Below are 115343 nucleotides of genomic sequence, written 5' to 3'. Positions count from 1 at the left end.
TCGGCCGCACGACGGTCGGCGTCGGCGATCACGTCGTCACGCGGCGCATAGTGCTCCGGCGAAGCGACCCGCACATGCATCCCCGCCGTCACCCCGGCGAGGATGTACGAGTGCGACATGTTGCTGCGACCGTCGCCGAAGAACGCGAGGGTGAGCCCCTCGAGGTCGCCCTTGTGCTCACGGATCGTCAACAGATCCGCCAGAAGCTGGCACGGGTGGAAGTCGTCGCTGAGCGCGTTGACGACCGGCACCCGCGTCCCCTTCGCCATCTGCTCGAGGCCGGCCTGCGCGTAGGTCCGCCACACGATCGCCGCGACCTGGCGCTCGAGCACCCGCGCGGTGTCCGCCGGGGTCTCTTTCCCACCCAGCTGACTGTTCGCGGTCGAGATCACCAACGGAGACCCTCCCAGGTCGGCGATGCCGACCGCGAAGGACACCCGGGTGCGCGTCGACGACTTGTCGAAGATCACCGCCACCGTCTGCGGCCCCTCGAGCGGCTTCAGCTTCCAGCGATCCTTCTTCAACGCCAGGGCGAGGTCGAGGATCTCGGATTGCTCGGCCGCGGTGAGGTCGTCGTCGCGGAGCAGGTGGCGGGTCATGCGGATACCTCCGTCGTGGCCGATTCGTCGGCGTCCAGCAGAACGGACCCCTCCACCGTGGCCAGCGCCTTGGTGAACAGTCCGATGAAGTCATCGATCTCGACGTCGCCGATGTTCAGCGGCGGAGCCACCCGCACCGTCGACGGGTTGGCGGCGTTGACGATGAGGCCGTGCTCCTGCGCGGCGGCGACCACCGCACCCGCGACAGGGTGCCGCAACGCGACGCCGATGAGCAGACCCCGGCCGCGCGTGCCCGCCACCAGTGGGGATCCGATTGCCGCGATGCGCTCCCGCAGCTGTGCGCCGCGTGCGGAGGCGTTCTCGACAAGATCCGCGCGCTCGATCTCGCCCAGCACCGCCAATGACACGGCGGTGCCCAGGGCGTTGCCCCCGAAGGTCGAACCGTGCGTCCCCGGGTAGAACAGTTCGCTGGTGTCTCCGAAGGTGACCAGCGCGCCGATCGGGAACCCCCCACCGATGCCCTTGGCGACCGTGATCGCATCCGGGACGATCGCGGCGTGCTGGAACCCGAACCACCGGCCCGTACGCCCGGCGCCGGTCTGGATCTCGTCGACGATCAGCAGAGCCCCGTGGCGCGAGGTGAGCTCGCGTGCCGCATGCAGATACCCGTCGGGTAGGTCGACCACGCCGGCTTCTCCCTGGATCGGCTCGATGACCAGTGCGGCGACGTCGTCGCCCATGGCGGCCTCGAGCGCCTCGACGGTCGGTGCGATGTGCTCGACACCGGGCACCATCGGCAGGAACGGTTCCTGCATGGCGGGTTTGCCGGTGAGGGCGAGGGTTCCCATGGTGCGCCCGTGGAAGGCGTTCTCGAGCGTCAGGATGCGCGGTCGCGCGGCCCGCCCCTCGCGCGCGGTGCCGTGCAGACGTGCGAGCTTGAACGCGGCCTCGTTGGCCTCGGCACCCGAGTTGGCGAAGTAAACGCGACCGCGCGGCCCCGTCCCCGCGAGCTGCTTGAGCTTGGCCGCGAGCGCCAGCTGCGGAGGCGTCGCGAAGTAGTTGGACACGTGCGCGAGGGTCGCCGCCTGCGTCGCCACCGCATCCACGAACACCGGATGCGCGTGACCGAGGGAGTTCACCGCGATGCCGGCCAGGAAGTCGAGGTAGCGTGTACCGCCCTCGTCCCACACGTAGGCGCCCTCGCCGCGCACGAACAGCGCGAATCGATCTCCCACGTTGCGGACCAGATCACGCCCTGCGTGGTCCCGCCATGTCGCGTCGCTCATCCGTTCACCACCTCGGTCCCGATTCCCTTGTTCGTGAGGATCTCCACCAGCACCGAGTGCGGCACGCGCCCGTCGATGATCGCCGCCGTCTCGACACCCCCCTGGACCGCGTGCAGACATGCGGTCATCTTGGGGATCATCCCCGACTCCAGACTCGGGAGCATCGCGGTCAATTCGCTCGCCGTCAGATGCGAGACCAGCGAATCGCGATCGGGCCAGTCGGCGTAGAGCCCGGGGACGTCGGTGAGCACGACGAGCTTCGCGGCGCCGAGGGCGACCGCGAGGGCCGAGGCCGCCGCATCCGCGTTCACGTTCAGCGAGTGCCCCTGGTTGTCCCGGTCGGGGGCGATGCTGGAGACGACCGGGATGCGGCCGGCCTCGAGCTGATCGATCACGGGCTGCGGATCGACGCTCACGACATCACCCACGCGACCCAGGTCGTGTTCGACACCGTCGAGCACGACGCCACGCCGGCGCCCGGTGAACAGCCCGGCGTCCTCCCCCGACAGCCCCGTCGCGAGCGGACCGTGCGCGTTGATCCTGGCCACCAGCTGCGGATTGATCTGGCCGGTGAGCACCATGCGCACCACCGAGATCGCCTCGGTGGTGGTGACGCGGTAGCCGCCCTTGAACTCGCTCGGGATCTCGAGGCGGTCCAGCATCGACGAGATCTGCGGTCCGCCGCCGTGCACCACCACCGGCTTGACCCCCACATGGCGCAGATAGGCGATATCGGCGGCGAAGGCCTCTTGGAGTTCGTCGGAGACCATTGCGTTGCCGCCGTACTTGATCACCACGATCTGGTCGCGGAAACGCTGCAGCCACGGAAGCGACTCGATCATCGCCTCCACCCTGGCGCTGGCGGCGGTCGGGTCGGTGTCCTGGATGTCGGTCATGAGGAGTATGCGCTGTTCTCGTGGACGTAGTCGTGGGTGAGGTCGTTGGTGTAGATCGTCGCCGCCGCGTCGCCGACCCGCAGGTCGATCAACACGTGCGTCGCACGCGGCGTCAGGTCGACGTCCTCGCGGGGCCGGTCGGGGCCGCCCGCGGTGCACACACGCACACCGTTCATCGACACGTCGACGTCATACGGGTCGAACTGTGCGTCGGTGGTGCCGATGGCGGCGAGCACCCGACCCCAGTTCGGGTCGTTTCCGAAGATGGCCGCCTTGAACAAGTTGTTGCGGGCCACCGAGCGCCCCACCTCGACCGCGTCGTCCTCCGTCACAGCGCCGACGACCTCGATCGTGACGTCGTGGCTGGCGCCCTCCGCGTCCGCCTGGAGCTGCATCGCGAGATCGGTGCACACCTCGATCAGCGCGGCCCGGAAGGCGTCGGGGTCCGGAGCGACCCCGGATGCGCCGCTGGCCAGGAGCGTGACCTGGTCGTTGGTCGACATGCAACCGTCCGAGTCGAGCCGGTCGAAGCTGACGCGCGTGGCGGCGCGCAGATGGGCGTCGGCGTCGGCGGGCTCGAGCACGGCGTCGGTCGTGACGACCACGAGCATCGTCGCAAGTCCCGGGGCGAGCATCCCCGCGCCCTTGGCCATCGCGCCGATCGTCCACCCGTCACGGGTGCGTACCGAACGCTTCGGGCGCGAGTCGGTGGTCATGATCGCCAGGGACGCGTCCTCTCCCCCGTCGGTCGACAACGCCGCGATCGCCTTCTCGGTGCCCTCGAGCACCTTGCCCCGGAAGACCTCGTCTCCGGTCCCGATGAGCCCGGTCGAGCACACCACCACGTCCCCTGCACCGATCCCGAGCAGGTCCGCGGCCTTCTCCGCGGTCTGGTGGGTGGTCTGGAACCCGAAGCTGCCGGTGAAGCAGTTCGCCCCTCCGGAGTTGAGCACGATCGCCTCGACGGCACCGTCCTTCACGACCTGCTCGGACCACAGGATCGGGTTCGCTTTGGCACGGTTGGACGTGAACACCGCCGCCCCGGTCTTGCGCGGACCGCGGTTCACGACGACGGCGACGTCCGGCTTGCCGGTGGAGTTGAGACCGACGGCGACGCCGGCTGCTTCGAATCCCTGCGGTGCGGTGACGCTCACGGAGCCACTCCGTTCATGCTGAGGGCCCGGTCCTCGGGGAGTCCGAGCGCGATGTTCATGGATTGGATGGCCGCGCCCGCCGTCCCCTTGACGAGGTTGTCGACGGCGGCGACGACCACGACGCGGTTCGCCGACCGGTCGATCGCGAGGCCGAGCAGGGCCGTGTTCGCCCCCGCGACATCCGCCGTGCGCGGAAAGACCCCCTCGGGGAGCAGCTGCACAAAGGTCTCGTCCGCGTAGGCGGACTCCCACGCGTCGCGAATCTGCGCATCCGTCGTCCCGGGCACGATCGGCGCGGTGGAGGTGGCCAGGATGCCCCGCGACATCGGCACGAGCACGGGAGTGAACGAGATACCGATGCCCTGTCCGTCGGAGAAACGCGCTGATGTCGGAGACTTTTGCGCAGAACCTCCGACATCGGATCGATTCTCCGACATCGCCGCGGCGAGGGCCTGCCGGATCTCCGGGATATGACGGTGCGTGCCGCCGACCGCATAGGGGTTCGCCGTCCCCAGGATCTCGGCGGCCAGCAGGTTCGTCTTCAGGGCCTTGCCGGCACCGGAGGGGCCGACGGCGAGCACACTGACGATGTCGGACGGGTCGATCACGCCCGCCGCGACACCCGGCGCCAGGCTCAAGCTCACCGTGGACGCGTTGCACCCCGGCGCGGCGATCCGTGTCGCGCCGGCCAGGCGCGCGCGCTGCTTGCCGCCACCGATGATCAGCTCGGGCACGCCGTAGGTCCACGGCTCGTGGAAATCACCGCCGTAGAACGCGTTCCACGCCTCTTCCGACTCGAGGCGGTGGTCAGCGCCCGCGTCGATCACGAGCGCCGCGTCTCCGAGCGCATCGGTGTACTGCCCCGACTGCCCGTGCGGGAGGGCGAGGAAGACGACATCGTGTCCGGCGAGCACCTCCGGGGTGGTCTCCTGGATGGTCAGGTGCGCCAGCGATCGCAGGTGCGGCTGGTGCTGGATGAGAGGTTGTCCGGCGGTCGAGTGCGCCGTGACGGTGCGGATCTCGATGTCGGGGTGAGCGGCGAGCAGCCGGAGGATCTCACCGCCGGCGTAGCCGGATGCGCCGGAGACGGCGACCGAATAGGTCATGGTTCCACCTTAGTTTCGAAGGAGTCGGAGCCGGGAGACGGCGACACCCGCCGGTCCGGGAGGGACCGCGTGCGAGGTCGCCTAGAGTCGGCGGCCGCGACGGAACGAACCGAGGTGGCGTCGGCGCTGCGACGCGGCGCGCGTGGGCTCCGGGCCCACGACGAGCACCGGGCCCGGGAAGGGCGCCGTCGGGACCGAGGCAGCCGGAAGCATGGGGCTGACGATAGTCGCGCCGTCGCGGGCAGGGCAAATCGCACCGCCTCATCGCGACGGGGCTCCGGCGACCAGCCCGGCGAGCGTGCGTCGGCGTTCGCGGGCGACGGCGACCCCGGTCGCGACGACCGCGAGGATGGCCCACACCCCGAGACCGATCGCCGCCGCGAGCACGGCGTGGAGAGATCCCCCCATCAGCGCCTCGCCTCCCTGCAGGGCCACGCTCAGCGGAAGCAGCGCCACGGTGGGGTCGTGCACGCCGGCGATGAGGGTGCCCGATGCCACCAGCTGCAGCCCGAGCGCGACGGCCGACAGGACGAGTCCGATGCGACCCAGCAGCGCCACGAGGGCCTGGTGGACCAGCGCGAACGAGACGGCCGCGGCGAGGGTCAGCCCGAACGCGACGAGCAGGCGCTCGGGGGGCGATCCGAGAAGGGCGATCGCGATCCAGACCAGAACCGCCTGGAGCGTGCCGACGCCGACGGCGACGAGGGCGCTGTCCCGGGCGATCCTCACCGGCGACCGCGAGGTGGTCAGTTGCGACCGGGAAAAGGGTGCGACCACGATGAAGGTCGCCATGGCGCCCAGCCACAGCGCCACCGGGACGACCGAGGCCAACGTGGCGGCGAGGGCGTTCGGGGGGCCCGCGACCATGTCGATCGTCGAAGTGATCGGCTGGGCGACGACCGAGGCGATCTCCTTCTGCTGATCCTCGGTGTAGGACGGCACGGAGTCCGCGGCCCCCTCCGTGCCGGAGGCGACCTCCGCCGTGGCCGCACCGAGCTGTTCCAGACCCGACGCGAGGGAACCGGCACCCTCTGCGAGCAGAACCGCCCCGTACGCGGCTTCGTCGGTCAGCGCGGAGAGAGTCGTCAACCCCTGTGCGACGGGGCCGCTGATGAGCGCGATGCCCTCCGCCCCCACGGCGATCACGACGGCGTCGGCGGCATCTTCGGCGAGGGCACGACTCTGCTCGGCGATACCCGCCTCGACCGACGCCGCACCGTCCTTCAACGCTGCGACGTCGTCGAGCAGATCGCCGGCCGGGGCGCTCGGGTCGGCGACGATGACCGCTTCGAGGGCGTCGAGGGCGTCGACGCCGAGGCTCTGCTCGACCGCGAGCTCCGCGAGGACGATCGACGACGCCGCGAGGGACTCGGCCAGTCGCGCCGAGGCCGCCGCGCCGTCCGCGCTCAGCGTCCCGAGGTCGGTGGCGACGGCCGGTAGCGCGTCGATGACCCGGTCGATCTCGGCCAGCCCCTCGGCGAGCACCTGCGCGTCGTCGGTGAGTTCATCCGCCCCCGCCGCCGCCGCGTCGGTCCCCTCTTGCAGATCGTCCACGCCCTCGGCGAGTTCGGCGAGGCCGTCGTGGAGTTCGGTGAAGGCGGCGAGGGTCCCCGCGATGTACTCCTGGGTGAGCTCCTGCGAGACGTCGGCGGGCAGGCCGACGGCGACCGCCTCGGCGACCACGCCGCCGACGTAGCCGTGCTCGGTGCTGGTGTGCACCGCCAAGGTCGAGACCGAAGGATCGTCGCCGGAGATGCTGGAGACCGTCTGGGAGAAATCGCTCGGGATCGTCACGACGGCCTGGAAGGTGCCGTCGGCGAGGCCGGAGGACGCGGTGTCCGCATCCGTCAGCGTCCATGCGATGTCGTCGTCCGAGGTCACGAGGTTCTGCGTGAGGAGTTTCCCGGCGGCGACCGTCGAATCGGCGTCCTGGATCGGCACATCCAGGTTCACGATCGCGGCGGGGACCGCTGCGGTACTCGTGCGCGGTGCCAATGCCAGCACCACGAGCACCGGGGCGAGGACGGCGAGCGCGATCACGATGATCATCGGCCAGCGGGCCCGTCCGACGGCGGGCGAGGGGGTCATCGGCCAGAACGTGCTCATGCGGAGACCTCCGCCCCGGTCGAGATGCGGGGCCCGGCGGCGACGCGGACGACGGTCCGGTCGGTGGCCGGTGCCGGCGCGTCGGAGGCGACGATCACCGTCGAGGCGTGCGGTACCCGTGCGATCACCACGGCCAGGAGCTGCGCCGCCGGCTCGCGTCCCGTCACGTCGACGGCGACGATCGGCCGTCCACCGGCGAGCGCGGCGGCGACATCCAGTGCCCACCGTCCGCTGTCGTCGAGGTGCGCCACCGGCGTGTCCGGGGCGATCTCCGGCGCGCCGCCGGGTCGCAGCACGTCCAGCAGCAGGTCGAGGGTCTGCGCGGCCTCGACCGCGCGCTCCTCACGGAACGGGCCTTTCGGGGTGCGGGCGCGCAACCTCTCCTCGACGCTCTCCCCGGCCGGCGGGTCGGGCGTGACGGGCACGTATGCGGCGGTTCGGGTGACGGCGGAGCGATCGAAGGGCACGATGCGGTCGAACACGCGAAGGTCGCCGGCCGTGTCGGCCGCCCGCCCGGCCAGTGCGGCGACGACGGCGCCGGCACCACGACCGCCGACAAGAACGAGATCACCGGCATCGGCGGAGAAGGTGACCGGTTCGCTCCGACCGACGCGCAGGCCCTCGGCGTGGATCCCGCCGGCCTCCCCCGCCTGGGCCCACTCACGTTGCCGACGCATCCGCTGCACCTCCTCGCCCTCGATGTCCGCGTTCGGCAGAAGCCTGTCCAGCCAGGCGGGCAGCCACCACGCCTTGTCGCCGAGCAGCATCATCACCGCCGGCACCAGGGTCATCCGGACGATGAACGCGTCGATCAACACCCCCACGCCGAGCGCGAGCGCGATCGGCTGGATGATGGCGGACCCGCCGGGGACGAACGAGAAGAAGACCGAGAACATGATGAGCGCGGCGGCGGTGACCACCCGTGCCGAAGCGGTGAACCCGCTCAGCACGGACGCGTGCGCGTCGCGGGTCTCGGAGAACCGCTCGCGCATACGGGAGACGAGGAACACGTGGTAGTCCATCGCGAGACCGAACAGCACCGCCATGACGAGGATGGGCATGAAGCTGACCACCGGTCCGACCTTCACGACACCGACCAGGTCCGCGCCGAACCCGTGCTCGAACACGAGGGTCGCGACGCCGAGCGCCGCGCCGACGGTGAGCAGGTAGCCGACCGTCGCCGACAGCGGGACCGCGAGGGAGCGGAACATGATCGTCAGCAGCACGATGCACAGACCGACGACCACGATGGCGAACGGCGGCAGCGCCGCGCCGAGGCGGTCGGAGATGTCGATGGCCAGGGCCGTCTGCCCGGTCACCTCGTACGTGAAGCCGTTCTTCTCCTCGAAGGCCGGCGCCATGGCACGGAGGGTACTGACCAGCTCGGCGGTCTTCGTGTCGGCGGGCGCGCTGTCGGGGATGATCGTGAGCACCGCGAGGTCGAGGGCCTCGTTCGGGACGGCCTGGGTGGTCGAGGCGACGTCGGGTACCGAGGAGAACTCGTCGTCCAGCGCGGTCAGTGCGTCTTCGACGTCCAGGGTCTCGGAGATGTCGGCGGTGATGACCAGTGGGCCGTTGAAGCCGGGGCCGAACCCGCTGTCGAGCATGTCGTAGGCGGTGCGCGCCGTCGTCCCCTCGGGGTCGTATCCCGCATCGGGGAGCGTCAGGCGCAGCCCCATCGCCGGCAGTGCCACGGCGATGAGTGCGGCGAAGACGAGGACGATCGTCACCACGGGCGAGGCCGTCACCAGACGACCCCAGAACGCGGGTCGTCGCGCAGCGGCCGGTATGGAGCGGTCCGGTGCATCGGTGTCGGGGCCGCTCTCGGCTCCCTCCGCCGTCTCCGCATCTGCGACATCGGGGTTCGAGGGCTCCTCCGCCGGCGCCTCGGTCGCCTCGTCGGCGGTGTCGCCCTCGGGGGAACTTCTGCGGGGGCGGAGTGCGCGGCCGAGCACGGCCAGGATCGCCGGCAGCAGTGTCACGGCGACGGCGAGCGCGCACAGCACCGCGGCGGCCGCGCCCACGCCCATCACCGTGAGGAACGGGATTCCGGCCACCGCCAGGCCCAGCAGAGCGATCATGACCGTCAGGCCCGCGAACACGACGGCGGTGCCCGCGGTCGCGATGGCCACGGCGACCGATTCCCGCACGGCCATGCCTTCTCGCAGCTGCGCACGGTGCCGCGAGGTGATCAGCAGCGAATAGTCGATGCCGACCGCCAGTCCGAGCATGGTCGCCAACAACGGCGCCGTGGAGGACACCGGCGCGAAGGCCGCCACGATGAGGATCGAGCTGGAAGCGACCCCGACGCCGATCAGCGCGGTGACCAGAGGGACCCCGGCGGCGATCACCGACACGAAGGTGACCGCGAGCACGAGGAAGGCGATGCCGAGGCCGACGACCTCGGTCCAGTCGACCCCGGACGCGGCCGTCGCGGGAAGACCCGAGTACGCGACCTGCAGACCCGCATCGACGACCGGCTTCATCGCGGATTCGATCTGGTCTTCCAGGTCGTCGCTGATCTGCGCCGACGAGACCGTGAGGTCGGCGGTGATGTAGACCATCGACCCGTCGTCGGAGATCTGGGTGGTGTTCCCCGACGACGCCGGCGTCGCCCCCGACGCGGCCATGTCGTACGGGCACTGCACCACCGCGACGTCCTCGATCGACGCGACGTCCTCACATGCCGAGGTGATCAGGTCCTGGTCGGAGGAGATGTCGGTGCCGTCGGGTGTCGCGACGACGATGCGGGTGCTCGCGCCGCTGAGTTGGGGGAACCGTTGCTCCAGCGTGTCCAGCGCATTCTGCGATTGCGTGCCGGGGATCTCGAACGAGCTCTGCAGCTGCCCGCCCAACGCGTTCGACAGTGCACCGCCTCCGAGCGCGAGGACGAGCCAGAAGGCGATCACCCACCATCGCCGCCGGGCCGAGAAGCGGCCGACTCGGTACAGGAACGACGACATCGGCGGCCTCTCGGATCGGTCTCAGTCGCGGATCGCGGCGCCGTGGCGCTGCTCGGCGACGGCGACACCGGCGAGTTTCGCCTCTGTCGCCTCCGCCGCGGTCAGCGTCCGGTCGGCCGCACGGAAACGCAACGCGAAGGTGAGACTCTTCGTGCCCTCCGTGATGCCCGGGCCGCGATAGTCATCGACCAGGTGGAGGTCCTCGAGCAGCTCACCCGATCCTTCGCGCACGGCCGCGGCGACCTCACCGGCCGGTACGTCCGCCGCGACGACGAGGGAGACGTCCTGCGTGGCCGCGGGATAGGTCGACAGGGAATCGGCGACCACGCGGTCCCCCGCCAGCTCGAGCACGCGGTCGAGGTCGAGCTCGGCCACCACGACTCGGCCGGGCAGCGCCGCCTCGGCGGCGACCGCCGGGAGGAGTTCCCCGACGTACCCGACGATCTCCCCGCGCACCCGGAGCGTGCCGGTACGGCCGGGGTGCAGAGCGGCCCGGGTGTCTTGGACCACGTCGATCTCGACACCCGCGGCAAGAGCGATCGTGCGCACCGCATCGAGCGCGTCGGCGACATCGGCTGCGCGGGCCGGCTCCCCCGGCTGCTTCGCGACCAGCGACCCGGTCAGCAGCACCGCGACGTGGCGACGCTGCGGCGGGATCGCGTCATCGAGCTCGGCGAGCATGGCCGCCGACGGACGCACGGCGGGCGGCGGAACGTGGGCGGTGCCGTACGCCACGCCCGCACGCGGCAGGAAGACGGTGCCGGTCTCGAACACGGCCAGGTCGGTGAGGCCGCGGGACACGTTCCGGTGCGCGACCTGGACCAGACCCGGCACGAGGGAGCGGCGCAGATAAGGTGACTGACCGTCGAGCGGATTGGCGAGTTTGATGCTCGGCAGGTGTTCGCCGTCGGCCGAGCCGTGCAGATCGTTCTGCTCTTCGGTGGTGAAGGGGAACGACGGGGTCTCGACGTATCCGGCGGCAGCGAGCGCGTTCGCGACGCGACGGCGCCCCCGCTGGGCCGCCGTCAGCCCCCGCCCCGAGGGCGGTAGCGGCAACTGAGACGGGATGCGGTCGTAGCCCGTGATCCGGGCGACCTCTTCCGCGAGCGTCCACGGGTCGGTGAGGTCCGGGCGCCAGGTCGGCGCGACGACGGTCCATCCGCGCTCGGTCGTCGTGACGCCGCACCCGATCATCTCGAGCGACGCGACGATCTCGTCATCGGTGTACTCCACGCCGATGAGGCCGGGGACGAACCCGCGCGGAAGGTCGATGGAGGTGCGTGCGATGTCTGAGTCGAGGGCGCCGCCCACGCGGTCGTCGGTACCCCCCGCCAGCTCGACCATGAGGTCGACCACGCGCTGAGCGGCCACGTGGGGAAGCGCCGGGTCGACGCCGCGCTCGAAGCGACGCGAGGCTTCGCTGGGGAGCTTGTGCCGGCGCGCCGTGCGGGCGATCGTGACGGGCTCGAACACCGCGGCCTCGACGAGCACGTTGCGTGTCGCCTCGCCCATCTCGGTCGTGCCGCCGCCCATGACGCCGGCCAGGCCGATCGGTCCGGAATCGTCGGTGATCAACAGATCCTCGACATCGAGCTCTCGCACCTTGCCGTCGAGGGTCTGGAGCTTCTCGCCCGCGACCGCACGACGGACGGTGATGCCGCCGGTGAGTGCGTCGAGGTCGTAGCCGTGGATGGGTGTGCCCAGTTCGAGCATGACGTAGTTGGTGATGTCGATCAGGATGCCCAGCGACCGCACACCGGCGAGGGTGAGCCGCGCGACCATCCACGAAGGAGTGGGTTTGGTCGGGTCGACATCACGGACGACGCGGGCGACGAACGCGCTCGCGCCGACGCGACCGCGTACCGGCGCATGGTCGTCGACGGTCACCGGGAACTCGCGCCGGTCGATGCGCACATCGACCTCGTCGCGGACGGCGGGGTCGCGGAATTCCGCGCCCGTGGCGTGCGAATACTCCCGCGCGACACCGCGCAGCGACAGCGCGTAGCCGCGGTCGGGTGTGACGTTGATCTCGACCGCGACGTCGTCCAGGCCCAGCAGGCCGATCGCGTCGGTGCCGGCGGGGGCGTCGAGACCCAGCTCGACCAGCCGGAGGATTCCATCACTTTCCTCGCCGAGGCCGAGTTCCTTGGCCGAAGCGATCATCCCGTCCGACACATGTCCGTAGGTCTTGCGGGCGGCGATCGGGAACGGCCCGGGCAACACCGATCCCGGGAGGGTCACGACGACCTTGTCGCCGGCGAAGAAGTTGCCGGCGCCGCACACGATCCCACGCACGCCGTCGCCGACGTCCACCTGGCACCAGCGGATGGTCTTGCCGTTCTTCTGCGGTTCCTCGGCGAACTCGAGGACCTCGCCGACCACGATCGGGCCGGTCAGCTCGAAGCGGTGGACGTCTTCTTCCTCGAACCCGACCGAGACCAGCGCCGCGAGGATGTCCTCGGGTGTGGCCTCGTCGGGGACATCGACGTACTCACGCAGCCATGACAGGGGGACGCGCATCAGACCACCATTCCGAACTGCTCGCTGAAACGGACATCGCCTTCGGCCATGTCACGCATGTCCTTCACATCGCTGCGGAACATCAGCGTCCGCTCGAAGCCCATTCCGAACGCGAAGCCCGAGTACTCCTCGGGGTCGATCCCCGCCGCGCGGAGCACGTTGGGATTGACCATCCCGCACCCGCCCCACTCGATCCACCGGGCGCCGCCCTTGAAGGTGGGGTGCCACAGGTCGAACTCGGCCGACGGCTCGGTGAACGGGAAATAGTTCGCGCGCATCCGCGTCTTCGCCTCGTCGCCGAACAGCACGCGCGCGATGTGGTCGAGTGTGCCCTTCAGGTGGGCCATCGTGATGCCGCGGTCGACGACGAGCCCTTCGAACTGCGAGAACACCGGCAGGTGGGTGGCGTCGAACTCGTCGGCGCGGTACACGCGGCCGGGTGAGAGCACGTAGATCGGGATGTCGCGCTCGAGCATCGAGCGCATCTGCACCGGACTGGTGTGGGTGCGCATCACGAGGTGCCGCTCGACCGGGTCGACGTAGAAAGAATCCTGCATCTGGCGCGACGGGTGGTCGGGCGCGATGTTCAACGCGTCGAAGTTGAACCACTCGTGCTCGAGCTCGGGGCCCTCGGCGATCTCCCACCCCATACCGACGAAGACGTCGGAGATCTCTTCCTGCAGGAGGGTAAGCGGGTGCCGCGCGCCGGTGCGTGCACGGCGGGGCACGGCGGTGATGTCGACGCGCTCGGCCTCCAGACGGGCGGCGGTCTCGGCTGCGGCGATCTCCTCCTCACGCGCGGCGAGGGCCTGCGACACGCGACCGCGCCCTTGGCCGAGGAGTTTGCCGAACTCGGCCTTCTTCTCCTTCGGCACGTCGCGCATGCGCGCGTTCAGGCGGGCCAGCGTCGAACCTTCGGCGGCGTGCGCGGCGCGCACGGCCTTCAGTTCGGCGGAGTCGGATGCCTCGGCGATGGCGGACAGCGCGGCGTTCACCGCGGTCTCCACCGCCTCGGGGGTGATCTCGGGGGAAGCCTCGTCGGACACGAGAGACGAGTCTACCGACGTGCGCCGCACCGACCGACCGGCCGGCCCGTCACCGACGATGCGACTGCATCGCCTTCGCCTTGGCCTCGGCGACCAGGAGCGCCTGGTCCGGGTCATCCGGAGTCGACCCGGCCTTCTTCACCTTCCCGCCCCCGGACGCGGTCCGCCGCGAGAGCCATCGGGCGAACCAAGACAGGGAGAGGTTGATCGCCAGGTAGAGCCCCAGGGTCACCACGAACAGGGAGAACATGTAGCGGTTGCCGTAGAAGCTCCCGAGGTTGTTCATCGTCGTGCGGATGAGCTCGTTGTAGCCGACGATGTACCCGAGCGAGGTGTCCTTCAGCAACACCACCAGCTGGGCGACGATGATCGGCAGCATCTGGCGGAACGCCTGGGGGAACTCCACGAGGATCTTGGACTGGAAGTACCGCATTCCCACGCTCAACGCGGCTTCGCGCTGTCCCCGCGGAAGTGCCGCGAGTCCTGAGCGCAGTGCTTCGCCGATGAGCGTGCCGTTGTAGATGATCAGGGCGATCACGACCGCCCAGAAGGCCCCGGTCGATGCGACGAGGAGGATGAACAGCATCATCAGCAGCACGGGCATGCCGCGGAAGAACTCCAACAGCCACGCGGTCGGCACCCGGACCCAGGCATACTCGGAGCTGCGCAGGAGGGAGAAGACGACGCCGAGGGCCACGGCGCCCACGGCGGCGACGGCCGCGGCCTGCAGGGTCGCCAGGACGCCTCGCCCGATGAACTGCCACACTTCGGGGTCGGCGAAGATGTCCCATCGGCTCCCGTCGAACATCCCGGGGAGGGTGATCCCGCCGGACTGACGGGGCGCGGCGAGGATCAGGTACACCCAGACGGCGAGCCCGGTCAGCAGGACGGCCGCGACGATCGAGACGATCAGGGAGTTCCGGCGGGCCTTGGGCCCGGGCGCGTCGAAGAGGACACTCGATCCGCTCATCGTGCCACCACCCATCGCTTCTCGAGTTGGCCCGCGGCGAATCCGAGCGGGACCGTGATGATGAGGTACAGGGCCGCCGCGACGAGGAGGATCTGGATCACGAGGTTGCCGTTGTCGTTGGCGAGCTGACGCGTCGTGGCGAAGAGTTCGACGACGAAGAACCCGCCCGCGACGGACGTGTTCTTGGTGAGCGCGATGAAGACGTTGATCAGCGGCGGGACCGTCATCCGGAACGCCTGCGGGAGGACGACGAGAGAGACGGTCTGACGGAAGCCCAGCCCGATGCTGCGGGCGGCCTCTGCCTGACCGACCGGCACGCCGTTGATGCCGGAGCGAAGGGCTTCGGCCACGAACGGCGACGTGTAGTAGGTGAGTGCGACGAAGGCCAGGAGCAGGTATGGCGCCCGCACCCCCAGCATGGGCATGACGAACGCGGTGAAGAAGAACACGAGGGTCAACGGCGTATTGCGTGCGATCTCGGTCCACGCCGCGGCGAATCCGCGCAACACCGGAACGGGAGAGATCCGCATCGCCGCGATGGCGGTCCCCAGGATGAGCGCGAGCACTCCCGAGACGACCAGCAACAGCAGAGTGACCCGGAATCCCTCCCAGAACTCGGGCATCAACGACCAGAGCTGCTCCATCGGTCCTCCTGTCAGGTGGTCAGGGGTGCCCCGCAGCACGGTGCGGGGCACCCCTCATCGATCTCAGTAGCGGTCGGGTGTCGGCGGCTCGACGTACGGCAGAACCGTGCCGGCGGTGTCGTTCCACGCCTGCTCGTAGCTACCGTCCGCGTACGACTCCTCCAGGACGTCGTTGATCCACATCCGGAAATCGGTGTCGTCGAGCGCGAGCCCGATGCCGTAGGGCTCGTCGGTGAACGGTTCACCGACGACTTTGAACTCGCCCTCGTTCTGGGCGGCGAGCCCGGCGAGGATGACGTTGTCGGTCGAGACGGCCACGACCTGGCCGTTGCGCAACGGTTCCAGGCAGTTCGAGTACGTGTCGGTCAACACCGGCTCGGCCCCGATCTCCTCGAGCATCGCCGCCGGCGTGGACCCGGTGACCGAACACACCGGCTGACCGACGAGGTCCTCTTCGCCGGTGATGTCCTCGTTGTCGGCGAGCACGAGGATCGACTGACCGGCCATGTAGTACGGCCCCGCGAAGGACACGACCTCCTTGCGGGCGTCGTTGATCGTGTACGTGGCGACCACGATGTCGACCTGGCCGTTCTCGATGAACGGCTCACGGTTGGCCGACACGGTCTCCACCCACTCGATGTTCTCCTCGGAGATGCCGAGCTGCGCGGCGATGATCTTGCCGATCTCGACGTCGAAGCCTTCCGGGTCCCCGCTGGGACCGACCAGACCGAACAACGGCTGGTCGAACTTCGTCCCGATCGTGATCGTGCCGGCCTCGTTGAGCGCCGCCATGGTGGTGCCCTCTTCGAACATCACGTCTTCGGCGGGTTCGACCGCCGCGTCGTCACCGGATGTGTCGTCTCCTCCGCCACAGGCGGTCAGCGCCAGGGCGCCGGCCGCGGCCAGCGCGATGAGAGGGAGTCTCGCTCGCTTCATGTCTCGTCCTTTGCTGTGTTCGGCCGCCGGAGCGACCTCTTCTCGATTCCCGCCCCGCGACGCGGGGCGGGCCTTTCAGTGCTCGAGGATCTTGGACAGGAAGTCCTTGGCCCTCTCGCTCTGGGGGTTCGTGAAGAACTGCTCGGGTGCGGCTTCTTCGACGATGGCTCCATCGGCCATGAACAACACGCGGTCTGCGGCCTTGCGTGCGAATCCCATCTCATGCGTGACGACGATCATGGTCATACCCTCCTGGGCCAACCCCACCATCACGTCGAGGACTTCGTTGATCATCTCGGGATCGAGCGCGCTGGTGGGCTCGTCGAGGAGGATGAGCTTGGGGTTCATCGCCAGCGAACGCGCGATCGCGACGCGCTGTTGTTGCCCGCCGGAGAGCTGGCTGGGCATTTTGGCGGCCTGATCGGCGACGCCGACGCGGTCCAGAAGTTCCGTCGCCTTCTTCACCGCGTCCTTCTTCTTCACACCGCGCACCCGCATCGGTCCCAGCGTGACGTTCTCGAGCACGGTCTTGTGGGCGAACAGGTTGAAGGACTGGAAGACCATCCCGACGTCCGCACGCAGCTTCGCCAGCGCACGGCCTTCCTCCGGGAGGGGCACGCCGTCGATGGCTATCGTCCCCGAATCGATCGTCTCGAGGCGGTTCACCGCCCGACACAGGGTCGACTTGCCCGATCCCGACGGCCCGATGACCACGACGACCTCGCCGCGGTTGACGACCGTGTTGATGTCGCGGAGCACGTGCAGGTCGCCGAAGTGCTTGTCGACGTGCTCGATGACGACGAGCGGTTCACCCCGTCGAACGTTGATGTTCGACGTACGGGCCGCCGGCGAGGCATCGGATGTCGTCATGGCCTGAACATAGCCCCGCGAGCATCGACGCTCCAGGGGTTGTGCGCGACCTTAACCGAGCTGTGATCGAGCGCGACTGGTCAAATGGCTCACTTCGCGCGCTGCGCGAAGGCCGTTTCGTAGAGACAGACGCTGGCGGCGGTGGCCAGATTGAGCGACTCCGCCCGGCCGTAGATCGGCAGACGCATCGACACATCCGCCAACGACACCGCATCCTCCCGCAGTCCGCGGGCCTCATTGCCGAACACCCACGCGGTCGGCTCGGCGAGCAGGTCGCGGCTGTCGAGGAAGTCCTCTCCCCCGACGTCGGCCGCCACGACCCTCACCCCGGCCTCGTGCGCGAGTCGGACGACGTTCTCGAGGTGCGCGCCGACGGCGATGGGAAGATGGAACAGCGATCCGGTCGTCGATCGCACGACCTTCGGGTGATACGGGTCGACGGTGTTGCCGGTGAGGATCACCGCGTCTGCACCGACGGCGTCGGCGGCGCGGATGATCGTGCCGAGGTTCCCCGGGTCCCGCACCTCCTCACACACCGCCACCAGGCGGGGGCCGGAGGCGAAGACCTCGCGGATCGAAGTGGGCGCCTGGCGCGCGACGGCGACGATGCCCTGCGGCGTGACCGTGTCGGCCATGGCATCCAGGACGGCATCGGTGGTCAGGATCGGATCGATCTGTGCCGCCGCGGCGGCCTCACGGATGTCGGCGTGCTTCTCGAGCGCGGCCGACGTCGCGAAGACTTCCACGAGCGTATTCGGCTGGTGCGCGAGCGCTTCGCGTGCCGCCTGCGGCCCTTCCAGGAGGTAGAGCCCGGTCTCCCTGCGCGCACTGCGCTTGGTGAGTTTGGCCACGGCGCGCACGCGTGGCGACCGGGGGTTCTCGAGCACGCCCCCAGTCTAGGCCCGACCACATCCCGATCTTCGCCCCCGCACATCCGGGCGCCCGGCGAACGTCGGAGAATCACGCCGATGTCGGAGGATTTCGGTTCGATCATCCGACATCGGGGCGGATCTCCGACCGCCGCATGCAGTTCGTGACGAACCGGGATGCCGAAAGGGCGCCCTCCCGGAGGAGGACGCCCTTTCGAGAGACGGTACTTACGCCGACTTCTTGGCGTTGACGTTCTCAGGCAGCGCCTTCTTGGCGGTCTCGACGAGCGACGCGAACGCGTTCGGCTCGTTGACGGCCAGCTCGGCGAGCATGCGACGGTCGACCTGCACGCCCGCGAGGCCGAGGCCCTGCATGAAGCGGTTGTAGGTCATCCCGTGCTGACGGCTCGCGGCGTTGATGCGCTGGATCCACAGACGACGGAAGTCGCCCTTGCGCTTGCGACGGTCGCGGTACGCGTAGACGAGCGAGTGGGTGACCTGCTCCTTCGCCTTGCGGTACAGACGCGAACGCTGACCCCGGTAACCGGAGGCGCGCTCGAGGATGACGCGACGCTTCTTGTGGGCGTTGACGGCCCGCTTGACTCTTGCCATTGTGTTTCGTTCCTATTCGTGCGCGGGCCGCGTCAGCGGCCGAGAAGCTTCTTGGCGCCCTTGGTGTCGGCCTTGGAGAGCACCTGGTCCTGGTTCAGGCGGCGGGTGCGACGGCTCGACTTGCCTTCGAGGTTGTGGCGCATACCGGCCTGCTGCTTCTTGAGCTTGCCGCTGCCGGTGATCTTGAAGCGCTTCTTGGCACCCGAGTGGGTCTTCTGCTTCGGCATGTTTCTTCCTTCGGTGTCATTTCCCGCTCGGGCGGGAACGGGGTCCCGCCACGGCGGGAGTCTGTGGGGCGTTACTTCGCCGGTGCGGCGTCGCCGTCGCCCGCGGCGCGCGACGCGCGAGAGGCTTCCTTGTTCGCCGCACGCTGGGCGTTCTGCTCAGCCTTGGCCTCCGACTTGTTCTTGTGCGGGGCGATCACCATGGTCATGTTCCGGCCGTCCTGGGTCGGGTTGACCTCGACGGTGCCGAACTCGGCCACGTCTTCCGCGAACTTGCGGAGCAGACGTACACCCTGCTCGGGACGCGACTGCTCACGGCCACGGAACAGGATCATCGCCTTGACCTTGTCGCCGGCCTGCAGGAAGCCCTCGGCGCGCTTGAGCTTGGTGATGTAGTCGTGCGCTTCGATCTTCAGACGGAAGCGGACCTCTTTGAGGACCGTGTTCGCCTGATTGCGACGCGCTTCCTTGGCCTTCTGAGCAGCCTCGTACTTGAACTTGCCGTAGTCCATGATCTTGACCACGGGAGGCTTGGAGTTGGGCGCGACCTCGACCAGGTCGAGATCCGCCTCTTGAGCCAGACGCTGAGCAACCTCGATGCGGACGACGCCGACCTGCTCGCCGTTGGGTCCGACGAGACGGACCTCAGGCACGCGGATGCGGTCGTTGGTGCGGGGATCGCTGATGCGGAACTCCTCTTCGTGCGGGTGATGGCCACCGCGACACGGTGTGTCGCGGGCGGAAGAGTCCCCATTCCACCCGACGCGACGTCCCTGCGCCGAAATCGTGCACCCACCCGCGGCGGACGGACGTCTCGCCGGGTTCTCTTCCGTCGGCGACCCGACGGGAGGGAGTGCGTGGACCCGGTAGCCTGGAGCGGCAAGCGCGGGTGGGATGTGATCCTCTTTCGTTTCAGAGCACGCGGCTCTGAAGCCCGCTGAAGTCTACCAGAAAGCACCACGTGTCCACGATTCCCCCCGACCACGGCCACGCCGACGACGAACGTCACGCCCGATGGGACACCCAAGAGGCCGCCGCCGAGTCGGCCACGCGCGACATCGCGGACGTCCCCGCGGTGGAGATCATCACCACCGCGGCGGTGCACCTGATGAGTGCGGCCGCGGTGAAGGTCGGCCTCGCGGACGACCCCGACACGCAGAGAGACCTCGATGAGGCGCGGAAGCTCATCAACGCCCTCGCCGGGCTCATCACCGCCGGGGCACCCGAGATCAGCGACATGCACGCCCGCTCGTTGCGCGACGGGCTCCGCTCTGTCCAACTCGCCTTCCGCGAGGCATCGACGATTCCGGACCCCATCGGCAAGGGGCCGGGCGAGAAGTGGACCGGCCCGGTCAGCTGAGCGGCTCGGAACGTACGAGCTTGACCGCCAGCGAATCCACCAGGACGGCCACACGGTCATCGGATGCCCACCGCTTCGACAGGCGCGCGAGCACCGCGTCGAGCTGGGTCTGATCGAGTCCCGCGGCGAGGTGCAACCGGACGATCAGTTCGGGACCGCGACCGCGGGCGAGCGGATCGCCCGGCTCGAGGGTCACGTCGATGACGGCGAGTTCTCCGCCGATGCTCTCGTGGAGACCGGCCGCGACCTCCGGCGAACGGTGACTGGGTTCCCAGGCCTGCTGCTGCGCGATCGCCCACACGGCGGGGCGACGGATGACGAACTCCGTCTCCGATCCGGGGTCGACGACGATGAGATCGGTGTCGTCCGCGGATGCCGCGAGCGCGGTCCGCACCCCGTCGGCGGGGACCGGTCGCGCCTGCGCGTCCCACGTCCGCATGGTTTCGACCGAGGTGAACACGGGCAGGACGTGGCGGCCGTCCGGGGCCGCCACGGTGACGATGGACAGTTCCTGCGTCTTGTCGACGGGCAGGCCGTGCGCACCGACGGTCTCGTCGTCGCCCTCGCCCTTCTGGGCGATCAGCGGGATCAGCAGGCGGGCGTCGCGGTACGCGTCAACCACGGCGACCTCGTCGCCGTCACCCGATCGGAAGGCACGCAGTGCGCGCTCCAGCCCAGGATCGGCACGTCCGTCGTCGGCGGCGTGGGGGTTGCTCGAGAAGCTGCGTCCTTCCCAGGGGACACCGGCCGAATCGGCGGCGCCTGCGGGACCCGACCGGTCAGCGTCCGGCGACATCCAGTGCCTCGGCGAGGGTGAAGTTCCCCGCGTAGAGCGCCTTTCCGACGATGGCACCCTCGACACCCAGCGGGACGAGCTCGCGTAGTGCCGCGATGTCGTCCAGGCTGGAGATCCCCCCGGAGGCGACCACCGGCTTCGGGGTGCGGGTGACCATTTCGCGCAGGAGGTCGGTGTTCGGGCCCTGGAGCGTGCCGTCCTTGGTGACGTCGGTGACGACGTACCTGCTGCAGCCGGCGGCCTCGAGCCGATCGAGCACCGTCCACAGGTCCCCGCCGTCCCGTGTCCAGCCGCGTGCGGCCAGGGTCGTCCCGCGCACGTCGAGACCGACGGCGATCAGGTCGCCGTAGCGGCCGATGACATCCGCCGCCCATTCGGGGTTCTCTAGCGCAGCCGTACCGAGATTGACGCGCGAGGCCCCGCTTTCGAGGGCGGCTTCGAGGGATGCGTCGTCACGGATGCCGCCGGAGAGCTCGACCTGCACGCCGCGCACCGACTTGATCACCTTGCGCATCACACCCGCGTTGCTGCCGCGCCCGAATGCCGCGTCGAGGTCGACGAGGTGGATCCACTGCGCACCCTGGCGCGCCCAGTCGGTGGCCGCGTCGACCGGATCACCGTAGCTGGTCTCCGATCCGGCCTCGCCCTGCGTCAGGCGAACGGCCTTCCCGCCTGCGACGTCGACCGCGGGAAGCAGGACCAGCTGGGGGGTTGATGCGAAATCGTTCATAGCTCCTCGCGCGTCTCGGCGCCGGATCGGGGCGTCCGGGCGCAGGCACGGATTCAGAGGTTAGTCTTCGGAAGCCCGTCGATCCAATTGGCGAGCAGACGGATGCCCGCCTCCCCCGACTTCTCCGGGTGGAACTGCGTCGCCGACAGCGGCCCGTTCTCCACCGCGGCGAGGAACGGCACGCCGTGCTCGCTCCATGTGAGGACCGGTTCGGCGAAGGGGCGCTGGGTCTGCATGGTCCAGTGCTGGGCCGCATAGGAGTGCACGAAGTAGAAGCGCTCATCCTCCAGTCCGCGGAAGAGAGTGCTCCCCTCCCCCGCCCGCACGGTGTTCCAGCCCATGTGCGGGAGCACGGGTGCATCCAGCTCGGTCACGGATCCGGGCCATTCCCCCAGACCGGGTGTGCCGGCTCCCCGCTCGACGCCGCTCTCGAAGAGCACCTGCATACCCACGCAGATCCCGAGCACCGGCCGCCCGCCGGCCAGGCGCCGTCCGATGAGCTCGTCGCCGCGTTGCGCGCGGAGCGCGGTCACCACCGCTTCGAACGCGCCGACGCCGGGGACCACGAGTCCGTCGGCGTCCTGCACCAGTGCGCGATCGGAGGTCAGTCGCGCGTCGGCGCCCGCGGCGACCAGCGCCTTGACCGCGGAGTGGACGTTTCCCGATCCGTAGTCGAGGACCGCGACGACGGGCCGATCGGTCACAGAGCACCCTTGGTGCTCGGCACGCCCTCTACGAGCGGATCGAGCGACTTCGCCTGGCGGAACGCGCGCGCGAACGCCTTGTACTCCGCCTCGGCGATGTGGTGCGGGTCACGTCCGCCGAGCACACGGACGTGCACCGTCAAGCCGGCCTGGAAGCTCAGCGCCTCGAAGGTGTGGCGTACGAGTGATCCGGTGAAGTGACCGCCGATCAGGTGGTGCTCGAACCCGGCCGGTTCCCCGCTGTGCACAAGGTAGGGACGACCGCTGATGTCGACGACGGCCTGCGCGAGCGCCTCGTCGAGCGGGACGAGCGCGTCGCCGTAGCGACTGATCCCGGCCTTGTCGCCCAGGGCCTGCCGGATCGCCTGCCCGAGGACGATCGCGACGTCCTCGACCGTGTGGTGGGCATCGATGTCGGTGTCACCCGACGCGCGCACCGTGAGGTCGGTGAGCGAGTGCTTCGCGAACGCCGTCAGCATGTGATCGTAGAACGGCACGGACGTGTCGATGCTGCTGCGGCCGGTGCCGTCGAGGTCGAGCTGCAGCTCGACCGTCGACTCGCTGGTCGAACGCGAGAGCGAAGCGGTTCGGGTCATGACTTCGATCCTAACGAGGCCAACGCATCGAGGAACGCCGTCGTCTCGGCCTCGGTCCCCGCCGTGACGCGGAGGTGGTGGGCGATCCCGACGTCGCGGATGAGGATGCCGCGGTCGAAGAGCGCCCGGAAGGTCGCCGCGGGGTCGTCCACACCACCGAAGAGCACGAAGTTCGTCCACGACGGGTGCGGCTGGTAGCCCAGAGCCTCCAGCGTCGCGGAGATGCGGTCGCGTTGCGCGACGATCTCATCGACCATACCCAGCATGACCGGTGCGTGCCGCAGCGCCGCCGTGGCGGCCGCCTGGGTGAGTGCACTGAGGTGGTACGGCAGACGGACGAGCCGCAGCGCGTCCACGACGGCGGGATCGGCGGCCAGATAGCCGACGCGCGCACCGGCGAAGGCGAAGGCCTTCGACATCGTCCGGGAGACGATGAGCCGTTCGCGGCCCCCCAGGAGGGTGACGGCGGACGGCTCATCGTGGGGTGCGAACTCCTCGTAGGCCTCGTCGACCACGACCATCCCGCGACTGGCGTCGTAGACCGCGGTGATGACGTCGAGGGGCATCGGGGTACCGGTGGGGTTGTTCGGCGCGCACAAGAAGATGACGTCGGGGTCCATCTCAGCCACCTGCGCCGCGGCGGACTCCGGGGTCAGAGTGAAGTCGTCGTCGCGCGTGCCGGCGACCCAGGTCGCCCCCGTTGCGCGGGTCAGCAGGGGGTACATCGAGTAGGTCGGTCCGAAGCCGAACGCGGTGCGTCCAGGACCGCCGAAAGCCTGCAGCACGTGCTGCAGCACCTCGTTGGAGCCGTTGGCGGCCCAGATCTGGTCGGCGGTGATGCCCTCCCCCAGATACTCGGCGAAGGCCTCCCGTAGCGCGAGGAACTCACGATCGGGGTAGCGGTTGACATCCCGCAGGGCCAGCGCGATCGAGTCGAGGATGTCCCCGGCGACCTCGTCGGGCACAGGATGGGTGTTCTCGTTGACGTTCAGCGCCACCGGCAGAGGGGCCTGCGGGGCGCCATAGGGCGTCATTCCGCGGAGATCGTCGCGGAGGGGAAGGTCGTCGAGGCGAGCGGTCACCTCTCCCATGGTACGTGCGGTCGGGCGAGCGGGATCACTGCCCGTCGGCGGTGTACCGCGTGGGGATCGCCAGCTCCTGCCCCGCGGAGACGGCCACACCGTCGAGGGCGTTCAGTCGTGCGATGTCGTCGATCACGTCGCGCGGATCGCTCGACGGGGCGACACGCTCGGCGATCGACCACAGCGAGTCCCCCGCGCCCACGACGACGGTCGAGAAGGACGCGGGATCGGCGCCGGCGTCGCGAGAAGCCAGCGCTCCGCCACCGCTGATGACCGCGACGGCCACGCACGCGGCGACCGGGAAGGCGGCGAGTGCGGTGAACACGCGGCGACCGCGCGCGGTCATGCGCAGGCGGGTGCGGGGTTGCGGCGTGATGGTGATCGCGGTCATCTCTCCTCCTTCTTCGGGGAGAGGTTCGCACCGATGGACTCGGCCGGGAGCACCCGGTGCGAACCTCTCTTCCGAAGCTATCTTCGAGTTTCTATACTGTCAAGGGACCGGAACGGTGGATCTTCGTCGAACACGACACGCGGACTGCTTGCGGGCCGTGCCCGAAACGGGCGGATACCGTTTCGATGAGGACACCCCACCACCGACCTCCGACATTCGAAGAGCAGTGCCCCTCACGCCGGGAGACCGCGGCGGGGACGACGAGACAGGAGCACGAGATGACCGAGCCGACGAGCCGCGCCCGACCCCAGACCCGGCGGCGGCGCAGCCTCAGCGACAAGCAGCTCGCGATCCTCGAAGTGATCCAGCGCTCGATCGCGCGCCACGGATACCCGCCGAGCATGCGGGAGATCGGCGACGCGGTGGGCCTGAAGTCGCTGTCCAGCGTCACCCACCAGCTCAACCAGTTGGAACTGAGCGGCTACCTCCGCCGTGACGCCGGCAAAACCCGCGCGATGGAGGTGCTCATCGATCTGCCCGGTGCGAGCACCGAAAGTCCGGCGGACACCACGCCACCGGTCGGCGATGCCGCGATGGTGCCGCTCGTGGGGCGGATCGCCGCGGGCGTGCCCATCACCGCCGACCAACAGATCGACGAGGTGTTCCCCCTCCCCCGACAGCTGGTGGGCAAGGGCGATCTGTTCATGCTGAAGGTGTCCGGCGAGTCGATGATCGACGCCGCGATCTGTGACGGTGACTGGGTCGTCGTCCGCTCACAGCCCACCGCCGAGAACGGCGACATCGTGGCGGCGATGCTCGACGGTGAGGCGACCGTGAAGACATTCCGGCAACGGGACGGACACGTGTGGCTGTTGCCCCGCAACTCGGCGTTCGAGCCGATCCTCGGCGACGAGGCCGTCGTGTTGGGCAAGGTCGTCGCGGTGATGCGCGCGGTCTGATCGGGGCCGCAGGTGCGAAGCGGGGCGTCTTCCCGACAGAATGGGGCTCACCGAACCTAGGGAGCCTCGCCATGCCCACGACAGACATCGACGATCTCCGCGCGGAGATCGAACGCCTCCGGGCCGAGAACGCCGACCTGCGGTCGCAATCCGTCGACCCTCCGGACGCGGAGACCGTCCCCTCGGATCGTGTCGCCCGCACCGGGTGGTGGCGTGCGCTCATCTCCGCGGTGTGCATCGTCCTGGCCGGGATCCTCGTGCCGGTGTCGGTGGTGGGCACGTGGGCGCGTGCCGAACTGGTGAGCGAGGACGCGTTCGTGCAGACCTTCGGGCCCCTCGCCGACGATCCCGACGTCCAGCAGCTGGTCATCGACCAGGCATCCGCGGCGGTGAACGAGGCCGTCGACGTCGCCGGGATCACCAACGACGTCATCGACGGGGTGCAGAGCCTCGATCTTCCGCCGACGGCCTCGTCGGCGCTGGACCTGCTGCGCCAGCCCGCCGTCCAGGGTGTGCAGGGCCTCATCGACTCCGCGATCACCGGTGTCGTGCAGTCCGACGCGTTCCCCCAGGTGTGGCGCACCGCGCTGGTCGCCAGCCACCGCGCGCTCGTCGCGGCGGCGACCGGTGACGATACGACGGCGATCGCGATCGATGACACCGGTGCGCTCGGCATCCAGCTCGGACCGATCATCGACGAGCTGAAGACGCAGTTGAGCGATCAGGGATTCGGATTGGCCTCATCGATCCCGACGATCGACCAGACCATCGTGATCGTCCAGGCCGATGGCCTCCTCCTGGTCGGCACGATCTACAACATCGCCGTCGCCGCCGGCTACTGGATCCCGTTCATCGCGCTGGGCCTGGCCGCCGTCGGCGTCCTGGTCGCGCGCCGCCGTTCGACCGCGCTGCTGGGGGTGGGCGTGGCGATCACGATCGGTGCGGGACTTCTTGCCGTCGCTCTCACCAGCGCAGCGGCCGTGCTCAGCCTGAACGCCCCGTCCCTGGGGATCCCCGCACGCACACTCGAGGCGATCTACTACACCGTGGTCGGCGCGATGCGCGACACCGCGACGGTGCTGACCTTCCTCGGTGTCGTGGTGGCGGTCGCGGCGTGGCTGAGCGGTCGGTGGGCCCCGGCCCGCCGTGTCCGCGCGCTCGCGGGATCGCTCACGACCTCCGCGCGTGTGGGCCTGCGCCGACGCGGGCTGGACACCGGCGGATTCGGGGAGTGGATGCGCCGTCAGCGTGTGCTCGTGCGCATGGTGATCCTCGTCCTCGCCGTGATCCTCCTGTTCGCGCTGCGCCCGCTGACCTTCGGCGACATCGTGCTGGTCGTCGTCCTCGCCCTGGTCGTGTGGCTGATCGCATCCCTGCTCGAGAAGGATCCCGCCGAGGCCCCGGTCCTCGAGCAGGTCGAGGTCGTCGAGGAGGTCGTCGTCGGCGACGAGCCTGCCGACTCCGACGTCGACACCCTCGTGATCGAGGACGGTCCGGTCCCCGCCGAGAAGTGAGGATCGAGGTCACCTCCCCACCCGTCGTACGGTGGGGAGGTGACCTCCGCACTCCCCTACGGTTCCTGGCCCTCTCCGATCACCGCAGCCGCAGCGTCGGCCGCCTCGTCGCGCATCGACGGCGCACGGTTCGTCGGCGAAGACGTGTGGTGGGGCGAGCCGGTCCCGGAGCAAGCCGGCCGTGTCGCGGTCCGAAGGCGCGGCGCCGACGGCACCGTGCGGGATGTCCTGCCCGAGCCCTGGAACGCCCGGAGCGGCGTCCACGAGTACGGCGGCGGCGCCTGGGCGGCGGCCGACGACGGAACGCTGTACTTCGTCGAGAAGAGCGATCAGCGGATCTACTCCGTCGTCGACGGCGAGGTGCGCCCGCTGACGCCGGCGACCGGCGACGTCCGCCACGGCGGTCTGGTGTGGCGCGACGGCGCCCTGCTCGCGGTGCGCGAGGAACACCGACCCGGCCGCCGTGTGCCGGATCGAGCGATCGTGCGTGTTCCCGTCGACGGATCGGCCGCCTCCGACGCCGACCTCGTGATCCCCCTCGTCGGCGGAAGTGACTTCCTCGCCCAGCCCGCGCTGTCGCCTGATGGGACTCACCTCGCGTGGGTGGCCTGGGACCACCCGAACATGCCGTGGGAGCGTGCGGAAGTGCGCGTGGGGCGTCTCGACGACGGGGCGGTCCGCACGTGGACCGCGCCCGTGACCGGCGACCGGTCCGCCTTGCAACCCCGCTGGCTCGACGACGAGACGCTGCTGTACGCCGACGACGCCTCGGGGCGCTGGAACCTCATGCGGTGGCACGTGGGGGGCCCCGCCCCCACCGCGTCGTTCTCACCCGCCGACGCCGACACCGGCGGCGGGTTGTGGGTGCTCGGTCTGTCCTGGTACGCCGTGGCGGGGGATCGTATCGTCGCGGTGCGCACGGACGGCGCAGACCAGGTCGTCGCGATCGATCCGCTCTCGGGTCTCGCCGAGGCGTTGCCGGTGCCCGCGGTGTCGGGCGTCGTCGTCGAAGACGCCCGCGGCCCGAAGGCGCTCGTTTCGGGCGCCGCCCCCACGGGCGGTTCGGGGCTCTGGGTGGTCGACACCACCGGCGGCACCGTCTCCCCGCTCCGCGAGGCCTCCCTGCCCTGGCCCGACGCCTGGACGCCCCGAGCCACACCCGTCGCGGTGGACGGCCCCTCGGGCCCGGTGTACGCGTTCGCCTACCCGCCGACGAACCCCGACGTGGTCGCGGTCGACGGCGAGCGCCCACCGTACGTCGTGCTCGTGCACGGCGGGCCGACCGCACATGTCGGGCCGGTCGCCTCGGCACGCACCACCTACCTCACCAGTCGGGGCATCGGCGTGCTCGATGTGAACTACGGCGGTTCGACCGGATACGGCCGCGCGTACCGCGAGCGACTGCGTGGCCAATGGGGCGTCGTCGACGTCCAGGACGTCATCGCCGCGGCGCAGGGGCTGATCGAAGGCGGGCTGGCCGACCCCGCGCGCATCGCGATCGCCGGCGGGTCCGCAGGCGGCTGGACCGTGCTGGGCGCGATGGTCGCCGGCGACGTCTTCGGCGCCGGGATCTCACGGTACGGGGTCGGGGACGCCCGCGCGCTGGCCGAAGACACCCACGACTTCGAAGCCCGCTACCTCGACGGGCTCATCGGTCCGCTGCCCCAGGCGGAGCACCTCTACCTCGACAGATCACCCCTGACGCACGCCGAGCACTTCTCGGCGCCGTTGCTGCTGCTGCAAGGTTCCGAGGACGCCGTGGTCCCCCCGGCGCAGTCCGAGGCGATCCGAGACGCCCTCGCCGCGCGCGGGATTCCCCACGCGTATGTGCTCTACGAGGGCGAGGGCCACGGCTTCCGGCGGGCGGAGACGATCGTGCACGCGATCGAATCCGAGTACGCCTTCCTCGGCGCCGTCTTCGGCTTCGACACACCCGGTGTCCACGCCGTGCCGCTGCGGCGCTGAGGATGCTCCGCGCCGCCACGGGCTCTCCCGGACCGGTCAGCCTCGGAGGAACGGCGCGAGGCGTGCGCCGAGGATCGCCGGGACGTGCGCGTGGATGGCGGTGCCGTCTTCGACGTGCTCCTGCGACAGGATGATGCCGGTCTCGTGGACGGCCGAGACGAGATCGCCGCGATCGTACGGCACCAGCACCCGTACCTCGACGGGCGGCAGCGGGAGCATCCGCTCGATCGCCGCCCGGATCTCCTCGATGCCCTCCCCCGTGCGGGAGGAGGCGAAGATCGCCTGGGGCTCGAGTCCGCGGAGCACCAACCGGGTGTCGTCGTCGATGAGGTCCGACTTGTTGAACACGACGAGCTCGGGCAACTCACGTGCACCGACGTCGCCGATCACGTCGCGCACCGTCGCGAGCTGTGCCGCCGGATCGGGGTGCGCTCCGTCGACGACATGCAGCACGACATCCGCCTCCCCGACCTCTTCGAGCGTCGAGCGGAACGCCTCCACCAATTGGTGCGGGAGGTTCCGGACGAACCCGACCGTGTCGGTGAAGGTGTACACGCGCCCGTCGGAGGTCTGCGTCCGCCGTACGGTCGCATCGAGCGTTGCGAACAGGGCGTTCTCGACCAGCACTCCCGCACTGGTTAGGCGGTTGAGCAGACTGGACTTCCCGGCGTTGGTGTATCCGGCGATGGCAACGGAGGGGACGGTGTTCCGGTCGCGTTCGGCGCGTTTGGCAGCACGGGCGGGGGCGAACGACGCGATCTGGCGACGCAACTGGGCCATGCGGGTGCGGATCCGACGACGGTCCAGCTCGATCTTGGTCTCGCCGGGACCGCGCGACCCCATTCCGGCACCGGCGGCACCGACCTGACCACCGGCCTGGCGGCTCATCGAGTCACCCCAGCCACGCAACCGGGGAAGGAGATACTCGAGCTGGGCGAGTTCGACCTGCGCCTTGCCTTCGCGACTCTTCGCGTGCTGACTGAAGATGTCGAGGATCACCGTGGTGCGATCGATCACCTTGACCTTGACGACGTCCTCCAACGCACGCCGCTGGCTGGGGGCGAGCTCGGTGTCGGCGATGACCGTATCGGCGCCGAGCGCGGCGACCAGATCCCGCAACTCCTCCGCCTTGCCCCTGCCGAGATAGGTCGCCGGGTCGGGGTGGGGGCGCCGTTGGAGCACCCCGTCGAGCACGACCGCACCGGCCGTCTCGGCGAGCGCCGCGAGCTCGCGCAACGAGTTGTCGGCGTCCTCCTGTTCGCCCTGGGGGTGGACGCCGGCGAGCACCACGTTCTCCAGGCGCAGCTGGCGATACTCGACCTCGGTGACGTCCTCGAGCTCGGTGGACAGCCCGGGCACGCGCCGGAGGGCCGCGCGATCCTCGCGGTCCCATTGCTCCCCGTCGTCGTCGGTGCGGCCGGCGGTGCGCACATCCTGCAGCGCCTGCGCGCCGGAGAAGACCGTGACCCCCGACCGTCCGCCTGCGCGCGAGAGCACGCGATCGACGGGGTCCACCGGCATGTCGTCGGACCCCTGCGGAGTGGTGGTGTCGGTCATCCTCGCCTTTCGTCATCGTGTGCGGTCGCATCCCTCGCGGCCGTGGGGGCGCCCCTGGGAGCGGTTTCCCGCTCCGACCGGGCATCCGTGAATTCTAGCTCCCCGTGATCGTCTGCGCTCCGCTACGCTCATCCCTCATGGGGAGCGACCACTACTTCACGGCGACCCCCGCCAGTCCCGAGAATCTCCGCACGATCCGCGTGACCCTGTCCGGCCGCGACGTGGAGGTCGTGACCGCCGGCGGGGTGTTCAGCCCGGACCACGTCGACACCGGCACCTCGGTGCTGCTGTCGAACACCCCCCTGCCTCCGCAGGGGGGGAATCTGCTGGACATCGGGTGCGGGTGGGGGCCCATCGCGCTGAGCATGGCGCTGGAGTCCCCGCACACGACGGTGTGGGCCGTCGACGTGAACGAACGGGCGCTCGATCTCACCCGCCGCAACGCCGACGCCTTGGGACTGACCAACGTCAACGCCGTGACCCCCGAGGACGTCCCCGACCACATCGCGTTCCGCGCGATCCGGTCCAACCCGCCGATCCGAGTCGGCAAGGATCAGCTCCATGGACTCCTGGAGACGTGGATCCCGCGTCTGGACGAGCGGTCGGACGCCCACCTGGTCGTCTCACGCAACCTGGGCTCGGACTCGCTGCAGCGCTGGCTCGCATCGACGTTCGATCGCGGCTTCAGCGTGCACCGTGTGGCGACCGGACGGGGTTTCCGCGTGATCAAGGTCCGTCGTCTCGGGCCACCGGCCTGATCGACGCGCGCGGATCAAGCGAGGGTGATCTCGCCGGTGTACACCAGTGTCGCCGGCCCCGACAGGAGCACGTGGGAGCCGTCTGCGTGCGGCACCAGTCGCACACCGAGCCGGCCTCCGGGGACCTCCACGCTCCAGTGCTCGGGCGCAGCGGGGCCGGCCCAATGGCGCACCGCCAACGCGGCAGCCGCGACGCCCGTGCCACAGCTGAGGGTCTCCCCGACCCCGCGTTCAAACACCCGCATGCGGATACGTCCGACGCCCTCGTGCACCAGGGGGTCTTCCGGCACGACGAACTCGACGTTCGCGCCGGTGGGCGGGGCCGGATCGAGGACGGGGGGCACCGTGAGATCGAGCCCGTCGAGCTCCTCGGCGGAGGACAGCGCGACCACCACGTGGGGATTTCCGAGGTCGGCGTGCTGACCGGGCCGCGGCACATCGAGGCCGCGCGCCCGCACCAGGACATCCTCGTCGTCGACCCGCCACCGACCGAGGTCGACCTCGAAGCCGAGGGGGCTCCGCGTCAGGGTCTTGACACCGGCGCGGGTGCCGATCCGCAGCGGCTCGTCCATCATGGCCAGCCCGGCGTCGGCGAGGTACTTCGCGAACACGCGCGTTCCGTTGCCGCACATCTCGGCGATGGACCCGTCCGCGTTGCGATAGTCCATGAACCACTCGACGCCGGAGGCCGCGGCATCCGTGCCCTCGGTGATCGCCGCGCAACGGACCACACGGAGGAGACCGTCACCACCGATCCCGAAGCGCCTGTCGCACAGGATGGCGACATGGTCCTCGGTCATGTCCAAGGCGCCGTCCGGGTCGGCGATCACGACGAAGTCGTTCCCGGTTCCGTGGCCTTTGGTGAACGCGACGGTCTGGGACATGCATGTCAGTCTACGGGCGTGCCCGAACTCATCCGACGAACCTCCCCGCGCGCGACGCCCGGCGCCGGGTCGAGCCAGCGGATGCCGTCGTAGCGGCGGAACCATGAGACCTGCCGGCGCGCATACCGCCGCGTCAGCGCTTGGCTCTGCGCGATCGCCTCGGCCTCGTCGACCCGGCCGTCGAGCTGGGCGAGGGCCTGCGCGTACCCGATCGCACGCCGTGCGGTCACGCCGTCTTCGAGTCCTCGTGTGCGGAGCCTGGCGGCCTCCTCCACGAGACCCGCCTCCCACATCGCCTCCACGCGTCGATCGAGCCGATCGACCAACTCGGCGCGCTCCACGTGGACGCCGAGAAGCGTGGTGTCCGGGTGCCACGACGTCGGCGCCTCAGGCAGGGCTGCGCCGTGGGTGCTCTCCCCCTGCAACACGATCTCGAGCGCACGCACGACGCGACGCCTGTTGCGCGCGTCGATACGGTCCGCGGTGGCCGGATCGAGCTCGCGCAACCGTTGGAACAACGCGCCGGCACCATGTCGGGACAGCTCTGCTTCCAGGTGCGCACGCAATTCCTGGTCATGCGGCGGGAAGCGGAAGTCGAACACGACGCTGGAGACGTACAGCCCTGATCCGCCGACGAGGATCGCATCCGCCCCTCTCGCGAAAATCGCCTGGATCGTGCCACGAGCGGTCGGCTGGTACCACGCGACCGCGGCCTCCTGTGTGACATCCAGGACGTCGAAGAGATGGTGCGGTATCCCCCGCCGCTCCGCGACGGGCAACTTCGCAGTGCCGATGTCCATACCGCGGTACAGCTGCATCGCATCGGCGTTGACGATCTCGGCGGGTCGCCCGTCCTCGATGAGGGCTTCGGCGAGATCCAGCGAGAACGCCGTCTTGCCGGTGCCGGTCGCACCGGCGACCACCCAGAGTCGCGGAGAGTTCACCTGCCGGTGCGCAGGATCGGCAGGCCCAGCGAGACCGCACGAGGCCCGCCGCTCGACGAGTCCGAGCTCACGCCGCAGGACTCCGCCTGCGAACGGTCCCACGCGTCGCCGGACCGCGTGCGACGGATACGCAGGGGTGCCCCGTCCGGCGCGTCGGCGATCAGATGGAAGGGTGCGGCGTGCGTGACGGCCACCGAGACCACGTCGCCGGGGCGCGGGAGGTCGGAGCCTGCGGGGACCTCGAAGTGGACGAGGCGGTTGTCTTCGGCTCGGCCGGTGAGTCGGTGCGTCTCCGCGTCCTTCTTGCCTTCGCCGGTGGAGACGAGCACCTGCAGGTTGCGTCCGAGCTGCTTCTGGTTCTCCTCCAGGCTGATCCGCTCCTGGAGGGCGACCAGGCGTTCGTACCGCTCCTGCACGACGGCCTTGGGGACCTGGTCGGGCATCGTCGCAGCCGGGGTGCCCTCGCGGATCGAGTACTGGAAGGTGAAGGCGGAGGCGAATCGCGAGGCCTCAACGACCCGCAGCGTCTCCTCGAAGTCTTCATCGGTCTCGCCGGGGAAGCCGACGATGATGTCGGTGGAGATCGCCGCGTGCGGAATGCTCTCGCGTACCCGATCGAGGATGCCGAGGAACTTCGCGCTGCGGTAGGAGCGGCGCATCGCCTTGAGGACACGGTCGCTACCGGACTGCAAGGGCATGTGCAGCTGCGGCATCACGTTCGGTGTCTCGGTCATCGCGTCGATGACGTCGTCGGTGAACGCGGCCGGGTGGGGGCTGGTGAAGCGGATTCGTTCCAGGCCCGGGATCTCTCCGGCGGCGCGGAGGAGCTTGCCGAAGGCGTGGCGATCTCCGAACTCCACACCGTAGGAGTTCACGTTCTGCCCGAGGAGGGTGACCTCGATCGCCCCGTCCTCGACGAGCATCCGGATCTCGTTGAGGACGTCCCCCGGCCGGCGGTCCTTCTCCTTGCCGCGCAGGCTCGGCACGATGCAGAAGGTGCATGTGTTGTTGCAGCCGACCGAGATCGACACCCAACCACTGGAGATCGAGTCGCGCTTGGTGGGCAGGGTGGAGGGGAAGACATCGAGAGATTCGAGGATCTCGAGCTCGGCTTCACCGTTGTGGCGGGCGCGTTCGAGCAGGTTCGGGAGAGAGCCCATGTTGTGGGTGCCGAACACGACGTCGACCCAGGGCGCCTTGTCGAGGACGGCCTGCTTATCCATCTGGGCCATGCACCCGCCGACGGCGATCTGCATGCCCTCGTGGCGGTCCTTGCGCGACTTCAGGTGTCCCAGGGTCCCGTACAGCTTGCCCGCGGCGTTGTCGCGCACCGCGCACGTGTTGATGACGACCACGTCGGGTTCGTCGCCACTGTCCGCCTTGACGTAGCCCGCGCTCTCGAGCGAACCGGACAGTCGCTCGGAGTCGTGCACGTTCATCTGACAGCCGAAGGTGCGCACCTCATAGGTGCGGGCACGGCCGTCGGCGGCGACGGCCGCCGGGGACGGTTCGATCAGGGTCGGCGCGGAGGAGGGCAGGGACATGATGTCTTCATTCTACGAGCGCACCCCGCGACAAGGGTGCGCCACCCGCGTCCGGCACCCTCAGGAGAACCGGACGCCACCCGAACGATGTTCGGCGAGTGCACGCCGCGCGGCGTCCATCGCAATCGATCCGTTGTACCCGCGCCGGGACAGCTGGCCGACCAGCCGACGGAGGGCCACGTCTGATTCGACACGGTCGAGCTGGCGCGCCTTGGTCCGCGCGAACTCCATGGCCCGTTCGGCATCGTCGTCGGGCAACTCCTGCAACGCCGCATCGATCACGTCCCGCGGGATACGTCGCTTCTGCAACGCGAGCGCGATGGCGGTCCTCCCCTGCCCTTTTCGGTCTACCGCGAGATGGATCAAGTGCTCGGCGAGGGCTGCGTCGTCGAGGTACCCCCGGCGGCAGGCAGCGTCGATGATCGCCGCCGCAGCCTTCTCATCCAGGTCGTCGTGTGCGCCGAGCACCGTACGCGCCTCGGAGATCGACAGCGGCTTGCCGCGTAGCTTCCGCAACAGTTCTTTTTCGGCCGCGGCGCGAGCCTGGTCGGCGCTCTCGGGGGGCCCCGCGGGCGCCGCACGCTCCCGCGACAGCCCCGACTTCGTCCGCGCGCGGCCGCCGTCGACGGCCGGGTCGGATGTCCACGTGCGATCCCACCCGGCGGCCACGTCGCGGGTCGAACGATCCGCACCGCCGCCATCGCGCGCCGGTGCCGGGGGGACGGCATCGGAAGCGCGGCCGAACAGCGGGGTGACGGGGGCGAGATGCTCGTCGGCATCCGCGCCCCCGTCGTCGATGAACCGGACCATCAGGCCGGGCGGCGGGCTGCCAGCTCGTCGGCTGCACCGTCGGCGCGGACCTGACCGATACCGAGCTTCTCCTTGATCTTCGTTTCGATGTCGGCGGCGACATCGGCGTTCTTGATCAGGAAGTTGCGGGCGTTCTCCTTGCCCTGCCCCAACTGCTCGCCGTCGTAGGTGTACCACGCACCCGATTTCTTCACGATGCCGTGTTCCACCCCGAAGTCGATCAAGCTGCCCTCGCGGGAGATGCCGACGCCGTAAAGGATGTCGAACTCGGCCTGCTTGAACGGCGGGGCCATCTTGTTCTTGACGATCTTCACGCGGGTACGGTTTCCGACCGCCTCCGAACCGTCTTTGAGCGTCTCGATACGGCGGATGTCCAGACGCACCGACGCGTAGAACTTCAGCGCCTTTCCGCCGGCGGTGGTCTCGGGGGATCCGAAAAAGACGCCGATCTTCTCACGCAACTGGTTGATGAAGATCGCCGTGGTCTTGGTCGAGTTGAGCCCACCCGTCAGCTTTCGCAAGGCCTGTGACATCAAGCGTGCCTGAAGACCCACGTGCGAGTCGCCCATCTCACCCTCGATCTCGGCTTTCGGGACCAGCGCGGCGACCGAGTCGATCACGACGAGGTCGACTGCGCCGGAACGGATCAGCATGTCGGAGATCTCGAGTGCCTGCTCACCGGTGTCGGGCTGCGACACCAGAAGCGCATCGATGTCGACGCCCAGCTTCTGGGCGTAGTCGGGGTCGAGAGCATGCTCGGCGTCGATGAACGCGGCGATGCCGCCGGCGCGCTGCACATTCGCGATGGCGTGCAATGTCAGCGTCGTCTTACCCGACGACTCCGGACCGTAGATCTCGATGATGCGACCACGCGGCAGTCCGCCGACGCCGAGGGCGACGTCGAGGGCGATGGAGCCGGTCGGGATGATCTCGACGGGAGCGCGCTCGTCGCTTCCGAGGCGCATGACCGACCCCTTGCCGAACTGGCGGTCGATCTGTGCGAGGGCCGATTCAAGGGCCTTCTCGCGGTCGGCGGGTGATGGCATGGCGTGCTCCTTCTGCTCGCGGTCCGTCGCCTATAGGCTGTCGCGCTCTTCTCCGGCGGATCGGATGCTGCGACAAGGCGTGGGGCGGTCTCGATGACGTGTTCCACGGTAGGGAGGGCCTCCGACATCAGCCGGGGAGCGCCCCGTATCGGGGAACACGCGGATCGCGACGACCCGTGTGCAGAACACTACGGCACGATTCGAACGGATCTTCGAGGCGCACGGCGTGTCGTGTCTAGCGTCGCGGCTCGAGCCTGCCGACGCCGTGGCGGCGCGCATCGGGCACGTCCATCTCGACACACAGCGCGATCCAGACCTCGCGAGGCGGCACACCCGCGTCGAGCGCGTCGGTCGCGGTGCGGTCGCCGATGCCGGGAATCACGAGATCGTCCAACAGCGCACCTCCGCGCACACCGAACTCGTCGTCGACCGCGCGGCGGAATTCACTTCGTCGCACGACGACCTCCGTACCGGAGGGGTGTCACCGAAGGGTCAACTCGGCGTCGACCGACGCGACGAGGTCGTCGGGGACCACATCGGGGAAGGTCTGCAGTCCCTCGAGGACCGAGAGGCGGTCACCCACCTCGCGCATGATGGTCGAAATCGGGATGTCGAGTGCCTCGGCCAACGACGCGAGGATCTCGCTCGACGCTTCCTTCTGGCCGCGCTCCACCTCGCTGAGGTAGCCCAGCGCGACGCTGGCGCGACTGGCGACCTGTCGGAGGGTCTGCCCCTTCTGTTGACGGAAGTCCCGCAGGACTTCCCCGATCTCCTGACGTACAAGGATCATGTCGGGCCCCTCCTCACTCCTGATTCCGCTTCACCGGGTGCACCACAGTACAACACCGTGGTCATCAACTTAGTCCGGGCAACTTTGCATTGGGTGGGAATCACCGAATGTAACCCAAGGGAAACACCAGACATTCCCGAAGGTGTCGAACACGTCGCGCGAGATCCCGATCCCGGTCACAGCACCGACGCGGCAAGGTCGATCGCCCGCCGCACACTCTCGGCCCGGATCGCCGCGCGATCGCCCGGGAGTGTCAGCTTTTCGACGCGCCGCATGTGCGGCGTCGACACGGCGATGTAGACGCGACCGACGGGAGCCCCGCCCTGAGGCGTCGGGCCGGCCACGCCGGTGGTCGCGATGCCCACGTCCGCATCCAGCCGGTACCGCACACCGTCCGCCATCGCCGACGCGACCGCCGGATGCACCGGTCCCCCCTCCGCGAGCAGTCCGGCATCGACGCCGAGTAGCCCCGACTTGAGGTCCGTCGCGTACGCCACCACGCCGCCACGGACGACCTCCGACGCACCAGGTACGGCGGTCAGCTCGGCGCACAGGAGTCCTCCGGTGAGCGACTCCGCTCCGGCGACGCTCAGGCCACCGCGCCGAAGGGCGTCGATCAGCGCCGCGGCCGCGCTCATAGCCGGGCGCGGCGCGAGGCGCGGACCTCGGAGACGATGTAGTCGATTCCGCTGGCCACGGTGAGGATCAACGCGATCGCCATGGTCACCCCGTTCACCCAGAAGACCCCGTCACCGAACACCGTCCACAGCGGGAGCAGGGCGAGGGAGAGCGCAACCCCTTGGGCGACGGTCTTGAGCTTTCCCATCCACGCCGCCGCCAGGACGTGATCGCTCACGACGACGAACCGGTAGACGGTGATGCCGATCTCCCGCACGAGGATGACGATGGTGACCCACCACGGCAGCTCGCCGAGGATCGACAGCCCCACGAAGGCGAAGCCGGTCAGGACCTTGTCGGCGATGGGATCGAGGAGCTTGCCGAGGTCCGTGACGATGTCGTGCTTGCGTGCGATGTGCCCGTCCAGGCCGTCGGTGGCGATGGCGACGACGAAGAGCACCGCCGCCGCCCACCGCAACGCTCCGTCGGTACCGGCGTCGGCCAGCAACATCCACAGGAAGACGGGTGCGCACAGGATGCGCACGATCGTGATGGCGTTGGGAAGCTGGCGCGGAACGGTCATGGTCCTCATTCTCGCCCGGTCAGGCCCCAGGCGTCCTCATCCTCGTCCACGTGGACGACGGGTTTGCCCTCGTATTGAGCCTCGAGCGGATCGGCGCCATACGGATCAGCCGGCTCGGCGGACGGCTGAGGCGCCGGCTCCGGGGCGTCCTCCCCGCGCAGCCGCGCGAGGACGCCCGGCAGCTGCTCGTTCGTGACCAGCACGTCGCGGGCCTTGGAACCTTCCGAGGGGCCGACGATCTCCCGCGACTCCAGCAGGTCCATCAGCCGACCCGCCTTCGCGAAACCGACGCGCAGTTTGCGCTGCAACATCGACGTCGACCCGAACTGTGTCGAGACGACCAGTTCGGCCGCCGCCAGGAGGAGCTCGAGGTCGTCTCCGATGTCGGCATCGACCTCCTTCTTCTCGACGGCCGCTTCGACATCGGCGCGGTACTCGGGCCGCGCCTGGTTCGTCACGTGCGAGACGACCTTCTCGATCTCGCTCTCGCTGACCCATGCCCCCTGTACGCGGAGCGACTTCGACGCGCCCATGGGCAGGAAGAGCCCGTCGCCCTGGCCGATGAGACGGTCTGCCCCGGGCTGATCGAGGATCACGCGCGAGTCGGTCACGCTCGTGACGGCGAAGGCGAGCCGCGAGGGCACGTTCGCCTTGATGAGGCCGGTCACGACGTCGACGCTCGGCCGCTGGGTGGCGAGCACCAGATGGATGCCGCTCGCGCGGGCCAGCTGGGTGATGCGGACGATGGAGTCCTCGACGTCGCGGGGCGCGACCATCATGAGGTCGGCGAGCTCGTCGACGACGACGAGGAGGTACGGGTAGGGCTTGAGCACCCGCTCACTGCCCTCGGGGAGGGTGATCTCGCCGGCGACGACGGCCTTGTTGAAGTCGTCGATGTGCCGGAATCCGAAGGACGCGAGGTCGTCGTACCTCATGTCCATCTCTTTCACGACCCATTGCAGGGCCTCGGCGGCCTTCTTGGGGTTGGTGATGATCGGCGTGATCAGGTGCGGCACGCCCGCGTACGAGGTCAGCTCGACACGCTTGGGGTCGATGAGCACCATCCGCACGTCCGACGGCTTCGCGCGCATGAGCAGGCTCGTGATCATCGAGTTCACGAAGCTCGACTTACCCGAGCCGGTCGAGCCGGCCACCAGCAGGTGGGGCATCTTCGCGAGGTTCGCCACGACGAACCCGCCACCGACGTCCTTGCCGACACCGATCGTCATCGGGTGCGTGGACTGCACGGCCGTCTGCGAACGGAGGACGTCACCGAGGGTGACGATCTCGCGATCGGTGTTCGGGATCTCGACGCCGATCGCGCTCTTGCCCGGGATGGGGGCGAGGATGCGCACCTCGTTCGAGGCGACCGCGTAGGCGATGTTGTTGGTCAGGGCCGTGATGCGCTCGACCTTCACACCCGGGCCGAGTGCGATCTCGTACTGGGTGACCGTGGGGCCCCGAGAGAAGCCGGTGACGGTGGCGTCGACCTTGAACTGTTCGAACACGCCGGTGATGGCGGCGACCATCGCGTCGTTCGCCTCCGAGCGGGACTTGTGCGGGGTGCCCTGTGCGAGCGAGCTGACCGAGGGCAGACGGTACGGCGCGCTGGGCTGATCGCGGGGCGCGTCTCCCCCGAGACCGGACAATCCCGGCAGCTCGTCGTCGGACTCACTGTCGGAGTCGTCGCGCAGCGACGTCTGCGAGCCGACGACCGACAGGCCTGCCAGCCCGGCCGGATCGATGACCTCCGTCACCGCGTCGTCCGCGGGCAAGGGCATCGTCGTGGGTTCGGGTGCGGGCGGCTGCAACGCCTTCTCGAACCCGCCCTCGGGTTCGCCCGGCGCGAGGAGCTCGGTGAGGTCCTGGGACCCCCGCCCGTCGTCCACGTCCTTCTCGCGACCGCTCTTGTTGCGGCGCCACCACGGCACACCGCCGTCGTCCGCGTCGACCTCGTCCGGGTCCTCGTCGAAACGCGGTGTGTCCTTCTCGGCCCGCTCGGCACCGAACATCCAGGCATACAGGTCGCCGAGCCGGCGGCCGATGCGGTTGGGCGGGGTCTTGGTGAGGATCAGCACGCTGAGCAGGGTCAGCGCACCCAGCACGATGCATCCCCCGACGTCGGTCAGCAGCAGGGCGAGCGGTTCACCGATCATCCAGCCGAAGACGCCACCGGCCTCGCTCAGCGCGGGCAGCCCCTCCCGCGGCTGTGGGAGCCCGCCGACGATGTGGCAGAACCCCGCGATGGTGACGACGAACAGCGCGAACCCGATCCCGATCCGACCGTTGTCGTGCACGGACGCCGGATGACGAAACAGCCACCCCGCCAAGAACACGAGGAGCACGGGCATCACGAAGGCGACACGGCCGACCAATCCGCCGACGGAGTATGCGCTGACGGCCGCGCCGACGTCGGTGCCGATGAAGAACCACTCCACGACGGCGCCGATGACGGCCAGCAGGACCAGGAGGAACGGCAGACCGTCGCGGCGCTGATCCTTCTCGAGCGTTTCCGGCCCGAACGCACGGAACAGCCCCCCGACGCCGTGGGCCAGACCCATCCACGCGCGCACGAGGACACCGGGTCTGTCGTCCTCCCCCACGTAGCGCTTGGGCGTCGGGTCGGGTTTGCGGGCGCGCGAGGCGGACCCCTTCCCGGGCGCCCGCCCGCGCGAGGTGGAGGTGGAGCTCTTGGCCATGGGTTCCACGGTAGGCGAGGCCGCGGACGTTCCCGGGGAGCGACTCGGCGGTGCACAGGCACCGTGCGGCGCAGGCGATTAGGCTCTGCGGGGAGAGTTTCCCGCCCGCCTCATCGAGAGAGAACGAATGGCATCGCGCAGTCTCGGCCTCCGGTCGCATGTGAACTACCTCGTCTACCGTGTCCGCAACCTGAACGCCGCGTCGGTCCTCGAGCGGGCGCGCGAGGTCTCGAAGCAGTTCGGCAAGCCCGTCCCCCTCGTGGTGATCGACATGTATTGGCAGGCGGCCTTCCACAAGGTCGGGTTCCAGGACTACGTCGACTACGACTTCGCCATGCTCACGCGTGCCGAACGCAAGACGTTCATGACGCATCCGATCTCCAACGCGATCTCACAGAAGTACGACCACCCCGACTACCGGCACCTGTTCCACGACAAGTTCGAATTCGTCCGGGAGTTCTCCGACCTGCTGGGGCGGGACTGGATGATGCTGGACGCCGACAACGCCGACCACCTCGCCGCCTTCATGACCGAGCACCCGACGATCATCACCAAACGCCAGAGCGGCCAGGCGGGATCGGCGATCACGCGGTACACGATCGACGACGTCGACGACCCGGTGCTCTTCCACCGCGGCCTGGTCGAGCGCGGCGAACTGCTGGTCGAGGAGAACATCGTCCAGCACCCCGACCTCGCCGCGGTGTGCCCCGGAACGGTCAACTCCACCCGCATCGCGGCCTTCTTCGACGGCGAGAAGACCCACATCCTCGCGATGGCGCAGAAATTCGGGCGCGGACAGGCCGCGGACCAGATGGACTTCGGCGGTTTCTACACGATGTTGGACGAGCACGGCAAGGCGATGGGCGACGGATACGACTCGCACGGCCACGTCTGGCAGACGCATCCCGACACCGGCTTCCCCATCGCCGATTTCCGTCTCCCCATGCTCGATGAGGCGCTCGAGCTCATCGACCGCGCCGCGCGCGTGGTGCCGCAGGTGCAGTACGTCGGCTGGGATGTCGCGATCACCGAGAAGGGCCCGGTGCTCATCGAAGGCAACTGGGGTACGGGCGTCTACGAGATCAAGCCGTCGGTGCTCGGACGCCGGACCGGACACCGGCCGCGCTACCGCGAGGTGATCGGCTTTTGACCACGGCCGGGCTCTCGGTCGAGGTCTCCCACGGGGCCCTCGTCGCGGGCGCCCGGGCCCTCGTCGCCGACGACGGCGTCCCCGACCTGCGACGCGACGCGTGGGGGCACGGACTCGACGTGGCGTTGGCGGCGTTGGGGGATGCCGGAGTCGCCCGTGCGTGCGTAGACCCCGCCGACGCTGCCCGCGCCGCGTCCTTCGGTCTCGAACCACGGACCGCGCCGGAGGGCGATTCGCGCCGGTTCTACGGACTGCGTGGACGATCGACGCCCGCGATGCGCGCGGTTTCGGTCGTGGTGTCCACCAAGCCGCTTCGGGCCGGTGAAGGCGTGTCGTACGGGTACACCCACCGCGCTGCGGCAGACACCTGGATCGGGCTGGTCGCAGGGGGGTACGGCCAGGGCGTCGCCCGCGCCCTCGGCAATCGCGCCTCGATCGCCGTCGAGGGCGTGATGCGACCGGTGGTGGGGCGCATCGCGATGGACGTGTGCGTCGTCGACCTGGGACCCGAGGGCGAGCACCTCTCCCCCGGCGCGGAGGCCTGCCTCTTCGGCGGAGACGGCCCCGCACGTCACAACCTCCACGCCTGGGCGGAAGCGACCGGCTGGAGCCCGGTCGAGCTCGCCGGGATCATCGGTGCCTCGGTGCCGCGCAGGAGGGTCGCCTGATGCCCGCACGCTTGGAGATCGATCTGGATCGGCTCCGCGCGAACCTCGCCACGGTCCGCCGCACGGTCGCCCCCGCCGACACGCTCTTCGTCGTCAAGAACAACGCGTATGGACACGGCCTCGAGGTCGTCGCGGAGACCGCCGCCGCGGCCGGTCTCACCTGGTTCGGCTCGTTCGACATCGACAGTGGCATCCGGGTCCGGCGGGCCGTGGGTCCGCAGGGACGCGTCTTCGCGTGGACCACGGCCCTGGACGACGAGTCGGTCGTGCGTGCCGCCGACGCCGACCTCGACCTGGGTGTCGGTGACCGGCAATACCTGGAACGCGTGATCGGCGTCGACCGTGCGCTTCGCGTCCACCTGAAGGTCGACACCGGGCTGCGACGCAACGGGGTGCGTCCCGAGCACTGGCGCGCATTCGTCGAGCGCGCCGCCCAGGCCGAAGCGTCCGGACATATCCGCGTGGTCGGCCTGTGGACGCACATCGCCGAGACGAGCGACGCCGACGACGACGACGCCCGCGCACTGTTCGTCGCCGCGGTGGAGACCGCCCGCGCCGCGGGCCTCGCACCTCGCGTGCGGCACCTCGCGGCCAGCGCGGCGGCGTTCGCGCGTCCCGAGTTCCGCGACGATCTCGTGCGGGTGGGTGCGTTCGCATACGGCATCCGCTCGACAGGTGGTCCGGACCTGCCCGGTATCGGCCCGGTCGCGACCCTGACCGCGCAGGTCGTCGACGTGACGGGCGGGAGGGCCACCGTCGATGTGGGATCGCTCGACGGCCTGCCCTCGGCACTGGGCGGGCGTGTGGTCGTCGGCACCGACGCCGGTCCGCGAAAGCTCGTGTCAGTCGGGGTCGCGACCTCGCTGATCGCGACCTACCCCGACGCGAGGGTCGGTGACCGGGTGCGGGTGTTCGGACCGGGCACGCACGGCGAGCACAGTGCGACGACCCTCGCCGAGACGATCGACACCGTCGGCGAGGAACTCCTCGTGCGCCTGCGCCCCGGGCTCCCGCGGATCTACCGCGGTCCGGTCACGCCTCGATGACCAACGGGACGATCATCGGCCGCCGTCGCAGTCGCTGATTGACCCACCGCCCGATCGTGCGGCGCACGATCTGCGACAGCGCGTGCTGGTCGCGCACACCCTGCTGTGCGGCCTCCGACAGAGCCGCAGCGATCTTCGGCTTGACGTCCTCGAAGACCTTGTCATGCTCCGCGAACCCGCGGGCGTGGATCTCCGGCCCGCTGATGATCTTCCCCGTCGCGGCATCGACCACGACGATGACCGAGATGAAGCCCTCCTCGCCGAGGATCCGACGGTCCTTGAGGTCGGCGTCGGTGATCTCCCCCACCGACGAACCGTCGACGTACACGAAGCCCAGATCCAGCTGACCGACCATACGTGCGTCACCGTCGCGCAGATCGATGACCGTGCCGTTCTCGGCCAGCAGGGTCCGCTCCGGCGGGACCCCCGTGTCCTGCGCCAGCTTGGCGTTGGCCATCAGGTGGCGGTACTCGCCGTGGATGGGGAGCACATTGCGGGGACGGAGGATGTTGTAGCAGTAGAGCAGTTCTCCGGCGGCGGCATGGCCGGAGACGTGCACCTTCGCGTTGCCCTTGTGCACCACGTTCGTCCCGAGCTTGGTCAGCCCGTCGATCACGCGGTAGACGGCGTTCTCGTTGCCGGGGATCAGGCTCGAAGCGAGGATCACGGTGTCGCCCGGGCCGGGTTCGATCTCGTGGTCGAGGTTCGCCATGCGGCTGAGCACCGCCATCGGCTCGCCCTGCGAACCGGTCGACATGTAGACGATCTGGTCCTCGGGCAGGTCGCGTGCCTTCTTGTAGTCGATCAGCACGCCCTCGGGCACGGTGAGGTAACCGAGCTTCTCGGCGATGGTCATGTTGCGCACCATGCTGCGACCGAGCAACGCCACGCGTCGACCGTGGGCGTGTGCGGCGTCCAGGACCTGCTGCACGCGATGGACGTGGCTGGAGAAGCTCGCGACGATCACCCGTCGCGGCGCCTTGCCGATGACCTGATCGAGGACCGGGCCGATCTCACGCTCGAGCGGCGTGAACCCGGGCACGTCGGCATTGGTCGAGTCGACCATGAACAAGTCGATGCCCTCTTCGCCGACGCGGGCGAACGCGCGCAGGTCGGTGAGGCGACCGTCCAGCGGCAACTGGTCCATTTTGAAGTCGCCGGTGGCCAGGACCGTGCCGGCGACCGTGCGGATGGCGACGGCCAAGGCGTCCGGGATCGAGTGGTTCACGGCGATGAACTCGAGGTCGAACGCGCCGACCTGTTCCCGCTGCCCCTCGGTGACCGTCAGGGTGAACGGCTTGATGCGGTGCTCCTTGAGCTTCGCCTCGATCAAGGCCAACGTCAGCCCCGACCCGATGATCGGGATGTCGCCTTTGAGCTTGAGGAGGTAGGGCACCGCACCGATGTGGTCTTCGTGACCGTGCGTGAGCACGACCCCGACGATGTCGTCCAGGCGCGACTTGATCGGCTCGAAGTCGGGCAGGATCAGGTCGACGCCGGGCTGGTGCTCCTCCGGGAACAAGACGCCGCAGTCGACGATCAGAAGCTTGCCGTCGAGCTCGAACACGGTCATGTTGCGGCCGACCTCGCCGAGACCGCCGAGCGGGATGATGCGCAGCGTGCCCGGCTCGAGCGCGGGAGGTGCCGCGACGGTGATCGGCGGGGTCATCGGGTCGTCCCCGAGACCTTGGGCAGAGCGCCGCCCGCGGCGGCGTTGCGGTCAGGTCGGAAGTTCCGGAAGTCGGCCCCCTCGACATCGGTCACGAGGGCGAGTTCGTCTTCGATCATCGCCGCCTCCCATTCCTCCGGTCCCACCAGGGGCAGTCTCACGCGCGGGCTGGAGATGCGGCCCAGCCCATGCAGGATGTACTTCGCCGCGACCGTCCCGGGGACGTGGGTCATCACGGCACGCACGAGCGGTTCGAGTGTCTTGTGTTGCGCGGTGGCCGTGGCCAGGTCGCCACGGTTCACCGCGTCGACGATCGCACGGTACGGCGCGGACGCGATGTTCGCGGTGACGCCGATGAGGCCACGCGCCCCGATCGACAGGTGCGGAAGGACGTTCGCGTCGTCGCCGGAGAAGTACATCAGGTCGGTCTGGTTGAGCACACGACTGACCTCACTGAAGTCACCCTTGGCGTCCTTGATCGCGAGGATGTTGGGGTGCTTGGCCAGGCGCAGGATCGTCTCGTAGGCGATCGGCACGCCGGTGCGACCCGGGATGTCGTAGAGGATGACCGGCAGGTCAGTGGCGTCCGCGACGAGCCGGAAGTGGGTCAGGATCCCCGCCTGCGTGGGCTTGTTGTAGTACGGGGTCACGATCATGATCCCGTCGGCGCCGGCCTTCTCACTGGCCTTGTACAACTCGATGGCGTGCGCGGTCTCGTTCGATCCGCCGCCGGTGATGATCTTCGCGCGCCCGCCCGCGACATCCTTGCCGACCTCGACGAGACGGAGCTTCTCGGCGTCGGTGAGGGTGGAGGTCTCCCCCGTGGTCCCGGTGACGACGACGCCGTCGGCGCCGGCCGACACGACATCGTCGATGTGCTTCTCGGTCGCGGGCCAGTCGACCTCTCCGTCGGCCGTCATCGGGGTGATGAGGGCGACGAGCACCTGGCCGAAGGGATTGGCGTCGAGCGTCATGCCTCCAGGCTATCTCCTCGCGGGGGGCGCTCAGCGCCCGCGCGTACCGACGCCCGCGGCCACCGAGGCCGGGAGGAGGGCGGCGATCCGGGTGAGCGCTTTGTACCGCAACGACGGTATCGACACCCCTCGACCGCGGGCGGCGTCGCGCAGCGACTCGGCGACCACGTCCCGCGCGTCGAGCCACAGCGGCCCCGGGACGCCCTCCTGTCCCTGGGGCAGCCCCATCCGCTCATGGAAGTCGGTGTGGGTGAATCCGGGGCACACGGCCGTCACCGTCACCCCGCGCGGCGCGTAGACGGCGTTGGCCCACCGGCTGAACTCCACCACCCACCGTTTGCAGGCCCCGTAGGTCGAACGCGGCAGGTAGGCGGCCACGGAGGCGACGTTCAGGATGCGCCCGTGGCCGCGCGTCAACATCCCCTCCAGCGCGGCGTGCGTCAGACGCATCGGTGCCTCGACGTGCACACGCAGGTGGTCGACCTCTCGCGCGATGTCGTTGGTCTCGAAATCCAACGACAGCCCGAAACCGGCGTTGTTCACGAGCAGCTCGACAGGTGCCTCCGGGTCGGCGAGCCGCGCCGCGACCCGCTCGAGGTCCTGTGGGACGGTGAGGTCGGCACCGATCACCTCGACGCGCACACGGTGACACGCCCGAATCGCCTCGGCCACCGCGTCGAGCGCCTCCATCGACCGCGCCACGAGCACCAGATCCGCTCCGCGGGCGGCCAGCTGCCGCGCGTACTCCGCGCCGAGGCCGGAGCTCGCGCCGGTGACGAGCGCCGTGACCATGGCTACGGCGCCACCCGGCCGTTGGCGTTGAAAGCCGCGTGGGTCAGTGGCATGAGCTCCCGCCAGTGGGACTCCATCTGCTCGGCGCACATCTCGATCTCGCGTTGCGGGAACGACGGGAAGTGGGTGCCCTCGACCTTCGTGCGCAGGGAGAGGAAGTTCATCAGTGCGCGGGAGTTCATCGTCACGTACATCGACGAGTAGATGTTCAACGGCAACACGATGCGGGCGACCTCCCGCGCGACTCCGGCCTCGAGCATCCGCCGGTACGCCTCGAAAGCCTGGATGCTGGACGCACGCGTCGCCTCATCGACCAGGTCGAATTGCGCGTCGTCGCCGGGGAGGAACTCGTAGGCCCCCGGCTTGCCGACCTGTACGAGGTTGCGCTCGCGCGAGGGCACATAGAACACGGGACGCAACTCGCGGTAGCGACCCGATTCCTCGTTGTAGGAGGCGATGCGATGCCGCATGAACTCACGGAAGACGAAGATCGGCGCCTGCACGTAGAAGGTCATGGAGTTGTGCTCGAACGGCGAGCCGTGGCGATCCCGCATCAGGTAGTTGATCAGGCCCCGGTCCCGCCCCGAGGCCTCGACGCCGGTCTGAGCCGACTCAAGGGTCTGCTCCCCCTGCGTCGACACCCGCGCCGCGAACAGCACATCGGAGTCGGAGGCGCTCGAACGGACGAGTTCGACGGTCATCTCGCTGCGGAACTGGATGTCGGCATCGCTCACGATGCCCACCCTACCCGCGCGCCGGGCGGGCGCCGGTGCGACGGCCGCGTGGCAGATGCGGGGGACGCGACCCGAACGCCGCGGCGACCGTCTAGCCTTGACCGTTGTGGATATCCTGCCCGCCCTGCTCGGCACCCTCGTGTTGCTCGCCGTCACCCTCGGCGCCGGCATGCTCGTGCGCGCCCGGCACGGCCGCATCCGCCGGGGGATCCCGCACGAGGTGATCCAGCCGCGGCGCTTGGGCGCCGACACGCTCGGCGAGCGCGCGACGCTGTTGCAGTTCAGCACGGAGATGTGCGCCAAGTGCCCGGGCGTGCACCGGACCCTGTCCCAGATCGCCGACGGGCACGCCGGTGTGCGCCATCTCGACGTCGATCTGACCCACCGCCCCGACATCGCCAAGCATTTCCACGTGCTGCAGACCCCGACGACCCTCATCCTCGACGCCGACGGCGCCGTCCAGTCCCGGGTCGGCGGGGTGCCCGGCCGCCACATGCTGGAACTCGAGCTGTCGCGCCTGACCGGAGACCCGGTCCGTGTCTGAACCGCCGCGTGGCATCGACCCCCGGGGGCCGCGCTTCGCGGCATCCATCACCTCTTTCCTCCTCCTGATCGATGTCTTCCTGGGTCTTTCCGGACTGTCGACAGAGCGCGGCCCGGGCACGGCGGTGGAGACCGCGACCATCACGCAGCGCGCACTGGACCCCGCGTTCCTGCTGCTGCTCGCGCTGGCGCTGTTGTTCTCGTGGGGTGTGATCTCCCCCCGCACTGCGCCGTGGGCCGTGCTCTTCCGACGCCTCGTCGCGCCGCGGCTGGCGCCTCCCACGGAGCTCGAGGACCCGCGGCCGCCCCGCTTCGCGCAGGGTGTGGGGCTCGCGGTCTCGGCCATCGGCTTGGGCCTGCACCTGGTCGGAGTGCCATGGGCCCTGCCGATCGCGGCGTCGCTGGCATTCGTCGCCGCGTTCCTCAACGCGGCATTCGGTGTATGCCTCGGGTGCGGGCTGTACCTTCTGCTGCAGCGTGCGGGCGTGGTCGGCCGGGAAGGTACCGCCCGGTGAGCGAACCGGGGTGTCAAGCCGTCGCGGCACTCTCCCCTCGCCGTTAGGCTGGCGGCGTCCGCCACCGCCGCGGGCGATCCGTCACCGCCACGAGGAACGAGGGCATCATGACTGTCACGAGCGAAGCATCCACCGCCTGGAAGGGCTCCCTCACCGACGGTGAAGGCACCGTCTCCCTGGTGTCTTCGGGGGCCGCGTCGCTTCCCGTCGATTGGAAGGCGCGCAGCGAGGGTTCCACTTCCACCACGACGCCGGAGGAACTCATCGCCGCCGCGCACGCGTCCTGCTTCAGCATGGCACTCTCCCACGCGCTGACCGGGAACGGCACTCCGCCGGAGTCGGTCGACACCACCGCATCGGTCACCTTCCAGCCCGGAACCGGGATCACCGGTAGCCACCTCAACGTCAATGCGGTCGTCCCCGGCATCACCGCAGACGACTTCGCGCGGATCGCCGACGAGGCCAAGACCGGTTGCCCCGTCTCCCAGGCCCTCGCCGGAGTCGACATCACGCTCGAGGCGACGCTTGGCTGACTCCGCCTCTCCCGGGCGCGTCGTCGTCGGCGGCGCGGGCGGCCTGATCGGCCGGGCGCTCATCGAAAGCCTCCGTGCCGACGGGCACGACGTCGTGCGGCTCGTCCGGCGTCCCGCCGCCGCGCCCGACGAGGTGGAGTGGCTGACCGACACCCGCCCGCTCGATCCGGATGTGCTCGCGGGCGCGTCCGCGGTGGTCGGTCTGAACGGCGCGAGCATCGGACGCTTCCCGTGGTCCTCGTCGTATCGCAGCACGTTGCTGTGGTCCCGCATCACGCCCACGCGGGCGATCGCACGCGCGGTGCGCGAGCTCGGCGATGACGCCCCGGCGTTCGCGTCCGCGTCCGCGGTGGGGTACTACGGTCCCTTCCCCTCCGGACGCGTCGACGAATCGGCCCCTCGCGGCGAGGCGTTCCTCGCCGACGTCTGCGGCGAATGGGAGAACGCCGCGCTGGCCGCCGGCGACCGGGCGCGGGTCTGCCTCCTGCGCACCGCACCGGTCGTCCACCCCGACGGCGTTCTGAAGCCGCTGATGCTCCTGACCCGGCTGGGATTGTCCGGACCGATCGCGCGCGGCACGCAGGTGTGGCCGTGGATCTCCCTCGACGACGAGGTTTCGGCCATCCGCCACGTCATCGATGCGGGCCTGGCCGGTCCGGTGAACGTGACCGGTCCCACCCGTGCGACCGCGAACGATCTCGGCTTCGCCCTGGCCGTGCGGATGAACCGTCCGTATCTGCTGCGCGCCCCCGCGTGGGCACTGCGGACGGTCCTCGGCCGCGACGCGGTCGAGTCGCTGCTGACCACCGACGCACACGTCGTGCCGGCGGCGCTGGAGGCGTCCGGGTTCACCTTCCGCCACCGCACGGTCGAGGACGCGGTCGAGACCGCGGTGACCGACGCCTGATCAGCTTCGGGACCCCGCCTCCAGACGGATCGCCGTGCGCACCGCCTCGCGCGCGCGGCGCCGGTCCCCGGACGCGTCATAGGCCAGTCCGAGCCGGTACCACGCGCGCCAGTCCTCCGGCGCTGCCTCCACCTCGGCCCGGAAACGCGGGAAGAGCGCATCGGCGTCCTCCCGCAGGACGCGACCGCTCGGCCGCACACCGACCGCCTCGGCCGGGAGGTCCTCGTCGGCCTCCAGTCGACGGCCGAGCTGCTCGGCACGCCACCCGAACCACAACTCTCGACCCAACCCCCATACGGCGATCGCGGGCAACACGATGAGGGCGACACCCATCCCGACACCGACGGGGTCGCCCGTGCCCAGCAGCAGCACGGCACGCCACCCGACCAGCGCGATGTAGAGCACCAGGAGCGCCGCCATCACGGCGACGCCGGCCTTGGCCTTCATACGCCGGTCGTGCGCGCCACCTGGCCGGGCACCCCACCCTCGTCGACCGGACCGTTCCCGCCGGGGTGCGGCGTTCGGATGCCGATGTCGATGAAGCTGTCGAGTCCGACCACGACACCCCGCGCGTTCAGCGCGCTCTCCAAGGCGAGGCGGATGCCGGGGGCGTAGGCCCTCGCGGGGTCGACGGTGTCGTGGGTGATCGTGAGCGACTCCCCCGGACCGGAGAGCACGACGTCCTGTTTGGCGATCACACCGGGGCGACGCAACGAGTGGATGGGCACGCTCGCGACACGCTGACCTCGCGCACGCTGATCGACGTGCGGTGACTCGACCGGTCCGACGGACGCTCGCGCGGCGGCCACGAGCTCGGCCGTGCGCACCGCGGTTCCGCTGGGCGAGTCGATCTTCGACTCGCGGTGCGCCTCGACGATCTCGATGGAGGGGAAGAAGGGCGCGGCCGCACCGGCCAGCGCCGATCCGATGACCGAGCCGAGGGAGAAGTTCGGGATGAAGACGGCTCCCGTCCCCGCCGCCTCCACCAGCGGACGCACCAGCGCGATGCGCTCCGCCGACCATCCGGAGGTACCGACGAGGACGTTGACGCCCCGCTCGACCGCCGCGCGCACCACCTCGATCGACACCGCGGGCGTCGACGCATCGACCACCAGGTCGGCGCCGTCGATGTCGCCGATGTCGGAGCGGGAGGTCAGCACGGCGTGTTCGGTGTACGCGTCGTCGGCGTTCACGATGTCGCGGATGATGCCGCCCAGTTTGCCCGTTCCACCCACGATGGCCACACGCGTCGTCATACCTCCACCGTAGCCCGCCCGCGGCGCGCCGGAGCGCACCGGGATACGCTCGGTGGATGCTGCGGATCAGCCCCGAGCCCGTCGACTCCGAAGTCTCACGCATGCTCCTGGCCGAGTACTTCGACGCACGGGCGGCCTCGTTCCCCGGACAGACCTACACCCGCACCGTCCCCGCGCCGGACGCGTTCACCGGACCGACCGGCGTCTTCGTCGTCGCCCGAGAGGACGACCGCGCCATCGGATGCGGAGGGATCCGCCGACTCGCGGGCGACTCCGACCGGACCCGCTTCGAGGTCAAGCATGTCTACATCCGGCCGCAGGGACGCGGCCGGGGATGGGGGCGCGTGCTGATGGGTGATCTCCAGGAGCGCGCACGATCGTTCGGCGCCGACGAGCTCGTCCTCGACACCCACCACACCCTCGAGGCCGCCGCGGCCCTGTACGCGGCCACCGGCTTCCAACCGATCCCGGCATACAACGACAACCCCAACGCGACGCGTTGGTACGGTAAGCCCCTCACGTGAGCCGCGCCACGATGCTCAGACGGGGTGGGACTCCGGCAGTCCCGTGCGCAGTTCCACCGGCAGATGAGCGAGGTCGTTGTGGGTCAGGAGCATCCACGGCCGCCCCTGACGCTGTGCGATGACCGTCAGACCGCAATGGGCCTGGTTCAAGGTCATCCACTTCCAGTCCGGGGCCTGGAGGATCTCGCGCACGAACCACGCGATCACGGCGTTGTGCGTGATGATCAGCTCGTGCACGTCGCCACTCTTGCGGCGCAGGAATTCGCTCACCGCGTCGGCCATCTGCGCGCGACCGGCATCGATCTCGGCGTCGGTCACGGCGCCGAAGAACGGCTCGAAGACCGTCGGGGTGTCCTCGGTCATCCCGGTCGGTACGCAATCGAACAGCAACGCCGACGGCTGCGGCGACAAGGACGGCATCCGTTCGGCGAACGCCCGCGCGGTCTCGCTGGCGCGTTCCAGCGGCGAGTGCCACACGCTGTCGAACGGCACTCCCGACAACCGGTCGGCCAACGCCGCCGCCTGCCGACGTCCACGCGGAGACAGCGGGCCGTCGATGAGGCCGTGCTCGGCATCCTGGTGCTCGCCATGCCGCACGAGATAGATGTAGTGCGTCACTTCACTCGCTCCATCGGGAAGAATTCCGCGCCGCAGGCGGGCGCCCTTCCACCCTATGTCACCCCTCCCGCACCGCAGGCGGGCAGACGGCGCGTCGGTCAGTCCGCGGCGCGGGCGATCTCGGCCAGCTGTGCGCGGCTGAGACGCACACCGACACCCTGCACCAACTCCTCGACATGCTGCGGCGCGTATGCGTTGACGATCGGAGCACTCACGAGCTTCTGCGCGAGCAGCCAGGCGACGGCGACCGCGGCGTCGGGCACTCCCAACTCGGCACCGACGGCGTCGAGCGCGCGGAGCGTGCGCGTCCCCCGCCGGTTCAGGCTCGCGGCGAGTTGCGCGCCGCGCACCGACAGCGCGCCCTTGGACCGCGTGCGGTGGCGTCCGGCGAGAAAACCGTGCTCGAGGGCGTGCGAGGGCGTGACCGCCAGCTGCTGGGCGCCCGCGATCAGCCGAAGGTCCTCGTCGAACTCGTGCCGGCGGAGGATGTTGAACGGGACATCCAGCACGGTCAGGCGCGGAAAGCCGGCGGAGGCGAGGATGCGCGCTTCGATGAGCTGGGTCGCGGTGTATCCGATCGCCCCGAGCGTGCGCGCCTTGCCCGTCTCCACGAGCCACTCGGCGGTGGCGAGGGTGTCCTCCAGCGCGGTCACCGAGTCCGCCGTCGCGTCGAGGTAGATGAGATCGACGCGGTCGGTACGCAGGCGTCCCAATGACGACTCCACGGCACGCACGAGATCGACCGGCCCGAGTCCCGGGTTGTCGGGATGCCCGCCGATGCGCACCGCGAGGACCATGTCCTCGCGCATGCCGCGCGAGTGCAGCCACTGACCGATGATGTGCTCGCTGCGGCCGCCGGAGAAACTGTCCGCGGTGTGGACCACGTTCCCACCCAACTCGGCGTACGCGTCGAGGATGCCGTGGCTCGACTCCAGATCGACGTTCCAGCCGAACTCCGAACCGCCGAGGATCAGGGGGAAGATCTCCAACCCCGACTCGCCGAGGCGATGCCGCACCCCCGCACCCACACCCGGACCCTGCACGGGAATCGGTGCCGACGGGTGGTGTCCGCGAGGTGGGACGGCGTCGATGCGCGTCGCGGCGTCGGCCCCTGCTCCGAAGAACGGCATCTCACACCCCCTCGCGATCCGACGAGGCGGGCTTCCCGCCCCTCGCGCCCCCCAGCGCGTGCTTCGAGGGTACGGCAGGCGCACGCCCGAACGGCGCTCCCCGACGACGTTGCGGTGAACTATGCATAACGCTTTCATCACGGTCGACGGCGAATGCCCGCCCCCGGAAGAGGGGACGGGCATTCGCGGCGTGATGAAAGCGGATCAGCCTTCGGCGGGCGCCTCCGGGCCGGGGTTGGCCGCAGCACGCCCTTCCTGGTCTGCGTCCTCGAGCACGGGCTCGAGCGACAGCTTGCCGCGGTCGTCGACCTTCGTGATGCGCACGAGGAGCTTCTGACCGACCGAGAGCACATCCTCGACGTTCTCGACCCGCTTGCCGCCGGCGAGCTTGCGGACCTCGCTGATGTGCAGCAGTCCGTCCTTGCCGGGCAGGAGCGAGATGAACGCACCGAAGGTCGCGATCTTCACGACCGTGCCGAGGAACTGGTCACCGACCTCGGGGTTGGTCGGGTTGGCGATCGCGTTGACCTGGGCACGCGCAGCCTCGGCGGACGGTCCGTCGGTCGCACCGATGTAGACGGTGCCGTCCTCCTCGATGGAGATGTCGGCGCCGGTCTCGTCCTGGATGCCGTTGATCGTCTTGCCCTTGGGGCCGATCAGCTCGCCGATCTTGTCGACCGGGATCTGCACGCTGATGACGCGAGGCGCCGTGGGCGCCATCTCATCCGGCGTGTCGATCGCACTGTTGAGCACGTTGAGGATCGTCAGGCGCGCGTCCTTGGCCTGGGTCAAGGCGGCCGACAACACCGACGACGGGATGCCGTCGAGCTTGGTGTCGAGCTGGATCGCCGTGACGAACTCGCTCGTCCCGGCCACCTTGAAGTCCATGTCACCGAGGGCGTCCTCGGCACCGAGGATGTCGGTCAGCGCGGCGTAGCGCGTCTGCCCGTCGACCTCGTCCGAGACCAGACCCATGGCGATACCGGCGACCGGGGCGCGCAGCGGCACACCGGCGTTCAGCAGCGACAGCGTCGAGGCGCACACCGAGCCCATCGAGGTCGAGCCGTTGGACCCGAGTGCCTCGGAGACCTGGCGGATCGCGTAAGGGAACTCCTCGCGGCTGGGCAGCACCGGCACGAGGGCGCGCTCGGCGAGGAAGCCGTGCCCGATCTCGCGACGCTTCGGGCTTCCCACCCGGCCGGTTTCACCGGTCGAGTACGGCGGGAAGTTGTAGTGGTGCATGTAGCGCTTGCTGGTCGTGGGCGACAGCGAGTCGATCTGCTGCTCCATCTTGAGCATGTTCAGCGTGGTGACACCCATGATCTGGGTCTCGCCGCGTTGGAAGATCGCCGAACCGTGGACGCGCGGGATGACCTGCACCTCGGCGTCGAGCGGACGGATGTCGGCCAGGCCACGACCATCGATGCGCACGCCTTCGGTGAGGATGCGGCTACGCACGATGAGCTTCGTGACCGACTTGTACGCCGCGGAGAATTCCAGCGGCGCCGCGGCGGGCAGTTCGCCCGCCTCGGTGGCGGCGATGACCTCGGCCTTGACACGCTCCTTGATGGCGTCGTCGGCGTTCTGGCGCTCCTGCTTGTCGGCGATCTGGTAGACGCCCACGAGCTCCTCGTAGGCGCGACCGGCGACGAAGTCGTAGACCTCGGAGGTGTACGGCGGGAAGACCGGGTAGTCCTGGATCTCCTTCGCCGCGGTGCTCGCGACCTTGTTCTGTGCCTCGACCAGCTGGGTGATGAACGGCTTGGCCGCTTCAAGGCCCTCCGCGACGACCTCTTCGCTGGGCTTGACGGCGCCGCCCTTGATGAGGTTCCAGCTCTTCTCGGTGGCTTCGGCTTCGACCATCATGATCGCGACCTCGCCGTCGGGCAGCACCCGGCCGGCGACGATCAGGTCGAACACGGCGTCCTCGAGCTGCTCGGCCTTGGGGAACGCGACCCACTGGTCGGCGTTGCCCCCCTGACCGGGGATGAGCGCCAGACGCACACCCGCGATGGGGCCCGAGAACGGCAGACCCGAGATCTGGGTCGACAGCGACGCGGCGTTGATGGCCAGGGCGTCGTAGAACTCGCCCGGCGCGATCGAGAGCACGGTCACGACGATCTGGACCTCGTTGCGCAGCCCCGCCACGAACGAGGGGCGCAGCGGACGGTCGATCAGACGGCAGACGAGGATCGCCTCGGTCGAGGGGCGGCCTTCACGACGGAAGAACGACCCGGGGATCTTTCCGGCGGCGTAGGAGCGCTCCTCGACGTCGACGGTCAGCGGGAAGAAGTCGAAGCCTTCGCGCGGGTGCTTGCCCGCGCTGGTGGCCGACAGCAGCATGGTCTCGTCGTCCAGGTAGGCGGCGACCGAACCCTGCGCCTGCTGGGCGAGGCGGCCGGTCTCGAACCGGACGGTGCGGGTGCCGAAGCGGCCGTTGTCGAGGACGGCTTCGGCTGCGGTGATTTCAGGACCTTCCAAGAGGTCTCTCCTTCTTTGTTTAGACTCGCGGGCGCGTTTCGCCGGCGAGATCGTGCGAAGGAGCAGGAACAGGCAGATCTCAGCGCGCGGCGAAGCCGCGTGTGCGCCAGCACTGGTCACCAGTCGAAGATCACCGATCGCGGCATCCGCGTGATCGGGAACCCACCACAGGGGACCAGCTTCCTGCCGGCCTGCTCCGTGAGCTCATATGGAGTTGAGCGGTGCCACATGGGCAACCTCGTCGAGCCTATCAGCGCACGGCCGTGGGACCTAGGAACCCCCGCACAGCGCCACCGTGCGGCGGGCCGCATCGGCCAGTGCGGCACCGTACGCGGGACCGTGGCCGACCGCGTGCACGGCGAGCGGGTGCAGCTGGTGCACCGGGATGCGCTGGACCCACCCGTCACGCAGCGGGTGGGTGATCCGATACCCCTCGACGACCTCCTCCAGGTACGGGAACCCGAACAGCTCGAGCATCGCCAGGTCGGTCTCACGGTGGCCGCCGTGGGCGGCCGGGTCGATGAGAACGACACCGTCGGGCGAGAACAGCACGTTGCCGTTCCAGAGATCGCCGTGCAGGCGCGCGGGCGGATCATCGTCGTCGAACGCGCCCTCGGCGATCACCGCGCACGCCCGCTCGACGATCGGGACGTGTTCGGCCGCCAGGTTCCCCGCATCCACGGCCGGCCGCAGGAACGCCTCCACACGATCACGGGCGTAGAAGGCCCCCCACCTCGCCTCGGCCGCCGACGCCTGTGGGAGACGGCCGATGTAGATCGGTCCCTCCCACCCCGCCGGTGGCGCGCCGAAAGCCGTGGCGCCGGCCGCATGGGTCTCGGCGAGCGCGGCGCCGAATGCGCGCGCGGAGGCCCGGTCCGCCGGCGCCGACGGGATGCGCTCGAGTCGGATGCGGGTCGCGGTCACCTCGCGCACGCGCGCGATCCTCACGCCGCCACGCGCCTCGGCGTCCCGCAGCCAACGCAGCCCGGCGGCCTCGGCTTGGAAGAACCTCGGCGGCGCACCCTCCCGCTCCTTGACGACATCGCGCATCCCGCCATGCGACCACACCCGCGGGCGCGTGTCCAGCGGCGCCCGGCGGCCACCCGGCCGTCCCTCGCGCCACCGATGCGCGGGCCTCAGCCGCTGGTTTGGCGCTGCCGGGCACCGGTGCCGCCGCGGCCGATCTGGATGAGACCGGTGTGCTTGGCGACCAACCCGTCACCGGCCGTGCGCCCCCGCATGCGTCGCCAGATCCACGGCAGGGCGTCACGCCGCAGCCACGTCCCGGAAAGGACGGGGTCATTGTCGGCGTGGAGCGCGGCATCGAGACCACCGAGCGTCTCGGCGTCGGGTACCCCGAGCGCGTCCGCGGCGCGATAGGCCACGAATCGATGACCCCGACTGCGCAGATGGACCTTGTCGGCGGCGTACATCTCCAAGTCGCCGATGGCCGGCAACGCCTCCAGATCGAGGAGGATCGCGCCGGTTTCTGCGGCGATGCGACGCAACTCGCTGTTGAACGCGGCGAAGCGCTTCGCGAAGAGCATCGCGGCGCGCCGACGCGGGAGGAAGGGCGTGACCAGGAGCACATCGGCCCCGGCGGCACGCAGCGCGCGCACGGCGTCTTCGACCTCACGGGCGAGGGCGACGGGCTCGCCGCGACCGGAGACGAGGTCGTTGGACCCCATGAGGATCGACACGAGGTCGGGTTTGAGCGCCAGCGCCTGCGGCAGCTGCTCGTCGGTCAGGTGACGCACCCGCCGACTCCGCACGGCCAGATTGGCGTAGTGGAAGGGACTGTCCCCGCCGCCGGCGTAAGCGAGCAGCTCCGCGAGGCGATCCGCCCACCCGCGGTACTCCCCCGCCGCCATCCGCGACGAGTCGCACAGGCCCTCGGTGAGCGAGTCGCCGAGGGCCACGTACCGCCTCCAGCGGGGCGCACGTGCCGCCACCTTCGGCGCCCAGGGTCGCGTGGCGGCGCGGGCCAGCAGGCGATCGTCGATGGCCCGCAGGGTGCGCGCCTCGGCGTAGTGCGCCTCGAGGGTCGAGACCATCGCCTCCCAGGAACGTTCGCGGACCGACTCGTGCGCGGCGGCCGCGAACGCGTCACGCTTCGCCGCGTCTCCGGTGAGGTCCGCCACACGGGCGCGCAGGTCGTCGAGGTCGCCCGGGCGGTAGAGCCATCCGTCGATGCTGGAGCGCACGAGGTCGACCGGGCCTCCGGTGCCGGTGGCGACCACGGGCACGCCGCTGGCCAACGCCTCCTGGATGGTCTGACCGAACGTCTCGCTCTCGCCGGGATGGACGAACACGTCGAAACTCGCGAGTGCCTCCCCCAGAGCGGCGCCGGACAGGTGTCCGGTGAACACCGCCCGAGGCATGGTGCGCTCGAGCGAGGGCCGCGACGGACCGTCCCCGACGATCACGACACGCACCCCCGGCAGGTCTGCCAACACACGGAGGTCCTCGACCTGCTTCTCCGGGGCCAGTCGTCCCACGTAGCCGACGATCGTCTCGCCGGGGGCGACCAGCTGTCGCCATGCGTCGCTGCGCCGGTCGGGCCGGAACGCCGTCGTGTCGACGCCACGCCCCCACAGTCGGATGCGGTCCACGCCGAGCTGCTCGAGCTGTGTGCGCGACGACGTCGACGGCGCGAGGTTCAGTGTCGCCCGGCGGTGCAGACGGCTGACGTGGCCGGCGACGAGCGAGGTGGCCTGCGGAAGCCCGTACTTCTGGGCGTAGGCGACCACATCGGTCTGGTAGACCGCGACGGTCGGGATCTTGAGGGCATCCGCGGCGGCGATGCCTTGCCAGCCGAGCACGAACGGCGAGGCCAGGTGCACGACATCCGGTGCGAACTCGCGCAGGAGACCCGTGAGGGTCGCGGCGCGGGCGAACACGACGCGCACGTCGGGATAGGAGGGAAGAGGGACCGAACGCATCAGAGCCGTACGGGCGCCGTGCAGATCCGCGTCGACCTCCCCCGCCCGGGGGGCGATCACGAGCGTCTCGTGCCCGTGGTCGGAGAGGTGGCGCAGCACGTGGAGGACAGAACCGGTGACACCGTTCATGTGCGGGAGGAAAGATTCCGCAAGGATCGCGACTCTCACGTCTCCAGAGTGAGGGTCCGGGCCGCACCGTGCGCACCGGCGCGGCCCTCGTCGCCGACTGTTCACCCGATGCACCGTGCCAGGTCACCGGACCGTCGGTGTTCCGTCGCCGTTCACCCTCGGCTGGTACTCCTCGAGGCGTGCTCGACGACCTGCTGGTGCAGCTCGCGGGGAGCCCATGGGCGCTTCCCCTGCTGTTCGTCCTCGTGGTGGGCGACGCGTTCCTGGTCGTCATCCCCGGCGAGGCGTCGGTCACCGCGTTCGGCGCCCTCGCGATCTCGATCGGACACCCGCCGATCCCCACGGTCATCGGTGTCGCGGCCGCGGCCGCGTTCGCCGGAGACGCCGCGCTCTACGCCATCGGTCGCTGCGTCGGGGTCGATCGGTGGCGGTGGATGCGCGCCCGGCGTGTACGGGCGGCGATGTCGTGGGCGAACCGCCGGCTGGAGCGCAGTATGGCGGCCATCGTCTTCACGGCCCGGTTCATCCCCTTCGCCAGACTCGCGGTGAATCTCACCGCCGGCGCCTCGGGGGTACCCGCCACCCGGTTCCTCCCCGTCGCGGCGGTCGCGGCGACCGGCTGGGCCGCCTATCAGGCGTTCGTCGGCGCCGCCGTGGCACTGCTGCTGCCCGGCGGGCCCGTGGTCGCCGTGCTCGTCTCGATCCTCATCGCCCTTCTCCTGGGCACCGCGGTCGACCTCGCCTCCCGGCGGCATCGCCCCACGAAGAACAACGGCCCGTCGCCCTGACGGTCGCGCCGCGGGCGCCGCGCACCCTCATGCGTCGGATCGCCGCGCGGCGACCCCGAAGGCCGATCCCTGTCCGGTGGCGGAGGGACGTGGCCCGGCCGGGTCGTCGCGGCGCTCCGCCGGAGGGCGCGTCTCGCGCGCACCCTCCGCGGCGGCCACCCGCGCGGCGTGGGTGGGTGCGTCGGGCACGGCCGGCGGGCGGTTCTGCGCAAGCTCCCGCCGCAGCACCGGTACGACCTCTCCGCCCAGGAGGTCGAGCTGCTCGAGCACGGTCTTCAGCGGCAGACCGGCGTGGTCCATCAGGAACAACTGACGCTGGTAGTCGCCGTAGTGCTCGCGCATCCCCGCATAGCGGTCGATCACCTGCTGCGGGGATCCGACCGTGAGCGGGGTCATCTCACTGAAGTCCTCGAGGGAGGGACCGTGGCCGTACACCGGCGCGTTGTCGAAGTACGGCCGGAATTCGCGCACGGCGTCCTGCGACCGTGCACGCATGAACGCCTGACCCCCCAGACCCACGATGGCCTGCTCGGGCGTGCCGTGGCCGTGGTCGGCGTAGCGCCGTCGGTACAGCGCGATCAGGCGCTGATAGTGCTCCTTCGGCCAGAAGATGTTGTTCGCGAAGAAACCGTCGCCGTAGGAAGCGGCCTGCTCGGCGATCTCCGGTGTGCGGATCGAACCGTGCCACACGAACGGGGCGATGCCGTCCAACGGCCGGGGCGTCGCGGTGAAGCCCTGCAACGGGGTGCGGAAGCGCCCTTCCCAGTCGACGACGTCCTCGCGCCACAACCGGTGCAGCAACGCGTAGTTCTCGACCGCCAGCGGAAGGCCCTCGCGGATGTCCTTGCCGAACCACGGGTACACCGGAGCGGTGTTGCCGCGGCCGAGCATCAGGTCGACGCGCCCGCCGGACAGGTGCTGCAGCATCGCGAAGTCCTCGGCGATCTTGACCGGGTCATTGGTCGTGATCAGCGTCGTCGCCGTCGAGAGCACGAGCCGGTCGGTCTGCGCGGCGATGTAGGCGAGGGTGGTGGTGGGCGAGGACGACCAGAACGGCGGATTGTGGTGCTCACCGAGCGCGAAGACGTCGAGCCCGACCTCCTCGGCGTGCCGGGCGATGGCGAGGGTGTCGCGGATGCGTTCGGCTTCACCGGGAGTGCGCCCGGTGGTGGGGTCTGCGGTGATGTCGCTCACCGTGAAGATGCCGAACTGCATCCCGCTTCCCGTCGCGTCCGCCACGATGTCTCCCCTCTTGGACCCGGATCAGCTCCAGTGTATGCAAATGAATATACCTTGTGGAAACATGCGTCGCCCCACACTATTCCCGGGGGTAGGGTGACCTTCTCGATATGAGCGACACCACTGCACCCCCGCCCGCGGGGACCGGAACCGTCCGCACCCCGGCCGCGAAGCAACGCGTGCCCTTCTGGGACAACGCGCGCTTGGCCTGCATCGTCCTGGTGGTGCTGGGCCACTCCATTCAGCGGCTGACCTACGACTCCGACATCGCGCTCGGGCTGTATCTGCTGGTGTACGCGTTCCATATGCCGGCGTTCGCCCTGATCTCCGGGTACTTCTCGAAGTCCGACCCTCCCGGCAGAGGTCAGATGGTGCGGGTGATCACCGACATCGTGTTGCCCTACCTGGTGTTCGAGGGACTGTGGACCGTCACCAAACTGCTCGTGGAGGGCCGCGCCGACCCGAACATCACCAAGCCGTCGTGGACGCTCTGGTTCCTGCTCGCTCTCGCGATCTTCCGGCTCGTCCTGCCCTACCTGGCCCTCCTGCGATGGCCGTTGCTGTGGACCCTGCTGATCAGCATCGGCGCCGGCTATCTGCCGAACATCGACTCGACGTTCTCCCTGTCGCGCACGCTCGGCCTGCTGCCGTTCTTCACCCTCGGGTGGTGGGTCCACGAACACCGACTCGTCGAACGGTTCGCCCTCCTGCGGACCCGCTGGTGGTTGACCGCGGCATCCGCGGTGACGTTCGTGGTCGCCGGCTGGTCCGCGTGGTACTTCCTCGACATCTGGCAGGCCATGGAACTGCGTCAGTGGCTCTTCTACGACGACGACTACGCCTCCATCGGCCAGACCGGGTGGTGGGCCGGAGGCGTCCGCCTTCTTCTCATGCTCGTCGCCCTCCTCCTCAGCATCGCGTTCTTCAGCCTGGTTCCGCGTGAGGGGCACCGTTGGACCCACTTCGGCCAGTACACGATGTACGTCTATCTGCTGCACTCGTTCGTGCTCTACCCATTCCGCGAATCGGGCGTGCTGCGCGGGCTCGACCCGACCTGGCTGTGGCTGCCGATCGTCGTGGTCGCCTCGGTCCTGATCTCCCTCGCACTGGCGACCTCGCCGGTTCGGCGCGTGTTCCGCCCGCTGGTCGAGCCACGCCCGGCCTGGCTGTTCGCCGACCCCTCGCTGGCCACGGTGGGGCGCCGCGACGATCCGACCGGGTCGCGGCGCACGCCCGGCGACTGAGACGGCACCCCTTCCCGCACGCCTCCGGAAGGCACGACGAAGGGCCGCCCACACCGTGGACGGCCCTTCGGGAAGACGATTGAACGCGGTGGCGTTATCGGCGCAGGCCCAGGCGCGCGATCAGCGCGCGGTAACGCTCGATGTCGACGTCCTGGAGGTAGCCGAGCAGGCGACGACGCTGACCGACGAGCAGGAACAGACCACGACGCGAGTGGTGGTCGTGCTTGTGTCCCTTGAGGTGCTCGGTGAGGTCGGTGATCCGTCGCGTCATCAGCGCCACCTGCACCTCGGGGGATCCGGTGTCACCGGGGTGCGTCGCGTACTCTTCGATGATCGCCTTCTTGACGTCTGCTTCCAGTGCCATAAAGTGATCCCCTCTCTGCTTGTTGCGCGGTGCCCGACGCCGTCTGCGTGAGCTCTCTTTATCCGCGGCCGATCCAACGGCAACCGCAACAGTCTACCAGCGCCACGCGCCCTGCGGCGACACCGGAGCGCGAACCGGCACCGCCCCGTGGTGGTCAGTTCTGCTGCAGCGCACCCTGCAGGTCGAGGGTGATCGTGACATCCTTGCCGACGAGGACCCCGCCGGTCTCGAGGGCCGCGTTCCACGTCAGACCGAATTCCTCGCGGTCGATGACCGTCTTGGCGGTCGCGCCGGCCTTGTAGGTACCCCACGGGTCGGTGCCGAATCCGCCGAACTCGACCTCGAAGGTCACCGGCTTGGCGACCCCGCGGATGGTCAGGTCGCCGTCGACGAGGAAGTCGCCACCGTCCGCGCGCACACCGGTGGAGACGAAGTCGATCGTCGGGAAGGCCGCGACGTCGAAGAAGTCCGCCGACCTGAGGTGGTTGTCACGCCCCTCTTCGCCGGTGTCGATCGAAGCGACGTCGACCGACGCGGTCAGCGACACGTCGAGGGGGTTCGCGGGAGCGGTGATGGTCGCGCTCTTGACGCCGAAGGAGCCGCGCACCTTCGAGATCATCATGTGACGCACCGAGAAGGTCACTTCGCTGTGGGAGGGGTCGAGTACCCAGGTCCCTGCCTTGTAGCCGGGAACCTCGATCGTGGTGGTGTCGGTCATCGTCATCCTTCGTGTCGGTCGGTGAGGCCGTCACCGCGACGGCTCGAGAAGGTCAACGCACCGGTCGCCGCTATCTATTCCCGTGAATGCAAAAAAGATCTCCGAAGACGCAGAACGGGGCGGACGCCACGCGCCCGCCCCGTTCTCGACGATGTGGTCAGCCGACCTGCACGAGGTCGATCACGAAGATGAGGGTCTTGCCGCCCAGGAAGTGGCCGCCCGCCGGGCCGTAGGCCAGGTGCGGCGGGATGACCAGCTCGCGACGACCACCGGCCTTCATGCCCGGGATACCGTCCTGCCAGCCTTGGATGAGTCCGCGCAACGGGAACTGGATCGTCTCGCCGCGGTTCCACGACGAGTCGAACTCCTCACCGGTCTCGTACTCGACCCCGACGTAATGGACGGTGACGGTGTCGCCGGCCTTGGCCTCGGCGCCGTCCCCGACGATGATGTCGCGAACGACGAGCTCCGCGGGTGCCGGCCCCTGAGGCGCGTCGATCTCGGGCTTGGTGCGGTCTGCAGTCATGACTCCATCCAAACACGTCGACGGCCCTCGTGCGCCACCCCGTGTCCCTGTCGACGACGCAGGAGATTCTCGACCCGGTTTCGACCGATGCCCTCTTCCCGTGCGGCGGCGAGGGATGCCCCTGCACCCCCACGGCGAGGGTGACCACACCGGCTCTTGACACCTCTGCCGCCCGGGTGCATGCTGAGGCCAACGACCAACTCAGCGCTCGGGAGACACGCAGGCATTGCCGCGGCACCGGGCGCTGAGTCTTGTGTGAGGCGGGTCCGTCACGAGGGGCCGATCACGGCGCGAACATCGCCGCGCGCGCCGCGGTCGTGCGCTCCAGAAGAGCGTGCTCGTCATGCACCGCGTGCGGGTCGCGCCCGCTGATCGCCCGCTGGCGTGCGGCGGCGAGCGCCGTTGCATCTGCGATGAACCCCTTCATCAGCTCGGTGCGGTCACCGCGCAGCGAGCCCGCCCACGCGAGCGCCGCCTTCCGGCCACGCCCGGTGGCGAGCATGTCCACCTCCTGCTCGGTGAACCACCCCGCGGCGGCGTACTCGGCCAGCCGTGTGCGGGTGAGTCGGGCCTCCTCCCGGCGCAGCGCGACGAGCCCGAGGATGAACAGCGCGAACAACGGCACCTGAAGCGTCAGGTAGAGCGCGAAGAAGTCCCCGAACACCGCGGAGCCGTTCCAGAACGCGTGGAGCACGATCGCCCCCGCCATGCCGAGCAGCCACGGACCGAACGCCGCACCGGCCCGCGCGCCGCGACGGGCGGCGAGTCCGAGCGCGAATCCTGTCACGCTCGTGAACATCACGTGCGCGAACGGCGAGAGGATGCCGCGCACGAAGAAGGTGGCGGTGGTGTCTGCGGCACCGCCCTCGATGTAGCTGAGGGCGAAGTACTGGATGTTCTCGGTGAACGCGAACCCGGCCCCCACGAGCGCCCCGTAGACGATGCCGTCGACGGGACCGTCGAACGCGCGCCGGGCACTGAGGAAGATGACGTACACACCGAGCCCCTTCGCGACCTCCTCCACCACGGGGGCCTGCAACACGGGCGAGACGACGGTGGCGACGAAATCGGAGTCCGGCCCGAACGCGGACAACAGCAAGAGATCGAACCCGAGCGTGATCCCGATCGCGACGAAAGCCCCCCAGGCCAGGGCGGCCACCACGAGCCCGACGGGCTCCGGTTCCCACCGATCGATCACGCGGACCGCGAACAGCACGACCGCCAACGGCACCAAGGCCAGGACCATCCCGATCAGCGACGCCGACGGCCCGATGGCATTGAGGAAGTAGCCCACCACGGCGACGGCGACCAGCACGACCAGACCCGACACCCACAGCGGAGCCGAGCGACCCCACCGCGCCGACACCGCCGGTCGCCGACCGAACGCGTGCGCCGGGGCATCGGCACGGGGAATGGCCGCCCCGGGGACGACCTCGGGCTGCTCGAACGGCGAATGGAACGGGGGCGGCGTCAGCGAGGGGCGCGACGGATCCGACGACGGCGCGGAGGGCGACATGAGATCAGCCTACGGGCGTGCCCGACACGACAGCCCTCGGCGATAGCCTTGAGATCATGCGCTTCGCCCACGTCATCGCCCCGGGGGCATCGCACCCCCATCTCGTCGTCGCGGACGGCGAGGAGGTCGTCGCGGTCGCGGACTTGTTCGACGGCGCGCCGAGCGTGATGGAAGAGCTCATCCGTGGCGGCGACGCCGTGCTCGACCGCGTGCGGACCTCCCTGGACGGCCATCGTGGCCCGCGCCGACGGATCGACGGGCTCACCTTCGCCCCGGCGCTGTTGACCCCGCCGGTCATCCTCGCCATCGGTTTGAACTACGCCGCGCACTCGAGCGAGCTCGGACTGAAGACCGACTCGACTCCGACGGTGTTCGTGCTGTGGCCGAACTCCCTGGCCGCCCACGACGGCACGACCAGCTGGCCGCGGTCCCTCAGCGAGTCCGTCGACTACGAAGCCGAACTCGGAGTGATCATCGGCGCGCCCGCGAAGGACGTCTCCCCCGAGGACGCCCTCTCCCACGTGTGGGGCTACACGGTGGTCAACGACATCACGGCACGGGACATCCAGTATTCCGAAGCCCAGTGGTCGCGGTGCAAGTCGTTCGACGGGTTCACCCCGGTGGGCCCCTTCGTCGTGACCGCGGACGAGGTCCCCGACCCGCAGAGCCTCCACATCTGGACCCGGCTCGACGGCCACATGCTGCAGGACGGGTCCACCGGCCAGATGGTGCGCCCGGTCTCCTCGCTCATCTCCCACCTCTCCCGGTCGGTGACGCTCCTGCCGGGAACACTGATCTCGACGGGAAGCCCGGGCGGTGCCGGCTACTCACGCGACCCGCAGGTGTTCCTGCGAGACCGTTCCACGGTGACCGTCGGCGTCGACGGCATCGGGGAGCTGACCACGCACTGCCGCATCCTCGACTGAGACCCGAAGGGTCCGTCCGCGCAACGCACGCACGGACCCTTCGGAGCGGAGCGCCACCCGCTCAGCCGCAGGTGAGGATGGTGCCGTCGGCGAGTTCCCACACGCCCGGCCCGAGGTCGGCACACGCCGACAGCATCGGGGCGAGGGCGGCGACGAGCACGACGGCGATGATGATCCCGATCACCATGAGCACCGAGCTGATGATGATCGCCGCGACGGCGAAGCCGTTCTTGGCTCCGGCCTTGCGGCTCTGGACGAGCGCGACGATTCCGAGGATGAGCGCGATCAGCTGGAGGAAGAACGACAGCACGAGCGCGACGACGCCGAGCGTCTTGCCGGGCGTGGCGGCAGGCTGCTCGGGCGCAACGGGATAGGCGCCCGGTTGCACCGGGGGCGGATAGGCGGCACCGGTGGGCGCCCCCTGCTCGGGGGCCGCCGGCGGAGGCGGGTAGGTGGCCTCCGGAGACGGCGGTGGCGGATACGCGCTCTCGGCGGCCGGGGGCGGCGGATAGGCGCTCGGCGGCGTCGGCTGCGCGGCGCCGGAGTCTCCGGGGGCGGGCGGCACGGGGCTCTGCGGATCGGACACGGTCTTCCTCCCTCGTGGGCCGCTCGGGCACGGCACCGTCGTTCGGAACGCTATCGCTCACGACGCCGGGCGGCAACGGGGCGGGCACACCGCCCACCGGCGGTCGTCACGCGCGCGGACGCGCCCCGGAATCCGAAGGGGCGACGACGTTCTCGGCCGGCTGCGCGATCGGGATCGCCGTCGTGATCGCCTCGAGACCCGACAGGCGCGCGGGAGAGAGCTGCTTGGCGACCTGCTCGCGTGTCATGAGATCGGCCTCGACGACGAGGTCGGCGATGTTGCGGCCCGTCAGCAGGGCGGTCTTGGCCAGCGCCGCGGACGCGGCGTATCCGATGAAAGGCGTGAGCGCCGTGACGACGCCGACCGAGGCGCCGACCATCGCTCCCAGCCGTTCGGTGTTCGCCGTGATGCCGTCCACACAGTTCACACGCAACGTGTGCATGCCCCGCCGCATCCAGGTGATCGATTGGAAGATCGAGTGCGCGATGATCGGCTCGAACGCGTTCAACTGGAGTTGACCGCCTTCGACGGCCATCGTGACGGTCGTGTCGGCACCCGCCACCGCGAAGGCGACCTGGTTGACGACCTCCGGGATCACGGGGTTCACCTTGCCCGGCATGATGCTCGACCCGGCCTGACGCGGAGGCAGGTTGATCTCCCCCAGTCCCGCCTGTGGCCCCGACGACAACAGCCGCAGGTCGTTGCAGATCTTCGACAGCTTGATCGCGTTGCGCTTGAGCGAGGCCGAGAAGGACATGAACGATCCGGTGTCGCTGGTCGATTCCACGAGGTCGGTCGCCAACTCCAGATCCAGGCCCGTGATCGCCCTCAGATGGCGCAGCACGGCCGGCGAGTAGCCCGGGTGCGTCGTGATCCCCGTCCCGATGGCGGTCGCCCCCATATTGATCTCGAACATGAGGTACGCGTTCTCGGTGAGGCGCTTGTGGTCTTCGCCGAGCGTGGTGGCGAACCCGTGGAACTCCTGGCCGAGGGTCATCGGAACCGCATCCTGCAACTGCGTGCGCCCGACTTTGAGGATGTCGTGGAACTGCGCCGCCTTGTCGAGGAACGACCGACGCAGCAGATCGAGCTCATCGAGCAGGCTGCGAAGATCGAGACTCAACCCGATCTTCACCGCCGTCGGGTAGACGTCGTTGGTGGACTGCGACCGGTTGGTGTGGTCGATCGGCGAGAGGAACGCGTAATCGCCCTTCTCCCGACCGGCCATCTCGAGGGCGACGTTGGTGATCACCTCGTTGGCGTTCATGTTCGTCGAGGTGCCCGCGCCGCCCTGCACGACACCGACGACGAACTGATCGTGGAACTCCCCGTCGATGATCCGCTGCGCGGCACGGTCGATGAGGTCGGCACGTTCGGCGTTCAAGACGCCGATCTCCCGGTTCGCGCGCGCCGAGGCCTGTTTGACCATCGCGAGCGCGATCACCAGGTCCTTGTAGACCGAGATGGGTCGCTTGGAGATGGGGAAGTTCTCCATCGCCCGCGCCGTGTGGATACCCCAGTAGGCGTCGGCGGGGATCTCGAGGGATCCCAGGGAGTCGGTCTCGGTACGGGTGCGCGTCGTCGCGTCCTGGGCCATGGGTCATCCTCGTGGGTCGGCACGGCAGTGTGGAACGAGGCCGAGCCTACCCGCGTCCCGAGAACACCCGGCTGTACATCGTGGCCGTTCCGGGTCCTGGGACTGTCCGGCGGGGAGCATCACCGCTTGCGGGAGAACGCCTCCAACCGCGCCTCCGGCGTGAGAGACGCCATGTGGTCGACCCACTCCTGCGAGAAGAAGTCCCCCGACGGCGCCTCCACGACCGGCACCACCGAATGGGTGATCGTGTCGGCGTACACATGCGTCAGGTGGAAGGACTGTCCGGCATCCATGCCGTTGACCTCCACCGCCGGGCGGGAGATGTCCATCGTGTAGCAGGTGGCCGCCGCAACGCTCACGGGCACCCCGGCGAAGGTGCCCGACGTCGAGTAGTGCAGATGGCCCGCCAGGATGCCCCGAACATCCGTGTCTGCGATCACCTCACCCAGCGCAGGCTGGTCGCGCAACTCGAGGATGTCGAACACGGGAAGGTGGCACGGCAGCGGCGGGTGGTGCATCGCCAACAGCGTGCCGAGGGGCGCGGGCTCGGCCAACACCTCCGCGAGCCACGCGAGCTGGGCCGCGTCGAGCTCGCCGTGATGCCAGCCGGGGACACTGGAGTCGAGGGCCACGATGCGCAGTCCGCCGATGTCGTGCACCGAGACCACCGGCTCCTCGGTCGGTTCCCGATCGAGGAGGTGCTTTCGCATGGGGCCCCGTTCGTCGTGGTTCCCCGCCACCCAGATGATCGGCGCGTCCAGTGCCTCGGCCACCGGTTCCACCGCATCGCGCAATGCACGGTACGCCTCCGGCTCGCCCAGATCGGTGAGGTCTCCCGTGAACACGAGCGCGTCGGGCTGCGTACCCAACCGCTCGACGCGCCGGAGGGTCGCGTCGAGATTCGCCGCGGTGTCGTAGGTGCCCACCAGCGGCGCGTTGTCCGCCAGCAGATGCGTGTCGCTGAGGTGGAGGATCGTGCGCCGGGCGGGGGCGTGCTGACCGAACTGCACGGATGCGGCGACCATGGAGGCCAGCCTAGGCCAGATCACCGACGGGCTACCGTGGAGGGGTGACCGACACCCTCGAACCGCCCCTCCCCCGCGCCGCCTCCCGCCCCGTCGTGCGCCGCCACCACGGCGACGACGTGGAAGACCGCTACGAGTGGCTGCGCGACAAGGACGACACCGAGGTGATCGCGCACCTCGAACGGGAGAACGCCTACGCCGACGCCCGCACCGCGCACCTGGAGGCCCAGCGCGAGCGCATCTTCGACGAGATCAAAGCCCGCACCCTCGAGACGGACCTGTCGGTGCCGATCCGTCGCGGCCAGTGGTGGTACTACGGCCGGACGCACGAAGGACGTCAGTACGGCATCCAATGCCGCGCCCCCCTGGCCTCCCCGGACGACTGGACCCCGCCGGAGCTGAGCCCGGACACCGTCGTGCCGGGAGAACAGATCCTCCTCGACGGCAACGTGGAGGCCGAGGGGCACGAGTTCTTCTCCCTCGGCAGCTTCGAGGTCTCCGCCGACGGCGCGTTGATGCTCTACGGAGTCGACGTCGCCGGTGACGAGCGCTACACGATCCGCGTACGTGAGATCGCCACCGGAGACCTGTTGCCCGACGAGATCCCCGACACCTTCGCCGGTGCGAGCTTCTCGCCCGACGGCCGGTTCATCGTCTACACGACGGTCGACGACGCCTGGCGCCCCGACACCGTGTGGCTGCACGAGCTGGGCACCCCGGTCTCGGCCGACCGGAAGCTGCACCACGAAGCCGATGAGCGGTACTGGGTGGGCGCCGGGTTCACCCGCAGCGACCGATACCTGGTGATCGAGGCGGGGTCTTCGATCACCTCGGAGCAGTGGCTGGTTCCCGCCGACGACCTCGAGGCCGAACCGCGGGTGGTCTGGCCGCGCACGGAAGGGGTCGAGTACGACGTGTCCCACGCCGTGGTCGACGGCCGCGACGTGCTCTACATCCTCCACAACCACGAGGCACTCGACTTCGAGCTCGTACGCGTCTCGGCCGAGGACCCGACCGGCGAACGGCACGTGGTCCTTCCGCACGAACCGGGGCGACGACTGCTCGGCCTGTCGACGTTCCGCGACTGGGCGGTCATCGGCTATCGGCGCGAAGGACTCGCCCGCCTCGGGTTGCTCGATTACGCGACCGGGGACGTGTCGGAGATCGCCTTCGACGAACCGCTGTACTCCGCGGGCACGGGTGGCAACGCAGAGTGGGCGCCCCCGGTGCTCCGCCTCGGCTACGGCTCGTTCGTCACCCCCGGCACCGTCTACGACTACGACGTGGCCGGAGGAGAGTTGCTTCTGCGCAAGCGGCAACCGGTGCTCGGCGGATACGACCCCGACGACTACGCCCAGTCCCGGGTCTGGGCCACCGCCGACGACGGCACCCAGGTGCCGATCTCCCTCGTGTGGAAGAGATCATTCGGCGAGGCCGGGGCCACACCCCGCCCGGTGCACCTCTACGGGTACGGCTCGTACGAGCACTCGATCGAACCCGGCTTCTCGGTCGCACGGTTGAGCGAACTCGACCGCGGCGTCGTGTTCGCCGTCGCCCACGTGCGCGGCGGCGGCGAGATGGGCCGCCAGTGGTACGAGGACGGCAAGCTGCTGGCCAAGCGCAACACGTTCACCGACTTCGTCGCATGCGCCCGGCACCTGGTCGACGCCGGCTACACCACCCCCGACCGGATGGTGGCCGAGGGCGGGTCTGCGGGAGGTCTGCTGATGGGCGCCGTCGCCAACCTGGCGCCGGAACTGTTCGCGGGCATCCTCGCCGCCGTGCCCTTCGTCGACGCGCTGACGACGATCCTCGACCCGAGCCTGCCGCTGACGGTGATCGAGTGGGACGAGTGGGGCGACCCGCTTCACGACCCCGAGGTGTACGCGTATATGAAGTCGTACACGCCGTACGAGAACGTCCGCGAGGACGTACGGTATCCGCGCATCCTCGCCGTGACCTCGCTGAACGACACACGGGTGCTGTACGTCGAGCCGGCCAAGTGGGTCGCACGTCTTCGCGAGGTCGGCGCCGACGCCCTGCTCAAGTGCGAGATGGTCGCCGGGCACGGCGGCGTGAGTGGGCGATACAACTCGTGGAAGGAGCGGGCGTACGAGCTCGCCTGGCTCTTCGACACCCTGGGAGTCGCCGACCCGGCCTGACCTCCACCCCCATTCCCCATCGCCCGGGCCAAAAGTCCTCCGCGGGCGTCCCCCATGACCGCGATCTCATCGCGCAGCGCGTCGAGCGAGGCGCCGGAAACGGGGTCGGCGGCGAGCGCATCGGCGGCGGCGATCAGGTCGTCCCGTGACCATCGGGTGGCACATCGGCGCCACGCCCGCACGGGATGTTCGACACGGAGGCCGTGACCGGTCGGCCAGACCGCCTCCGTGGGGTACACCCGCGGGTGCGGGGGCGGATCAACCGAACAGAGCGGCGGCCTCTTCGTAGCGCGACAACGGCACGGTGTTCAGCTCGCCGAGGGCGTCGGCGAAGGGCACCCGCACGATCTCCGTGCCGCGCATCGCGACCATCTGGCCCCAGGCGCCGTCCACGACCGCGTCGGCCGCGTGGAGGCCGAGCCGTGTGGCCAGCACACGGTCGAAGCCCGACGGTGACCCCCCGCGCTGGATGTGGCCGAGGACCGTGGCGCGGGTCTCCACGCCGGTGATCCGCTCGATCTCCGGCGCGAGAAGCTCGCTGATGCCGCCCAGGCGCGGGCGGTTGAAGGCGTCGAGTCCCTTGTCGCTGTAGGCCTCGTCCATGTCCTTGAGCGTGAACCCCTCGGACACGACGACCAACGGCGCGCGGCCCCGGGCGTGTGCGCTGGTGACCTGCTCACAGATCTCCTCCATCGACATCGGCACCTCGGGGATGCAGATCACGTGCGCCCCGGCGGCCATCCCCGCGTGCAGGGCGATCCAACCCACGTGACGGCCCATCACCTCGGCGACCATGCAGCGCTGGTGGGAGTCTCCCGTCGTGCGCAGGCGGTCCATCGCGTCGGTGGCGATGTTGACGGCGGTGTCGAAGCCGAAGGAGTAGTCGGTCGCGCGGAGGTCGTTGTCGATCGTCTTGGGGACACCGAGCACGTTGATGCCGTCCTTGGCCAGACGATCGGCGGCGGCGAGGGTCCCTTCGCCGCCGATGGCGATGATGCCGTCGAGTCGGTGGCCGTACATGGTCTTCGCGATGTTCTCGGCGCCACCGCGCGGCCCCTCGTAGGGGTTGGTGCGGCTCGTCCCGAGGATCGTGCCGCCGACTTTGGACAGCCCCTTGACCTCGTGGCGGGTCAACGGGAAGAAGTCGCCGTCGACGACGCCGCGCCACCCGTCGCGGATGCCGACGAACTCGAGATCGTATGTCGTCGTGCCCTTGAGTACGACACCGCGGATGACGGCGTTCAGCCCCGGGCAGTCGCCGCCACTGGTCAGGATTCCGATCTTCATGCTGTGGTCCTCAATCGTCGGGATGATGCGGGGGCGCCGTCGCCTCACCCGACATTAGTGGCCGAGCCGCCGTCCTGCCACACGGCGCGTGTCTTCGCGTGCCGTGTGGCGATGACGATCCCGCTCAGACGGACCCGAGCGACTGACGCAGCAGGTGCATCAGCGCCGACAGCTGCACCGAATCGCTCGATCCGGGATCGACGGCCTGCCCGTCCAACGCACGCTGCGCGAGACCTTCCTTCGAGTCGATCAGCTCGGCGATCTTCGTGTCGATCGTGTGCGCGGCGATGATGCGCCACGCCGTGACCGGCTCGTCCTGTCCGATGCGGTGCACGCGATCGATCGCCTGGGTCTGCTCGGCGGCGGTCCACGACAGCTCGGCGAGCACGACGTTCGACGCCGCCTGCATGTTCAGACCGACACCGGCCGCGGTGAGCGAGCAGACCGCAACGCCCACTTCGGGGTCGGTGTTGAACGCGTCGATGGCCTCCTGACGGGCGGTCGAGGTCTGATCACCGCGGATGGAGACGCTGCGCAGGCCGGACGCGGCGAAATGCGCCTCGGCGGCGTCCATCACGTCGACGTGCTTGGCGAAGAAGACCACCTTGCCCACCGAACGCTGCAACTGCAGGGCGTAGTCGGCCGCCAGGTGGGCCTTGGCCTGACCGATCCGGCGCACCATCGTGAAGACGTTCTCGCTCCCCGATCCCGCGGCCTTGGATTCGTCGAGCTCGTTCTGGGCGACCAGACGCACGATGTCGTCATCGACCTCTCCGGGGGCCAGCGCGGCCCCGGAACGGGCGTTCTCGCGGGCTTCGACGATACGCCGGTAGCGGTCTGCCAGGCGCGATCCGAGTTCCCGCTCGGCTTCGCGGATGGACCGTCCGAACTCGTCGTCGAGTTCGACCGGGAGGTCGGCGACGAGTTTGTCGGGCAGGTCTGCGGCGACGTCCTTCTTCTTGCGTCGCACGATCCCCATCGAGATGACCGCGTCGCGGGCGGCGGGGTAGAACGCCTTGTCGGCGGGGGTGAAGCCGGTCGCGTCGAGCTTCTCCATCAGCTCCGGGCCGGGCTTCTCGCCGTTGGTCCACCCGAGGAAGCGCCAGATCGCGTCGAAGTCTTCGACGTCGTTGATCAGCGGCGTGCCGGTCAACGCCATCATGAGCGGATCACGCACCTGCTCGCGGATGCGGCCGGCGAGCGCCAACACGTTGCGCGAACGCTGCGAGGTGAGGTTCTTGATGAAGTGGGCCTCGTCGACGACCATGCCCTTGAGCCCGATGGAACCGAGCCAGGAGAGGTGCCGGTCGAGGATCTCATAGTTGACGATGAAGACATCGGCGAAGGCGTCGATGTCTTCCCCGTCGCCCTGGATCACGGTGGCCCGGCGGTGCGGCGTCCACCGTTTGACCTCGCGCGCCCAGTTCATCTTCACGACGTTGGGGACCACGGCCAGCAACGGGTACGCGTCGGCGACGGAGGCGGCCAGGACCGATTCGGCGGTCTTGCCGAGGCCCGGCTCGTCGGCCAGGAGGAAGCCGCGGTGACCGTCGCGCACCGCTTCGAGGAAGCGCGACTGGTGCGGCATGACCTCGAGTCCGCGGGGCGACACCCGATCGAACTCGGGCACCGGCGGCAGCTCCATCGAGGCGCTGGCGCCACCGGCACCGGTCTCGAACGCCTTGTAGAGCGGTCCCATGAGCTCCCAGCCATCCAGACGGCGGCGGGGACTCTCGGCGGGCGCACGCATCGTGAGGTCGGGCGCGAGGAACGGGTTGGCCATCTGGCGGGACTCGATCCCGGCGGGGACGACCTGCCGGTCGGCCAGCGCCGGCGGGACCACCGTGGGTGTGGCGGGTGCGACGTCGGTGATGATGAGCTCGTCGGGCGGGAGCTCGGCGCCCGATTCGAGCAGCCAGTCGCGACGCATGCGCTTGGCGACCGGCGAGGTGGCCTGGTCGACCTCGAGCAACTGGATGAGCGAGGTGTCCCGCGCGGCCGTCTTGGCGAGGATGGTCGCGACGCCGTCGAGGCGCTTGAGCAGCTCCGCACGAGCGGCATCGGCCAGCGACTCGTCGGCTTTCACCCTCGCGCGTTCCTCGCGAACGAGGAACGCGATCACCTGGAACTTCACGCGGTTGGTGGGGCCGAGCTTGCCGCGTTGCGCCTTGGCCTCGACCTCACGCACCTTGCGGGCGAGGATCGGGATCAGCGGCGCTTCATCGTCACGGCGTGAGGATGACGGCCTGCGACGACGCGAGGCGGCGGACTGTGCGGCGGGTGCCGAGGTCGGCATGCTCCTCCTGAGCCTAGGGATCGGATGCGGGTCGGCCCGGTCATCCGTCGAAAGAATGTGGCTCCCGTGGGCGGCGTCGGGACGCCGTCACGCACACGGGTCGGGGATGCCGGTGCCGTCGATCGCGGGCACTCGCTTCTGCGAGCAGCGACAACGCGGTCGGGATCTCCGCGGACCATCCTAGCGCTTCCGCGACCGAATGCGCAGAATCTCAGTCCCAGAGCGTCGCGACGATGTCTTCGGTGTAGCCGGCCGGGGCGAAATTGACCCATCGCGTGGACACGATCGCCCCGTCACCGACGTAGTGGGTCTCGCCCAGCGTGTACGGCTCGTCATCGAGGGTGATCCCCCGCTGCTCGATCCGGTGCACGCTGCCGTCGCCCAGCTCCTCGTCACTGAAACCCGCGGCGGTCAGCTCCGCGACGATGTCCTCACCCTGCGAGGCGTCGATGACGGTGACGTTCGTGGCGAGCCCATAGTCCGAGGGCCCACCCCACGTGCACCGCAGCGTCGGTGCACCCGATCCGATCAGTTCGAGGATGCTCGCGTTCTCACTGGAGTACATCGTCACCCCCGGGTCGTTCAACGGCGGATTCTCCGCCTGCAGGGAGGCCCGCATGTCGGCCGAGTAGATCTCGTCGCACGAGGCCGGCAGCGCGAACGCCGCGGTGGGGGTCGGGGTCGCGGTCGCGGGCGCGGCGCCGGAGGCCGTCGGTGTGGTCCCGTCCGGCGCACCGGTCGCGGCCGGCTCCGGCTCCGGCTGGCACGCGGCCAGGGCGATCGCGGCCAGACCGATGGTCGCCGCGGTGAGCAGTCGGCGCATCCGGGTGGGACGGGTCGAGGTCACGATTCCTCCTGAGGTGCGCGGGCCGCGGGTGCGCGGCACGCGGACAGACTCTACCCAGCCCGGCGCACGCAGCCGCGACGGCGCGGCGGACGTACCCTGAGATCATGCCCAGACGGATGCCGCGGGACGGGCGGCTCGTCCTGACGATCGCGGTCCTGGCCTCGTTCGTGTCCTTCCTCGACGGCAGTGTCGTCACGGTCGCACTCCCCGCGATCCGCGACGACCTGGGCGGTGGCCTCACGACCCAGCAGTGGGTCGTCGACGCGTACCTGATCACCCTCGGCGCACTGATCCTGGTCGCCGGCTCGCTCAGTGACGTGTTCGGCCGCATCCGCGTGTTGCGATGGGGCCTGGTGCTGTTCGCCGTCACCTCGATAGCGATCGCCGCGGCTCCGACGCCGTCGTTCCTCATCGTCGCGCGGGCCCTCCAGGGCGTCGCGGGGGCCCTGCTCGTGCCGAGCTCGCTCGCGCTGATCACCTCGACGTTCCGCGGCCCCGCGCAGGCCCGGGCGATCGGGACCTGGACCGCCGCCACCACGGGGGCCATGGTGGTCGGACCGGTCGTGGGCGGGCTGAGCGTGGATCTGTTGTCGTGGCGGTTGGTGTTCCTGATCAACGTGGTCCCGATCGCGGTGACGCTGGGACTGCTGCTCGCGCTGCGTCGCGCGGATGTGCGCACCCCCGGGCGCACCGTCGACGTGTCCGGCGCACTGTTGTGCACCGTGGGCCTCGGGGGGATGGTGTTCGCCCTGATCGAGCAGCCGAACCTCGGATGGTCCTCGCCCGTGATCTGGGCGGCCGGGGCCGTAGGCGTGGTCTCATTCGCCGGCTTCCTCGTGCGCCAGGCCACGGCGGCCGATCCCATGATGCCGCTGGATCTGTTCCGGGCACGCAATTTCTGGGCGGGGAATCTCACCACGGCCTTCGTTTACGCGGCCTTGACCCTGAACGGCTTCGTGGTGGGGGTGTACCTGCAACAGGGCGCCGGGCTCTCGGCGACACTGGCGGGGTTGGCCACCCTCCCCATCACGATCCTCATGATCTTGTTCAGCGCCCGGGTGGGCTCTCTCGCGGGACGATGGGGGCCGCGACTGTTCATGACGCTCGGCCCCCTTGTGATGGCCGTCGGCGGGCTGCTGCTGTTGTCGGTGGACGATCCGTTCGACTACGCGACGCAGGTTCTGCCGGGTGTGATCGTGTTCGGGGCGGGCCTGACCCTCACCGTCTCCCCGTTGACATCGGCCATCCTCGGTGCGATCGACACCTCGCGCTCGGGAATCGCCTCCGCCGTCAACAACGCGATCTCGCGGGTCGCGGGCCTGGTCGTCATCGCGATGCTCGCCACGATCGTCGGCGGCGCCCTCGACCTCGACGGTTTCCACCGCGCGGCCGTCGTGACCGCTGCGCTGCTCGCCGTGGGCGCCGCGGTGTCCTTCCTCGGGATCCGAAACGACGTGACGAGCCGCTCCGACGTAGGCTGAGGACATGACCAGCTACACCGAGAGTCAGCTCGCCGCGACCATCGACCACGCCATCCTCAAGCCCGAGATGACCCGTGCACAGGTCGACGCCGAACTCGACATCGCCGCCGAGTGGAAGGTGTTCAGCGTGTGCGTGCGCCCCTCCGACATCGCGCACGCGTTCGCGCGCCTGGAGGGCACCGGCGTGGCGGTGGGTACGGTGATCGGCTTCCCGCACGGCACCACCTCGACGACGGCGAAGGTCGCCGAGGTCCAGCAGGCGCTCGCCGACGGGGCCGTCGAGCTGGACATGGTGCTGAACATCGGGATGCTCCGCTCGGGGATGGACGCCGAGGTCGAGGCGGACATCCGCGCGGTCGTCGACGCCGCAGCCGGCCACGTCGTGAAGGTGATCTTCGAAACCTCCTTCCTCGACGACGAGCAGATCGCGCGGGCCTGCCGCCTCAGCGAGTCGGCCGGTGCCGACTTCGTGAAGACCTCGACCGGTTTCGCGGGCGGCGGTGCCACCGTCGAGCACATCCGTCTGATGCGGGAGAACGTCGGCGACGGCGTGCAGGTGAAAGCCTCGGGCGGGGTGCGTGGCCTCGACGCGGCCGTGGCGATGCTCGATGCCGGCGCGACCCGCCTCGGCACCTCTGCCGCGGCGACGATCCTGGGAGCGGCGCGTGCGCAGGACGCCGGCGACCAGACGCACGGCGGCACGGACGAATCCTCCTACTGAGGACGGTCTCCGCACGACACCGTCACGCGCCGCGCGTCAGCAACGTCTGACGGGTGCGCTCGACGTCATCGGCCATCTGCGCCATCAACGGCTCGATGCCGGTGAAGGCGACCATGCCGCGCAGGCGCTCGACGAACCGGATTTCGACGGTGTGGCCGTAGAGGTCCAGGTCGGTCTCATCGAGGACGTAGGCTTCGACCTGTCGCACCAGCACATCGTCGAAGGTCGGGTTGGTCCCGATGCTGATGGCGGCGGGATAACGCGTTCGGGCATGCGGTTCGGCGGCCCCCTCCCCGCGCTCCCCCTCGTCGACGAGCCATCCGGCGTAGACCCCCTCTGCGGGGACGAGCCCTTCACCGTCGGGGGCGAGGTTGGCGGTGGGGTATCCGAGCTCCCGCCCGCGCTTGTGCCCGTGCACCACTTCGCCGCGCACCGCGTGCGAGCGCCCCAGCAGGCGCGCCGCCGTCGAGACATCCCCTTCGGCCAGCAGATCCCTGATCCACGTCGAGGACACCCTGCGACCGTCGTCGACGGCGCAGACGTCTTCGACGACGTGCACCTCGAAGCCGAGTTCGGCACCGAGCGCCCGCAACGTCTCCGGGTCTCCGGCACCCTCGCGTCCGAAACGGAAGTCCTGGCCCACCAGCACCGTGCGAACGGCCAGCGCATCGACCAGCACGTGCTCGACGAACTCGCGCGGATCCCGCGCCGCCAACTGCTCGTCGAAGGTCAGCACGAGCGTCGCGTCCACGCCGGCACCGGCCAGGAGCCGTACCTTCTGCGACGCGCTGACGACCGAGTCCGGACAGATCTCCGGGCGCAGCAGCGCCAGCGGGTTGCGGTCGAAGGTGACCGCGACGACACGGGCACCGGTCGCCGCGGCGTCCACCCGTGCGCGGTCGATCACGGCGCGGTGCCCCGAGTGCACCCCGTCGAACTTCCCGATGGCCACCACGGAGGGGCCGTACCCCTCGGGGACCTGATCGGGATGACGCCAGACCGTCACGAGACCACCGCGTCGCGGGGGGCGGTGCGTGCCGCGGGGTCGGTGCGGTGCGCCGCCAGCCACCACAACCCGAGGAAGGGCAACACGAGCGGGACCATCAGATACCCGGCGCCGAACCAGGACCAGACCGTGGGATGGGCGAACAGATCCGGCAGCGCGAGGCTGAGGGTCCCGACGATGAGCACGCCGGCGAGTTCGAAGCCGATGGCGATCCATGCGATGCGGTACCACGCGGGTGATCCGGAGAACACCAGGGCGAGGGTGGCCAGGATGTACACGACGGCCGCCGCCGCCGAGAGCGTGTAGGCCAGCGGCGCCTCGTCGAAGCGTTGCACGATCTGGACGAAGCTGCGGCCGGTCGCGGCCAGAGCCATGATCGCGTAGACGATCACGAGCACGCGGCCGACGCCGGTCATTCGGGGACGGGACGAGGAGGGGGACATCGCTTGTCGATTCTAGGCGGCGGTCGCACCTGGCCGCGTCACGCGATCTGGATGCTCCAGATCACCTGCATGCGGTAGAGCATGACCGCCACCGCCGAGGCGGCGACACCGAGGACGACGGTACTCCATCGGCTTCGCTCCAGCAGCGCCCACAGGACGGCCGCCGGCGGCACCAGCGCGGCGCTGATGAGGTACACCCAGAATTCGAGCAGGCTGCCGGTGGGGGCGTTGCCGACGAACGGCGCGATGATCGCGATGACGATCTGGGCGAGGAGGAGGAGTTCCACGAGTGCGAGTGAGCCGACGCTGAGGTCGCTCGGTCGACGTCCGATCAGCCCGAGGACCAGGCAGAGCACGCCCGCGGCGACGCCGACGGCGACCTGCACATACGTGAACCACTCGATCATGCACGCGCCTCCTCGGGCATGTTCATCTCGCTCTTCAGGTCGCCACCGCGCGGTTGGACCACGCCGACCAGCGCGCCGTCCGGGGCGATCGCCGCGGCACGAGGACCCTCGATGGCCCCGGCGAGTCCGCGCAGGCGCTTGCCGTGGCGCAGATCCCGCGCCTGCTCGGCGGTGACATCGAGTCGTGGCAGCACATCGCACGCGGCATCCGCGACCGCGCGCAGGGGTGCCCCGCCCAGATCGTCGACGGCGACGGCGTCGGTCACCTCGAACGGCCCGATGCGTGTGCGGCGCAGCGCGGTCAGATGCCCTCCGACCCCGAGTGCCGCCCCGAGGTCTCGTGCAAGAGCCCGGATGTACGTGCCGCTGGAGCAGTCCACGACCACGTCGAGGTCGATGACCCCGTCCACGCGCCGCTCTGCGAGCACATCGAAACGTGCCACGGTGACCTCGCGCGATGTCAGAGTGACCTCCTCGCCGGCGCGCGCGAGCTCGTAGGCGCGACGGCCGTCGACCTTGATGGCCGAGACGCGACTGGGCACCTGCGATATCGCGCCGCGCAGGTCGGCGACCGCGGCGTCGATCTGCACCCGATCGAGCCCGGAGGCATCCGAGGTGTCGATGACCTCGCCGTCGGCGTCGTCGCTGTCGGTTCCGACCCCGAGACGGATGGTGGCCAGGTAGGTCTTGTCCTGTCCGACGACGAACGTGAGCAGGCGTGTCGCCGCTTCGACACCGAGCACGAGCAGACCCGTCGCCATCGGATCGAGGGTTCCGGCATGGCCGATCTTGCGCGTGCCGAGCGCGCGCCGTGCACGCGCCACCACGTCATGGCTGGTGAGTCCGCCGGGCTTGTCGACGAGCAGGATGCCGGGGTCGGGACGCATCCTCCCAGCCTACGTCGCCGCCGTCACCCTCCCGGGCCGCGCTCTCCCCTCGGGCGCGCCTACGCTGGATGACGTGCCCGCCCCCACCCGAACGACGATCGCACCGACGCTGGTGGCGTGGTTCACCGAGAACGCACGCGACCTGCCGTGGCGACGTCCCGGCTTCGGTGCGTGGGGGGTGTTGGTGAGTGAGTTCATGCTGCAGCAGACGCCTGTCAACCGGGTGATCCCGCTGCTGGAGGCGTGGCTCGACCGCTGGCCGACACCTGCCGCGTTGGCCGCGGCCCCACCGGGCGACGCGGTGCGGCACTGGGACAACCTCGGCTATCCGCGGCGCGCTCTGTGGTTGCACCGTGCGGCGGTGGAGATCACCGCTCGGCATGGCGGCGTCGTCCCGCGATCGGTCGACGACCTGCTCGCGCTGACCGGGGTGGGCGACTATACGGCGCGGGCCGTGGCGGTGTTCGCCTACGGGGACCGCCACCCCGTCGTCGACACGAACACGCGCCGCGTGATCGCCCGCGCGATCACCGGTGACGCGCATCCGGCCGCTGCCCACCGACGCGATCTCGATGCGATGGCCGACCTGTTGCCGGAGGACGACGGTGACGCGGCACGGTTCAACGCGGCCGCCATGGAGTTGGGCGCCGTCGTGTGCACGGCCCGCTCCCCCCGGTGTGAGGTGTGTCCGATCGCCGACGTGTGCGCGTGGCGCGCGGCCGGCTACCCCGACACCGCAGACACCCGGCGCAAGCAGGCCCGGTACGAAGGCAGCGACCGTCACGCGCGCGGCGCGGTCCTGGCGGTGCTGCGCGGGGCCGCGACGCACGAGGCGTCGGCCGCGGAGGTCATCGCCGACTGGCCCGATCCGGTACAACGCGATCGTGCCATCGACTCTCTGGTCGTCGACGGCCTCATCGAGGCGGTCGACGGTCGACTACGGCTCCCCCGCTGAACGCGCCGGGGATCAGTCCTCGTCCTCGTCCTCGCGGGCCTTGCGGTACGGGTCGGGTTCCCCGGCGAAGCTGGCGGACCCGGCGATGCCGGCGACGGCCTCGTCCCGCTCGCGGGCTTCGCGCAGCAGTTCCTCGATGTGCCCGGCGTTCTCCGGGATCGCATCGGGGATGAACTCCAACGAGGGAACCAGACGCGTGCTGAGCTGACGGCCCACCTCGCTGCGAAGCATGCCGGTCGCCGCGCGCAGCGCCTCCGCGGACGACGCGCGCTCCTTCTCGTCACCGAGCACGGTGTAGAAGACGGACGCGTGTTGCAGGTCACCGGTCACCCGCACGTCGGTGATGGTCACGAAGCCGAGGCGCGGATCGCGCAGCCCCTTCTCGAGGCGTTCGGCGATGAGGACGCGGATACGGTCCGCCAGTCGTGCCTGTCGTTCGTTTGCCATGCTTCCATTCTCTTTCCCTCCCGCCGTTGCGACGGGAGATCCCGATCGGCTCCGGCCCGCGGGGGACGGAGCCGATCGGGATCGACGGGCCGACGGACTCAGCCGCGCGGCTTTTCCACCATCTCGGTCGTCTCGATCTCGTCGCCGATCTGGATGTCGTTGTACTTGCCCAGACCGATACCGCATTCGTAATCGGTCCGGACCTCGGTGACGTCATCCTTGAAGCGACGCAGCGACTCGATGGCCAGACCATCGGCGATGACGACGCCATCGCGGATGATGCGTGCCTTGGCGTTGCGCGTGATCGTCCCGCTGCGCACGATGGCACCGGCGATGTTGCCGAACTTCGACGAGCGGAACACCTCACGGATCTCCGCGACACCCGACTGCACCTCTTCGAACTCCGGCTTGAGCAGGCCCTTGAGCGACTGCTCCACGTCGTCGATCGCGTTGTAGATGACCGAGTAGAAGCGGATGTCCACTCCCTCGCGGGCGGCGCGCTCTCGCGCCTTGGCGTCCGGCCGGACGTTGAAGCCGATCACGATCGCGTTGTCGATCGTGGCCAGGTTCACGTCGGACTCGGTGACCGCGCCGACACCGCGGTGGATGATCCGCAGCTGCACCGACTCGTCGACCTCGATCTTGAGCAACGACTCCTCGAGCGCCTCGACGGCACCCGAGACGTCACCCTTGATGATGAGGTTGAGCGAGGTGACCTTGCCCTCTTCGAGAGCACGGGTGAAGTCCTCGAGCGAGATGCGCTTGCGGGCCTTCGCCAGCTGGGCGTTGCGCTCTGCGGCTTCACGCTTCTCGGCGATCTGGCGCGCGGTGCGGTCCTCCTCGGTGACGATGAAGACGTCACCGGCTCGCGGGACCGAGTTCAGGCCCTGGACCTGGACCGGACGCGACGGAGCCGCCTCGGCGACGTGCTCGCCGTTCTCGTCGATCATGGCGCGCACACGGCCGTAGGCGGTTCCGGCGACGATCGCGTCTCCGACACGGAGTGTGCCGGACTGGATGAGCACGGTCGCGACCGAGCCGCGGCCCTTGTCGAGCTTCGCCTCGATGGCCACACCGCGGGCATCCTTGTTCGGGTTCGCACGGAGATCCAGGCCGGCGTCGGCGGTCAGCAGCACCGCGTCCAGAAGATCCTGGATGCCCGTTCCCTGACGGGCGGACACGTCGACGAACATGACGTCGCCGCCGTACTCCTCGGCGACCAGACCGTACTCCGTCAGCTGCTGACGCACCTTGGCCGGGTTGGCGTCGGGCTTGTCGACCTTGTTGACGGCCACGACGATCGGGACCTCGGCCGCCTGAGCGTGGTTCAACGCCTCCACCGTCTGCGGCATGATCCCGTCGTCGGCGGCGACCACCAGGATCGCCAGGTCGGTCACCTGCGCACCGCGGGCGCGCATGGCGGTGAACGCCTCGTGGCCCGGGGTGTCGATGAAGGTGATCGCGCGCTCGATCTCCTCGTGCTCCGTCCAGACCTGGTACGCACCGATGTGCTGGGTGATGCCGCCGGCCTCACCCTCGATGACGTTGGACTCGCGGATCGCGTCGAGCAGTCGCGTCTTACCGTGGTCGACGTGACCCATGACGGTCACGACCGGAGGACGGATCTCGAGCTGGTCGTCATCTTCCTCGGCGAGCTCCTGCTCGAGGTCGAGACCGAAGCCCTCCAGGAGCTCCTTGTCCTCGTCCTCGGGCGAGACCATCTGGATCTTGTAGCCCAGCTCGTCACCGAGCACCTCGAAAGTGGCCTCGTCGAGCGACTCCGTCGCGGTGGCCATCTCGCCCAGGTTGAACAGAATCGTCACCAGGGTCGAGGGCTGCACCGAGTAGCCGGCGAGCTGTTCGATCTTGTCCGCGAAGTCCGAGATCGACGCTCCGCGGCGCATCCGGATGATCTCGCCGTTGCCCTTGCGGACGTTGACGCCGCCGACCTGCGGCGCATCCCTCATCTCGAATTCTTGACGCTTCGCCCGACGCGACTTGCGCTGCCGTGACTTGCCGCCGCCCTTACCGAAGGCACCGGCTGTGCCGCCACCACGGCCGCGACCGCCACCACCCGGGCGACCGGCGAAGCCTCCACCGGGACGCCCGGCGAAGCCGCCGCCGCCACCGGCGCCGCCACCGGGGCGACCGGCGCCACCGGGACGCTGCTGGAACGGTGCACCTCCGCGACCGCCACCACCGGGACGACCGCCACCACCGGGACGCGGGGCCCCGGGACGCGGCGATCCGGGACGCGGAGCCTGGGGGCGCGGGATGTTGCCGGGGTTGGGGCGTTGCCCCATACCCTGCGCCGACGCGAACGGGTTGTTCCCCGGACGGGGGCCGGCGGGGCGCTGTCCCATGCCCTGGGACGACGCGAACGGGTTGTTCCCGGGGCGGGGGTTGCCACCGGACCGCGGGTTGCCGCCACCGGAGCGCTGATTGCCACCCGAACGCGGCGCCTGCGGCGTCGCGCCGCCGGGGCCGGGCTTCGGACCGGGCTTGGATGCGGGGGCCTCGGCGCCGGGCTTGGGCGCGGATGCCGCGGCGCCCGGCTTCGGGGCGTCGGCGGGCTTGGGTGCCTCGGTCGGCGGGACCGCCGCACCGGGCTTCGGGGCGGTGTCGCCGGGCTTGGGTGACGCACCGGGCTTGGGAGCCGCCGCACCCGGCTTGGGAGCCGGGCCGGGCTTCATGCCGGGCTTGCCGGCGGCGGGCTTTGCCCCTGCCGCAGGCTTCGCGTCGCCCGATCCCGCCTCAGAGGCGAGAGCCGCGCGGAGCTTCCGCGCGACCGGGGGCTCGATCGTCGATGAGGGGCTCTTGACGAACTCGCCGAGCTCCTTGAGCTTGGCGAGGGCCACCTTGCTGTCGACACCGAGTTCGGACGCGATCTCGTGTACGCGTGGTTTTGCCACAATTCTCCTGTCTGGGGTCCACCCAGACAGGGCAGACCGTTAGTCGCGGACGGGTCTCATTTCGAGCCGTTCACTTTGTTTCCATAGCCGTTCAGCCGTTTCTCGATGGTCTGCGCGTCGAGTGGTCTCGACACACGCAATGCACGCACGAAAGCCCGGCGCCGCAGGGCGGCCGCCAAACACTCGTCCGTCTCGTGGACCCACGCGCCTCTCCCCGGCATCGCGGCACGGTCGTCGGGGACGAGCCGGTCATCGATGGCGACCACCCGGAGAAGGGCGGATCGAGGAGCACGCGTGCGACAACCGACGCACGTTCGTACGGGTTCCATCCTACACCTCGGCGCCCGGGGCGCTTCACACGGCGGCGAGCGCCGCGATCAGGACTCCAGGATGGAGTCGGGCTGGATGTCGATCTTCGCACCGGTGAGTTTGGCGGCCAGACGCGCGTTCTGGCCTTCCTTGCCGATGGCCAGAGACAGCTGGTAGTCCGGGACGAGCGCACGCACGGCTTTGGTGTTGGCATCGAGGACGAAACTCGAGGTCACCTTCGCCGGCGACAACGCGTTGGCCACGAAGGCGGGCAGGTCGGCGTTGTAGTCGACGATGTCGATCTTCTCGCCGGCCAACTCCTCGGTGACGGCGCGCACACGTCGACCGAGCTCGCCGATGCAGGCGCCCTTGGCGTTGATCGCCGGATCGTTGGCCTTCACCGCGATCTTGGTGCGGTGACCGGCCTCACGTGCGAGGGAGACGATCTCGACCAGCCCCGCCGGGATCTCCGGAACCTCCATCGCGAACAGCTTGCGCACGAGTCCGGGGTGGGTGCGCGAAACGGTGATCGAGGGGCCTTTGGTGCCCTTCGAGACGCTCGTGACGTAGACGCGGATGCGCGAGCCGTGCGCGTAGTCCTCACCGGGCACCTGCTCCTCCGGGGGGAGGATCGCCTCGACGGTACCGAGGTCGACGTGGATCATGCGCGGGTTCGGGCCCTGCTGGATCACGCCGGCGACGATGTCGCCCTCCTTGCCGCGGAATTCACCGAGGACGGCGTCGTCGGCGATGTCTCGCAGGCGCTGGCTGATGACCTGCTTGGCGGCGAAGGCCGCGATGCGTCCGAAGTCGTCGGGGGTCGTCTCCTCCTCGCCGATGACCGCGCCGGACTCGTCCTGCATCGGCACGAAGATGGCGACGTGGCCGGTCTTGCGATCCAACTGCGCGCGAGCCCCCTCGGGGACCTCGCCCGTGGGCGAACTGTGCTTCGCGTACGCGGTGAGGATCGCTTGTTCGATGATGCGGACGAGTTCGTCGAAGGGGATGTCCTTCTCCCGCTCGACCGTCCGCAACAGACCCAGATCGATGTCCACGTCGACCTCCCTTTATTCAGCTCTCGCCGTCGCGGCGTGGCCGACGGCATCCCGTACACGTTACCCGATCCCCCTGTATGCGACCGCTCAGTCACCGAGCGGCTTCGCCTCGCAATCGTTGCGCGCCGGTTGCCGCAGGTCGAACCGATCCTCCGTCCACCGCATCAGCACGGGCAGGAACGCCGAACGCGGCAGCATGATCCCCAGATGGTCGTAGCCGACGTACTCCAGGTACCTCACATCCTCGCCCTGCTCGCAGAGGTCCGCGACGAACCACTCCTGCAGTTCGGGGGAGATCACCTCGTCGTCGGCACCCCACGCGATCAGCATCGGTGTGCCCCACGGCCCCTGGGGCGCGTTCTCCCGCAGCCGCTGACCGAGCGGACCGGCGGCGAGGTTCTCCACGTAGAGCGGGCGGTCCTCCGAGACCCCCAGCGCGGTCGCGACCGAGACGACCACGCCCGGCTCGGAGGGGCATCGTTGCGTCATCTCGCGCACGATGGCCTCTCCGCCGGGCGCGACGTAGCGCGCGAGATCGACGTCGTCATACGTGTCCGCGTACGGCACGAGCACCCATGAGATCAGGATCGACAGCTCGACGGTGGCGGAATCGCGCAGCAGCTCCGTGGCGAGAGCGTGAGGGTCGGCCGCCGGCGACAGCGCCGCGGTGCCGAGGACGTCCAGCCCGGGGGTGTACCCGTCGGCGATCTGCGAGGCCCACAGTGCCGCGTGACCGCCCTGGGAGTGCCCCCACACCACGGTGCGCGTCGAGAGCATCAGATCCTCGAGCGCACGGGCGGCCACGACGGCGTCCAGCGACGACCGCGCCTCCCCGAGACCGATCAGGTAGGGGAAGACCCCCGGGGCACCCTGCCCGGAGTAGTCGGGGGCCACGACGACCCAGCCGTTGTCGATCACCTCGTCCAGGCTCGGTACCGCCCACTTCGTCGCGGACGCGTCCCGCAAGCTCGGTGCGCACCCCTGCGCCACACCCGTCGTGCCGTGATTCCACAGGATGACCGGGCGCGGGCCGCGTGGTGGATCGCTCGGTGAGATGACCAGGGCGCTGCCGACGGCGGGCTGCCCGAGCGCATCGCGCGTGGTGTAGAGGATGCGACGCACCTCGGTGCCCTCGGGCTGCTGTCCGGAGAAACCGCCCTCGCGGATCAGCTGCCCGTGGTCGTACGGCACGACCGCCGGCGGATCGTAGAACGCATCGACCACCGGTGCGCCGTCTCGGAGCCAGTCACTGAGCCACCATCCCCCGACCGACACGGTCACCAGCACGGCGGCCAGCGCATATCGACCCGCCGCGGCCCACCCGCGGGCGCGACGGTCGTAGACCTCCTCGATGCTCAGTGCGGAGCGGGCGAACAGGTCCGCATCACGTTCGTGCGGCGCCCGGGAGAACAACACGGCACCCCGGACCACGGTCGAGACACCGAAGGCGAGGGTGCGCACACCGAACACGACCGCCACGACCAGGACCGTGACATCCGGCCACGTCAGCGACAACACACCGAAGACGATCTGCGCCGTCCCGGAGGCCGCCCACAGCACACGCTGGCTGACCGTGCCGTCCACGATCGCGTCGACGAGGGCCTGCGCCCCACCCACGAGCAGGAGCACGGCGAGCGCGACCGGGATCAGTTCGAGGGTGCGGCCCAGTCCGAGCAGCACAGCCAGTCCGAGCACGATCCACACGCCGGCGAAGATCCGGGCCGCCCAACCCCGCTCCTGATGCGGAGCGGCGAACTGGACCAGACCGAATATCAGCGCACTCAGCCCGACATACACGGTCAACAGCACCAGCGAGGTGAGCGGGCGGGTCACGATCAGCGCGCCGAGCAGCAGCGCCACCCCGCCGACCCCGATCAGCACGATCGGAGGGGCGTCTGCGACAAGGCGCGGAAGGGCGTTGACCCCGCGCCGCCACGCACTCACCCGCTCCACCTGGTCAGCATAGGCACGGTCCGGACCGCGCGGCGTCGACGCGGGCATCCGATCACCGACATACTGACCGGATGATGGATGTGAGCGCGTGGCTCGCCGAATGGGGCGACAACCTCTGGACCTGGCTGGTACTGCCCCTCGTGGTGCTGCTGGGCCTCTACTTCACGGTGCGTTCGGGGGTCGTGCAGTTCCGACTCATCCCCGAGATGTTCCGCACCCTCACCGATAAGACCCCGCGCACCGCCGACGGTAAACCGCAGTCGGTGTCGGCGTTCCAGGCGTTCACGATCTCCGCGGCCTCCCGCGTGGGTGTCGGGAACATCGCGGGCGTCGGCACGGCCATCGCGATCGGCGGACCGGGTGCGGTGTTCTGGATGTGGCTGATGGCCTTCATCGGCGGCGCCTCGGCGTTCATCGAGTCCTCCCTGGCGCAGTTGTACAAGACGCGCGACGCCGACGGATTCCGCGGCGGCCCCGCGTACTACATGCAGCGCGGCCTCAACGCGCGTTGGATGGGCATCGCGTTCGCCGTCATCCTCATCGTCTGCTTCCCCGTGGCCTTCTCGTCCCTTCAGGCCAACACCATCCAGGCGACGATCGCCGGCGGCCTCGACGAGTCCGCATCGGGATGGCTGCCGTGGGTCATCGGCATCACGCTGAGCGCACTGATGGCCCTGGTCATCTTCGGCGGCGTGCGCCGCATCGCGTCGGTGACGCAGTTGCTGGTGCCGCTGATGGCACTGCTCTACCTCCTCATCGGACTGGTGATCGTCGCCCTGAACATCGACCGGCTCCCGATGGCCGTCGCCACGATCTTCTCCGACGCGTTCGGCCCGAACGAGGTCGTGGGAGCGACGCTCGGATACATCATCCTGACCGGCGTCAAGCGCGGGATGTTCTCCAACGAGGCCGGGCTCGGCTCCGCACCGAACGCCAGCGCGTCCGCCGCGGTGACGCACCCGGTCAAGCAGGGCCTGGTCCAGACCCTCGGCGTCTACTTCGACACCTTCCTGGTGTGCTCGATCACCGCCTTCATCATCCTCGTCTCCGTCCCCGACCTCGCCGGCGCCGAACGCGGCATCGGGCTGACACAGGGGGCCGTGGTCGGCACGCTCGGCGAGTGGTCGAACATCGTGCTGAGCGTGATCATCTTCCTGCTCGCGTTCAGCTCGATCCTCGGCAACTACTACTACGGCGAGAGCAACATCGAATTCATCACCCGCAACCGGGGCGTGCTGCTGGGCTACCGGATCGCAGCCGTCGTCGCCGTCCTCATCGGCGCGCTGCTCTCGGCCGATGTGGTGTGGACCTTCGCGGACGGCGCGATGGGCTTCATGGCGCTTGTGAACCTCATCGCCATCGGCCTGCTCTCCGGCGTCGCGTTCAAGCTCCTGCGCGACTACACCGGGCAGCGCCGCGCGGGGAAGGACCCCGTGTTCACCCGCGCCCGCCTGCCCGAGCTGGCGAACATCGAGGTGTGGGAGGACGAGCTGTCGGTCACCGGCCCCATCGACGTCACCACGCGCAGGCGTCAGGCCTCGAAGCACCGGGACCACCTCCACCAAGGTGCACCGCGCGTCTGACACATCCGGATGGGGCAGACAAGCCCCTGCTCGCTCCCCCGCGACGCCCATACCCTGACCGCATGGGAACATCCGCCGACGAGGCAGCGAGAGAGGCCACCTCCACCCCCGCCGTGCGGATGGCCGCGCGGCTGGGCTACGTCGCCAACGGCGTCCTCCACCTGATCCTCGGCGCCATCATCACCGCGGTCGCGTTCGGCTCCGACGCGGACAGCGATCAGTCCGGCGCGTTCAAGGCGATCGCATCCGCACCCCTCGGCTTCGTCGCCCTGTGGGCGCTCGCGGGCGGCCTGTGGGCCCTGGGCGCCTGGTACGTCCTGGACGGGTTCCTGCAGCGGGACCGCCCGGGGGCGAAGGGGAGCGCGAAGAAGTGGGGCCGCCGCGCCTCCCTGTGGGCTCGCGCGGGGGTGTATCTCGCGATCGGCGGTATCGCCGCCTCCGTCGCCCTCGGCGCACGTCCCAACGGCGATCAGAGCACCGAAGAAGCCAGCCGGGGAGTGCTGTCCCTGCCCGGTGGGGCGTTCCTGCTCGGCGCCGGGGGCATCGCGATCGGGGCGATCGGGATCGGGTTCATCGTGATCGGCGTCCGCCGCGGCTTCCGCAAGAAGGTGGATCTGCCCGCCGGCGCTTGGGGACGCGCGGTGGTGGGCATCGGGGTGGTCGGCTACATCGCCAAGGGCGTCTCGCTGGCCACCGTCGGGGTACTCGTCCTGGTCGCCGCCATCCAGGTCGACGCGGATGCCGCGGGGGGACTGGATGCGGCGATCCAGACGCTCGTCGGACTGCCGTACGGCCCGATCCTGGTCGTCGCGGTCGGATTCGGGTTCCTCGCGTACGGCGTGTTCTGCGTCCTGCGCGGGTGGTACGCCCGCCTGGACGACTGACCCGCCCGGTCGCGCGCCCTATCCTGAGTCGATGTCCCGAATCGCCGCACGCCGGCACTGTTCCACCGTGCCCCTGCTCGCGGCGGCCTCCCTGCTCGCGCTCACCGGCTGCGCCGTGCAGCCCTCCCCCGAGATCCGTCCCGAGACGTTCGAAGACCCGGACCTCGGCACGGTCTCCGTCTACGAGGTGTCGTCGGGGGCGAGCCTGACCCCGACCCCGGACGCGACCGCGCAGTCGGTGTGGGACCTGTTCGTCGACGTCGTCACGGCGACCGAGATCGACGAGATGGTCGTCGAGTACGACACCGGCGACGCCCCCGACAGCGACACGCTCGCCTACGTCACCCCCGTCGGGGAGGACAACTCCACGTGGGCGTTCGCCGCGAACCTCGCGTTCGCGAACGACGAGGATCTGCTGCGGGCGACGATCGTGCACGAATACGGGCACCTCATCAGCCTGTCCTCCGACGAACTGGAGGACGATGCCAGCACGTGCGACACCCTCGACCTGTCAGAGGGCTGCGCGCACGAAGACGCGGCGATCTACGCCTTCCACCTCGACTTCTGGGACTCCTACGGTGACGACGCCCCCGACGCGGACAACGACGACCCGGATCTCGCCTATGACTTCTTCCTCGCGCACGAGGATGCGTTCGTCAGCGACTACGCCGCAACCAACGTCACCGAGGACTTCGCCGAGTCGTTCATGACCTTCGTCCTCGAAGACGAACCCGCCGGCGCGTCACCGGTCGCCGACAAGCTCGCGTTCTTCTGGGAACGCGAGGGCGAACCCGAGCGCCGCGACCGCATCCGCAGCGCCCTCGGCATGGATTGACGACCGCGGGGAACCCACGCTCCCGCGGACGCGTCGGCTCACACCAGAGCGCGCACGGCGGCGGTCGCCTCGTCGGCGGGAAGCGTCGTCCGCTCGCCGGTGCGGCGGTCCCACAGCTCGACCTGGCCGTCCGCAGCGCCACGGCCGACGATGAGGATGCGCGGCACGCCCACCAGTTCCGCGTCGCCGAACTTCACGCCCGGTGACACCTTGGGGCGGTCGTCGAGGACCACTTCGAGTCCGTCGCCCTCGAGGCGCGCTGCCAGTTTCTCGGCGAGCTCGAACGCGATCGGGTCCTTGCCGGTGGCGACCACGTGGACGTCGAACGGCGCGACCGACGCAGGCCAGATCAGCCCCCGGTCGTCGTTGTTGAGTTCGGCGATGATGGCGAGGATGCGCGTCACGCCGATGCCGTACGAACCCATCGTCACCGTCACCAGCTTGCCGTTCTCATCGAGCACCTTGAGCCCGAGGGCCTCGGCGTACTTGCGGCCGAGCTGGAAGACATGCCCGATCTCCATGCCGCGGGCCAGCGACACCGGCCCGGATCCGTCCGGGGCGGGATCGCCCTCACGCACGCTGGCGACCTCGACCACGCCGTCGGCGGTGAAGTCGCGTCCGGCGACGAGCGAGTGCACGTGCTTCTGGTCGATGTTGGCGCCGGTGATCCAGCTGGTGCCCTCGACGACGCGCGGGTCCAGCAGGTAGCGGATGCCGGTCGCCGACTCCTCGCCGAGCACCGCCCCGCTCGGCGCCCAGGGTCCGATGTACCCCTTGACCAGCTGAGGGTGGCGGGCGAAGTCCTCCTCGGTCGCCGGCTCCACCTCCGCCGGCGCGAAGGCGACCTCGACGCGCTTGTCGTCCACTTCACGGTCGCCGGGCACACCGACGACCACCAGCTCACGGGTGCCGTCCACGTGTGTGAGCGCCAGGACGACGTTCTTGAGCGTGTCCGCCGCGGTGTACGAACCGTCCAGGACCGCGTTGCAGTGGTCGACGAGGGTGGCGATGGTCGGGGTGTCGGGTGAGTCGAAGACGACCGGGGCCGGCCGACCTTCGATCTCGGACGGTTCGGGCGCGACGGTCGTGAACGCCTCGACGTTCGCGGCGTAGCCGCCCTCGCTGCGCACGAAGGTGTCCTCGCCCACGGGCGTCGGGTGCAGGAACTCCTCGGAACGCGAACCGCCCATGGCACCGGCGTCGGCCTGCACGATGACGTACTCCAACCCCAGGCGCTGGAAGATGCGTTCGTAGGCGTCTCGTTGCGCCATGTAGGAGGCGTCGAGACCGGCGTCGGACGCGTCGAACGAGTACGCATCCTTCATCGTGAACTCGCGTCCGCGCAGCAGCCCGGCGCGCGGACGCGCCTCGTCGCGGTACTTGTCCTGGATCTGGTAGATGGTCAGCGGAAGGTCCTTGTACGAGGAGTACAGGTCCTTCACCAGCAGGGTGAAAGCCTCCTCGTGCGTGGGTGCCAGGAGGTAGTCGGCGCCCTTGCGGTCGTGCAGGCGGAAGATCCCGTCGCCGTACTCCTCCCAGCGCCCGGTCGCCTCATACGGCTCGCGCGGCATGAGCGCCGGGAAGTGGACCTCCTGCGCGCCCGCGGCGGTCATCTCCTCGCGGATGATGCGTTCGAGGCGGTTCTTGACCCGCAGGCCCAACGGCAACCACGCGAAGATGCCGGGCGCCTGCCGGCGGATGTAGCCGGCACGAACGAGCAGCCGGTGGCTGGTGACCTCGGCATCGGCGGGATCTTCGCGGAGGGTACGGAGGAACAGGTGCGACAGACGGGTGACCACGATCGACAAGTCTACGGCCGACTCGCCCCGCGGCCTCGCGAGCCGTCGTCGCGGTCAGCGCGGACCGGATCGCCCACGTCCGGCGTGCAGCACGGAGCGGACGGTCAACCCCGCGATCAGTGCCCAGAAAGCCGCCCCGACACCGGCGACGGCGACACCGGACGCGGCGACCAGGAAGGTCACGACCGCCGCGAGGCGCTCCCCCGGATCGTCGATGGCCTGCTGGAGCGCGGAGCCGAACGCCGCGAACAGCGCGATTCCGGCCACGGCGGGGACGACCGCGACCGGGGCGACGGCGACCAGCGCGACCAGGGCGGCCGAGAAGCCGCCGAGCACGAGTGCGGACACACCGGTGGATACGCCCGCCACCCAACGTCGCCGCGCATCCGGGTCCGCCTCCGGCGCGGCGGCCAGCGCCGCGCTGATGGCGGCGAGGTTGATCGCGTGACCGCCCGCGGCGGCGCCGACCGCGGTTCCGATGCCGGTGACCGCCATCGCCGGACGCCACGGCACGTCGTATCCGAAGCTGCGCATGACAGCCACTCCGGGCACGTTCTGCGAGGCCATGGTGACGAGGAACAGCGGCACGGCGAGACCGATCACGGCCTCGCCGGTCAGCGTCGGTGCCGTCAGCTCCAGGCGCGGCACGAGGGTGACGGGGTCGAAAGCGGCGCCGGTGCCGACGACGTGGACGAGGACCACGATGGCCGCGGCCGCGAACGCCGCCGGGGCCGCCCAGCGCGGGGAGAGGCGGGCCACCACGAGCCACGTCAACAGCACCGGCGCGACGCCCCACGGATTCGCCACCAGCCCGGTCACCGGGGCCAGGCACAGCGGGAATAGCACACCCGCGAGCATGGCCTGGGCGATGGAGGGCGGGATGCGTGCGATCACGCGCCCCAGCCGCGGCCACAGCGCCGTGAGGAGGATGAGCGCCGCCACGACGAAGAATGCTCCGACCGCCGCCGACCATCCCCCCTCCACCATGCCGGTGGTGGCGAGGACGGCGGCACCGGGTGTCGACCAGGCGACGGTGATGGGCATCCGGTGGCGCCAGGCGAGCACGATCGTGGCCAGCCCCATCGTCAGGCACAGCACGAGGAGGCCGCTCGCCGCCTGGGCACGGGTCGCACCGACGGCGGCGAGGCCGGTGAGCACCACCGCGAACGACGACGTCACCCCCACGAGCGCGGTGACCACTCCGGCGGTGAGGGGCCGGGACAGACCGACCGACGGCTCGAGGTTCACCCGGCCGACGCTATCCGATCACGAGGGCACGACCCACGCGCGGCGCCGCTCAGAGCGCGGGCAGCCCGTCGAGCGAGGATGCGTTGTTCTCCGCGCGATAGACCTCGAGCCCCTCGGGACCCTTCTTCTGCGCCCAGGGGCGGATGATGTCACGGTCGGCGACGAAATCCATCTGCGGTACGCCCCACCCGCACGAGTCGGACGCGCGTTCGATGTCGACGACGATCACCGCGCGCGCCCCGATGTGTCCGGGATGCTCCGCCTCGACCCGCGCGAACACCTCGTCTCCGGGCGGGACCACGCGCCCACGGCCGTGCAGGCGCACGATACGCGGACGGGCGTCGAAAGAGCACAACATCAGGGTGATCCGCCCGTTCTCACGCACATGGGCGATCGTCTCCGCACCGCTGCCGGTCAGATCCAGCCACGCGACCGTCCGGGCATCGAGGATGCTCAGGCTGTCCAGGCCTCTCGGCGAGAGGTTGACCCGCCCGTTCTCGGACAGCGGCGCGGTCGCCACGAAGAACATGTGCTGCTCACCGATCCACGTCGCGAGGGACTCGTCGATGCCGTCGAAGGTCTTGCCCATGTGACGATTGTCGCACCGACCTAGGGTGGAGCGGGTGACCACCGTGCTCCTCACCGGCTTCGAGCCGTTCGCCGCCGACCCGACGAACCCCTCCGGCGAGGCTGTAAGGCTGGTCGGGACCGGGTGGGATGGCCCTTCCCGGTTGGTGACCGAGGTGCTGCCGGTGACCTTCTCCGGCGCGGCGGACCGACTCGGTCAGCTCGTCGAGCTCCACCACCCCGACGTGGTGATCGCGACCGGTCTCGCGGGCGGGCGCGACGCGGTGACCCCGGAGCGCGTCGCGATCAACCTCCAGGACGCGCGCATCCCGGACAACTCCGGCGCGCAACCCGTCGACGTGCCCTGCGTGCCCGGCGGGCCGACCGCGCTGTTCTCCTCGCTTCCGGTGAAGGCCATCGCCCGCGACGTCGCCGCCGGCGGCATCCCGTCCCGCGTGTCCCTGTCGGCCGGGTCGTACGTGTGCAACCACGTCTTCTACGTCGCCGCGCACCTGGCCGCGACCCGCCCGGGTATGCGCGCCGGGTTCATCCACGTGCCCTGGGACACCGCTCACGCGCCGGAGGGTCGGCCCGCGCTACCGCTGTCGGACATCGCCGCCGCGCTCCACGTGGCGATCGCGACCACGCTCGCCACGCCCGCCGACATCTCCATTCCCGCCGGCAGCATCCACTGACCGCGTCCGCTCCGCGACGTGGTCGGAGAATCGGTCCGATGTCGGACGATTCGCCGCAGATTCTCCGACCTTCGCGCGATTCTCCGACATCGGGCGGACGCGGAGGCTGCCGGGAGGCGACGCGCGGGTCAGGACGTGAGGACCTGTGCCGTGCCGGTCGCGGCGTCGGGGCCCATCTCGTCGGCCAACCGGTTCGCCTCGGCGATGAGGGTCTCTACGATCTCCGTCTCGGGGACGGTCTTGATCACTTCGCCCTTGACGAAGATCTGGCCTTTGCCGTTGCCGCTGGCCACGCCCAGGTCGGCGTCGCGTGCTTCACCGGGACCGTTCACGACGCATCCCATGACGGCCACGCGCAACGGCACCGTCATGTCCTTCAGCCCCTCGGTGACGGCGTCCGCCAGGGTGTAGACATCCACCTGCGCGCGCCCGCAGGATGGGCAGGAGACGATCTCGAGCGTGCGTTCACGCAGGTTGAGCGACTGCAGGATCTGGTGCCCGACCTTGACCTCCTCGGCGGGCGGCGCCGACAACGACACACGGATGGTGTCGCCGATCCCCTCGGACAGCAGGATGCCGAACGCGGTCGCGCTCTTGATCGTGCCCTGGAAAGCCGGCCCCGCTTCGGTCACCCCGAGGTGCAGCGGCCAGTCGCCTCGTTCGGCGAGTTGCCGGTAGGCCTTGACCATCACGATCGGGTCGTTGTGCTTGACCGAGATCTTGAAGTCGTGGAAGTCGTGCTCCTCGAACAAGGACGCCTCCCACACCGCCGACTCGACGAGGGCCTCGGGAGTGGCTTTGCCGTACTTCTCGAGCAGACGCCGGTCGAGCGAGCCTGCGTTCACGCCGATACGCAACGAGACGCCCGCGTCGTGGGCCGCTTTCGCGATGGCACCGACCTGGTCGTCGAACTTGCGGATGTTGCCGGGGTTCACCCGCACGGCGGCGCACCCCGCGTCGATCGCCTGGAAGACGTACTTCGGCTGGAAGTGGATGTCGGCGATCACCGGGATCTGGCTCTTCTTGGCGATGATGTGCAACACGTCCGCGTCATCCTGACTGGGGACGGCCACGCGCACGATCTCGCATCCGGATGCGGTCAACTCTGCGATCTGCTGGAGCGTGCCGTTGATGTCCGTCGTGGGTGTCGTCGTCATCGACTGAACGCTCACGGGGGCGTCGCCTCCCACGAGCACCTTCCCCACGCGGATCTGCCGACTCTTGCGACGGGGCGCGAGGACTTCCGGCACACTCGGCATTCCGATGTTCACTGCAGGCACGCCTCCAGGGTACGCCGTGGGACCGGCCGCGTCGCCGACCGGACGGGGGCGAACAGCCCTTGTGGTAGGTTCGGCGCATGTTCCCGCGACGTCCCTGGTGGCCCACCGCATAGGCGGTGGGATTCGCGCGAACGACCGACCGCCCCGACAGCACGGGCGGTCTTCTTCTCTGCAAGGGCAGACCGCCCCTCCCACGAGAGAACCCGATGAGCTCGCCTGCACCCTCCCTCGCATCCCTGGTCGCCAGCGGCGCCCCCTTCGCCCTCATCGCCCGCGACGCCGACACGGTCGAGTTGCTCACCGGCGATGTCGTCGACGTGGAGTTGCTCGGTGACATCCCGTTGACCGCCGAGGACGGCACCCCGCGCGAGGTGCTCGCGCTGGTCCCGTTCCGACAGGTGCGAGAACGCGGGTTCGTCTGTCACGACGACGGCGCACCGTTGCGGTGCCTCCTCGTCGACGAGCACATCCTCTTCCCCCGTTCCGAACTGTTGGGGGCGCTTCCGGACGCGCCCGTCGCGCTCACGGACGCCGGATTCGACATCGCCGATGAGGACTACGCGGAGATCGTCCGTCGGGTGATCGCCGACGAGATCGGTCGCGGGGAGGGCGCCAATTTCGTCATCCGACGCGACTTCACCGCGTCGGTGGACGCCGACCCCCGCGTGGCCGCGCTCACGTGGTTCCGCGCGCTCCTGGAACACGAGCGCGGGTCGTACTGGACCTTCGCCATCGTCACCGACGGGCACGTCGCGGTCGGCGCGAGCCCCGAAGCCCACGTGAGCACCGAGGAGGGCGTCGTCACGATGAACCCCATCTCGGGCACGTTCCGCCACCCCCGGGGCGGCGCCACGGTGGCGACCCTGAGCGAGTTCCTCGAATCGACCAAAGAGACCGAGGAGCTCTTCATGGTCGTCGACGAGGAACTGAAGATGATGAGCGCGGTGTGCTCGGACGGTGGTCGCATCACCGGGCCGCGTCTGAAGGAGATGTCGCGCCTGACCCATACCGAGTACGTCCTGCGTGGGCGCAGCCGGCTGGATCCCCGCGACATCCTGCGCGAGACGATGTTCGCCCCGACCGTCACCGGCTCCCCGATGCAGAACGCCTGCACCGTCATCGCACGGCATGAGACCTCGCCGCGCGGCTACTATTCCGGCGTCGCCGCGTTGTTCACCCCCCGCACGGGGCCATCCGCGGGCGAGCCGACGCACGACCTCGACGCACCGATCCTCATCCGCACCGCCTATCTCGTCGACGGCGCACTGCGTGTCCCGGTGGGCGCGACACTCGTACGCCACTCCGATCCGTACGGAGAGGTCGGCGAGACCCACGGCAAGGCCGCCGGTGTGCTCGGCGCGATCGGCGCGGTGCCCCGCGACGCCCCACCCGCGGCGGGCGACGACGACGCCCCCATCGCACGCCGGCCCCGCCTGGCCGACGACCCGGACGTCGCGGCGTTGCTGGCGTCGCGGAACTCTCGCCTCGCGGAGTTCTGGCTCAATCCCCAGCACACCGGCGAGAGGGAGCCGTTCGCCGGTCGTCGCGCGCTCGTGGTGGATGCGGAGGACCGCTTCACGACGATGCTCGCCCATCAGCTGCGACACCTGGGGCTCGACGTCACCATCGTCCCGTGGCACGCCGTCACCGACGAGGAGGTCGTGGGCGTCGAACTCCTGGTGTGCGGCCCCGGACCGGGCGACCCTCGCGACGCCGGGAACCCGCGCATCGCGCGCATGCGTGAGGTGGTGTCCACGCGACGCGCGAGCGGTCGCCCCCTCCTGGCCGTGTGTTTGAGTCATCAGATCCTCGCGGACGGGCTGGGCATCGACCTGACCCCGCTCGAGCGCCCGCACCAGGGAGTGCAACTGAGCGTCGACGTGTTCGGCGACCCCGCCTCGATCGGGTTCTACAACACCTTCACCGCGTCCGTGCCGCCGGGCACCGTCCGGGTCGGCGACGCGGAGATCTCCGCGGACCCGGTCTCCGGTGCGGTCTCCGCGCTGCGTGGCCCCGGATTCGCCTCGGTACAGGGGCACCTCGAGTCCATCCTGTCGCGGGACGGGCTGCGGACGCTCGAGCGCCTCGTGGCCGAGGCGTTCACCCCGGCCGAGGCCTGACGAGTCCTCCCGCCGCGGGCAGGCACGGCGCGCCCCGGCGGGTCAGGACCCGAACAGGGAGATCGGGTTGACGATGTCGGCGAGGATCAGCACCGCCCCCATCGCGATCAAGCACACGACCACGACGAAGGTCACCGGCACGAGCTTGGTCGCGTCCACCGGCGCCGGAGGAGGTCGGCGGAACAGCCTCGCCCAGGTCCGTTTGATCCCGTCCCACAGGGCGACCACGATGTGACCGCCGTCCAGCGGAAGCAGGGGGATGAGATTGAACACGAACAGCGCGATGTTCAGGGACGCCAGAACCGACAGGATGCCGGCGACGCGGTTGAGGATGGGAGCCTCGGCCGAGGCGACCTCGCCCGCGATGACGCCGGCGCCGACGATACTGAGCGGACCGTCCGGGTCGCGTTCGCCCCCCGTGACGAGGGTCACGCCCGTCTCCCACACCTTCACCGGAAGCTGCCACATGATCCCGGCGACGGCGCCGACGTTCTCGAACGCCATCTGCGGTCCGACCCAGATCGGCTGTGGCTGCAGCTCGCTGACGGGTGCGATGCCGATGAAGCCGACCTCCTCGGTCACGGGCACGTCGTCCGCGTCGGTGACGGCGCGCCCGGAGTCGTCGTAGACGGGCCGCTCGGTCAACAACGGCGTGACGACCAGCGACGTCTCGCCCCCGTCGCGCAGCACGACCACGTCGAGCGACTCCCCGGGTGCGTCGCGGATCATCGCCGAGGTCTCGTCGAAGTCCGTCACCTCGACGCCGTCGATCGAGAGGATCCGGTCGCCCGGCAGCATCCCGGCCTCCGCTGCGGGCGCGACAGGATCGTCGGGGGTGCACTCGGTCTGGTCGGACGATGCGGACACGACGCACTCGGACACCGTGGCGACGGTCGTGGTGGCCGTGGACAGCCCGATTCCAGAGGCCAGCAGCGCGAACAGCACGATCGCGAAGAGCAGGTTCATCACCGGCCCGCCGAGCATGATGATGACGCGCTTGTGGACGGGAAGGCGGTAGAACACGCGCTGGTCGCCGTCACCGTCCAGCGTCTCGTCGTTGGCCGCACGGGCGTCCTGCACCATCGTCGCGAAGAACCCGCCGCCGGCGCGCCCTTCCCCGGCCCGTTCGGCCGGGGTGGGTGGATACATTCCGGCCATCGAGATGTAGCCGCCGATGGGCAGGGCCTTCACGCCGTATTCGGTCTCGCCGAAGCGGCGGGACCACACGGTGGGCCCGAACCCGATCATGTACTGACCGACCCGAACACCGAAGCGCTTGGCGGGCACGAGATGCCCGATCTCGTGCAACGCGATCGACACCGCGAGCCCGACGAACAGCAGCGCGAAGCCGACGACGAATGCGATCACGACCCCACGGTACCCGCGCCTCCCTTTGAATGTGCCGCGAGGGTGAGAGGATGGATGCCGCCATGCCGACCGACACCGCATCCAACCTGCCTCCCGTGCTGCGACCGGAGAACCCGCCCACGCACGCCCTGGCCGACTTCGCGCGGGGCGTGCGTGCCCGCTCCTCGGACGACCTGTCGGGGATCACCCTGTCGGGCATCACCCTCGCGACGGCGGATCTGACACCCGGCGACGTGTTCGTGGCGGTGCGCGGGGTGAACCGCCACGGCGCCGAGTTCGCTCCGGCCGCCGCGGATGCCGGCGCCGTGGCCGTCGTCACCGACACCGCGGGCGAGTCGATCGCCCGCGCCGCGGGGCTTCCCGTGCTCATCGTCGACGACCCCCGCGCCGCGCTCGGTGACATGTCGGCGTGGGTCTACGCCACCGGCGGCGACGACGACCTGCCGCTTCTTCTGGGCACGACCGGCACGAACGGCAAGACCAGCGTGTCCCACCTGCTCGAGGGGATCCTCACTCAGATCGGCGCGGTCACCGGGTTGTCCTCGACCGCCGAGCGGCACATCGCCGGCCAGGTCATCGTGTCGCGACTGACCACCCCCGAGGCGTACGAGATGCACGCGCTGCTGGCCCTCATGCGCGAGCGCGGCGTCGAAGCGGTCGCCGTCGAAGTCAGCGCGCAGGCGCTGTCGCGCCGCCGCGTCGACGGGATGATGTTCGACGTCGCCGGGTTCACGAACCTCTCCCACGACCACCTCGACGACTACGCGGACATGGCCGAGTACTTCCAGGCCAAGCTCCCGCTGTTCCGTCCCGACCGTGCCCGGCGCGCGGTGATCGGACTGGACTCGGCGGCAGGCGCCGACGTCGTCGCCGCCTGCGAGGTCCCCTTCGTCACGGTCGGCACCCCGGACATCGCCGACGATCCGGAAACCGCGGCCGACGCCGACTGGGTGGTAGAGATCCTCGACGAGCAACAGATCGGCACCCGCTTCGCCCTGGTCTCCAAAGACGGGCGGCGCCTGGAGACGACCGTTCCGGTGATCGGCCGGCATATGGCCGCGAACGCGGGTCTTGCGATCGTGATGATCCTCGAAGCCGGCTACGCGTGGGAGCGCCTGACGGCGGCGCTCGAGGGTGGACGCATCGACGCCTATCTGCCGGGGCGCACCGAGCTCGTCTCCGGCGAGAGCGGACCGGCCGTCTACGTCGACTTCGGACACTCCCCGGACGCGTTCGAGAAGACGCTCGCCGCGGTGCGGCGCGTGACGCCGGGAACCGTGCTGATGCTCTTCGGCGCCGACGGTGATCGCGACACCACGAAGCGGCACGACATGGGACGCACGGCCGTCGAGGGAAGCGACATCCTGATCGTGACCGACCACCACCCGCGCCACGAGGATCCCGATTCGATCCGCGCGACCCTCATCGAGGGCGCCCGCCGTGCGCGACCGAATGCCGACATCCGTGAGTTCTCCCCGCCCGAACGGGCGATCCGCGAGGCGGTCGAACTCGTCTCGGACGGTGACGCGATCCTGTGGGCCGGCCCCGGTCACCAGGACTACCGAGACATCCGCGGCGTGCGGACACCATACTCCGCTCGGGAGCTCGTTCGCCGGGCGCTCCGCGCGAAGGGCTGGGCGGTGCCTGCGCCCCGCTGGCCCGTCCCCTACCCGGACGACCAGACCCCCGACTCCGACCCGCTGCGTCCCTCGCGTTGACTCAGCCGGCGGCGACCGCGCGGTCGGCGGCCTCGCGCGCCCACCGCTCGGCCTCGGCGAGCGTCTCGAGCGTCAGGTCGGACGGCGGTTCGTGGGCGTCGACGACACCGGCGACCGTGTCGACGATGGCGGTGAACCGCAGCGCACCCTGGTGGAACGCGTCCACGGCCTGCTCGTTCGCGGCGTTGAAGACCGCCGGGTAGGTCGAACCGGCACGGCCGACCCGTTTGGCCAGCGCGACCGCGGGGAACGCCTCCTCGTCGAGCGGCTCGAAGGTCCACGACGTCGCTCGGGTCCAGTCCAGCGGGGTCCCCACTCCCCCGACGCGATGCGGCCAGTCCAGACCCAACGAGATCGGCAGGCGCATGTCGGGAGGCGACGCCTGGGCGATCGTGGATCCGTCGACGAATTCCACCATGGAGTGCACGATCGACTGGGGATGCACGACGACGTCGATGTCCTCGAGCGCGACGTCGAACAGAAGATGGGCCTCGATGACTTCGAGACCCTTGTTGACCAGTGTCGCGGAGTTCGTCGTGACCACCCGCCCCATGTCCCACGTCGGATGCGCGAGAGCCTCCGCCGGCGTGACCGCGTGCAGGCTCTCGCGGGATCTCCCGCGGAACGGCCCGCCGGACGCGGTCAACACGAGGCGCCGCACCTCCGGTCCGGTGCCGCTGCGCAGTGCCTGGGCGATCGCCGAATGCTCGGAGTCGACGGGCACGATCTGACCCGGACGCGCGATCCTGCGCACCAGGTCGCCGCCGACGATCAGCGACTCCTTGTTCGCCAAGGCCAGAGTGCGCCCGACCTCGAGGGCGGCGAGGGTCGGTCCCAGCCCGACGGAACCGGTGATGCCGTTGAGGATGACATCGGCGTCGATGTCGCGCGCCAGCTGCGCGGCCTCCTCCGCCCCGAGCGCGGTGTGTTCCACCGAGAACGCCTCGGCCTGGGACGCCAGCAGTGCCCGGGAGGAGTTGGCGGACAAGCCCACGACCTCGAACCGGTGACGATTGGCTCGGATGACCTCGAGGGCCTGGGTGCCGATGGAGCCGGTGGAGCCGAGGACGATGACGCGCCGCATCCGGTCAGCCTATCGATGCGGCGCGTCCGCGCTCATTCGACGGTGACGGGGTGCTGCGTGCCGAGGATGTCGACGACGAACACGAGTGTCTCCTCTTGCAGCTCGTGGCCCTCGCTGTCGCCGTAGCCGAACTCCGGCGGGATGACCACGAGCACCTGGGAGCCCACGGTCTGGCCTTCCAGCGCCTGCTGGAATCCGGCCACGACGCCGGTGGTGGTGAAGGAGGCGGGGGTGTCGCGGTCCCAGCTGGAGTCGAAGACCTCCCCGTCGGACCACTTCACGCCCGAGTAGTGGACGAGCACGGTGTCGCCGGATTCGACGGTCGCCCCGTCGCCGACCTTGAGCTCGGCGATCTCGACCTCGGTGGGGGCCTCGGTGTCGGGGATCGTGACGGTCGGGGCGCCCGCGTCGTCGAGGGTGACCTCGGGGAAGCCGTCGACGGGGTCCTGCTGCTCACCCCACGCCGCGTCCGGCACGACATCGAGCAGGTCGAAGACGTAGACCTCCGCCGCGTTCGCCTCGCTGGCCGGGAAGGCCGCGACCACTCGGGTGCCGGGGGTGGCACACCCGACGATCTGGCCGATGGGGTTGTCGGGAGAGATCTGCGCGGGAAGGATCTCCGCGCCCTCATAGCCGATCGAGCCCAGCTCTTCGCCCGTGTCGGCGCTGTACGCGGTGAGCGCGTAGGAGACCAGGTCGCCGGAGGAGACGGGATCGCCTCCGCCTTCGGTGACGACGGTGCTCTGCAGCTCTTCGACCTCGAGCGGGTACTCGAAGGTGGCGGTCGATTCCTCGCCGGCCTCGCCTTCGACGGTGACCGCCTCGGAGGCGGCGCCGGAAGGCGCGACGGCGGCACACAGGTCCTGGACGTCGGCCGACGGCGAGGCGTCGGGGTCGGAGTCGGATGAGCCGCATCCGGCGAGCAGGATCGCCGAAGCGGCGACAGCGGAGACGGCGAACAGGGAGCGATTGCGCACGAAGACCTCGAGACGGTGGACAGACACGGTCCTGACCATCCTGCCTCAGTGCGCCTTTGACCACGCTGAGAGCCGGGGCCACCCCGGACGGGACCATAGCCGGCCGGGCATGCGATCCGCGATAGCCTCGTCGGGTGACTTCTGCGGAGACCCCCGAATCCGAGATCACCGGCACCGCGGAGGAGACCTCCGACGCCGGTGTGCGACGCATGGGCGCGACCTACGCGTTCGGTCGCATGGTGGTCGCCCCCCTCGGCCGGCTCGTCTACCGTCCGCGCGTCGAAGGGCGCCACCACGTCCCCAAGCAGGGTCCGGTGATCTTCGCCAGCAACCATCTCTCTTTCATCGACAGCATCGCCATCCCCGTCGCCGCGCCCCGCCCCGTCCACTTCCTGGCCAAGGCGAGCTACTTCGACGGCCCCGGTATGAAGGGGTGGTTCTCGAAGCAGTTCTTCCTGTCGATCGGCGCCATCCCGGTCAATCGCGGCGCCGGTCAGGCCGCGTTGGACGCCCTCGACCAGCAGCGGCAGCTCCTGGACCAGGGCAGCGCAGTCGCCCTCTATCCCGAGGGGACGCGGTCGCTGGACGGTCGCCTGTACAAGGGCCGCACCGGTGTGGCGTTCCTCGCGTTGCAGACGGGCGCGCCGGTCGTTCCGGTAGGTCTGCTCGGCACGGATCGTGTGATGCCGGTGGGCGCGAAGAGGCCGTCGTTGCGTGAGCGGGTGACGGTGCGATTCGGAGAGCCGCTCGACCTCGCCCACCACGGCCCGGCGTCCTCTGGTCGGGCGCGCCGCGGCGCGACCGATGACATCATGACGGCGATCCAGAAGCTGTCGGAGCAGGAATCGGCCGGCGTCTACAACGAGCTTCCCGCACACGGCACGATCGAGAAGATCAAGCAGGCCCTCCCCCACGAACGCGTCTGAGGCGAAACCCGATCAGTCCGCCACCTGCACCGTCGCCTCGTGGCGGACGGGGAAGTTGACCGAGTTGGCGATGAAACACCACTCGTTCGCCTGCCGGTGGGCGGCTTCGGCCGCGGCCACCATCGACGCGTGGGCGACGGTCACCACCGGGCGCAGCACCACCTCTCGGAAGGCGCCGCCTCCCCTGCCGTCGAGTGTCATCGTTCCGATGGCATCGTCGTGGTAGCCCGTGACCACGACCCCGGCGCCGACGCACGCGTGGAGGTACGACAGCAGATGACACTGCGCGAGCGCCGCCAGGAGCATGTCCTCCGGGTTCCAGCGCTCCGCGTCACCGCGGAACGGGACATCGGCCGACCCCAGCACGGGGGGTTTCCCCTCGATCTCGAGGGAGACCGACCGGTCGTAGTCGCGATATCCGGTGGTACCGCCACCACGATCGCCGGTCCATGTCGCGCGCAGCGCGTAGGTGTGTTCGCCGAGCATGCGGTCAGTCTGACACGCCCGGAGGGCCCGTGGTGCGGAGGTTAGGCTGGAGACGTGCCGGAGACCTTCGCCGCCAACAGCGCCGTCCAACTCGCCGTCGTCGAACGCAGTGGATTCGTCGAATCCCGACATGTCGGTTCCGCGATCGTCCTTTCCCCGGACGGGGAGATCCGCGAGCGTCTCGGAGACGTCGACACGGCGATCCTGCCGCGCTCTTCGCTGAAGCCCGTGCAGGCGCTGGCGATGCTCGCCGCCGGAGCGCCCCTCGCGGGTGAGCGTCTGGGCATGGCCACCGCGAGCCACTCGGGGACGGATCGTCACGTGGCCGTCGTGCGAGAGATGCTCCAGGAGGCCGGTCTGGACGAATCGGCGTTGCGCTGCCCTCCCGCGTGGCCGGGTGACACGGGCGCCCGTGATGCCCTGGTGCGCGCCGGTTCCGGGCCCTCCCCGGTGCGGATGAACTGCTCCGGCAAGCATGCCGCCATGCTCCTGACGTGTGTGACCAACGGCTGGCCGGTCGACTCCTACCTCGATGCGGAGCACCCGCTGCAGGTGCAGATCCGGGAGGTGACCGAGCGTCTGACCGGGCAGCGGGTCGCGACGATCGCGATCGACGGATGCGGCGCACCGGTGTTCGCGATGAGCCTGAGTGCGCTCGCGAAGGCGATCCACCGCATCGGAACCTCCTCGGAACGCTCCCCGTTCGCGTTGCATCGCGGTGCCGGGGCGCTGGTGCGCGCGGTCAAGGAGAACCCGTGGACGATCGACGGTCCCGCGCGTGCCGACACGCTCGCGACCTCACGCCTCGACGTGTTCACGAAGGGCGGCGCCGAGGGAGTCATGGTGATGGTCGCACCCGACGGCTCGACCGTCGCGTTGAAGATGCTCGACGGGAGTGCACGCGCCTCCACGGCCGTCGCGGCGATGCTGCTCGAGCGGGCCGGCGCACTCGGCTCCGAGGATGTCGCCGCATTGCTGGCGGAGCTTCCGTTGCGGGTGACCGGCGGCGGGGTCGATGTGGGCGTGATCCGTCCCGCCTTCTGAGCGCGCGTCGGATCACGCCGGGTACCCCTCCGGGTCGGACAACGTCACCCGCCGGGGCGGACCACCGCAGCGCAGCAGCCAGGCCCGCGCGGCCCCCGGTTCGCACAGCGGCGGGAGCGTGCGGTCACCGGTGAGCGTGCGGAATTCCGCCGCACACGAGGCCTCGATCACCAGATCGTGCTCGCCGCGGATCTCTGCGAGGGTACGCCAGTTCCGCTGCCACCGTTCGGGGTCCCCGACCAGGACGGTCCGGTCCGCCTCGGTTTCCGCGGGCCGGCTGCCCGCTTCATCGACCATGAGCACGCGGACGCCGTCGTCGCGCCATCGGGACATGGCCGAGCGCACCCCGGGGCCGTGCGGCGCGACCACGCCGGAGACGCCACGCGGGGGGCGCCACAGGTCCGGAGACGACCGCACGGCCTGTGTGGGCGTCGGCCCGAGCGCCACCTGCACCCGCGTCCCGTCCAGCGTGCCTCGCCCCGGAGGCTGCTCGGGCAGGTAGTCGGACGGGTCGCCGCCGAGGGTCACATGCTCGCCGCGCCCCGAGGTGGCCAGCACAAGTCGACGTGAGAACAGCTCGGTGGCACGGGCGAGCGGCCCGCTGAGCCGGCGGGCGGTGAGCACGACGAGATGCCCGTGATGGGCGGCGTCGCGCACGAGAGCCTCGAGGTGGGCGACGGCCTCGGCGGCGTAGTCCGCGGGGAGCCGGCCGATCAGTGCATCGGCGTCGTCGATCACGATCACCGTCCCGCGCGGAGGCGGATCGGAGGCGATGCGCAGCAGGTCGTCCCAGGCGCGCTCGCGATCGGGGCCGAGCCACTCCGCGCGGTCGGCCTGGGAGGCGAGCAACGTCGCCGCCGTCGTGCGTCCGCATCCGGCTCGGCCCAGCACGAGCAGCGAACGGTCGCCGAACCCGACGGTCGCGCGGCACTGACGCTGCTGCGCGGGGAGGTCGGCCAGGCCGAGGGTGAGCTCTCCCCGACCCGGTTCGCCGGCCTCCGCGGCGAGGGGTGCGTCATCGAGCGCGACCCGTTCGGGAAGCGGCGGACACCAGATCCGGCGGGGTGTCGGTCCGGCATCGCGGTCCGCGACACGGGCGATCACCGCGGAGCTGCTGAGGGCGACGCGCACGCGCTGCGGCGTCGCATCCGCGGCGCGACGGACCATCGCGACTCCGGCCCCGTCCCGACCACCCGGGAGGCGCGCCGCCTCCTCGGTTCCGATCACCGCGCGGCTGTCGCCCCGATCCGACACACGCAGACTGATCCGCAGCGGGCAGTTCGCCAGCAGCGCCTCGCGCACCACGCCGGCGATACGTTGTGTACCGAGGACGAGGTGCATCCCGAGCGCACGACCTCGTGCGGCGATGTCCGTGAACACGGTATGCAGCTCCGGGTGTTCGCCCAGGAGCGCCGCGAACTCGTCGACCACGATCACGAGTCGGGGGACGCGGACCCGCTCGTCCGAGACGTCCCTCGCGCCGCACCGCGCAAGCTCCCCCTCGCGGAAGCGTATCTCGGCGCGCAGGCTCCGGATGGCGCGATCGGCACCGTCCCCGTCGAGGTCGGTGACCACGCCGGCGACGTGCGCGAGACCGGCGAGGGCGTCGAAGGCGGTTCCCCCCTTGAAATCCGCCAGCAGGAAGACGACCTCGCTCGTGTCGTGTCGCGCGCACAGCGCCGTGATCCAGGACAGGAGCAACTCGCTCTTTCCGGAACCGGTCATCCCGGCCACGACGGCGTGCGGCCCGTCCTCGACCAGGTCGATGGGCAGGTCCGACCCGCCGAGGGTCGCGAACACCGCCGTCAACGCGCCGGGTGGCCGGGTCGGGTCCCGGTCGAGCAACCGCCCGAGGTCGACCGGCACCGGTTGCGCAGCCTCGGGCATCTGCCGGGCCCGTTGCGCAAGAACGGACACGATGTCGACGCACTGGGAGAGGTCGAACAGTTCCGGGACGACCTCCCGGTGCCCGGCCTCATCATCGAACAGAGCCCTCGCGGGCGAGGGTACCGTCAGTCGGACCGTGCATGCGAACGGCGGCGGGACCGTTTCGTCGACGCGCGCGATCACGAACGTCGCGTCCGTCCGCGCCGTCTCACCTGGCGCGAGGACGGCGACGACACGCTCGGCGTCACCGCGGTGCGGCAGTCCATGCGCCCAGCCGTGTTCCTCGGAGACGCCCGTGGCCAGGTGCAGCCGCCCGGGCGGGTGGATGAGGCACAGCTGCAACGCGAGCGTCCGGACGACTGCCGCGGCCAACATCGGCGGGCCACCGACCGCGATCCCTCCCTCCAGCGGAGTCGTCACGGGCACATCCGTCAGCCGACCGCTCTCTGCGCGTAGCTCAGATTCCTCCGCACTGTCTCCCCCGCCGGTGATCCGGACTGCACTGGGCATGTCGCCCCGGCCGACGACCAGCACCGCCTCCCGCGCGGCCGACCGGCGCCACACTTCATCGTCGCCTCGGGTCAGGCGCGCAAGGTCGGGGTGCCGACGCCAAGCGAGCGCGCGCTCGGTGTCGTGTCGCGCCCGCATCCGCAGCCGCGCCTCCTCGCGGGCCGTCCTCGACCGGGTCTCGAACGCCTTCCGATCGCGGCGTACGGTGCGGAGATGGTCGAGGAATGAGGCGACCGCGATGAGCGGGCCGAGCGCGGCGAGCCACAACGCCAGCACGTGTCCTGTGACCGCCCAGATCATGATCGCGCCGGCGATGGGGGCGATCGAGGCCAGGATCGGCAACCCCCCGCGACGGGGCGTCACCGCCGGGGTCGGGAGGATCAAGTCCCCGTCATCGGGGGTGTGCCCGACCCGTGGCAAATCAGGATCGGTTCGATCACGTGTGCGCACATGACCAGTCCACCCGTCCCCCGGGGTCCGCCGCGGGCGGGCTTGCGGGTCTGTGGACGAGCTCGGTCAGTCGGCGTCAGGGGAGGAACCGTCGCGGGCGACGTTCAGCACGATGATCGTGATGTTGTCGCGTCCGCCGTTCTCCAGCGCGGCATCCATCATCGCCTCGACCGCAGCTGCGGGATCGGGGTTGGCGTCGAGGAAGTGCTGGATGCCGTAGTCCGTGAGTTCCTTGGTGAGCCCATCCGAGCAGACCACGAAGCGGTCGCCGTCGACGAGGTCGAGGCGGACGTAGTCGGGCGTCACACCATCGCTGGGACCCACCGCCCGGGTGATGACGTTGCCGTACGGATGGTTCTCGGCCTCTTCCGGGCTGAGCCGGCCGGAGGAGATGAGCTCCTGCACCACCGAGTGATCGGTGGTGATCTGGGCGAGGTTGCCCTCACGCAGGAGGTAGACGCGGCTGTCGCCGATGTTCAGGGTCACCCAGTGCGGCTCATCGCCGGTGGCATCGAGGTAGACCCCGGTGACCGTCGTCCCCGTGCCCTCGTCGGTGGCCTTCGGATGCGAGGCGATGTCGCGCACCGCCTTGGCGAGAGCCTTCTCGATCGAACGCGGGGTGATCTCGCCCCCGTCGACCGTGGCCGAGAGGCGGTCGACGGCACTCGAGCTGGCGATCTCGCCGCCGATGTGCCCGCCCATCCCGTCGGCGACCACGAACAGCGGGTAGGAGGCCAGGACCGCGTCCTGGTTGATCTCGCGTCGGCGGCCCGTGTCGGTCGTCGCCGCCCACGCCAACGACCACGTTCCCGCCGCCGTTGCGACGGAACGCGTGTGGGTCGATACGTCGGGCACGCCCTGACTCTCCCTCGAACGGTTGACCGCGGCGGACATTCCGGTCCGACCGCGTCCCTTCAGCCTAATAGACGCATCGCCGCGCGCCTTCCGTCGCCGCTCGGCGCGTCAGACCTTCGCTCCGGGGTCTTCCGGGAGGGGGAAGAGCCCGTCGATGATCGCAAGGTCATCGGCGCTCGGGGTCCAGGCGGTGGCCGCTTCGGCGTTCGCGCGCACCTGCTGGGGCGACGTGGCTCCGGCGATGACGCTGGCCAGCTCGGGATGCGACAGCAGCCATCCGAACGTCGCCTGCAGCATGGTGATCCCGCGCTCGTCGCAGAACGCCGAGTAGGACTCGAGCGCATCCCAGGGCGCCTGCTCCCAGATGTGCGAACGCTGTCGCGAGATCCGCGTGTCGGCGGGCGCATGCTCGCGCGTGAACTTGCCCGTGAGCAGGCCGTTGTGCAGCGGGAAGTAGGGCAGGAACCCGAGGCCGAACCGACGCACCGCCGGGAGCACCTCACGCTCGGCCGCCCGCGCCAACAGGCTGTAGTGGTTCTGTGCCGAGACGAAGGGCACGTGGCCGCCGTCGCGGGCGACGAAATCTGCTTCGGCGATCTGCCACCCGGCCAGGTTCGAGTGGCCGATGTAGCGCACCGCGCCTTCGCGCACCAGATCGCCGAGGACGTCGAGGGTCTCGGCGATGGGCGTGGCCGGATCCGGGGTGTGCAGTTGGTAGAGATCGATGTGGTCGGTCTGCAGCCGGGTGAGTGACGCCTCCACGGCACGCCGGACATAGGAGCGGGAGGCCTTCGCTCCCGAGGGCGGGTATCCCATGTCCCGGCCGAAGTGACCGAACTTCGTCGCAAGGACGACCTCGTCGCGACGCCCGCGCAGAGCCTCGCCCATGAGCGTTTCGGACAGCCCGGGATCGCCCCCGTACATGTCTGCGGTGTCCAGGAATGTCACGCCCGAGTCGATCGCGGCGTGCAGGACCTCACGGGTGCCTTCCAGCGACTCGGTGCGGGTACCGGGGCGTCCGAAGTTGTTGCACCCGAGACCGACGGCGGAGACGAGGAGGCCGGACGCACCGACACGACGGAGGGGAGGCGTTGAGCTCATTCCTCCACGGTAGTCCTCGCGGACGACGGAAGCCCTCCGCATACGGCGGAGGGCTTCCGGGTCACGTCAGGACTGCTTGGGCGGCTCGGGCGCGGCCGGCGGCTCGGTCGACGGCGGCTCCGGAGCCGGCGGCTGGGTCGATGCCGGCGGCTGGGGCGCTGCCGGCGGCTGGGGCGCTGCCGGCGGCTGGGGCGCTGCCGGCTGTGCCGGCGGTGCGGGGGTGCCGGCAGGGGGCTGGTAGCCCGCCGGGTATCCGGGCTGGGTGACGGGGTTTGCGGGATAGCCGCCCGTGGGCACCTGCGAGGGCACGCCCGACCAGGTCGTCTTGTCGGCGAGGAAGTTCCCGGCCCACGGCGCTGCGGGGACAGCGGTGTTCCAGCGCGACTTGTCGAACGCGTTGATGCCGAGCCACACGATCGACAGGAACACGAACAGGATGACCCAGACGACTTCCTTCTGGAGCTTCACACCGACGCGCCACGCGGCGAGGATCATGTATACCGCAGCCGCGAGGATGAACAGCTGACCGATGAGCGGGATCCACCCGAGCACGATGCTCGCGCCCCACAGTCCCAACAGCCACCACGGGCTGAGGTCGCCGAGCTTGACGAAGATCAGGGTGTTGTAGATCGGTACCCACGCGCGCCATTTGCCCTGCACGCCCGCCTTCCCGAAGATCTTCATCAGGAACAGTGACGTCAGCACGTATCCCGCGATGGCGAAGATGAACCAGAACACCGCGAAGATGAAGAAGAACGCGACGTCACCGCCGTTGTAGTAGTAGTCGACGCTACCGAAGGTTTCCACGGATACCTCTCCCAGTTTCGGCCCGCCGGGCGGCGGGTCGAGAGCCATGCTAGCGAGAGTGGGGCTGTTCTGTCAGGAATCACTCAGACTTCCTCGTGAACGATCGCCGACGCCGCTAGCCTGGCCGCGACGAAAGGACGATTCGATGAGCGATCAGACACCTCCCCCCGCCGACCCCGCCGGCCACCCGCCCGCGCCGCCACGACCGCCGCAGCCCGCGCCGGGCGCTCAGACGCCGCCGCCGTCGGGTCCTCCCGCGGGCGGCGCGCAGTCCGGGCACGCCCCGAAGCCGTCGACGTCGTTCGGCCAGGGGTTCTTCGGCGCGCTGTTCGACATCACCTTCCGAACCTTCATCACGCGCAGACTCGCGACGGTGTTCTACGTCGTGGGCCTCGTGGTCATCGCCATCGCGTTCCTCGGGTACCTCATCGCCGGGTTGGTCGCCGGCTTCGGTGCCATGCGATTCGATGTCGCGACCGGCATCCTGCTTCTGTTGGGGACGCTGGTGCTGGTACCGGTGCTGAGTTTCCTCGCGGTCATCGTGCTCCGCTTCTGGATCGAGGCGGTCGTCGCCCTCATCGCCGTGGCAGAGAACACCGGGCGCACCGCGGAGAACACCGAGTCGGTCTGACCGGCCCCTCACTGCGCGAACAGGAGCAACTCTCCGCGCTCGCCTGGGCGGAGGTCCACGCCGTTGGCCTCCGCCCAGGCGATCATGTCGTCGCGCCCGGCGATGCGCGCGCCCGTGGTCGCCAGGCGGCGCACAAGCTCCCCCTTGGCGTGCTTGTTGAAGTGGTTCAGCGCCCGCGCGACGCCATCCGGGCCCGCCGCGACCACCCGCACGTACGACGAAGCGACCGACATCGGTACCGGCCCCAGCGCGGTGTACGCCTCGGAGCGCAGATCGAGGAGGAACCCCGGAGCCGACGCCGCGAGGGCGTCCGTGACCGCCCGCGCCCACAGTCGCTTGGATGGGCCGAGCGCGGGGAGGGACACCGCCGCTGACATGCGATAGCCCGGGATCGGGTCCATCGCGGCGACCGGACCGAACGGCGCCGAGTGGACCTCCACGTGATCGGACAGCCATGCGCGGGCGGTGGCGCCCAGGCTCTGGGCGTCCAGCGCGTCGAAGAGCACCCCGGTGTAGCGATCGATCGCCGGCATGGTCGGCGATCCGCGAAGCCGGGCGTTCAGCGCGATGTCACCGCGCTGGGTCTTCCCGAGCTTGAGCACCCGGGCAGCGGCCTCCTCGTCATCGCTCAGCGAGACGAGCGCCGCGACCACCGATGCCCGCCTCTCGCGCAGCGACGGGTGTGCGAGACCCTCCAGTGCCAACGGGGGGCCGTCACCGCCCGGTCGTTTGGTCTCGGACGGAGGCAGTAGGACGAGCACGGGTCCCTCCCGGGGACGACGAGAGGGCGCGAGGCACCCGCGTCGGCGGGATGCGTCGCGCCCTCTCGGACGGACTGTTGTGTCAGGCCACGATGGCGGCGTTGCCGGCCACGATGGTCAGCTCATCGCCGGCCATCGAGAGGAAACCGTCCTGGGCGTTGGCGATGACCTTGTCGCCGGAGGTCTCGGTGATACGCACCTGACCTTCGGCGAGGATCGCCAGCACCGGCTCGTGACCGGGCATGAAACCGATCTCGCCCTCGACGGTCTTGGCGACGACGAGCGAGGCCTCCCCCGTCCAGACCTCCGCGTCGGCGGAGACGAGAC

The 115343-nt window shown here is 69.8% G+C and carries 108 protein-coding genes (2 of these 108 only partly in view); 29 read left to right on the top strand and 79 right to left on the bottom strand.

Going from position 1 to position 115343, the window contains the following annotated elements:
• From argF to infC, 17 genes are all read right to left on the bottom strand, one after another.
• On the bottom strand, positions 1–599 hold the 5' portion of the coding sequence (gene argF / locus ABD204_RS09405) for an ornithine carbamoyltransferase (protein ID WP_194425244.1). It extends 325 nt beyond the left edge of the window; the window shows 599 of its 924 coding nt (coding positions 1–599); its start codon is at positions 597–599; its stop codon lies off the left edge, out of view.
• Positions 596–1846, bottom strand: a complete 1251-nt coding sequence (locus tag ABD204_RS09400; RefSeq protein WP_194425243.1) for an acetylornithine transaminase — start codon at positions 1844–1846, stop codon at positions 596–598. Before ABD204_RS09400 ends, argF begins: the two co-directional genes overlap by 4 nt.
• The gene (argB, locus tag ABD204_RS09395) at positions 1843–2742 is read right to left on the bottom strand and encodes an acetylglutamate kinase (protein ID WP_194425242.1); all 900 of its coding nucleotides are present in this window, start codon (positions 2740–2742) and stop codon (positions 1843–1845) included. Before argB ends, ABD204_RS09400 begins: the two co-directional genes overlap by 4 nt.
• Entirely contained in the window at positions 2739–3896 is a 1158-nt protein-coding gene (gene argJ, locus ABD204_RS09390; protein WP_194425241.1) for a bifunctional glutamate N-acetyltransferase/amino-acid acetyltransferase ArgJ, read from the bottom strand. Before argJ ends, argB begins: the two co-directional genes overlap by 4 nt.
• Positions 3893–5002, bottom strand: a complete 1110-nt coding sequence (gene argC / locus ABD204_RS09385) for an N-acetyl-gamma-glutamyl-phosphate reductase (RefSeq protein WP_194425240.1) — start codon at positions 5000–5002, stop codon at positions 3893–3895. Before argC ends, argJ begins: the two co-directional genes overlap by 4 nt.
• Positions 5003–5263: 261 nt before the next feature.
• Entirely contained in the window at positions 5264–7108 is a 1845-nt protein-coding gene (locus tag ABD204_RS09380) for a YhgE/Pip domain-containing protein (RefSeq protein ID WP_194425239.1), read from the bottom strand.
• Positions 7105–10071, bottom strand: coding sequence for an MMPL family transporter (locus ABD204_RS09375; RefSeq protein ID WP_194425238.1), 2967 nt, complete (start codon positions 10069–10071; stop codon positions 7105–7107). Before ABD204_RS09375 ends, ABD204_RS09380 begins: the two co-directional genes overlap by 4 nt.
• Before the next feature lie 21 nt (positions 10072–10092).
• Entirely contained in the window at positions 10093–12591 is a 2499-nt protein-coding gene (pheT, locus tag ABD204_RS09370) for a phenylalanine--tRNA ligase subunit beta (protein ID WP_194425237.1), read from the bottom strand.
• Positions 12591–13637, bottom strand: a complete 1047-nt coding sequence (pheS, locus tag ABD204_RS09365) for a phenylalanine--tRNA ligase subunit alpha (protein ID WP_194425236.1) — start codon at positions 13635–13637, stop codon at positions 12591–12593. Before pheS ends, pheT begins: the two co-directional genes overlap by 1 nt.
• Positions 13638–13686: 49 nt before the next feature.
• Complete coding sequence (locus ABD204_RS09360) at positions 13687–14607, bottom strand: amino acid ABC transporter permease (protein ID WP_194425235.1); 921 nt, start codon at positions 14605–14607, stop codon at positions 13687–13689.
• Entirely contained in the window at positions 14604–15251 is a 648-nt protein-coding gene (locus ABD204_RS09355) for an amino acid ABC transporter permease (RefSeq protein ID WP_194425234.1), read from the bottom strand. Before ABD204_RS09355 ends, ABD204_RS09360 begins: the two co-directional genes overlap by 4 nt.
• A gap of 63 nt (positions 15252–15314) precedes the next feature.
• Positions 15315–16187: a glutamate ABC transporter substrate-binding protein gene (locus ABD204_RS09350; protein WP_194425233.1), complete on the bottom strand. Its 873-nt coding sequence runs from the start codon at positions 16185–16187 to the stop codon at positions 15315–15317.
• 75 nt (positions 16188–16262) lie between these two features.
• Entirely contained in the window at positions 16263–17057 is a 795-nt protein-coding gene (locus ABD204_RS09345) for an amino acid ABC transporter ATP-binding protein (RefSeq protein ID WP_194425232.1), read from the bottom strand.
• Positions 17058–17146: 89 nt separating this feature from the next.
• Positions 17147–17944 carry a TrmH family RNA methyltransferase gene (locus tag ABD204_RS09340; RefSeq protein WP_194425231.1) on the bottom strand — a complete coding sequence of 266 codons (798 nt, stop codon included), beginning with the start codon at positions 17942–17944 and terminating at the stop codon, positions 17147–17149.
• Positions 17945–18154: 210 nt separating this feature from the next.
• Positions 18155–18538, bottom strand: coding sequence for a 50S ribosomal protein L20 (rplT, locus tag ABD204_RS09335; RefSeq protein WP_194425230.1), 384 nt, complete (start codon positions 18536–18538; stop codon positions 18155–18157).
• Between the two features lie 32 nt (positions 18539–18570).
• A complete protein-coding gene (gene rpmI, locus ABD204_RS09330) occupies positions 18571–18765 on the bottom strand; it encodes a 50S ribosomal protein L35 (protein WP_194425229.1) in 195 nt (64 codons plus the stop codon).
• A 71-nt stretch (positions 18766–18836) separates the two neighbouring features.
• A complete protein-coding gene (gene infC, locus ABD204_RS09325) occupies positions 18837–19415 on the bottom strand; it encodes a translation initiation factor IF-3 (RefSeq protein ID WP_322597561.1) in 579 nt (192 codons plus the stop codon).
• 308 nt (positions 19416–19723) lie between these two features.
• Here infC and ABD204_RS09320 point away from each other — a divergent pair, with 308 nt between their 5' ends.
• On the top strand, positions 19724–20122 hold the full coding sequence (locus ABD204_RS09320) for a DUF1844 domain-containing protein (protein ID WP_194425228.1): 399 nt from the start codon (positions 19724–19726) through the stop codon (positions 20120–20122).
• Here the strand turns inward: ABD204_RS09320 and ABD204_RS09315 are convergent.
• The 6 genes from ABD204_RS09315 to ABD204_RS09290 are packed head-to-tail and all read right to left on the bottom strand — an operon-like array spanning position 20115 to position 24421.
• Entirely contained in the window at positions 20115–20918 is an 804-nt protein-coding gene (locus ABD204_RS09315) for an SseB family protein (RefSeq protein ID WP_194425227.1), read from the bottom strand. The genes ABD204_RS09320 and ABD204_RS09315 overlap by 8 nt on opposite strands.
• On the bottom strand, positions 20902–21648 hold the full coding sequence (gene priA, locus ABD204_RS09310; RefSeq protein ID WP_194425226.1) for a bifunctional 1-(5-phosphoribosyl)-5-((5-phosphoribosylamino)methylideneamino)imidazole-4-carboxamide isomerase/phosphoribosylanthranilate isomerase PriA: 747 nt from the start codon (positions 21646–21648) through the stop codon (positions 20902–20904). Before priA ends, ABD204_RS09315 begins: the two co-directional genes overlap by 17 nt.
• Before the next feature lie 53 nt (positions 21649–21701).
• Positions 21702–22352, bottom strand: coding sequence for an imidazole glycerol phosphate synthase subunit HisH (hisH, locus tag ABD204_RS09305; RefSeq protein WP_194425225.1), 651 nt, complete (start codon positions 22350–22352; stop codon positions 21702–21704).
• The gene (hisB, locus tag ABD204_RS09300) at positions 22349–22948 is read right to left on the bottom strand and encodes an imidazoleglycerol-phosphate dehydratase HisB (protein ID WP_206697531.1); all 600 of its coding nucleotides are present in this window, start codon (positions 22946–22948) and stop codon (positions 22349–22351) included. The genes hisH and hisB overlap by 4 nt, the downstream gene beginning before the upstream one ends.
• Positions 22945–24039, bottom strand: a complete 1095-nt coding sequence (locus tag ABD204_RS09295; RefSeq protein WP_194425224.1) for a histidinol-phosphate transaminase — start codon at positions 24037–24039, stop codon at positions 22945–22947. Before ABD204_RS09295 ends, hisB begins: the two co-directional genes overlap by 4 nt.
• A gap of 25 nt (positions 24040–24064) precedes the next feature.
• Positions 24065–24421 (bottom strand): LysM peptidoglycan-binding domain-containing protein, encoded by a 357-nt coding sequence (locus ABD204_RS09290; RefSeq protein ID WP_194425223.1) that lies wholly within the window; start codon positions 24419–24421, stop codon positions 24065–24067.
• Between the two features lie 278 nt (positions 24422–24699).
• On the opposite strand from ABD204_RS09290, the gene lexA reads away from it, so the two are divergent.
• The 3 genes from lexA (at position 24700) to ABD204_RS09275 (ending at position 28859) form a co-directional block, all read left to right on the top strand.
• Entirely contained in the window at positions 24700–25380 is a 681-nt protein-coding gene (lexA, locus tag ABD204_RS09285) for a transcriptional repressor LexA (RefSeq protein WP_194425222.1), read from the top strand.
• 71 nt (positions 25381–25451) lie between these two features.
• Positions 25452–26894 (top strand): hypothetical protein, encoded by a 1443-nt coding sequence (locus ABD204_RS09280; protein ID WP_194425221.1) that lies wholly within the window; start codon positions 25452–25454, stop codon positions 26892–26894.
• Between the two features lie 39 nt (positions 26895–26933).
• Positions 26934–28859, top strand: a complete 1926-nt coding sequence (locus ABD204_RS09275; RefSeq protein WP_194425220.1) for a prolyl oligopeptidase family serine peptidase — start codon at positions 26934–26936, stop codon at positions 28857–28859.
• A gap of 36 nt (positions 28860–28895) precedes the next feature.
• Here the strand turns inward: ABD204_RS09275 and hflX are convergent, their stop codons facing one another.
• The gene (gene hflX / locus ABD204_RS09270; RefSeq protein ID WP_194425219.1) at positions 28896–30416 is read right to left on the bottom strand and encodes a GTPase HflX; all 1521 of its coding nucleotides are present in this window, start codon (positions 30414–30416) and stop codon (positions 28896–28898) included.
• Between the two features lie 137 nt (positions 30417–30553).
• On the opposite strand from hflX, the gene ABD204_RS09265 reads away from it, so the two are divergent.
• Positions 30554–31174 carry a class I SAM-dependent methyltransferase gene (locus ABD204_RS09265; RefSeq protein WP_194425218.1) on the top strand — a complete coding sequence of 207 codons (621 nt, stop codon included), beginning with the start codon at positions 30554–30556 and terminating at the stop codon, positions 31172–31174.
• 14 nt (positions 31175–31188) lie between these two features.
• Here the strand turns inward: ABD204_RS09265 and dapF are convergent, their stop codons facing one another.
• The 10 genes from dapF to ABD204_RS09215 all read right to left on the bottom strand — a co-directional run bounded on the left by dapF (position 31189) and on the right by ABD204_RS09215 (position 41092).
• Positions 31189–32058 carry a diaminopimelate epimerase gene (gene dapF / locus ABD204_RS09260; RefSeq protein ID WP_194425217.1) on the bottom strand — a complete coding sequence of 290 codons (870 nt, stop codon included), beginning with the start codon at positions 32056–32058 and terminating at the stop codon, positions 31189–31191.
• Between the two features lie 5 nt (positions 32059–32063).
• Positions 32064–33002, bottom strand: a complete 939-nt coding sequence (gene miaA / locus ABD204_RS09255; RefSeq protein ID WP_194425216.1) for a tRNA (adenosine(37)-N6)-dimethylallyltransferase MiaA — start codon at positions 33000–33002, stop codon at positions 32064–32066.
• Complete coding sequence (gene miaB, locus ABD204_RS09250) at positions 32999–34546, bottom strand: tRNA (N6-isopentenyl adenosine(37)-C2)-methylthiotransferase MiaB (protein ID WP_194425215.1); 1548 nt, start codon at positions 34544–34546, stop codon at positions 32999–33001. The genes miaA and miaB overlap by 4 nt, the downstream gene beginning before the upstream one ends.
• A 60-nt stretch (positions 34547–34606) precedes the next feature.
• Entirely contained in the window at positions 34607–35356 is a 750-nt protein-coding gene (locus tag ABD204_RS09245) for a regulatory protein RecX (protein ID WP_194425214.1), read from the bottom strand.
• Complete coding sequence (gene recA, locus ABD204_RS09240; protein ID WP_194425213.1) at positions 35356–36402, bottom strand: recombinase RecA; 1047 nt, start codon at positions 36400–36402, stop codon at positions 35356–35358. The genes ABD204_RS09245 and recA overlap by 1 nt, the downstream gene beginning before the upstream one ends.
• Positions 36403–36637: 235 nt before the next feature.
• A complete protein-coding gene (locus tag ABD204_RS09235) occupies positions 36638–36859 on the bottom strand; it encodes a DUF3046 domain-containing protein (protein WP_194425212.1) in 222 nt (73 codons plus the stop codon).
• Between the two features lie 24 nt (positions 36860–36883).
• Positions 36884–37192 (bottom strand): helix-turn-helix domain-containing protein, encoded by a 309-nt coding sequence (locus ABD204_RS09230; RefSeq protein WP_194425211.1) that lies wholly within the window; start codon positions 37190–37192, stop codon positions 36884–36886.
• A gap of 176 nt (positions 37193–37368) precedes the next feature.
• Positions 37369–37830 (bottom strand): CinA family protein, encoded by a 462-nt coding sequence (locus tag ABD204_RS09225; protein ID WP_194425210.1) that lies wholly within the window; start codon positions 37828–37830, stop codon positions 37369–37371.
• Positions 37827–38393, bottom strand: a complete 567-nt coding sequence (pgsA, locus tag ABD204_RS09220; RefSeq protein WP_194425209.1) for a CDP-diacylglycerol--glycerol-3-phosphate 3-phosphatidyltransferase — start codon at positions 38391–38393, stop codon at positions 37827–37829. The genes ABD204_RS09225 and pgsA overlap by 4 nt, the downstream gene beginning before the upstream one ends.
• Positions 38394–38398: 5 nt before the next feature.
• Complete coding sequence (locus tag ABD204_RS09215) at positions 38399–41092, bottom strand: FtsK/SpoIIIE family DNA translocase (RefSeq protein WP_194425208.1); 2694 nt, start codon at positions 41090–41092, stop codon at positions 38399–38401.
• 127 nt (positions 41093–41219) lie between these two features.
• Between ABD204_RS09215 and ABD204_RS09210 the strand changes: the two genes are divergently transcribed.
• Genes ABD204_RS09210 through ABD204_RS09200 form a run of 3 tightly spaced genes read left to right on the top strand, consistent with a single transcriptional unit; the run spans position 41220 to position 43956 of the window.
• Positions 41220–42242: a sugar-transfer associated ATP-grasp domain-containing protein gene (locus ABD204_RS09210; RefSeq protein ID WP_194425207.1), complete on the top strand. Its 1023-nt coding sequence runs from the start codon at positions 41220–41222 to the stop codon at positions 42240–42242.
• Positions 42239–42910 (top strand): alanine racemase C-terminal domain-containing protein, encoded by a 672-nt coding sequence (locus tag ABD204_RS09205; protein WP_194425206.1) that lies wholly within the window; start codon positions 42239–42241, stop codon positions 42908–42910. The genes ABD204_RS09210 and ABD204_RS09205 overlap by 4 nt, the downstream gene beginning before the upstream one ends.
• A complete protein-coding gene (locus tag ABD204_RS09200; protein ID WP_194425205.1) occupies positions 42910–43956 on the top strand; it encodes an alanine racemase in 1047 nt (348 codons plus the stop codon). Before ABD204_RS09205 ends, ABD204_RS09200 begins: the two co-directional genes overlap by 1 nt.
• On the opposite strand, the gene ABD204_RS09195 is transcribed toward ABD204_RS09200, so the two are convergent.
• Genes ABD204_RS09195 through thyX form a run of 4 tightly spaced genes read right to left on the bottom strand, consistent with a single transcriptional unit; the run spans position 43943 to position 48092 of the window.
• The gene (locus ABD204_RS09195; RefSeq protein ID WP_194425204.1) at positions 43943–45625 is read right to left on the bottom strand and encodes a ribonuclease J; all 1683 of its coding nucleotides are present in this window, start codon (positions 45623–45625) and stop codon (positions 43943–43945) included. The two genes, ABD204_RS09200 and ABD204_RS09195, sit on opposite strands and share 14 nt — an antisense overlap.
• Positions 45622–46599 (bottom strand): 4-hydroxy-tetrahydrodipicolinate synthase, encoded by a 978-nt coding sequence (gene dapA, locus ABD204_RS09190; protein WP_194425203.1) that lies wholly within the window; start codon positions 46597–46599, stop codon positions 45622–45624. The genes ABD204_RS09195 and dapA overlap by 4 nt, the downstream gene beginning before the upstream one ends.
• A gap of 30 nt (positions 46600–46629) precedes the next feature.
• A complete protein-coding gene (locus ABD204_RS09185; RefSeq protein ID WP_194425202.1) occupies positions 46630–47391 on the bottom strand; it encodes an SDR family NAD(P)-dependent oxidoreductase in 762 nt (253 codons plus the stop codon).
• 2 nt (positions 47392–47393) lie between these two features.
• A complete protein-coding gene (gene thyX / locus ABD204_RS09180) occupies positions 47394–48092 on the bottom strand; it encodes an FAD-dependent thymidylate synthase (RefSeq protein WP_241748086.1) in 699 nt (232 codons plus the stop codon).
• A 139-nt stretch (positions 48093–48231) separates the two neighbouring features.
• Here thyX and ABD204_RS09175 point away from each other — a divergent pair, with 139 nt between their 5' ends.
• The 4 genes from ABD204_RS09175 (at position 48232) to ABD204_RS09160 (ending at position 50623) form a co-directional block, all read left to right on the top strand.
• Positions 48232–48669, top strand: a complete 438-nt coding sequence (locus ABD204_RS09175) for a TlpA family protein disulfide reductase (RefSeq protein WP_194425266.1) — start codon at positions 48232–48234, stop codon at positions 48667–48669.
• Entirely contained in the window at positions 48662–49183 is a 522-nt protein-coding gene (locus ABD204_RS09170; protein WP_194425200.1) for a DUF4395 domain-containing protein, read from the top strand. The genes ABD204_RS09175 and ABD204_RS09170 overlap by 8 nt, the downstream gene beginning before the upstream one ends.
• 107 nt (positions 49184–49290) lie before the next feature.
• Entirely contained in the window at positions 49291–49716 is a 426-nt protein-coding gene (locus tag ABD204_RS09165) for an OsmC family peroxiredoxin (RefSeq protein ID WP_194425199.1), read from the top strand.
• Positions 49709–50623 (top strand): TIGR01777 family oxidoreductase, encoded by a 915-nt coding sequence (locus ABD204_RS09160; protein ID WP_194425270.1) that lies wholly within the window; start codon positions 49709–49711, stop codon positions 50621–50623. The genes ABD204_RS09165 and ABD204_RS09160 overlap by 8 nt, the downstream gene beginning before the upstream one ends.
• On the opposite strand, the gene ABD204_RS09155 is transcribed toward ABD204_RS09160, so the two are convergent.
• Together ABD204_RS09155 and dapB are read right to left on the bottom strand one after the other, a co-directional pair.
• The gene (locus tag ABD204_RS09155; RefSeq protein WP_194425198.1) at positions 50624–51070 is read right to left on the bottom strand and encodes a tetratricopeptide repeat protein; all 447 of its coding nucleotides are present in this window, start codon (positions 51068–51070) and stop codon (positions 50624–50626) included.
• Positions 51067–51879 (bottom strand): 4-hydroxy-tetrahydrodipicolinate reductase, encoded by an 813-nt coding sequence (gene dapB, locus ABD204_RS09150; RefSeq protein ID WP_194425197.1) that lies wholly within the window; start codon positions 51877–51879, stop codon positions 51067–51069. The genes ABD204_RS09155 and dapB overlap by 4 nt, the downstream gene beginning before the upstream one ends.
• Positions 51880–51935: 56 nt before the next feature.
• On the opposite strand from dapB, the gene ABD204_RS09145 reads away from it, so the two are divergent.
• Entirely contained in the window at positions 51936–52403 is a 468-nt protein-coding gene (locus ABD204_RS09145) for a GNAT family N-acetyltransferase (RefSeq protein ID WP_194425196.1), read from the top strand.
• Between the two features lie 15 nt (positions 52404–52418).
• Here ABD204_RS09145 and ABD204_RS09140 read toward each other — a convergent pair whose 3' ends face one another.
• The 5 genes from ABD204_RS09140 to ABD204_RS09120 form a co-directional block, all read right to left on the bottom strand.
• Positions 52419–53021, bottom strand: a complete 603-nt coding sequence (locus tag ABD204_RS09140; protein WP_194425195.1) for a histidine phosphatase family protein — start codon at positions 53019–53021, stop codon at positions 52419–52421.
• Between the two features lie 98 nt (positions 53022–53119).
• Positions 53120–54151, bottom strand: coding sequence for an aldo/keto reductase (locus ABD204_RS09135; RefSeq protein WP_194425194.1), 1032 nt, complete (start codon positions 54149–54151; stop codon positions 53120–53122).
• Between the two features lie 204 nt (positions 54152–54355).
• Complete coding sequence (locus ABD204_RS09130) at positions 54356–56632, bottom strand: polyribonucleotide nucleotidyltransferase (protein WP_194425193.1); 2277 nt, start codon at positions 56630–56632, stop codon at positions 54356–54358.
• A 270-nt stretch (positions 56633–56902) separates the two neighbouring features.
• Positions 56903–57682, bottom strand: a complete 780-nt coding sequence (locus ABD204_RS09125; protein WP_194425192.1) for a fructosamine kinase family protein — start codon at positions 57680–57682, stop codon at positions 56903–56905.
• Positions 57683–57768: 86 nt separating this feature from the next.
• The gene (locus ABD204_RS09120) at positions 57769–59703 is read right to left on the bottom strand and encodes a GDSL-type esterase/lipase family protein (protein WP_206697528.1); all 1935 of its coding nucleotides are present in this window, start codon (positions 59701–59703) and stop codon (positions 57769–57771) included.
• 179 nt (positions 59704–59882) lie between these two features.
• Between ABD204_RS09120 and ABD204_RS09115 the strand changes: the two genes are divergently transcribed.
• Positions 59883–60491, top strand: coding sequence for a DedA family protein (locus ABD204_RS09115; protein WP_194425190.1), 609 nt, complete (start codon positions 59883–59885; stop codon positions 60489–60491).
• Positions 60492–60518: 27 nt separating this feature from the next.
• Here ABD204_RS09115 and ABD204_RS09110 read toward each other — a convergent pair whose 3' ends face one another.
• Entirely contained in the window at positions 60519–61706 is a 1188-nt protein-coding gene (locus ABD204_RS09110) for an LLM class flavin-dependent oxidoreductase (protein WP_194425265.1), read from the bottom strand.
• Between the two features lie 134 nt (positions 61707–61840).
• Here ABD204_RS09110 and ABD204_RS09105 point away from each other — a divergent pair, with 134 nt between their 5' ends.
• On the top strand, positions 61841–62974 hold the full coding sequence (locus ABD204_RS09105; protein WP_194425189.1) for an acyltransferase family protein: 1134 nt from the start codon (positions 61841–61843) through the stop codon (positions 62972–62974).
• A gap of 94 nt (positions 62975–63068) precedes the next feature.
• Here ABD204_RS09105 and rpsO read toward each other — a convergent pair whose 3' ends face one another.
• From rpsO to ABD204_RS09085, 4 genes are all read right to left on the bottom strand, one after another.
• Positions 63069–63338 carry a 30S ribosomal protein S15 gene (rpsO, locus tag ABD204_RS09100; protein ID WP_194425188.1) on the bottom strand — a complete coding sequence of 90 codons (270 nt, stop codon included), beginning with the start codon at positions 63336–63338 and terminating at the stop codon, positions 63069–63071.
• Between the two features lie 154 nt (positions 63339–63492).
• Entirely contained in the window at positions 63493–64056 is a 564-nt protein-coding gene (locus tag ABD204_RS09095) for a YceI family protein (protein WP_194425187.1), read from the bottom strand.
• 157 nt (positions 64057–64213) lie between these two features.
• Entirely contained in the window at positions 64214–64582 is a 369-nt protein-coding gene (locus ABD204_RS09090; RefSeq protein ID WP_194425186.1) for an FKBP-type peptidyl-prolyl cis-trans isomerase, read from the bottom strand.
• Between the two features lie 283 nt (positions 64583–64865).
• Complete coding sequence (locus ABD204_RS09085) at positions 64866–66098, bottom strand: PrsW family intramembrane metalloprotease (protein ID WP_194425185.1); 1233 nt, start codon at positions 66096–66098, stop codon at positions 64866–64868.
• 56 nt (positions 66099–66154) lie between these two features.
• Here ABD204_RS09085 and ABD204_RS09080 point away from each other — a divergent pair, with 56 nt between their 5' ends.
• A complete protein-coding gene (locus tag ABD204_RS09080; protein WP_194425264.1) occupies positions 66155–67024 on the top strand; it encodes a fumarylacetoacetate hydrolase family protein in 870 nt (289 codons plus the stop codon).
• A 61-nt stretch (positions 67025–67085) separates the two neighbouring features.
• On the opposite strand, the gene ABD204_RS09075 is transcribed toward ABD204_RS09080, so the two are convergent.
• The 3 genes from ABD204_RS09075 to ABD204_RS09065 all read right to left on the bottom strand — a co-directional run bounded on the left by ABD204_RS09075 (position 67086) and on the right by ABD204_RS09065 (position 70232).
• A complete protein-coding gene (locus tag ABD204_RS09075) occupies positions 67086–67610 on the bottom strand; it encodes a DUF4190 domain-containing protein (protein ID WP_194425184.1) in 525 nt (174 codons plus the stop codon).
• A 106-nt stretch (positions 67611–67716) separates the two neighbouring features.
• Positions 67717–69207: an aspartate ammonia-lyase gene (locus tag ABD204_RS09070; protein ID WP_194425183.1), complete on the bottom strand. Its 1491-nt coding sequence runs from the start codon at positions 69205–69207 to the stop codon at positions 67717–67719.
• A 119-nt stretch (positions 69208–69326) separates the two neighbouring features.
• Positions 69327–70232, bottom strand: coding sequence for a phosphodiesterase (locus ABD204_RS09065; RefSeq protein WP_194425182.1), 906 nt, complete (start codon positions 70230–70232; stop codon positions 69327–69329).
• Positions 70233–70276: 44 nt separating this feature from the next.
• Here ABD204_RS09065 and ABD204_RS09060 point away from each other — a divergent pair, with 44 nt between their 5' ends.
• Positions 70277–72394: a S9 family peptidase gene (locus tag ABD204_RS09060; RefSeq protein WP_194425181.1), complete on the top strand. Its 2118-nt coding sequence runs from the start codon at positions 70277–70279 to the stop codon at positions 72392–72394.
• A gap of 258 nt (positions 72395–72652) precedes the next feature.
• On the opposite strand, the gene ABD204_RS09055 is transcribed toward ABD204_RS09060, so the two are convergent.
• The 3 genes from ABD204_RS09055 to ABD204_RS09045 form a co-directional block, all read right to left on the bottom strand.
• Entirely contained in the window at positions 72653–73681 is a 1029-nt protein-coding gene (locus ABD204_RS09055) for a 6-phosphofructokinase (RefSeq protein WP_194425180.1), read from the bottom strand.
• A 124-nt stretch (positions 73682–73805) separates the two neighbouring features.
• Positions 73806–75977 carry a DEAD/DEAH box helicase gene (locus ABD204_RS09050; protein ID WP_194425179.1) on the bottom strand — a complete coding sequence of 724 codons (2172 nt, stop codon included), beginning with the start codon at positions 75975–75977 and terminating at the stop codon, positions 73806–73808.
• 211 nt (positions 75978–76188) lie between these two features.
• Complete coding sequence (locus ABD204_RS09045) at positions 76189–76824, bottom strand: hypothetical protein (RefSeq protein WP_194425178.1); 636 nt, start codon at positions 76822–76824, stop codon at positions 76189–76191.
• A 104-nt stretch (positions 76825–76928) separates the two neighbouring features.
• On the opposite strand from ABD204_RS09045, the gene ABD204_RS09040 reads away from it, so the two are divergent.
• Together ABD204_RS09040 and deoC are read left to right on the top strand one after the other, a co-directional pair.
• The gene (locus ABD204_RS09040; RefSeq protein WP_206697527.1) at positions 76929–78305 is read left to right on the top strand and encodes an MFS transporter; all 1377 of its coding nucleotides are present in this window, start codon (positions 76929–76931) and stop codon (positions 78303–78305) included.
• A gap of 4 nt (positions 78306–78309) precedes the next feature.
• Positions 78310–79026, top strand: coding sequence for a deoxyribose-phosphate aldolase (gene deoC / locus ABD204_RS09035; protein ID WP_194425177.1), 717 nt, complete (start codon positions 78310–78312; stop codon positions 79024–79026).
• A gap of 22 nt (positions 79027–79048) precedes the next feature.
• Here deoC and ABD204_RS09030 read toward each other — a convergent pair whose 3' ends face one another.
• The 4 genes from ABD204_RS09030 to truB form a co-directional block, all read right to left on the bottom strand.
• Entirely contained in the window at positions 79049–80032 is a 984-nt protein-coding gene (locus tag ABD204_RS09030) for a bifunctional riboflavin kinase/FAD synthetase (RefSeq protein WP_194425176.1), read from the bottom strand.
• Positions 80029–80448, bottom strand: coding sequence for a hypothetical protein (locus ABD204_RS09025; protein WP_194425175.1), 420 nt, complete (start codon positions 80446–80448; stop codon positions 80029–80031). Before ABD204_RS09025 ends, ABD204_RS09030 begins: the two co-directional genes overlap by 4 nt.
• A gap of 65 nt (positions 80449–80513) precedes the next feature.
• Positions 80514–80882: a hypothetical protein gene (locus tag ABD204_RS09020; RefSeq protein WP_194425174.1), complete on the bottom strand. Its 369-nt coding sequence runs from the start codon at positions 80880–80882 to the stop codon at positions 80514–80516.
• The gene (gene truB / locus ABD204_RS09015; RefSeq protein WP_194425173.1) at positions 80879–81769 is read right to left on the bottom strand and encodes a tRNA pseudouridine(55) synthase TruB; all 891 of its coding nucleotides are present in this window, start codon (positions 81767–81769) and stop codon (positions 80879–80881) included. Before truB ends, ABD204_RS09020 begins: the two co-directional genes overlap by 4 nt.
• Positions 81770–81842: 73 nt before the next feature.
• Here truB and ABD204_RS09010 point away from each other — a divergent pair, with 73 nt between their 5' ends.
• Positions 81843–82724: an HhH-GPD family protein gene (locus ABD204_RS09010; RefSeq protein WP_322597560.1), complete on the top strand. Its 882-nt coding sequence runs from the start codon at positions 81843–81845 to the stop codon at positions 82722–82724.
• Between the two features lie 12 nt (positions 82725–82736).
• Here ABD204_RS09010 and rbfA read toward each other — a convergent pair whose 3' ends face one another.
• The 5 genes from rbfA to ABD204_RS08985 form a co-directional block, all read right to left on the bottom strand.
• Positions 82737–83171, bottom strand: a complete 435-nt coding sequence (gene rbfA / locus ABD204_RS09005) for a 30S ribosome-binding factor RbfA (protein WP_194425171.1) — start codon at positions 83169–83171, stop codon at positions 82737–82739.
• Between the two features lie 98 nt (positions 83172–83269).
• Positions 83270–86083, bottom strand: a complete 2814-nt coding sequence (gene infB / locus ABD204_RS09000; RefSeq protein ID WP_194425170.1) for a translation initiation factor IF-2 — start codon at positions 86081–86083, stop codon at positions 83270–83272.
• A gap of 56 nt (positions 86084–86139) precedes the next feature.
• Positions 86140–86412, bottom strand: coding sequence for a YlxR family protein (locus tag ABD204_RS08995; protein ID WP_194425169.1), 273 nt, complete (start codon positions 86410–86412; stop codon positions 86140–86142).
• 48 nt (positions 86413–86460) lie between these two features.
• The gene (gene nusA / locus ABD204_RS08990; protein WP_194425168.1) at positions 86461–87447 is read right to left on the bottom strand and encodes a transcription termination factor NusA; all 987 of its coding nucleotides are present in this window, start codon (positions 87445–87447) and stop codon (positions 86461–86463) included.
• A gap of 87 nt (positions 87448–87534) precedes the next feature.
• A complete protein-coding gene (locus ABD204_RS08985) occupies positions 87535–89400 on the bottom strand; it encodes a lipase family protein (RefSeq protein WP_322597559.1) in 1866 nt (621 codons plus the stop codon).
• A gap of 71 nt (positions 89401–89471) precedes the next feature.
• On the opposite strand from ABD204_RS08985, the gene ABD204_RS08980 reads away from it, so the two are divergent.
• The 3 genes from ABD204_RS08980 (at position 89472) to ABD204_RS08970 (ending at position 92702) form a co-directional block, all read left to right on the top strand.
• Complete coding sequence (locus tag ABD204_RS08980) at positions 89472–90983, top strand: alanine/glycine:cation symporter family protein (RefSeq protein ID WP_194425166.1); 1512 nt, start codon at positions 89472–89474, stop codon at positions 90981–90983.
• Between the two features lie 62 nt (positions 90984–91045).
• Positions 91046–91867, top strand: a complete 822-nt coding sequence (locus tag ABD204_RS08975) for a DUF1206 domain-containing protein (RefSeq protein WP_194425165.1) — start codon at positions 91046–91048, stop codon at positions 91865–91867.
• A gap of 31 nt (positions 91868–91898) precedes the next feature.
• Complete coding sequence (locus tag ABD204_RS08970) at positions 91899–92702, top strand: NADH:ubiquinone oxidoreductase subunit 4 (chain M) (RefSeq protein ID WP_194425164.1); 804 nt, start codon at positions 91899–91901, stop codon at positions 92700–92702.
• 38 nt (positions 92703–92740) lie between these two features.
• Here ABD204_RS08970 and ABD204_RS08965 read toward each other — a convergent pair whose 3' ends face one another.
• The 3 genes from ABD204_RS08965 to ABD204_RS08955 are packed head-to-tail and all read right to left on the bottom strand — an operon-like array spanning position 92741 to position 96338.
• Positions 92741–94501 (bottom strand): proline--tRNA ligase, encoded by a 1761-nt coding sequence (locus ABD204_RS08965; RefSeq protein WP_194425163.1) that lies wholly within the window; start codon positions 94499–94501, stop codon positions 92741–92743.
• Between the two features lie 54 nt (positions 94502–94555).
• Positions 94556–95749, bottom strand: a complete 1194-nt coding sequence (locus ABD204_RS08960; RefSeq protein ID WP_322597558.1) for a benzoate/H(+) symporter BenE family transporter — start codon at positions 95747–95749, stop codon at positions 94556–94558.
• 49 nt (positions 95750–95798) lie between these two features.
• Positions 95799–96338 carry a pyridoxamine 5'-phosphate oxidase family protein gene (locus tag ABD204_RS08955; protein WP_194425162.1) on the bottom strand — a complete coding sequence of 180 codons (540 nt, stop codon included), beginning with the start codon at positions 96336–96338 and terminating at the stop codon, positions 95799–95801.
• A 34-nt stretch (positions 96339–96372) separates the two neighbouring features.
• Between ABD204_RS08955 and pcp the strand changes: the two genes are divergently transcribed.
• Positions 96373–97011, top strand: coding sequence for a pyroglutamyl-peptidase I (gene pcp / locus ABD204_RS08950; RefSeq protein ID WP_194425161.1), 639 nt, complete (start codon positions 96373–96375; stop codon positions 97009–97011).
• 128 nt (positions 97012–97139) lie between these two features.
• On the opposite strand, the gene ispG is transcribed toward pcp, so the two are convergent.
• Positions 97140–98270 (bottom strand): flavodoxin-dependent (E)-4-hydroxy-3-methylbut-2-enyl-diphosphate synthase, encoded by a 1131-nt coding sequence (ispG, locus tag ABD204_RS08945; protein WP_194425261.1) that lies wholly within the window; start codon positions 98268–98270, stop codon positions 97140–97142.
• Positions 98271–98497: 227 nt separating this feature from the next.
• On the opposite strand from ispG, the gene ABD204_RS08940 reads away from it, so the two are divergent.
• A complete protein-coding gene (locus tag ABD204_RS08940; RefSeq protein ID WP_194425160.1) occupies positions 98498–100411 on the top strand; it encodes an anthranilate synthase family protein in 1914 nt (637 codons plus the stop codon).
• Between the two features lie 42 nt (positions 100412–100453).
• Here ABD204_RS08940 and ABD204_RS08935 read toward each other — a convergent pair whose 3' ends face one another.
• On the bottom strand, positions 100454–101779 hold the full coding sequence (locus ABD204_RS08935; RefSeq protein ID WP_322597557.1) for a M50 family metallopeptidase: 1326 nt from the start codon (positions 101777–101779) through the stop codon (positions 100454–100456).
• Positions 101780–101841: 62 nt separating this feature from the next.
• Between ABD204_RS08935 and ABD204_RS08930 the strand changes: the two genes are divergently transcribed.
• A complete protein-coding gene (locus tag ABD204_RS08930; protein WP_194425158.1) occupies positions 101842–103497 on the top strand; it encodes a Mur ligase family protein in 1656 nt (551 codons plus the stop codon).
• 1 nt (position 103498) lies between these two features.
• Here the strand turns inward: ABD204_RS08930 and dxr are convergent, their stop codons facing one another.
• Positions 103499–104581: a 1-deoxy-D-xylulose-5-phosphate reductoisomerase gene (dxr, locus tag ABD204_RS08925; RefSeq protein ID WP_194425157.1), complete on the bottom strand. Its 1083-nt coding sequence runs from the start codon at positions 104579–104581 to the stop codon at positions 103499–103501.
• A gap of 32 nt (positions 104582–104613) precedes the next feature.
• Entirely contained in the window at positions 104614–105585 is a 972-nt protein-coding gene (locus tag ABD204_RS08920; RefSeq protein ID WP_322597556.1) for an FKBP-type peptidyl-prolyl cis-trans isomerase, read from the bottom strand.
• 182 nt (positions 105586–105767) lie between these two features.
• Here ABD204_RS08920 and ABD204_RS08915 point away from each other — a divergent pair, with 182 nt between their 5' ends.
• A complete protein-coding gene (locus tag ABD204_RS08915; protein ID WP_194425259.1) occupies positions 105768–106484 on the top strand; it encodes a lysophospholipid acyltransferase family protein in 717 nt (238 codons plus the stop codon).
• A gap of 12 nt (positions 106485–106496) precedes the next feature.
• Here the strand turns inward: ABD204_RS08915 and ABD204_RS08910 are convergent, their stop codons facing one another.
• On the bottom strand, positions 106497–106970 hold the full coding sequence (locus ABD204_RS08910; RefSeq protein WP_194425156.1) for an OsmC family protein: 474 nt from the start codon (positions 106968–106970) through the stop codon (positions 106497–106499).
• Between the two features lie 54 nt (positions 106971–107024).
• On the opposite strand from ABD204_RS08910, the gene ABD204_RS08905 reads away from it, so the two are divergent.
• A complete protein-coding gene (locus tag ABD204_RS08905) occupies positions 107025–108014 on the top strand; it encodes an asparaginase (RefSeq protein WP_194425155.1) in 990 nt (329 codons plus the stop codon).
• Between the two features lie 12 nt (positions 108015–108026).
• On the opposite strand, the gene ABD204_RS08900 is transcribed toward ABD204_RS08905, so the two are convergent.
• The 4 genes from ABD204_RS08900 to ABD204_RS08885 form a co-directional block, all read right to left on the bottom strand.
• A complete protein-coding gene (locus ABD204_RS08900; protein ID WP_194425154.1) occupies positions 108027–110795 on the bottom strand; it encodes an FtsK/SpoIIIE domain-containing protein in 2769 nt (922 codons plus the stop codon).
• Between the two features lie 132 nt (positions 110796–110927).
• Positions 110928–111716: a PP2C family protein-serine/threonine phosphatase gene (locus ABD204_RS08895; protein WP_194425153.1), complete on the bottom strand. Its 789-nt coding sequence runs from the start codon at positions 111714–111716 to the stop codon at positions 110928–110930.
• Positions 111717–111824: 108 nt separating this feature from the next.
• Entirely contained in the window at positions 111825–112817 is a 993-nt protein-coding gene (locus ABD204_RS08890) for an aldo/keto reductase (protein WP_194425152.1), read from the bottom strand.
• 66 nt (positions 112818–112883) lie between these two features.
• Positions 112884–113624 carry a DUF5684 domain-containing protein gene (locus ABD204_RS08885; protein ID WP_206697523.1) on the bottom strand — a complete coding sequence of 247 codons (741 nt, stop codon included), beginning with the start codon at positions 113622–113624 and terminating at the stop codon, positions 112884–112886.
• A 145-nt stretch (positions 113625–113769) separates the two neighbouring features.
• Between ABD204_RS08885 and ABD204_RS08880 the strand changes: the two genes are divergently transcribed.
• The gene (locus tag ABD204_RS08880; RefSeq protein ID WP_194425151.1) at positions 113770–114255 is read left to right on the top strand and encodes a DUF4282 domain-containing protein; all 486 of its coding nucleotides are present in this window, start codon (positions 113770–113772) and stop codon (positions 114253–114255) included.
• A gap of 8 nt (positions 114256–114263) precedes the next feature.
• Here the strand turns inward: ABD204_RS08880 and ABD204_RS08875 are convergent, their stop codons facing one another.
• Together ABD204_RS08875 and ABD204_RS08870 are read right to left on the bottom strand one after the other, a co-directional pair.
• Positions 114264–115016 carry a YaaA family protein gene (locus tag ABD204_RS08875; RefSeq protein ID WP_194425150.1) on the bottom strand — a complete coding sequence of 251 codons (753 nt, stop codon included), beginning with the start codon at positions 115014–115016 and terminating at the stop codon, positions 114264–114266.
• An 82-nt stretch (positions 115017–115098) separates the two neighbouring features.
• Positions 115099–115343: the 3' portion of a F0F1 ATP synthase subunit epsilon gene (locus ABD204_RS08870; RefSeq protein WP_194425149.1), read on the bottom strand. It continues 16 nt past the right edge of the window; 245 of the gene's 261 nt are visible here — the last part of the coding sequence; its start codon lies beyond the right edge, outside the window; it ends in the stop codon at positions 115099–115101.

This window comes from Microbacterium aquimaris (assembly GCF_039531285.1).
Classification (GTDB): domain Bacteria; phylum Actinomycetota; class Actinomycetes; order Actinomycetales; family Microbacteriaceae; genus Microbacterium; species Microbacterium aquimaris.
The sequence above is the reverse complement of the archived record's forward strand: the minus strand, read 5'-3'. Positions and strand labels throughout refer to the sequence as shown.

Coding starts and splice junctions, on each gene's coding strand:
- ABD204_RS09400 (WP_194425243.1), bottom strand. CDS start 1,846: ATGAGCGACGCGACATGGCGGGACCACGCAGGGCGTGATCTGGTCCGC.
- argB (WP_194425242.1), bottom strand. CDS start 2,742: ATGACCGACATCCAGGACACCGACCCGACCGCCGCCAGCGCCAGGGTG.
- argC (WP_194425240.1), bottom strand. CDS start 5,002: ATGACCTATTCGGTCGCCGTCTCCGGCGCATCCGGCTACGCCGGCGGT.
- ABD204_RS09380 (WP_194425239.1), bottom strand. CDS start 7,108: ATGAGCACGTTCTGGCCGATGACCCCCTCGCCCGCCGTCGGACGGGCC.
- ABD204_RS09375 (WP_194425238.1), bottom strand. CDS start 10,071: ATGTCGTCGTTCCTGTACCGAGTCGGCCGCTTCTCGGCCCGGCGGCGA.
- pheT (WP_194425237.1), bottom strand. CDS start 12,591: ATGCGCGTCCCCCTGTCATGGCTGCGTGAGTACGTCGATGTCCCCGAC.
- ABD204_RS09360 (WP_194425235.1), bottom strand. CDS start 14,607: ATGAGCGGATCGAGTGTCCTCTTCGACGCGCCCGGGCCCAAGGCCCGC.
- ABD204_RS09355 (WP_194425234.1), bottom strand. CDS start 15,251: ATGGAGCAGCTCTGGTCGTTGATGCCCGAGTTCTGGGAGGGATTCCGG.
- ABD204_RS09350 (WP_194425233.1), bottom strand. CDS start 16,187: ATGAAGCGAGCGAGACTCCCTCTCATCGCGCTGGCCGCGGCCGGCGCC.
- ABD204_RS09345 (WP_194425232.1), bottom strand. CDS start 17,057: ATGACGACATCCGATGCCTCGCCGGCGGCCCGTACGTCGAACATCAAC.
- rplT (WP_194425230.1), bottom strand. CDS start 18,538: ATGGCAAGAGTCAAGCGGGCCGTCAACGCCCACAAGAAGCGTCGCGTC.
- rpmI (WP_194425229.1), bottom strand. CDS start 18,765: ATGCCGAAGCAGAAGACCCACTCGGGTGCCAAGAAGCGCTTCAAGATC.
- ABD204_RS09315 (WP_194425227.1), bottom strand. CDS start 20,918: ATGTCGCCGGACGCTGACCGGTCGGGTCCCGCAGGCGCCGCCGATTCG.
- priA (WP_194425226.1), bottom strand. CDS start 21,648: ATGAACGATTTCGCATCAACCCCCCAGCTGGTCCTGCTTCCCGCGGTC.
- hisB (WP_206697531.1), bottom strand. CDS start 22,948: ATGACCCGAACCGCTTCGCTCTCGCGTTCGACCAGCGAGTCGACGGTC.
- ABD204_RS09295 (WP_194425224.1), bottom strand. CDS start 24,039: ATGGGAGAGGTGACCGCTCGCCTCGACGACCTTCCCCTCCGCGACGAT.
- ABD204_RS09290 (WP_194425223.1), bottom strand. CDS start 24,421: ATGACCGCGATCACCATCACGCCGCAACCCCGCACCCGCCTGCGCATG.
- lexA (WP_194425222.1), top strand. CDS start 24,700: ATGACCGAGCCGACGAGCCGCGCCCGACCCCAGACCCGGCGGCGGCGC.
- ABD204_RS09280 (WP_194425221.1), top strand. CDS start 25,452: ATGCCCACGACAGACATCGACGATCTCCGCGCGGAGATCGAACGCCTC.
- hflX (WP_194425219.1), bottom strand. CDS start 30,416: ATGACCGACACCACCACTCCGCAGGGGTCCGACGACATGCCGGTGGAC.
- ABD204_RS09265 (WP_194425218.1), top strand. CDS start 30,554: ATGGGGAGCGACCACTACTTCACGGCGACCCCCGCCAGTCCCGAGAAT.
- dapF (WP_194425217.1), bottom strand. CDS start 32,058: ATGTCCCAGACCGTCGCGTTCACCAAAGGCCACGGAACCGGGAACGAC.
- miaB (WP_194425215.1), bottom strand. CDS start 34,546: ATGTCCCTGCCCTCCTCCGCGCCGACCCTGATCGAACCGTCCCCGGCG.
- ABD204_RS09245 (WP_194425214.1), bottom strand. CDS start 35,356: ATGGTCCGGTTCATCGACGACGGGGGCGCGGATGCCGACGAGCATCTC.
- recA (WP_194425213.1), bottom strand. CDS start 36,402: ATGCCATCACCCGCCGACCGCGAGAAGGCCCTTGAATCGGCCCTCGCA.
- ABD204_RS09230 (WP_194425211.1), bottom strand. CDS start 37,192: ATGATCCTTGTACGTCAGGAGATCGGGGAAGTCCTGCGGGACTTCCGT.
- ABD204_RS09225 (WP_194425210.1), bottom strand. CDS start 37,830: ATGAGCGCGGCCGCGGCGCTGATCGACGCCCTTCGGCGCGGTGGCCTG.
- pgsA (WP_194425209.1), bottom strand. CDS start 38,393: ATGACCGTTCCGCGCCAGCTTCCCAACGCCATCACGATCGTGCGCATC.
- ABD204_RS09215 (WP_194425208.1), bottom strand. CDS start 41,092: ATGGCCAAGAGCTCCACCTCCACCTCGCGCGGGCGGGCGCCCGGGAAG.
- ABD204_RS09210 (WP_194425207.1), top strand. CDS start 41,220: ATGGCATCGCGCAGTCTCGGCCTCCGGTCGCATGTGAACTACCTCGTC.
- ABD204_RS09200 (WP_194425205.1), top strand. CDS start 42,910: ATGCCCGCACGCTTGGAGATCGATCTGGATCGGCTCCGCGCGAACCTC.
- ABD204_RS09195 (WP_194425204.1), bottom strand. CDS start 45,625: ATGACCCCGCCGATCACCGTCGCGGCACCTCCCGCGCTCGAGCCGGGC.
- dapA (WP_194425203.1), bottom strand. CDS start 46,599: ATGACGCTCGACGCCAATCCCTTCGGCCAGGTGCTCGTCGCCCTCATC.
- ABD204_RS09185 (WP_194425202.1), bottom strand. CDS start 47,391: ATGGTCACGGCGCTCGTCACCGGCGCGAGCTCCGGCCTCGGCGCGGAG.
- thyX (WP_241748086.1), bottom strand. CDS start 48,092: ATGACCGTCGAACTCGTCCGTTCGAGCGCCTCCGACTCCGATGTGCTG.
- ABD204_RS09165 (WP_194425199.1), top strand. CDS start 49,291: ATGACTGTCACGAGCGAAGCATCCACCGCCTGGAAGGGCTCCCTCACC.
- ABD204_RS09155 (WP_194425198.1), bottom strand. CDS start 51,070: ATGAAGGCCAAGGCCGGCGTCGCCGTGATGGCGGCGCTCCTGGTGCTC.
- dapB (WP_194425197.1), bottom strand. CDS start 51,879: ATGACGACGCGTGTGGCCATCGTGGGTGGAACGGGCAAACTGGGCGGC.
- ABD204_RS09145 (WP_194425196.1), top strand. CDS start 51,936: ATGCTGCGGATCAGCCCCGAGCCCGTCGACTCCGAAGTCTCACGCATG.
- ABD204_RS09135 (WP_194425194.1), bottom strand. CDS start 54,151: ATGCCGTTCTTCGGAGCAGGGGCCGACGCCGCGACGCGCATCGACGCC.
- ABD204_RS09125 (WP_194425192.1), bottom strand. CDS start 57,682: ATGCGCGATGTCGTCAAGGAGCGGGAGGGTGCGCCGCCGAGGTTCTTC.
- ABD204_RS09120 (WP_206697528.1), bottom strand. CDS start 59,703: ATGAACGGTGTCACCGGTTCTGTCCTCCACGTGCTGCGCCACCTCTCC.
- ABD204_RS09110 (WP_194425265.1), bottom strand. CDS start 61,706: ATGCAGTTCGGCATCTTCACGGTGAGCGACATCACCGCAGACCCCACC.
- ABD204_RS09105 (WP_194425189.1), top strand. CDS start 61,841: ATGAGCGACACCACTGCACCCCCGCCCGCGGGGACCGGAACCGTCCGC.
- rpsO (WP_194425188.1), bottom strand. CDS start 63,338: ATGGCACTGGAAGCAGACGTCAAGAAGGCGATCATCGAAGAGTACGCG.
- ABD204_RS09095 (WP_194425187.1), bottom strand. CDS start 64,056: ATGACCGACACCACCACGATCGAGGTTCCCGGCTACAAGGCAGGGACC.
- ABD204_RS09090 (WP_194425186.1), bottom strand. CDS start 64,582: ATGACTGCAGACCGCACCAAGCCCGAGATCGACGCGCCTCAGGGGCCG.
- ABD204_RS09085 (WP_194425185.1), bottom strand. CDS start 66,098: ATGTCGCCCTCCGCGCCGTCGTCGGATCCGTCGCGCCCCTCGCTGACG.
- ABD204_RS09080 (WP_194425264.1), top strand. CDS start 66,155: ATGCGCTTCGCCCACGTCATCGCCCCGGGGGCATCGCACCCCCATCTC.
- ABD204_RS09070 (WP_194425183.1), bottom strand. CDS start 69,207: ATGGCCCAGGACGCGACGACGCGCACCCGTACCGAGACCGACTCCCTG.
- ABD204_RS09065 (WP_194425182.1), bottom strand. CDS start 70,232: ATGGTCGCCGCATCCGTGCAGTTCGGTCAGCACGCCCCCGCCCGGCGC.
- ABD204_RS09055 (WP_194425180.1), bottom strand. CDS start 73,681: ATGAAGATCGGAATCCTGACCAGTGGCGGCGACTGCCCGGGGCTGAAC.
- ABD204_RS09050 (WP_194425179.1), bottom strand. CDS start 75,977: ATGCCGACCTCGGCACCCGCCGCACAGTCCGCCGCCTCGCGTCGTCGC.
- ABD204_RS09040 (WP_206697527.1), top strand. CDS start 76,929: ATGCCCAGACGGATGCCGCGGGACGGGCGGCTCGTCCTGACGATCGCG.
- deoC (WP_194425177.1), top strand. CDS start 78,310: ATGACCAGCTACACCGAGAGTCAGCTCGCCGCGACCATCGACCACGCC.
- ABD204_RS09025 (WP_194425175.1), bottom strand. CDS start 80,448: ATGACCGGCGTCGGCCGCGTGCTCGTGATCGTCTACGCGATCATGGCT.
- ABD204_RS09020 (WP_194425174.1), bottom strand. CDS start 80,882: ATGATCGAGTGGTTCACGTATGTGCAGGTCGCCGTCGGCGTCGCCGCG.
- truB (WP_194425173.1), bottom strand. CDS start 81,769: ATGCGTCCCGACCCCGGCATCCTGCTCGTCGACAAGCCCGGCGGACTC.
- rbfA (WP_194425171.1), bottom strand. CDS start 83,171: ATGGCAAACGAACGACAGGCACGACTGGCGGACCGTATCCGCGTCCTC.
- ABD204_RS08995 (WP_194425169.1), bottom strand. CDS start 86,412: ATGGAACCCGTACGAACGTGCGTCGGTTGTCGCACGCGTGCTCCTCGA.
- ABD204_RS08980 (WP_194425166.1), top strand. CDS start 89,472: ATGATGGATGTGAGCGCGTGGCTCGCCGAATGGGGCGACAACCTCTGG.
- ABD204_RS08975 (WP_194425165.1), top strand. CDS start 91,046: ATGGGAACATCCGCCGACGAGGCAGCGAGAGAGGCCACCTCCACCCCC.
- ABD204_RS08970 (WP_194425164.1), top strand. CDS start 91,899: ATGTCCCGAATCGCCGCACGCCGGCACTGTTCCACCGTGCCCCTGCTC.
- ABD204_RS08955 (WP_194425162.1), bottom strand. CDS start 96,338: ATGGGCAAGACCTTCGACGGCATCGACGAGTCCCTCGCGACGTGGATC.
- ispG (WP_194425261.1), bottom strand. CDS start 98,270: ATGCCGAGTGTGCCGGAAGTCCTCGCGCCCCGTCGCAAGAGTCGGCAG.
- ABD204_RS08940 (WP_194425160.1), top strand. CDS start 98,498: ATGAGCTCGCCTGCACCCTCCCTCGCATCCCTGGTCGCCAGCGGCGCC.
- ABD204_RS08930 (WP_194425158.1), top strand. CDS start 101,842: ATGCCGACCGACACCGCATCCAACCTGCCTCCCGTGCTGCGACCGGAG.
- dxr (WP_194425157.1), bottom strand. CDS start 104,581: ATGCGGCGCGTCATCGTCCTCGGCTCCACCGGCTCCATCGGCACCCAG.
- ABD204_RS08915 (WP_194425259.1), top strand. CDS start 105,768: ATGGGCGCGACCTACGCGTTCGGTCGCATGGTGGTCGCCCCCCTCGGC.
- ABD204_RS08910 (WP_194425156.1), bottom strand. CDS start 106,970: ATGCTCGGCGAACACACCTACGCGCTGCGCGCGACATGGACCGGCGAT.
- ABD204_RS08890 (WP_194425152.1), bottom strand. CDS start 112,817: ATGAGCTCAACGCCTCCCCTCCGTCGTGTCGGTGCGTCCGGCCTCCTC.
- ABD204_RS08880 (WP_194425151.1), top strand. CDS start 113,770: ATGAGCGATCAGACACCTCCCCCCGCCGACCCCGCCGGCCACCCGCCC.